Origin of the sequence: Mesorhizobium sp. WSM4904, assembly GCF_029674545.1 — a bacterium.
GTDB lineage: Bacteria > Pseudomonadota > Alphaproteobacteria > Rhizobiales > Rhizobiaceae > Mesorhizobium.
Map to the genome: position 1 here is coordinate 281545 of NZ_CP121354.1, position 114041 is coordinate 395585.

General features: G+C 64.5%; 103 protein-coding genes and 1 tRNA gene (2 of these 104 only partly in view). 42 read left to right on the forward strand and 62 right to left on the reverse strand.

The genetic code is table 11. The features are described 5' to 3' along the window. Positions 1–662: the final stretch of an ABC transporter ATP-binding protein gene (locus QAZ47_RS01310; RefSeq protein WP_278232234.1), read on the forward strand. The gene continues 1246 nt to the left of window position 1, outside the view; only the last 662 of its 1908 coding nucleotides appear in the window; its start codon lies beyond the left edge, outside the window; the stop codon is at positions 660–662. Here QAZ47_RS01310 and QAZ47_RS01315 read toward each other — a convergent pair. After that, positions 633–923, reverse strand: coding sequence for an exopolysaccharide production repressor exox (locus QAZ47_RS01315; protein ID WP_347567178.1), 291 nt, complete (start codon positions 921–923; stop codon positions 633–635). The two genes, QAZ47_RS01310 and QAZ47_RS01315, sit on opposite strands and share 30 nt — an antisense overlap. A gap of 583 nt (positions 924–1506) precedes the next feature. Here QAZ47_RS01315 and QAZ47_RS01320 point away from each other — a divergent pair. From QAZ47_RS01320 to QAZ47_RS01330, 3 genes are all read left to right on the forward strand, one after another. After that, positions 1507–2184 carry a sugar transferase gene (locus QAZ47_RS01320; protein ID WP_278075224.1) on the forward strand — a complete coding sequence of 226 codons (678 nt, stop codon included), beginning with the start codon at positions 1507–1509 and terminating at the stop codon, positions 2182–2184. A 154-nt stretch (positions 2185–2338) separates the two neighbouring features. Beyond that, positions 2339–3529: a polysaccharide biosynthesis/export family protein gene (locus QAZ47_RS01325; RefSeq protein WP_278207760.1), complete on the forward strand. Its 1191-nt coding sequence runs from the start codon at positions 2339–2341 to the stop codon at positions 3527–3529. 117 nt (positions 3530–3646) lie between these two features. Further along, positions 3647–4738 carry an acyltransferase gene (locus QAZ47_RS01330; RefSeq protein WP_278232235.1) on the forward strand — a complete coding sequence of 364 codons (1092 nt, stop codon included), beginning with the start codon at positions 3647–3649 and terminating at the stop codon, positions 4736–4738. A 239-nt stretch (positions 4739–4977) separates the two neighbouring features. Here the strand turns inward: QAZ47_RS01330 and QAZ47_RS01335 are convergent, their stop codons facing one another. From QAZ47_RS01335 to QAZ47_RS01355, 5 genes are all read right to left on the reverse strand, one after another. After that, entirely contained in the window at positions 4978–6261 is a 1284-nt protein-coding gene (locus QAZ47_RS01335; RefSeq protein WP_278232236.1) for an O-antigen ligase, read from the reverse strand. A gap of 209 nt (positions 6262–6470) precedes the next feature. Further along, positions 6471–8471, reverse strand: a complete 2001-nt coding sequence (locus QAZ47_RS01340) for an ABC transporter permease subunit (protein ID WP_278232237.1) — start codon at positions 8469–8471, stop codon at positions 6471–6473. 77 nt (positions 8472–8548) lie between these two features. Then, positions 8549–9610, reverse strand: a complete 1062-nt coding sequence (locus QAZ47_RS01345) for a betaine/proline/choline family ABC transporter ATP-binding protein (protein ID WP_278232238.1) — start codon at positions 9608–9610, stop codon at positions 8549–8551. Positions 9611–9697: 87 nt separating this feature from the next. Beyond that, entirely contained in the window at positions 9698–10639 is a 942-nt protein-coding gene (locus QAZ47_RS01350; protein ID WP_278232239.1) for an ABC transporter substrate-binding protein, read from the reverse strand. 102 nt (positions 10640–10741) lie between these two features. Beyond that, complete coding sequence (locus QAZ47_RS01355) at positions 10742–11758, reverse strand: alcohol dehydrogenase catalytic domain-containing protein (protein WP_278232240.1); 1017 nt, start codon at positions 11756–11758, stop codon at positions 10742–10744. A 132-nt stretch (positions 11759–11890) separates the two neighbouring features. Between QAZ47_RS01355 and betI the strand changes: the two genes are divergently transcribed. Further along, the gene (betI, locus tag QAZ47_RS01360; RefSeq protein WP_278205173.1) at positions 11891–12529 is read left to right on the forward strand and encodes a transcriptional regulator BetI; all 639 of its coding nucleotides are present in this window, start codon (positions 11891–11893) and stop codon (positions 12527–12529) included. A gap of 59 nt (positions 12530–12588) precedes the next feature. On the opposite strand, the gene QAZ47_RS01365 is transcribed toward betI, so the two are convergent. Genes QAZ47_RS01365 through QAZ47_RS01385 form a run of 5 tightly spaced genes read right to left on the reverse strand, consistent with a single transcriptional unit; the run spans position 12589 to position 19020 of the window. Further along, a complete protein-coding gene (locus QAZ47_RS01365; protein WP_278205174.1) occupies positions 12589–13416 on the reverse strand; it encodes an SDR family oxidoreductase in 828 nt (275 codons plus the stop codon). Positions 13417–13434: 18 nt separating this feature from the next. After that, positions 13435–14205: a glucose 1-dehydrogenase gene (locus tag QAZ47_RS01370; protein WP_278232241.1), complete on the reverse strand. Its 771-nt coding sequence runs from the start codon at positions 14203–14205 to the stop codon at positions 13435–13437. A 7-nt stretch (positions 14206–14212) separates the two neighbouring features. Beyond that, complete coding sequence (locus QAZ47_RS01375; RefSeq protein WP_278205177.1) at positions 14213–14719, reverse strand: acetone carboxylase subunit gamma; 507 nt, start codon at positions 14717–14719, stop codon at positions 14213–14215. Between the two features lie 4 nt (positions 14720–14723). Further along, a complete protein-coding gene (locus QAZ47_RS01380; RefSeq protein WP_278232242.1) occupies positions 14724–16919 on the reverse strand; it encodes a hydantoinase B/oxoprolinase family protein in 2196 nt (731 codons plus the stop codon). Positions 16920–16932: 13 nt separating this feature from the next. Then, positions 16933–19020 carry a hydantoinase/oxoprolinase family protein gene (locus tag QAZ47_RS01385; RefSeq protein ID WP_278233748.1) on the reverse strand — a complete coding sequence of 696 codons (2088 nt, stop codon included), beginning with the start codon at positions 19018–19020 and terminating at the stop codon, positions 16933–16935. 164 nt (positions 19021–19184) lie between these two features. On the opposite strand from QAZ47_RS01385, the gene QAZ47_RS01390 reads away from it, so the two are divergent. Together QAZ47_RS01390 and QAZ47_RS01395 are read left to right on the forward strand one after the other, a co-directional pair. Continuing rightward, entirely contained in the window at positions 19185–19964 is a 780-nt protein-coding gene (locus tag QAZ47_RS01390; RefSeq protein WP_278232243.1) for a helix-turn-helix transcriptional regulator, read from the forward strand. Between the two features lie 261 nt (positions 19965–20225). After that, entirely contained in the window at positions 20226–21317 is a 1092-nt protein-coding gene (locus QAZ47_RS01395; protein ID WP_278232244.1) for a glycosyltransferase, read from the forward strand. Between the two features lie 27 nt (positions 21318–21344). Here the strand turns inward: QAZ47_RS01395 and QAZ47_RS01400 are convergent, their stop codons facing one another. The 10 genes from QAZ47_RS01400 to QAZ47_RS01445 form a co-directional block, all read right to left on the reverse strand. After that, complete coding sequence (locus tag QAZ47_RS01400; RefSeq protein ID WP_278232245.1) at positions 21345–21926, reverse strand: DUF1349 domain-containing protein; 582 nt, start codon at positions 21924–21926, stop codon at positions 21345–21347. After that, entirely contained in the window at positions 21923–23362 is a 1440-nt protein-coding gene (locus QAZ47_RS01405) for an aldehyde dehydrogenase family protein (protein ID WP_278232246.1), read from the reverse strand. The genes QAZ47_RS01400 and QAZ47_RS01405 overlap by 4 nt, the downstream gene beginning before the upstream one ends. A 188-nt stretch (positions 23363–23550) precedes the next feature. Next, entirely contained in the window at positions 23551–24036 is a 486-nt protein-coding gene (locus QAZ47_RS01410) for a hypothetical protein (protein ID WP_278232247.1), read from the reverse strand. A 71-nt stretch (positions 24037–24107) separates the two neighbouring features. Further along, positions 24108–25175, reverse strand: a complete 1068-nt coding sequence (gene ugpC, locus QAZ47_RS01415) for a sn-glycerol-3-phosphate ABC transporter ATP-binding protein UgpC (RefSeq protein ID WP_278232248.1) — start codon at positions 25173–25175, stop codon at positions 24108–24110. A gap of 3 nt (positions 25176–25178) precedes the next feature. Further along, entirely contained in the window at positions 25179–26027 is an 849-nt protein-coding gene (locus tag QAZ47_RS01420; protein ID WP_278232249.1) for a carbohydrate ABC transporter permease, read from the reverse strand. Beyond that, positions 26027–26950, reverse strand: a complete 924-nt coding sequence (locus tag QAZ47_RS01425) for a sugar ABC transporter permease (protein ID WP_278232250.1) — start codon at positions 26948–26950, stop codon at positions 26027–26029. The genes QAZ47_RS01420 and QAZ47_RS01425 overlap by 1 nt, the downstream gene beginning before the upstream one ends. A 221-nt stretch (positions 26951–27171) precedes the next feature. Further along, a complete protein-coding gene (locus QAZ47_RS01430) occupies positions 27172–28449 on the reverse strand; it encodes a sugar ABC transporter substrate-binding protein (protein ID WP_278232251.1) in 1278 nt (425 codons plus the stop codon). A 25-nt stretch (positions 28450–28474) separates the two neighbouring features. Further along, positions 28475–29677, reverse strand: a complete 1203-nt coding sequence (locus QAZ47_RS01435) for a PLP-dependent transferase (protein WP_278232252.1) — start codon at positions 29675–29677, stop codon at positions 28475–28477. After that, a complete protein-coding gene (locus tag QAZ47_RS01440; protein ID WP_278232253.1) occupies positions 29674–30405 on the reverse strand; it encodes a FadR/GntR family transcriptional regulator in 732 nt (243 codons plus the stop codon). The genes QAZ47_RS01435 and QAZ47_RS01440 overlap by 4 nt, the downstream gene beginning before the upstream one ends. Before the next feature lie 246 nt (positions 30406–30651). Beyond that, on the reverse strand, positions 30652–31359 hold the full coding sequence (locus QAZ47_RS01445) for a DJ-1/PfpI family protein (RefSeq protein WP_278232254.1): 708 nt from the start codon (positions 31357–31359) through the stop codon (positions 30652–30654). 86 nt (positions 31360–31445) lie between these two features. Here QAZ47_RS01445 and QAZ47_RS01450 point away from each other — a divergent pair, with 86 nt between their 5' ends. Further along, complete coding sequence (locus QAZ47_RS01450) at positions 31446–32393, forward strand: GlxA family transcriptional regulator (RefSeq protein ID WP_278232255.1); 948 nt, start codon at positions 31446–31448, stop codon at positions 32391–32393. On the opposite strand, the gene QAZ47_RS01455 is transcribed toward QAZ47_RS01450, so the two are convergent. Continuing rightward, positions 32346–33332: an AraC family transcriptional regulator gene (locus tag QAZ47_RS01455; protein ID WP_347567179.1), complete on the reverse strand. Its 987-nt coding sequence runs from the start codon at positions 33330–33332 to the stop codon at positions 32346–32348. The two genes, QAZ47_RS01450 and QAZ47_RS01455, sit on opposite strands and share 48 nt — an antisense overlap. A gap of 199 nt (positions 33333–33531) precedes the next feature. On the opposite strand from QAZ47_RS01455, the gene QAZ47_RS01460 reads away from it, so the two are divergent. After that, the gene (locus QAZ47_RS01460; RefSeq protein ID WP_278232257.1) at positions 33532–34599 is read left to right on the forward strand and encodes an alpha/beta hydrolase; all 1068 of its coding nucleotides are present in this window, start codon (positions 33532–33534) and stop codon (positions 34597–34599) included. Here QAZ47_RS01460 and QAZ47_RS01465 read toward each other — a convergent pair. The 4 genes from QAZ47_RS01465 to QAZ47_RS01480 form a co-directional block, all read right to left on the reverse strand. Next, complete coding sequence (locus QAZ47_RS01465; protein ID WP_278232258.1) at positions 34522–35238, reverse strand: DUF2161 family putative PD-(D/E)XK-type phosphodiesterase; 717 nt, start codon at positions 35236–35238, stop codon at positions 34522–34524. The two genes, QAZ47_RS01460 and QAZ47_RS01465, sit on opposite strands and share 78 nt — an antisense overlap. Positions 35239–35518: 280 nt before the next feature. Further along, positions 35519–35854, reverse strand: coding sequence for a hypothetical protein (locus QAZ47_RS01470; protein WP_278232259.1), 336 nt, complete (start codon positions 35852–35854; stop codon positions 35519–35521). Between the two features lie 150 nt (positions 35855–36004). Then, positions 36005–36080: transfer RNA gene (locus tag QAZ47_RS01475), tRNA-Ala, on the reverse strand. A gap of 165 nt (positions 36081–36245) precedes the next feature. Continuing rightward, a complete protein-coding gene (locus QAZ47_RS01480; protein WP_278232260.1) occupies positions 36246–36641 on the reverse strand; it encodes a TIGR02300 family protein in 396 nt (131 codons plus the stop codon). A gap of 196 nt (positions 36642–36837) precedes the next feature. Between QAZ47_RS01480 and aroA the strand changes: the two genes are divergently transcribed. The 3 genes from aroA (at position 36838) to rpsA (ending at position 41014) form a co-directional block, all read left to right on the forward strand. After that, entirely contained in the window at positions 36838–38196 is a 1359-nt protein-coding gene (gene aroA, locus QAZ47_RS01485; RefSeq protein ID WP_278232261.1) for a 3-phosphoshikimate 1-carboxyvinyltransferase, read from the forward strand. Between the two features lie 265 nt (positions 38197–38461). Next, positions 38462–39112 (forward strand): (d)CMP kinase, encoded by a 651-nt coding sequence (cmk, locus tag QAZ47_RS01490; RefSeq protein WP_278232262.1) that lies wholly within the window; start codon positions 38462–38464, stop codon positions 39110–39112. Positions 39113–39316: 204 nt separating this feature from the next. Then, positions 39317–41014, forward strand: a complete 1698-nt coding sequence (gene rpsA, locus QAZ47_RS01495) for a 30S ribosomal protein S1 (RefSeq protein WP_127861798.1) — start codon at positions 39317–39319, stop codon at positions 41012–41014. A gap of 78 nt (positions 41015–41092) precedes the next feature. Here the strand turns inward: rpsA and QAZ47_RS01500 are convergent, their stop codons facing one another. The 4 genes from QAZ47_RS01500 to QAZ47_RS01515 all read right to left on the reverse strand — a co-directional run bounded on the left by QAZ47_RS01500 (position 41093) and on the right by QAZ47_RS01515 (position 45170). Next, entirely contained in the window at positions 41093–41800 is a 708-nt protein-coding gene (locus QAZ47_RS01500; protein ID WP_278205204.1) for an SDR family NAD(P)-dependent oxidoreductase, read from the reverse strand. A gap of 180 nt (positions 41801–41980) precedes the next feature. Next, on the reverse strand, positions 41981–43561 hold the full coding sequence (locus tag QAZ47_RS01505; RefSeq protein ID WP_278232263.1) for a 5-guanidino-2-oxopentanoate decarboxylase: 1581 nt from the start codon (positions 43559–43561) through the stop codon (positions 41981–41983). 95 nt (positions 43562–43656) lie between these two features. After that, on the reverse strand, positions 43657–44301 hold the full coding sequence (locus tag QAZ47_RS01510; RefSeq protein WP_278232264.1) for a TetR family transcriptional regulator C-terminal domain-containing protein: 645 nt from the start codon (positions 44299–44301) through the stop codon (positions 43657–43659). After that, positions 44298–45170 carry a dimethylarginine dimethylaminohydrolase family protein gene (locus QAZ47_RS01515; RefSeq protein ID WP_278232265.1) on the reverse strand — a complete coding sequence of 291 codons (873 nt, stop codon included), beginning with the start codon at positions 45168–45170 and terminating at the stop codon, positions 44298–44300. The genes QAZ47_RS01510 and QAZ47_RS01515 overlap by 4 nt, the downstream gene beginning before the upstream one ends. A gap of 211 nt (positions 45171–45381) precedes the next feature. Here QAZ47_RS01515 and QAZ47_RS01520 point away from each other — a divergent pair, with 211 nt between their 5' ends. The 4 genes from QAZ47_RS01520 (at position 45382) to QAZ47_RS01535 (ending at position 48722) form a co-directional block, all read left to right on the forward strand. Continuing rightward, a complete protein-coding gene (locus tag QAZ47_RS01520; protein ID WP_278232266.1) occupies positions 45382–46197 on the forward strand; it encodes an ABC transporter ATP-binding protein in 816 nt (271 codons plus the stop codon). Positions 46198–46253: 56 nt separating this feature from the next. Further along, on the forward strand, positions 46254–47048 hold the full coding sequence (locus tag QAZ47_RS01525; protein ID WP_278205210.1) for a transporter substrate-binding domain-containing protein: 795 nt from the start codon (positions 46254–46256) through the stop codon (positions 47046–47048). Between the two features lie 199 nt (positions 47049–47247). Then, a complete protein-coding gene (locus tag QAZ47_RS01530; protein ID WP_278233749.1) occupies positions 47248–47913 on the forward strand; it encodes an ABC transporter permease subunit in 666 nt (221 codons plus the stop codon). Further along, entirely contained in the window at positions 47913–48722 is an 810-nt protein-coding gene (locus tag QAZ47_RS01535; RefSeq protein ID WP_278232267.1) for an ABC transporter permease, read from the forward strand. Before QAZ47_RS01530 ends, QAZ47_RS01535 begins: the two co-directional genes overlap by 1 nt. A gap of 206 nt (positions 48723–48928) precedes the next feature. Here the strand turns inward: QAZ47_RS01535 and QAZ47_RS01540 are convergent, their stop codons facing one another. Then, the gene (locus QAZ47_RS01540; protein ID WP_278230985.1) at positions 48929–50011 is read right to left on the reverse strand and encodes a transposase; all 1083 of its coding nucleotides are present in this window, start codon (positions 50009–50011) and stop codon (positions 48929–48931) included. 177 nt (positions 50012–50188) lie between these two features. Here QAZ47_RS01540 and QAZ47_RS01545 point away from each other — a divergent pair, with 177 nt between their 5' ends. Continuing rightward, positions 50189–51193: an Ldh family oxidoreductase gene (locus QAZ47_RS01545; RefSeq protein WP_278232268.1), complete on the forward strand. Its 1005-nt coding sequence runs from the start codon at positions 50189–50191 to the stop codon at positions 51191–51193. A gap of 483 nt (positions 51194–51676) precedes the next feature. Beyond that, positions 51677–52660 (forward strand): complex I NDUFA9 subunit family protein, encoded by a 984-nt coding sequence (locus QAZ47_RS01550; RefSeq protein ID WP_278232269.1) that lies wholly within the window; start codon positions 51677–51679, stop codon positions 52658–52660. Positions 52661–52729: 69 nt separating this feature from the next. On the opposite strand, the gene QAZ47_RS01555 is transcribed toward QAZ47_RS01550, so the two are convergent. Then, positions 52730–54100, reverse strand: coding sequence for a cytochrome P450 (locus QAZ47_RS01555; RefSeq protein ID WP_278232270.1), 1371 nt, complete (start codon positions 54098–54100; stop codon positions 52730–52732). 104 nt (positions 54101–54204) lie between these two features. Next, positions 54205–54420, reverse strand: a complete 216-nt coding sequence (locus QAZ47_RS01560) for a hypothetical protein (RefSeq protein WP_278232271.1) — start codon at positions 54418–54420, stop codon at positions 54205–54207. On the opposite strand from QAZ47_RS01560, the gene gyrB reads away from it, so the two are divergent. Next, the gene (gene gyrB / locus QAZ47_RS01565) at positions 54395–56866 is read left to right on the forward strand and encodes a DNA topoisomerase (ATP-hydrolyzing) subunit B (RefSeq protein ID WP_278232272.1); all 2472 of its coding nucleotides are present in this window, start codon (positions 54395–54397) and stop codon (positions 56864–56866) included. The genes QAZ47_RS01560 and gyrB overlap by 26 nt on opposite strands. A gap of 361 nt (positions 56867–57227) precedes the next feature. On the opposite strand, the gene QAZ47_RS01570 is transcribed toward gyrB, so the two are convergent. The 12 genes from QAZ47_RS01570 to QAZ47_RS01625 all read right to left on the reverse strand — a co-directional run bounded on the left by QAZ47_RS01570 (position 57228) and on the right by QAZ47_RS01625 (position 70520). After that, on the reverse strand, positions 57228–57461 hold the full coding sequence (locus QAZ47_RS01570; protein WP_278232273.1) for a hypothetical protein: 234 nt from the start codon (positions 57459–57461) through the stop codon (positions 57228–57230). A gap of 161 nt (positions 57462–57622) precedes the next feature. Continuing rightward, entirely contained in the window at positions 57623–59020 is a 1398-nt protein-coding gene (locus QAZ47_RS01575) for an NAD(P)(+) transhydrogenase (Re/Si-specific) subunit beta (protein WP_278232274.1), read from the reverse strand. Between the two features lies 1 nt (position 59021). Then, a complete protein-coding gene (locus tag QAZ47_RS01580) occupies positions 59022–59444 on the reverse strand; it encodes a proton-translocating transhydrogenase family protein (protein WP_067003367.1) in 423 nt (140 codons plus the stop codon). Beyond that, positions 59444–60697, reverse strand: a complete 1254-nt coding sequence (locus QAZ47_RS01585; RefSeq protein WP_278232275.1) for a Re/Si-specific NAD(P)(+) transhydrogenase subunit alpha — start codon at positions 60695–60697, stop codon at positions 59444–59446. The genes QAZ47_RS01580 and QAZ47_RS01585 overlap by 1 nt, the downstream gene beginning before the upstream one ends. Positions 60698–60783: 86 nt before the next feature. After that, positions 60784–61008 (reverse strand): aa3-type cytochrome c oxidase subunit IV, encoded by a 225-nt coding sequence (locus QAZ47_RS01590; RefSeq protein ID WP_278205227.1) that lies wholly within the window; start codon positions 61006–61008, stop codon positions 60784–60786. A 155-nt stretch (positions 61009–61163) separates the two neighbouring features. Beyond that, positions 61164–61313 carry a DUF3096 domain-containing protein gene (locus QAZ47_RS01595; protein WP_082296269.1) on the reverse strand — a complete coding sequence of 50 codons (150 nt, stop codon included), beginning with the start codon at positions 61311–61313 and terminating at the stop codon, positions 61164–61166. A gap of 145 nt (positions 61314–61458) precedes the next feature. Next, on the reverse strand, positions 61459–62220 hold the full coding sequence (locus tag QAZ47_RS01600; protein WP_278232276.1) for a hypothetical protein: 762 nt from the start codon (positions 62218–62220) through the stop codon (positions 61459–61461). Positions 62221–62643: 423 nt separating this feature from the next. Beyond that, positions 62644–64959 (reverse strand): EAL domain-containing protein, encoded by a 2316-nt coding sequence (locus tag QAZ47_RS01605; protein WP_278205230.1) that lies wholly within the window; start codon positions 64957–64959, stop codon positions 62644–62646. Between the two features lie 184 nt (positions 64960–65143). Continuing rightward, the gene (locus QAZ47_RS01610; RefSeq protein WP_278232277.1) at positions 65144–68617 is read right to left on the reverse strand and encodes an indolepyruvate ferredoxin oxidoreductase family protein; all 3474 of its coding nucleotides are present in this window, start codon (positions 68615–68617) and stop codon (positions 65144–65146) included. A 172-nt stretch (positions 68618–68789) separates the two neighbouring features. Continuing rightward, on the reverse strand, positions 68790–68960 hold the full coding sequence (locus QAZ47_RS01615) for a hypothetical protein (protein WP_278232278.1): 171 nt from the start codon (positions 68958–68960) through the stop codon (positions 68790–68792). Between the two features lie 329 nt (positions 68961–69289). Further along, complete coding sequence (locus QAZ47_RS01620; RefSeq protein WP_278075162.1) at positions 69290–69823, reverse strand: hypothetical protein; 534 nt, start codon at positions 69821–69823, stop codon at positions 69290–69292. Between the two features lie 88 nt (positions 69824–69911). Beyond that, positions 69912–70520, reverse strand: a complete 609-nt coding sequence (locus tag QAZ47_RS01625) for a CGNR zinc finger domain-containing protein (protein ID WP_278075161.1) — start codon at positions 70518–70520, stop codon at positions 69912–69914. Positions 70521–70645: 125 nt separating this feature from the next. Between QAZ47_RS01625 and QAZ47_RS01630 the strand changes: the two genes are divergently transcribed. The 4 genes from QAZ47_RS01630 to QAZ47_RS01645 all read left to right on the forward strand — a co-directional run bounded on the left by QAZ47_RS01630 (position 70646) and on the right by QAZ47_RS01645 (position 75176). Further along, positions 70646–71551: a branched-chain amino acid ABC transporter permease gene (locus QAZ47_RS01630; RefSeq protein WP_278232279.1), complete on the forward strand. Its 906-nt coding sequence runs from the start codon at positions 70646–70648 to the stop codon at positions 71549–71551. Positions 71552–71736: 185 nt separating this feature from the next. Further along, positions 71737–72342 (forward strand): TRAP transporter small permease subunit, encoded by a 606-nt coding sequence (locus QAZ47_RS01635; protein ID WP_278232280.1) that lies wholly within the window; start codon positions 71737–71739, stop codon positions 72340–72342. Beyond that, complete coding sequence (locus QAZ47_RS01640; protein WP_278232281.1) at positions 72339–74135, forward strand: TRAP transporter large permease subunit; 1797 nt, start codon at positions 72339–72341, stop codon at positions 74133–74135. Before QAZ47_RS01635 ends, QAZ47_RS01640 begins: the two co-directional genes overlap by 4 nt. Before the next feature lie 12 nt (positions 74136–74147). Further along, the gene (locus QAZ47_RS01645) at positions 74148–75176 is read left to right on the forward strand and encodes a zinc-dependent alcohol dehydrogenase family protein (RefSeq protein WP_278205235.1); all 1029 of its coding nucleotides are present in this window, start codon (positions 74148–74150) and stop codon (positions 75174–75176) included. Between the two features lie 179 nt (positions 75177–75355). On the opposite strand, the gene QAZ47_RS01650 is transcribed toward QAZ47_RS01645, so the two are convergent. After that, positions 75356–76465 carry a TRAP transporter substrate-binding protein gene (locus QAZ47_RS01650; protein WP_278205237.1) on the reverse strand — a complete coding sequence of 370 codons (1110 nt, stop codon included), beginning with the start codon at positions 76463–76465 and terminating at the stop codon, positions 75356–75358. Positions 76466–76710: 245 nt separating this feature from the next. Here QAZ47_RS01650 and QAZ47_RS01655 point away from each other — a divergent pair, with 245 nt between their 5' ends. Continuing rightward, positions 76711–77484: a gamma-glutamyl-gamma-aminobutyrate hydrolase family protein gene (locus QAZ47_RS01655; protein ID WP_278205238.1), complete on the forward strand. Its 774-nt coding sequence runs from the start codon at positions 76711–76713 to the stop codon at positions 77482–77484. A 23-nt stretch (positions 77485–77507) separates the two neighbouring features. Here the strand turns inward: QAZ47_RS01655 and QAZ47_RS01660 are convergent, their stop codons facing one another. The 5 genes from QAZ47_RS01660 to QAZ47_RS01680 all read right to left on the reverse strand — a co-directional run bounded on the left by QAZ47_RS01660 (position 77508) and on the right by QAZ47_RS01680 (position 81853). Further along, positions 77508–77894 (reverse strand): hypothetical protein, encoded by a 387-nt coding sequence (locus QAZ47_RS01660; protein ID WP_278205239.1) that lies wholly within the window; start codon positions 77892–77894, stop codon positions 77508–77510. 137 nt (positions 77895–78031) lie between these two features. Next, entirely contained in the window at positions 78032–79015 is a 984-nt protein-coding gene (locus tag QAZ47_RS01665; RefSeq protein ID WP_278205241.1) for a 2-hydroxyacid dehydrogenase, read from the reverse strand. Then, positions 79012–80034: a LacI family DNA-binding transcriptional regulator gene (locus tag QAZ47_RS01670; protein WP_278075301.1), complete on the reverse strand. Its 1023-nt coding sequence runs from the start codon at positions 80032–80034 to the stop codon at positions 79012–79014. Before QAZ47_RS01670 ends, QAZ47_RS01665 begins: the two co-directional genes overlap by 4 nt. A 66-nt stretch (positions 80035–80100) precedes the next feature. Further along, the gene (locus tag QAZ47_RS01675; protein ID WP_278233750.1) at positions 80101–80985 is read right to left on the reverse strand and encodes a DMT family transporter; all 885 of its coding nucleotides are present in this window, start codon (positions 80983–80985) and stop codon (positions 80101–80103) included. Between the two features lie 460 nt (positions 80986–81445). Continuing rightward, positions 81446–81853 carry a DUF2000 family protein gene (locus QAZ47_RS01680; RefSeq protein ID WP_278232282.1) on the reverse strand — a complete coding sequence of 136 codons (408 nt, stop codon included), beginning with the start codon at positions 81851–81853 and terminating at the stop codon, positions 81446–81448. Between the two features lie 48 nt (positions 81854–81901). Between QAZ47_RS01680 and QAZ47_RS01685 the strand changes: the two genes are divergently transcribed. After that, entirely contained in the window at positions 81902–82756 is an 855-nt protein-coding gene (locus tag QAZ47_RS01685; RefSeq protein WP_278232283.1) for an AraC family transcriptional regulator, read from the forward strand. Between the two features lie 201 nt (positions 82757–82957). Here the strand turns inward: QAZ47_RS01685 and QAZ47_RS01690 are convergent, their stop codons facing one another. After that, complete coding sequence (locus tag QAZ47_RS01690; RefSeq protein WP_278205243.1) at positions 82958–83428, reverse strand: MarR family transcriptional regulator; 471 nt, start codon at positions 83426–83428, stop codon at positions 82958–82960. Positions 83429–83808: 380 nt separating this feature from the next. Between QAZ47_RS01690 and QAZ47_RS01695 the strand changes: the two genes are divergently transcribed. From QAZ47_RS01695 to QAZ47_RS01715, 5 genes are all read left to right on the forward strand, one after another. Then, complete coding sequence (locus tag QAZ47_RS01695) at positions 83809–84849, forward strand: GTP-binding protein (RefSeq protein ID WP_278205245.1); 1041 nt, start codon at positions 83809–83811, stop codon at positions 84847–84849. 168 nt (positions 84850–85017) lie between these two features. After that, positions 85018–85992 carry a WD40 repeat domain-containing protein gene (locus QAZ47_RS01700; RefSeq protein ID WP_278205246.1) on the forward strand — a complete coding sequence of 325 codons (975 nt, stop codon included), beginning with the start codon at positions 85018–85020 and terminating at the stop codon, positions 85990–85992. 80 nt (positions 85993–86072) lie between these two features. Further along, the gene (locus QAZ47_RS01705; protein ID WP_278232284.1) at positions 86073–87449 is read left to right on the forward strand and encodes an aspartate aminotransferase family protein; all 1377 of its coding nucleotides are present in this window, start codon (positions 86073–86075) and stop codon (positions 87447–87449) included. Between the two features lie 26 nt (positions 87450–87475). Then, positions 87476–88882, forward strand: coding sequence for a glutamine synthetase family protein (locus tag QAZ47_RS01710; RefSeq protein WP_278232285.1), 1407 nt, complete (start codon positions 87476–87478; stop codon positions 88880–88882). Positions 88883–88941: 59 nt separating this feature from the next. Further along, positions 88942–89631, forward strand: coding sequence for a UdgX family uracil-DNA binding protein (locus QAZ47_RS01715; RefSeq protein WP_278232286.1), 690 nt, complete (start codon positions 88942–88944; stop codon positions 89629–89631). A gap of 302 nt (positions 89632–89933) precedes the next feature. Here the strand turns inward: QAZ47_RS01715 and QAZ47_RS01720 are convergent, their stop codons facing one another. The 4 genes from QAZ47_RS01720 to QAZ47_RS01735 all read right to left on the reverse strand — a co-directional run bounded on the left by QAZ47_RS01720 (position 89934) and on the right by QAZ47_RS01735 (position 94556). Then, positions 89934–91214 carry a glycerate kinase gene (locus QAZ47_RS01720; RefSeq protein ID WP_278232287.1) on the reverse strand — a complete coding sequence of 427 codons (1281 nt, stop codon included), beginning with the start codon at positions 91212–91214 and terminating at the stop codon, positions 89934–89936. 217 nt (positions 91215–91431) lie between these two features. After that, a complete protein-coding gene (locus QAZ47_RS01725) occupies positions 91432–91938 on the reverse strand; it encodes a heme-degrading domain-containing protein (RefSeq protein ID WP_278232288.1) in 507 nt (168 codons plus the stop codon). A gap of 75 nt (positions 91939–92013) precedes the next feature. Continuing rightward, complete coding sequence (gene guaD, locus QAZ47_RS01730; RefSeq protein ID WP_278232289.1) at positions 92014–93327, reverse strand: guanine deaminase; 1314 nt, start codon at positions 93325–93327, stop codon at positions 92014–92016. 2 nt (positions 93328–93329) lie between these two features. Then, positions 93330–94556: a urate hydroxylase PuuD gene (locus QAZ47_RS01735; RefSeq protein WP_278232290.1), complete on the reverse strand. Its 1227-nt coding sequence runs from the start codon at positions 94554–94556 to the stop codon at positions 93330–93332. A gap of 152 nt (positions 94557–94708) precedes the next feature. Between QAZ47_RS01735 and QAZ47_RS01740 the strand changes: the two genes are divergently transcribed. The 3 genes from QAZ47_RS01740 to QAZ47_RS01750 all read left to right on the forward strand — a co-directional run bounded on the left by QAZ47_RS01740 (position 94709) and on the right by QAZ47_RS01750 (position 98261). Continuing rightward, positions 94709–95629, forward strand: a complete 921-nt coding sequence (locus QAZ47_RS01740; protein WP_278232291.1) for a LysR family transcriptional regulator — start codon at positions 94709–94711, stop codon at positions 95627–95629. A 431-nt stretch (positions 95630–96060) separates the two neighbouring features. Beyond that, positions 96061–97014 (forward strand): LLM class flavin-dependent oxidoreductase, encoded by a 954-nt coding sequence (locus QAZ47_RS01745; protein WP_278232292.1) that lies wholly within the window; start codon positions 96061–96063, stop codon positions 97012–97014. Then, positions 97011–98261, forward strand: coding sequence for an LLM class flavin-dependent oxidoreductase (locus tag QAZ47_RS01750; RefSeq protein WP_278232293.1), 1251 nt, complete (start codon positions 97011–97013; stop codon positions 98259–98261). Before QAZ47_RS01745 ends, QAZ47_RS01750 begins: the two co-directional genes overlap by 4 nt. A gap of 65 nt (positions 98262–98326) precedes the next feature. Here QAZ47_RS01750 and xdhC read toward each other — a convergent pair whose 3' ends face one another. The 4 genes from xdhC to uraH form a co-directional block, all read right to left on the reverse strand. Next, a complete protein-coding gene (xdhC, locus tag QAZ47_RS01755) occupies positions 98327–99355 on the reverse strand; it encodes a xanthine dehydrogenase accessory protein XdhC (protein WP_278233751.1) in 1029 nt (342 codons plus the stop codon). A 114-nt stretch (positions 99356–99469) separates the two neighbouring features. Beyond that, positions 99470–101818 (reverse strand): xanthine dehydrogenase molybdopterin binding subunit, encoded by a 2349-nt coding sequence (xdhB, locus tag QAZ47_RS01760; RefSeq protein WP_278232294.1) that lies wholly within the window; start codon positions 101816–101818, stop codon positions 99470–99472. Then, a complete protein-coding gene (xdhA, locus tag QAZ47_RS01765) occupies positions 101818–103299 on the reverse strand; it encodes a xanthine dehydrogenase small subunit (RefSeq protein ID WP_278232295.1) in 1482 nt (493 codons plus the stop codon). The genes xdhB and xdhA overlap by 1 nt, the downstream gene beginning before the upstream one ends. A 3-nt stretch (positions 103300–103302) precedes the next feature. Next, positions 103303–103677: a hydroxyisourate hydrolase gene (gene uraH, locus QAZ47_RS01770; protein WP_278232296.1), complete on the reverse strand. Its 375-nt coding sequence runs from the start codon at positions 103675–103677 to the stop codon at positions 103303–103305. Between the two features lie 194 nt (positions 103678–103871). Between uraH and puuE the strand changes: the two genes are divergently transcribed. The 4 genes from puuE to QAZ47_RS01790 are packed head-to-tail and all read left to right on the forward strand — an operon-like array spanning position 103872 to position 107269. Then, the gene (gene puuE / locus QAZ47_RS01775) at positions 103872–105296 is read left to right on the forward strand and encodes an allantoinase PuuE (protein WP_278232297.1); all 1425 of its coding nucleotides are present in this window, start codon (positions 103872–103874) and stop codon (positions 105294–105296) included. A gap of 10 nt (positions 105297–105306) precedes the next feature. Continuing rightward, positions 105307–106170: a bifunctional allantoicase/(S)-ureidoglycine aminohydrolase gene (locus QAZ47_RS01780; RefSeq protein ID WP_278205264.1), complete on the forward strand. Its 864-nt coding sequence runs from the start codon at positions 105307–105309 to the stop codon at positions 106168–106170. Beyond that, positions 106167–106658 carry an ureidoglycolate lyase gene (locus QAZ47_RS01785; protein WP_278232298.1) on the forward strand — a complete coding sequence of 164 codons (492 nt, stop codon included), beginning with the start codon at positions 106167–106169 and terminating at the stop codon, positions 106656–106658. The genes QAZ47_RS01780 and QAZ47_RS01785 overlap by 4 nt, the downstream gene beginning before the upstream one ends. A gap of 17 nt (positions 106659–106675) precedes the next feature. After that, positions 106676–107269, forward strand: coding sequence for a nucleoside deaminase (locus tag QAZ47_RS01790; protein WP_278232299.1), 594 nt, complete (start codon positions 106676–106678; stop codon positions 107267–107269). Positions 107270–107281: 12 nt separating this feature from the next. On the opposite strand, the gene QAZ47_RS01795 is transcribed toward QAZ47_RS01790, so the two are convergent. Continuing rightward, positions 107282–107593: a BrnA antitoxin family protein gene (locus tag QAZ47_RS01795; protein ID WP_278232300.1), complete on the reverse strand. Its 312-nt coding sequence runs from the start codon at positions 107591–107593 to the stop codon at positions 107282–107284. Beyond that, positions 107580–107834 carry a BrnT family toxin gene (locus tag QAZ47_RS01800; RefSeq protein WP_278233752.1) on the reverse strand — a complete coding sequence of 85 codons (255 nt, stop codon included), beginning with the start codon at positions 107832–107834 and terminating at the stop codon, positions 107580–107582. Before QAZ47_RS01800 ends, QAZ47_RS01795 begins: the two co-directional genes overlap by 14 nt. Before the next feature lie 186 nt (positions 107835–108020). On the opposite strand from QAZ47_RS01800, the gene QAZ47_RS01805 reads away from it, so the two are divergent. The 5 genes from QAZ47_RS01805 to QAZ47_RS01825 form a co-directional block, all read left to right on the forward strand. Beyond that, positions 108021–110006 (forward strand): CocE/NonD family hydrolase, encoded by a 1986-nt coding sequence (locus QAZ47_RS01805; protein ID WP_278232301.1) that lies wholly within the window; start codon positions 108021–108023, stop codon positions 110004–110006. 149 nt (positions 110007–110155) lie between these two features. After that, entirely contained in the window at positions 110156–111742 is a 1587-nt protein-coding gene (locus tag QAZ47_RS01810) for an ABC transporter substrate-binding protein (RefSeq protein ID WP_278232302.1), read from the forward strand. A 16-nt stretch (positions 111743–111758) separates the two neighbouring features. Then, a complete protein-coding gene (locus tag QAZ47_RS01815) occupies positions 111759–112718 on the forward strand; it encodes an ABC transporter permease (RefSeq protein ID WP_278075125.1) in 960 nt (319 codons plus the stop codon). A 15-nt stretch (positions 112719–112733) separates the two neighbouring features. Beyond that, a complete protein-coding gene (locus QAZ47_RS01820; RefSeq protein WP_278205271.1) occupies positions 112734–113558 on the forward strand; it encodes an ABC transporter permease in 825 nt (274 codons plus the stop codon). After that, on the forward strand, positions 113558–114041 hold the 5' portion of the coding sequence (locus tag QAZ47_RS01825) for an ABC transporter ATP-binding protein (RefSeq protein ID WP_278232303.1). It continues 1172 nt past the right edge of the window; only the first 484 of its 1656 coding nucleotides appear in the window; its start codon is at positions 113558–113560; the stop codon falls past the right edge of the window. The genes QAZ47_RS01820 and QAZ47_RS01825 overlap by 1 nt, the downstream gene beginning before the upstream one ends.

Here is a 114041-nt window from a genome sequence, read left to right on the forward strand (position 1 = left end):
CGACCGAGGGCAGTATCCTGGCCGATGGCGTCGAGATCACCGCCAAAAGCCGCAGGGCTTGGCGCGATCAGGTGGCCTATGTGCCGCAGGACGTTTTCCTGCTGCATGACACCATCGCCGCCAATCTGCGCCTGGCGGCGCCGCGGGCCGAAGACGAGGAACTCTGGGCGGCGCTGCGCAAGGCGCATGCGGCCGACTTCGTCGAGCGGCTCGACCGGCGGCTGGAAACGGTGGTGGGCGATCGCGGCGTCAGGCTCTCAGGCGGCGAACGCCAGCGCATCGCGCTGGCGCGAGCGCTGTTGCGCAAGCCTTCGCTGCTCATCCTCGACGAGGCGACGAGCGCGCTCGACTGGCAGAATCAGTCGCTGATCGCCCAGTCGATCGACGGGCTGCGCGGCCAGATGACCATCCTCACCATCGCGCACCGGCCATCGATGATCGCCTTCGCCGACTGGGTCGTAGCCATCGAGAACGGGCGTATCGTCGAGGTCGGGCAATATCAGCAGCTGAAGGCAAAGTCCGGCAGCCGGCTGGCCAGGATGCTCTCCGGCGAACGGGCCGAACGGGACGCCGAGACGTCGGCCGACAAGACATTGGCGGACAGGGCGCCGCTTCCCACGCCCGCTGAGCGGTCAGCGGAGACTGCCGCGCCTGGCGGTTAGCTTTTCGCCCTCGGCCACCTTGATGCCGCGGTCGGCCTCCCGGGCCTTTTCGGCGGACATCGGCCTGCTGCTGGCGATCATCGCATAGACCAGAAGGAAATAGCCCGCCTGAATGATGACGGCGCAAATGACGGCACGCATGATGATGGTGCCAAGCGATGCTCCGTCGAAGTAGGACCAGCCGACCACGATCGCGAGCGCGAATAACATTCCGACGATGAATTTTGGCAAAGACATGCTCGTCGGCCCGTCAACCGACACAAGCATGCAAAAGCAGTGACTTACCCACCCGCGTAACTCCCCGTTGCGCCAAAGAGCTATTTCTGGCTGCCCAATTCGGCCGGTTGCTTCCGACCTTCCTGACCCATCCAAACTATGACAGAAACAGTTTGCGACTCTATTAAGGCGAAGCCTTTGCAACAAGGCCAAATGCAGGTGATTTCCAACGGTTTCGCGGCATCGACTCCGCCATGCTGCGACGCACACTCCGGCATCGCCGCCTATTCACCACAACGAAACCCTCGATAGTAGAACCCAAAACATTAATTAGTATTTTACGCTAAGAACTTACCGGCGCGAGTGATTCTTACGCCCTGCAACCGCTGCTCGTCTGCAGCAAAGAATGCACTGCCCAAAAACAGCCCAAAAGCGGCACTACATTTCGCAAAAATTCTCTCACCTTGTCATAAACATGCCACAAAGGCCAAAATTTGGGCACGGCAGGTTTATTATTTAGTCAATTCATGACGCGAACATTTCACGCGGATGGGAAATTGTGTGTTGCGCTGCAGCATTTTTTTGGTATCGTGCCGTAAACCATCCGTTCAACGTATGGAGCTTCTGCATGAGGGACGTCGCCAAGTCGGCTAATGCGGCTTTTTCGCAGGCTGGCATTGATTTTCCACCCCCCATCGGCGGTCTGCTCAAACGCAGTTTCGATATCGTCGGTTCCCTGGCGGGCCTGGTTCTGCTCAGCCCGCTCTTCCTGATGGTCGCGCTGCTGGTCAAGCTTTCCGACGGCGGGTCGATCTTCTATGGCCACAAGCGAATCGGTCGCGGCGGAAGGATCTTCGCCTGCCTCAAATTCCGCACCATGGTGCAGGACGGCGAGCGGGTGCTGGCCGCGCACCTCGCCGCCAACCCCGACGCCGCCGCCGAATGGGCGGCGACGCGCAAGCTGAAGAACGACCCGCGCGTGACGCGTGTCGGCGCGGTGTTGCGGAAGCTCAGCCTCGACGAGCTGCCGCAAATCATCAACATCCTGCAGGGCGACATGAGCCTGGTCGGGCCACGCCCCGTCGTGCGCGACGAGCTCGAAATCTACGGCAGTGCAGCCGTCTATTATCTGAAGTCGCGTCCCGGCCTCACCGGGCTGTGGCAGGTGAGCGGGCGTAACGACGTGTCCTACGACACGCGCGTCGCCTTCGATCGCCACTATGTCGAGAACTGGTCGATGGTCGAAGACATCCGCATCATCGTGAAGACCGTGCCTGCCGTGTGGATGTCGCGCGGCAGCTATTGACCGACGGGCCTGCCCCGCCGAACTCGGGGCAGGCATCCGGCAGTGATCTCATCGGGCGGATGGGGCCAACGCGGATCGGAAACGTTCATTGAAAACATACACCTTCGGACTCCTTTCCAAGGCGCCCAGCCGGTTCGCGGCCGTGGCGCTCGTAATGTGTCTTGCGACGCCACAGACGGCGACGGCCGAGGACTATCGGCTCGGCCCGCAAGACAAGCTCAACATCCGCGTCGCCGAATGGCAGACGGTCGACGGCACGTTCCGCGACTGGTCGGCCATCAACGGCGACTATTCGGTCGGTCCCGCCGGGACGCTCTCGGTGCCTTTCGTCGGAGAGATGCAGGCCGCCGGCAAGACGACGTCGGAGATCGCGACGGCGATCGGGGTTGCGCTGCAGCGCAAGCTGGCGCTGCCCGACAAGCCAGAAGCCTCGGTCGAAATGGCGCAGTTCCGGCCATTCTACATTTCGGGCGAGGTGCAGAATCCCGGCCAGTTTCCTTTTGTGCCCGACCTTACGGTGCTGAAGGCGGTGAGCATCGCCGGCGGCATCCGTCGAAGCGCCGACTACGGCCCCCAGCTCGGCAAGGACCTCGTCACCGCCAAGGGCAGTTTCGACATCTATGACGACCAGCGGCTGCGGCTGCTTGTCAAGCGCGCCCGCATCGATGCGGACTTGGCCGGCAAGACGAGCTTCGAGGTTCCGAAGGAGGTCGAGGGCGATCCGCGCGTGCAGGCGATCGCTGCCGATGAAATGCAGATTCTCACGGCCGACCAGAAGGCGCTGAAGCTGAAGCTGGACGCGCTCGACGACCTGAAAGGGGTTCTGCAGGGCGAAATCGAATCGCTGCAGAAGAAGATCGGCAACCAGCAGCAGCAGGTGGATCTGGCGCAGCAGCAGCTCACCAGCATCGGCCCGCTGGCACAGAAAGGCCTGGTCGCCAATGCGCGGCTGCTCGATTCGAAACAGTCGGTGGCCGACCTGCAGGGCAAGATCCTCGACTATGAGACGGCCATCCTCACGGCCAAGCAGTCGATCAGCAAGGCCGAGCAGGACGCCATCGATGCCCGCAACACGCTCAACTCCAACCTGGCCGCCAGCCGGCAGCAGGCCGAAGCCGACCTGAACGAGGCGACGCTGAGGGTGGCCATGCAGAAGGGTCTGATCGCCCAGGCGTCGGACCCCGCGACGATGGCTTCCATCACCGGCAGCGAGCAACCGACCCTGCTCTACTCGCTGGTGCGCGTTGCCGACGGCAAGACCAGCGAGGTCGACGCCAAGGAAGACACGCCGGTGCTGCCGGGCGACGTGATCAAGGTCAAGCTGGCGCCGACGGCCAGTCAATAGCGTCACCGGCTCGGGCCTTTCAGCACGGCCCGAACGATGGAGGCGGGAGGAACATGTCAGGCTCGTTCGCGCCGAGGTGCGGGCGAGCGATCTGTTTGCACCGCTTGAAGGCATCGAATGCAGCCCGCCGCTCCGCGTCACGTATACCTCAACCTCGACGCCATTCGCGGCGTGGCCGCGATCAGCGTGATGCTCTATCACTTCTCGCCGTTTTTGGCCGACGGCAAGGTGCTGCCGTCGAGCTATCTCGCGGTCGACCTGTTCTTCCTGCTCAGCGGCTTCGTCATCGCCCACGCTTACGATCGCAAGATCGAGAACGGCATGGGCTTCGGCACGTTCCTGGCCATCCGCCTGATACGCCTCTATCCGCTCTATCTCGCCGGCACGCTGCTCGGCTGCTTCTATCTGCTGATCAAGAACAGGCTGATCCCAACGGAATACATACCCTTGTCCGAGATCGGCACTCAGCTCGCGACAGGCATGCTGTTCATTCCGCTGGTCGGCGAGGCCTACCATACGATCTTTCCGCTCAATCCCGCCTCATGGTCGCTGTTCTTCGAGCTGATCGTCAACATCGCCTATGCCGCCGTCTTCTTCCTGCTGTCGAGGCGCGTGCTGACGGCGCTGGTCGCTGCCAGCCTGGTGCTGCTGATCGTCGCCTCGGTGATCGCCGGCACGCTCGATTTCGGCATGACCGGCAAGACCATCATCAGCGGGCTGCCGCGCGTGTCGTTCTCCTTCTTCCTGGGCGTGCTCTTGTGCCGTTCGATGGCGCGCTACCAGGACAGCCTCGGCTTCCTGCGGCGCGGCTGGTGGGTCGAGGCCGCGATCCTGCTCACGCTGATCGTCTTCGCGATTGCACCCGCTGGCAGCGCGCGCGTCGCCTACGATCTCGCCTGCATCGCCGTCGTCTTCCCGATCATGGTGGTGACCGGCGCCGTGGCGCCGACGGCGCCGCGCCTGGCAGGCATCTACGGCTGGCTGGGGCGGATTTCCTACCCGATCTACATCATCCACACGCCGATGCTGATGATCATCGCCGGCGCCGGCAAGGCGGTATCAGTGGACCCGTTCGCGCACCATCCCTGGTTCGGCATCGCGATGATCGTCGCGGTCATCGTCATCGCGGACGTCGCCACCCGTATCTACGACGAGCCGGTGCGCCGCTTCCTGCAGCGGCAGATGCAGCGCTCGCGGGCCGTGGCCTAAGGTCTGTCGATATTCAGGTGAGGCCGGCCTGCGAACGGCGACTTCCTCCGCTTCCGGCCTTCGCCGACCGAAGGCATTCACGAATGGCGCGGCAGCTAAATTAAGGCGGCGAAGGCCGGTTCTCGGAAGCCACCTTTCTCGGCTCGGCCTGACCTGAATCTCAACAGACCTTGCAGCGGCTCAGCTCTTTCCGAACGGAAGACTGGCCCACACTTTTCGCTGGAATTTGCTGCAGCCGGTCAGACCGGAGCCGGCATGTGGCCGGCTGCCGGCTTTTCGTCATGGACCGGGATGGCGACACGCCGTCGCCGGGCGACCGGCAGCGGGTTCAGCTTGAACAGGCCGTAATAGACGATGAAGGAGGCCATGAAGTAAGGGCCGAGGATCTCGACCTCGAAGAAGGAGCGTATCAGCATCAGCCCGACAACACCGGCGAGCACCACTGAATCGGCGCTCCAGGCGCCGAACACCACCTTCGATACATGACCGTAGAAGGCGCGCAGAATGATCAGCGCCAGCATGGTGACACCGACGAAGCCGATCTCGACCAGGGTTTCGACATAGGTGTTGTGGAAGTGGAAGCCGGTGCGGGTCGTGATGTAGAATTCCGCCCACAACCGTTCCGGATCGGCGAAGCCTTGCACCCAGTAGGCCGCGTAGCCGTAGCCGAGCAGCGGATGCAGTTGCGCCGCCTCCCAACCCTGCTGCCAGAGATAGGTGCGGCCGGTCAGCGTCGAATCCTTGCCGAAGATGCCGAGCACGACGTCCAGCAGGCCGAGGTTCAGCGCGGCCACGACGCCGGCCACCAGCGCGCCGCCGCCGACCACGAACAGCACGCGGCGGTAGCGCCGCGACAGGACCCTGCTCATGGTCAGCAGGATGACGATGCCAAGCACCGCCGGCAGCGAGGCGACGGATGTCGCCGAATGGGCGATCGCCAGCATGTATGCCGACATCAGGATGATCGGCGCGGTCCAGAGGAAGCTCAGCCAGTTGCGCCGGTAGAACATCAGGAAGACGAGGGACAAAAAGATGCCGAGCGACGAGAAGAAACCGACCAGGTTCTTGGAGGTGAAAGCGCCGACGAAATTGAAAGTGCCGTCGATCGTGTCGAGTGCGTAAGCGTTGACTTTCAGCGAATAGAGCAGGACGAAGAAGATGCCGATCAACGAGCCCAGCACCAGCGTGCGGACGCTGATGGTGCGGGCCGCGATATAGGCACAGACGATGTGCGAGGAATACTGCACCGCCGCACGCGCGCTGATGCCGGCGGCCTGCGACCAGAAGACCGACAGGCACACATAGGCTGCGAAGAGTATCGGCAGCCAGGCGTAGGAGAGCTTCCAGGTGAAGCGCCTGTAGTCGACGAAGAGCAGCGGCAGCCAGACCGCGTAGTAGGCAAGGATCAGGATCTGGCCGAAATTGCTGGAATAGGCAAAGGCAAAGACGGAGACCACCACGGCAAAGGTGCCGTAGGCCTTGTTTGCCTCCGGATCGAGCAGAATGGATTTCGGTATCTTCATGCCGGATTTTTTGTCCGTTCAGCCTTAAGAGCGGTTCAGCAACTGCTAGCCGGCGCAAGCCAATGTTCAGCCCAGCCGGGTCTCATTGTGCACTGCAGCATAATCTATCGCCCTATCGCCGGGGGCTCAACCGGAAATGTTGTCACGGGCAAAAAGGGGCGGTCATCCAAGCCATGTTGCATAGCGAAAAGGCCGGAATGGGGCGGGCCTCAAGCCAGCGCCGATCGAGCGACGGCCGCCTGGATGAGCCGGTCGGCCAGGATCGCGAGAAAGGCGATAGACAGGCCGGCGATCAAACCCATGCCGGCATCGGCCTTGCCGAGCGCGACATAGACCGCCTGCCCGAGATCGCGGGTGCCGACAAGGGCGGCGATCGCCAGCATCGAGAGCGCCGCCATGATGGTCTGGTTGAGGCCGAGCATCACGACCGGCAACGCCAGCGGCAGCTTGGCCTGCAGCAGCGTCTGCATCGGCGTCGCGCCCATCTGCTCGACCGCCTCGACGACATCGGCGCGCACATGCCTCAGTCCGTGCTCGACATAGCGGATTGGCGGCACGATGGCGTAGAGCATGATGGCGATCAGCGCGGTGAACTCGCCGACCTTGAAGAACATCAGCGCCGGGATGAGGAAGACGAATTGCGGCATGGTCTGCAGCGCGTCGCAGACCGGCTTCAGGATGCGCGAGACGCGGTCGCTATGCGCCGCCCAGATCCCCAGCGCGCCGCCGACCAGCAGGCAGAGCAGCACCGCCAGCGTGCAGAGATAGAGTGACTGCACGAGTTGCGGCCATAGCCCGTTGACGAGGATCAGCGCGAAGCCGGCGAGCGCGAAAAGACCGAGCCGCAGCCCTGCGACCTGCCCGGCAAGGAGTGCTGTGGCGAGGATGAAGACCGGCCAGGGCAGACCGAGGAAACCGGTGTAGAGCATGAGGCCCGCAGCCAGCACTGCCAGTGCCGCCCGCCAGCCGAAACTGCGCATCGACAATGCGGCCAACGCCAGAGCCAGGGCGAAATAGGCGACAATCGCCGCCGGCGGCAGCGCAAAGCCCCAGATGGCCGGCGTGGCGGACCCCGAAATGCCGACCCGCATCGGCAGCAGAAGGCAATAGAGGACCGCGTTGCGCACGCCGTCGAAGAACCAGGCATAGTCGCGCACGATCCCAAGCAGCCACTGGTTGACGGCGCCCATTTCCATGCGTAGCCCAGTTTCCGGCAGAAGCGTTGCGCCCGGCGCGGCGAGATGGATGACAATCGCACCGGCAAGCGCGATCGCCAACGACAGCACCAGGCGGCGCGACGTCATCCATTGCATGGCGCGCGTCGGCCCGGCTTCGGGCTCCCTGGCGAAGCCGATGGTGAGCCGGTCGATGAGGATGGCAAGCAGCGCGATCACCAGGCCTGAAAGAATGCTCTGGCCGAACTCGGCCTTGCGCATCGAGGACAGCACCTCCCAGCCGATATCCTCGAAGCCGCCAATGATGGCGGCGACGATGACCATCGACAGCGCCGCCATCGTCGTCTGGTTGAAGCCGACGAGGAGCTGCGGCAGGGCCGTCGGCACCTCGACCTGCCAGAATTGCTGGCGGCGCGTGCAGCCGCTCATCAGCCCGGCCTCGCTGATGGCGGCCGGCACGCGGTCAAGCCCGAGCATGGTGTTGCGCACCATCGGCGGCGTCGCATAGATCGCGGAGGCGATCAGTCCGACAACCGGCCCGAAGCCGAACAGAAGCAATAGCGGGATGAGATAAGCGAAGGCCGGCACGGTCTGCATCAGGTCGAGCGCGCCGAGCAGAACCGGGCGCAGCCGCGGCCGAGCATAACCAAGGACGCCAAGCACAAAGCCGAGCACGGTCGAGATCGGCACCGCCAGCAGCACGAGCGCCAGCGTGTTCATGCTCTGCGGCCAGTAGCCGGCGAAGAGGATATAGGCGAGCGCCAGCAGGGCGAAGATGGCGAGCCGGCCGCCGCTCGACTTCATGGCAAGAGCCGCCACGCAAAGCATCACCGCCGGCCAGGGCAGCCAGGCGAGCGCCAGGCGCGCGCCGCGCATCGGCGCATCGAGGAAGGCCGACAGCGCCCGGAACGCCGGCTGGACGACGGCGACGGTCACTGCGTCGACATAGGCGGCCAGCGGCAGCGTCCATTCCTTGGGAAAATTGACCAGCCAGGGGAAGTCCGCCTTCAACAGCAGGCAAAGCGCCGTCAGCACGGCCAGAGCGCACCAGGGAAGGAGGGCCCGATCGACTGCGAACCTCGACGAGGAGCGTAATGCCGCGGCCGGCGCCGTCATGAGTGCGTGCGCCTTGCCTGTTCGCGCTCGAGCACGGCAAGCACCGCGCCAGCGTCGAGCACCGCCGGCGGGCCGTCGCCTGCGCCGGGCACAGTGAAGGCCGCCACACCGGAGGCGAGCTGCGGGATCAGCGCTTCGAGGCTGGTATCGGCGGCGATGGTCCGTTCGGGCAGCGCCGTTCCGTTGGCGGGCTTAGCGACATCGCCCGCCGTGATAACGCGCAGCAGCGGCATGTCCTCGGTGAACTGCGCGACATAGTCGTCGGCGGGATTGAGCACGATGTCGGCCGGGCGGCCGATCTGGACGATCTTGCCGGCCCGCATGATCGCCAGCCGGTCGGCAAGGCGGAAAGCCTCGGCGATGTCATGGGTGATGAAGATGATGGTCTTCTTCAGCATCTTCTGCAGGCGCAGGAACTCGTCCTGCATCTGGCGGCGGATCAGCGGGTCGAGCGCCGAGAACGGCTCGTCGAGGAACCAGAGTTCCGGCCCGACGGCGAGCGAGCGGGCGATGCCGACGCGCTGCTGCTGGCCGCCGGAAAGCTGATGCGGGAACGAGGCTTCGCGGCCTTCGAGCCCGACCAGCGCGACCATCTCGCGGGCTCGGGCTTCGCGGTCTTTTGCCGGCTTGCCCTGGATCTTCAGCGGGAAGGCGACATTGTCTAGCACGCTCAGATGCGGCAGCAGGCCGAAATTCTGGAACACCATGCCCATGGCATGACGGCGCAGCTCGATCAGTTCCTTGCCGCTGGCCTGAAGCAGGTTCTTACCGTCGAGCAGGATCTCGCCGGCGCTCGGCTCGACCAGGCGCGACAGGCAGCGGACCAGCGTCGACTTGCCGGAACCGGAGAGACCCATGATGACGAAGATCTCACCGGTCGCCACCTCGAAGCTGGCATCGACCACTGCCGGCAGATGCGCCTCCGCGCGCAGCCGCTCGGCCAGCGCATCGGGATCGATCACATAGCCGCGCGAGTCGAAATAGTAGCCCGGACGCCGGCCGTAGACCTTCCAGACGTTGCGGCAGGCAAGCTTTATCGGGCGCGCGGCGGCGTTCATCGGCAACTGCCCTCGCCTTGCCTGGTCCCGCTTATCGCGGGAGCCAGGCATTGATTGCCTTCGGCCCTTGCCAGGCACATCGGCGGATTATCCCTTGGCGGCGTCGAGCCAAGGCTTCCACACAGTCTCGTTCTTGTCGATCCATTCCTTGACGACGGCGTCGAGGTCCTTGCCCTGCTTGTCGACGGCCAGCATCATTTTCTCCTGCTCGCCGGCGTCCATCTTGAAAGCCTTGAGGAAGGCATAGGCCGCCGGCCATTTCGCACCGAAGCCTGACCAGACGATCTTGTCGACATCGGGTGGGGTGATGCAGTGCTCGTTGGTCTGCTCCTTGCAGGGCGGCATGGTGACCCAGCCGACGTCGTTTTCGGCGAGCGCATAATGCGGGCCCCAGAACATCATCACCAGCGGCTTCTTGGCGGCCTCCGCCGCCTCGAGCTCGGCCACCAGCGCGCCTTCCGAACCGGCGGGCACGGCGGTGTATTGCATGGAATTGTCGGCAATGATGGTCGCCGCGCGCGAGCCCCAGTCGGCGGGGTAGTCGAGGAAGCGCGCGTTGGGCGCGGTTTCCGGCGTCGACAGCGCCTGGATGCATTCCGGCTTGTTGAGCGCCGTCCAATCCGGCAGGCCGGGGCAGACCTTCTCCATGTATTTCGGATAGATCCAGCCTTCGCGCGTCTTCAGATCGAGCTTGCCGATATCCTCGATCTGCTTGGCGGCAAGCGTCTTGGGGTAGATGTCGCCGACATTGTTCATCCACACTTCCACAGAGGCACTGAGCGAGCCGTCGGCCAAGCCTGAGAATTGCGGGAAATTGCCGGCGGTGACGTATTCGACCTTGTAGCCGAGCTTTTGCAGAAGCTGCCCGGCGATATGCGTGGAGACATGCGCGCCCGTCCATTCAAGCATGGCGAGCTTGATCGGCTCGTCCTTGGCGCCGAGATCGGCGGTTTGGCCGGCCGTCGTTGCGGCGAGCACCAGCGCCAGGCCAATTCCGACATTTCTCAGTCTGTTCATTGTGTTCGGCATGATGGTTTCCCCTGTTCTGTTTTGGTTTGAGCTGAATTCCATCGTTGATGGCGAGGCCTCCGCAAACCTCTCTCTGCGCGCCCGGCCGCAGGACACTGTCGATCAGTCGGTGAAGCTTATGACGAACCTGCCTTTCGACTGGCCTCTTTCAAGCGCGGCGAGCGCGTCCGAGACTTCGTCCAGCCTGATGGTCTCGACTATGGTTTCGAGAGGTTGCTCCGCGTGCATGGCGACCAGCTCGCGCATCTCCTGCCTGGTGCCGACGCTGGTGCCGGTGATGACGACGCCGGTGGCCGTCAGCCATTCCTGGATCAGGGGCACCGGCTGGAAGACCATGGCGGCAGCGATGACCCTGCCGCGAGGGCGGATGCCCGCGAGCATGGCGTCCCAGGTCGCCGTGGTCGGCGCGAAGTTGATGCAGGCGTGATATTTTTCAGCCTTGGCGGCAAGGCGCGAAGAGAGGCCGGAGTCGGCGATTTCGGTTTCCGCCGCACCGTGGCGGCGGGCGATCTCCAGCTTCGCCGGATCACGATCGACCGCGAGCACCCTGACGCCGAGCCGACTGGCGATCTGCACCGCATAGAGGCCGAGGCCGCCGCAGCCGAAGATGACGGCGGTCTCGCCTGCCCTCAGCCCGGCCCGCTTCATCGCGCCGTAAGCGGTGATGCCGGCGCACATCACCGGCGCGGTGGTCACCGGGTCGACGGTCTCGGGCAACGCTACCGCGAACCTGGCGTCGCAAACGACATATTCGGCAAAGGCGCCGGGCACGTTCAGACCATGCGCCCGATGGTGCTGGCAGAAGGACTCGTACCCATCCAGGCATTCGTCGCAACGGCCGCAGGTGTCGTGGATCCAGGGGACGCCGGCACGATCGCCCAACGCCCAGCCGCTGACGCCGTCGCCGATCGCCTCGACGCGGCCGATGCCCTCGTGGCCCATGACGAAGGGGGAAGGCGCATGCGGCGGAACGCTCTCGCCTCGCCAGATGTGCACGTCGGTGTGGCAGACGCCGCAGGCCTGCAGCCGCACCAGGATCTGACCGGGGCCGGCGACGGGACGAGGCACGCTGGTAACGTCGAGCGGCTCGCCGTACCTGCCCAGGACCGCGGCCCGCATCGTTTGTTGGTGCGACGTCATCGATAGTCCGTAAGGCATCTGCTTGCCTTGGCAGCCTAGGCCTGCCAAAATTATATGACAATAGAAAAATTTGTTAGAGCGTACAAAAATTTCGTCGGATATACGAAACTCATGGCGACCAGGACAAAGAAACAAAGGACCCGCATCGAGGACATCAGGCGGGTCGAGCTGATCGAGGCGGCGCACCGGATCTTCCTGCGCGACGGCCTGAAGGGCCTGACGACCACCCGCATCTGCCACGAGGCCGGCATGTCGCAGGGCATCCTGACCTATTATTTCAAGGACAAGGACCAGGTGCTGTTCGAGATGGTGCGGTACGCCAATCGTGTCCTGATGGACGCGGTGGTGGTCAATCTGCGCCAGGCCGAGACCCGTTGGGATCGCCTGACGGCCATCGTCGACGGCAATTTTCCGGAGGAGAAGTTCGAGCGCAGCACGGCCAATGCCTGGATTTCGTTCTACGCGGAAGCGGCGCACAATCCGCGCTATGCCCGGCTGCAGGAGCTGTTCTACAAGCGGCTGCGGTCGAATATCGGCTCGGCGCTTTCGCCGCTGTGGTCGAGAGAGGAGATCGACCATTTCGTGCGCGGCTTTGCCGCGATGCTCGACGGGTTCTGGCTGCGGCGCGGTCATTCCGACGACGCCATCTCGCATCTGGAGGCGAGAGCGCTGCTCGTCGAATATTCGGAAAAGATGCTTGGCGCGGGCATGGTGTCGAAGCTGAAAAGGCTTCAGCTGCGGGCGGCCTGACGTTTTGGAATGCGTCGCCGTCTGCGACCGGTTACACGCTCTTTCTATCGGCGCGGGTTTCACCATAGGGCTCCGCCGGTGATCTGGATATTTTCCATGGTGATCCCCTTGGCGAGATCCGAGCAGAGGAAGACGGCCAGCGCCGCGATCTCGTCGGGCTGCAGCATGCGCCCCTGGGGGTTGGCCTTCCGGAACTCGTCCATCGCGTCCTCGACGCTGCGGCCCTTGCCTTCGCGCTCGACGACCTGCGCCACGTTGCGGCGCATAAGCTCGGTCTCGACCCAGGTCGGGCTGATCATCACGCAGGTGACGCCATGCGGGGCCCCTTCCAAAGCCACGCAGCGGGTCAGCCCAAGCAGGCCGGCCTTGGAGGCGCAATAGGCGGGATTATCCTTCCAGCCGACGGAAGCCGCCGTCGAGCCGATGTTGATGATCCGGCCCCAGCCGCGCTCGATCATGCCGGGCAGCACGGCTCGCGTGGTGCGGAAGGCGCCGGTGAGATTGGTGTCGACGATCTTGTCCCACAACTCGTCGGAATGGCCGCAGACCGGCTGCTCGGCCGTCGTGCCGGCGGCGTTGACGAGGATGCCGGCGGAACCGACGGCCGCCTCGGCCTCGGCAAAGAAGAGGTTGGTGAGCGCGCTGTCGCGGACGTCGAGATGCGCTGCGTGAACCTTGGTGCCGTGCGCCCCGAGTGCCGCGCGGACGCGCTCGATCTCGTCCGCGCCGGGATAATAGGCCGCGTCCGCCCTGCCTGCCTGTGGCGGCGCGACATAGGAGCCGACCGCGACATTGGCGCCTGCCTTGGCGAGCGCCGTCGCGATAGCGAAGCCCATGCCGGAAAAGCCACCGGTGACGATGGCGCTGCGGCCGGTGAGATTGGTCATCGCGGACGGTCTCCATATTCACACTGCAAGATAGCCTCCATCGACGACCATTTCGGAGCCGGTGACGAATTTGGATTCGTCGGAGGCGAGATAAAGGACCATGTAAGCGATATCGTTCGGCTCGCCGAGGAAGCCGATCGGATGGCGCGACAGCGCCTTGGCCTTCTCCTGCTCGAGCGTGCCGAGGTCGCGCAGATAGTTTTCCGTCTGCGGCGTCCAGATATAGCCGGGATGGATGGAGTTGCAGCGGATGCCGTAGCGCTGCTCGGCGCAATGCACGGCTACCGCCTTGGTCAGCGTGCGTACACCGCCCTTGGAGGCGCAATAGGCGGCAAGCTCGGCCTCGCCGATGATGCCGTCGATCGAGGAAAGGTTGATGATCGATCCGCCGCCGGATTTCTTCATCAGCCCGATACCTGCTTGGCAGCCGAGAAAGACGCCGTCGAGATTGACCGCCATGGTGCGCCGCCATTCTTCAAGCGACGTGTCCTCGACGTTTTTGGCGATGGCGATGCCGGCATTGTTGATCAGCACGTCGAGCCGTCCGAACCGCTGCTCGATCGCGGTCATGACGGCGGACCAGTCTTCCGGCTTCGACACGTCATGGCGCAGCGCCAACGCCTCGCCACCCGCCTCGACGATCTCGGCCGCCGTGTTGCCGGCGAGCCCCTCGTCGATGTCGCTGACGAGCAGCTTGGCGCCTTCCGATGCGAGAAGGAGCGACGACGCCCGCCCGAGGCCGAGCCCGGCCCCGGTGACCAAAGCGATCTTGCCCGCGACGCGGCCCATTACGGCATCAGCCTCCCTTGTCAGCTGGCTCCAGCGGCTTGCCCAGCCAGTCGCGATAAAAACCTTCGAGATCGGGTTCGAAATCATGCACGATCGGATAGCCGGGGGCGGCCGCCTCGACCTCGTGAAGCGTGCCGCATTCCGGGCAGATGAACTCGCGGATCTCCATCCATTCCGGATCCGGCAGGTCGCTGTTGGGGTAGATCTCTCGCAACGATTCCTCGCTGTCGCGCACGATGATCGCCGCCTTGAGCTTCCAGTTCTTGCGGTAGTCGCCGAAGGAATGACCGCATTCGCATTTCGTCACCCGCTCGTCGCCGCTCTGGCAGATGAAGAGGTGATCGCCGACGGGAAGCAGGATCGGGTCGCTCCAGCCGACGCGGTCCTGCAGCACCGCGACATATTTGAAGAAGCGGTCGTCGTCCTTGTAGGCGCTCATGATACGGCGCGTCTGCGGCCAGGGCAGCGTGCCGGCAACCAGATCGGCGATGACTTCCTTGCTGTATGAGGTCATGTCCTTACTCCACCCCGAAGGTCGATTTGGCGTCGACGTCCCAGAAGGCCGAAAAGTCTTTTGTGAAGCGCGGCGAAAGCTTGATTGCGCTTGCGTACATCTTCTGCACCTCGGGCGCGAAATCGGCCGCCTTCACCCGTTCGCGCTCCTTGGCGATCCATTCCGAAACCGGCCTGGCGCGCGCCAGGCGTTTTGCCCGCATCTCGGCGCGATGGCGTTTAGTGGCTTCGAGATTGGCGACCGGGAAGCCCTCTTCGTCCTCGTCGAGCACGATGCCGAAGATTCCTTCAGCCGCTTCCTTGGTGAGAAAGCCGTTCTCGACGTCCCAGGCGGTCTTTACGGGATCGCGCTCCAGCACGTCGCCGTAACCGCCGCCGCCATTGTAGGAGTGGGTGAAGACGTCGCCGGTCTTGTGCGGCGCGGTGATGTAGGGCCCTTCCAGCGTCACATGCTCGCCTTCCAGCCGGACCTCGAGTTCGGAGCGGTACGGGTTGGTGCCGGTGTGGTGCGCCAGCGGCGCGCGGTTTTCGGCAAGCTCGAAGATATTGCTGTCGCGGACAGCGCGGTGCTTCTGGCAAGTCGGCGCTGGATAGCCGCCGCACAGGCCGCCATTGTCGAAGACCCGGGAGGAATGCTCGGAGGTCACCAGCCGCAGATGGTCGGTCTTCGAGACCAGCCAGGTCGACAGGAAGGAACAGCCGCCGCGATATTTGCCGGCGCCGCCGGAATTGGGAACGATCGAGCGGCCGATATAGAGCATCGGCATATTCTGTTCCCATATCTCGATATTGCCCATGTCGGATTCCGGATTCCAGCCGACATAGGCGGTGTCGAGCCCGTCCTTGATGGCCAAGGCGCCGGAGCCGGCGGCGGCGCATTCGAAATGCGCCATGCCGAAGGGCGTGCCGTATTGGCTCTCTCCGCCCATCTCGATCATCGGGCTGTTGACCTGGCCGACAAAGGCCTCCTCGACGAAGCCGCGGGCGATGAAGGAGCGCGACAACAGCCGCTGGAAGACACCATAGGCAGGGAGCAGCAGCGCCCAGGAGGTGGCGGTCGCCACCATCTCGTTGTCCGGATTGGTCCAGGTGCCCTTGGGCAGCTTCAGCTCCGTCGCCATCCAGGCGCCGTCATTGACCAGGCCCTCGAAGTTCATGTGCTGGGTCAGCGTCACGAACATGCCGCCATCCATGCCGGCCGGCGTGCAGTTCATCGAATGGTAGCCCCAGGGCTGCGTGCCCTCGAAGTCCATGACGATCTTCCCGTCCGAGGTGATCTCCATCTCGATCGGGATGTTGTAGAGCCAGTCGGGATCGCCGAGCGGCTGGTAGCCGGGCTTGCCGGCGGTGACGTGGCCGTAGAATGTGTGGCCGCGATATATGCCCGGAACGGTGAGCTGGCGGGTGCGGGCGAGCTGGGCGCGGCGGCCCTCCTCGATGAACTCCTTCGACACCTGCATCCAGTAGTCGAGGCCGATCTCGTCGATCAGCGCCTTGACGCTTTCGCGCATGTCGATGCAGGAGGCGACCTTGGCCTTTTCGTCCAGCACCCAGTAGATCGGCATCCTGAGATTGCGCTCGCAGCGGATGACATAGTCGCGCCTGAGCTCGTCATTCTCGCCGACCTTTTCGGCGCAGACGAAGAGGCCCTCGGTGAAGCGCTCCTGCGCCAGCGCCACGTCGCCGCCCGGCGTGATGCCGCCGGCCTCCAGCTCGTGGCAGACCGCGCCCGCCCAGCCGACGAGCTTGCCCGAGTGGAAGATCGGCATCACGTCCATGACGTCCGGCACCTGCACGGTGCCGATGAAGGCGTCGTTGTTGGCGAAGATGTCGCCGTCGCGGATCTGCGGGTTCTCCTCGTAGCCGTTGCGGATCATCCATTTGATGAAGCGGCTCATCGTATGCACGTGCACCATGATGCCGTTGGAGAGCGCGATAGCGTCGCCTTCGGGCGTGTAGATGGCGACGACCATCTCGCCGACCTCACGCACGCCGGGCGAGGCGGAGATGCGGCGGGCCATCTCGCGAGCCGAGACGCAGTAGGCGCGCAGCTTGGTGTGCAGCGTCTCGAACTTCAGCGGATCCTGTTTGCGCAGCTCGAGCTCGGTGATGCCGTCATAGCAGCCGGTCTCGTCCATCAGCCGTTCGGATTCGATCAGCCGTTCGCGGATGCGGAGCGCGGAAGCGGGTTTGTCCAGCATGGCGTTCGCCCTCTCAAGCATGGGAGTAGTGGAGCAGCGTCCATTCGTCGACGAAGACGCGGTCCTGCGGATGGACGACGAGCGTCGTCGCCGAATGTTCGATGATGGCCGGGCCGATGACCTCATGGCCGGGCTGAAGCAGGTCCATCTCGTAGAGATTGGCCTTGTGCCAGCGGCCGCCGATATAGGCCTCGCGCATACCCTTGTGAGCCGACGCGGGGTCGGACTTGCCGAGCGGACGCCTGACCAGCATCGGCTTCACCTTGTCGGCGGTGGCGATCAGCCCGAGCTCGGTGATCGAGAAGCCGACCTCGCCATAGCGCGAGACGCGGTGGTTGACCTTGGCATAGACCGCCTCGAACTCGGCGACGACCTTGCGCATGTCCTCGGCCGAATTGATCGCCGACAGGGGCGCCATCACCTCGACGTCCTCGAGCTGGCCGGTGTAGCGCATCATCAGGAACGGCACGGTCTTGATCTTATCAAGCGCATGCCCGTCCGCGACCATCTCGTCGATCGCGGCCCTGGTCAGGTCGTTCCAGACGGCGGTGACCCTGGCGCCGAAGGCCTGCAGCTCATCGTCGCTTGCGCGGGCGCCGATGTCGATCTGCGTCGACACCGAATGGCGGCGCATGAAATCGGCGGTGGTACAGCCGAAGGCCGAGAAGGCGGCGGCGAACTGGAAGGTGATGATATCCTTGAAGCCGATGCCCCTGGAGCAGCCGGCGAGATGCAGCGGGCCGGAGCCGCCATAGGACAGAAGCGTGAATTCCGACGGATGGATTCCTTGCCCGGAGATGACCCGGCGCAGCGCGTTGTTGGCGTCGGCCTCCAGCATGTCGATCATGCCTTCGGCGGCTTCCTCGACGCCGACGCCGAGCACGCGGGCGCATTTCTCCTCGAAGGCTTTTCGCGCTTTCTCGACCTGCAGCACGACCTTGCCGCCAAGGAAATAGTGCGGGTTCAAACGGCCCAGGATGGCGTCGCAGTCGGCGATGGTGGGCTCGGTGCCGCCCTTGGCGAAGCAGATCGGGCCGGGATCGGAGCCGGCGCTTTCCGGCCCGAGCGAGACTTTTCTCGTCAGCGGATCGACCTTCAGGATCATGCCGGCGCCGGCGCCGATGGTGTCGAGATGCAGCGTCGGCACGTTGAGCTTGAAGCGGTCCATCAGCGGCTCGTTCTCGATCCGCGTCTGGCCGCGCGTGATCACGCCCATGTCGAAGGACGTGCCGCCCATATCCGAGCAGATCAGCGAGTCGTTGCCGATCAGCTTGCCGACATAGGCCGCGCCGAGGATGCCGCCGATCGGGCCGGAGATCATCGTCTCGTGCAGGCGCGGATGGTTGATCGATGTCAGGCCACCGAAGGAGAGCAGCGTCTGCACGCCATATTTGAAGCCGTATTTCTTCGAAACGTCCTCGATGCCCTTGAGCTGCCTGCGGCCGCGCGAGGTGGCGTAGGCCTCGATCAGTACCGAGTTCAGTCGCGACTGCTCGCGGATGACCGGACGCACCTCATGGCTGGTGTAGACCAGGATATCGGCGCCGGCGGAGGCGATCTCCTCGCGGCAGATCTCGGCGATGCGCTTCTCATGCGCCGGATTGACGTGCGAGAAGACGGTCATGATGCAGATCGCCTCGACCTTGTCGGCGATCAGCTTCTTGGCGGCGTCATGCACCTCGTGCTCGTAGAGCGGCAGGATGACGTCGCCGAACTGATCGATGCGCTCGGTGACGCCGTGGGTGCGGCGGCGCGGCACCAGCGGATCGGGATGATGGTGGGTGACCGCGTGCAGGCGGTCGGCGTAGGAATAATCCGCCCAGGCCTGCAGGCCGCGGCCCATCAGGATCATGTCCTCGAGGCCCTTGGTGGTGATCAGCCCGAGCTTGCGGCCGGTGCGCGACAAAAGCGTGTTGAGCATGCCGGTGCCGGAATAGAGCACGACATTGACGCCCGAGAACAGGTCCTGCAGCGAGATGCCCCAGGCGTCCGCCGCGTCCTCGGCCGAGGCGAGAAAACCCTCGGCCTCGTTCTTCGGCGTGGTCGCCGACTTGCCGATCTTGAAGTGGCCGTCCTGATCGACAAGGATCGTGTCGGTCATGGTGCCGCCGGCGTCGATGCCGATGACGATGGGGTTGGTGGTGATCTGGTCCACGGGTCGCCTTCCCTTGCCGAGAGTGACCACAGGCTAGATTCCCAGAGCCGGATCGCGCCATATGCCTAAAGACACAATGACCGCGCGGCTGGCTTCGCCGAGAAAAGGGCATGCGCATGGGCAATATCTGGGCGCCGCTGGCCAAGGCGATCGCCGCCACCGGCACCGACCGGCATGTCGACTGCCTGATCGACCTGATCGGCACCGACATCGCGCATGATCTGGTGACGGTGACGCGCTATTCGGCGACCAAGACGCCGGAATTCGTCAAGCACCGGCGCTTCTCCGACGAGATGGTGCGGCGCTATCTCGACAATTATTACGTCTTCGATCCCTTCTACGCCTCGTGGCGGCGCGAGCGGCGGCTCGGCATCATGCCGCTCAAGGGCCTTGCCGACGAGGAAGCCAAGCGCGGCCAGTACATAGCCGGCTTCCTGGCGCAGTCGGAGATCTGCGACGAGGTGGGCATCATGCTGGCCGATGGCGGCGACTGGTGCCTCGGCATCTTCCTCGATCGCTCGACCGTGTCGTTCAAGGACAGCGAGATCGCGCTGCTCACCGAACGGCTGCCGGTGTTCGAAGCCCTGCATGCGCTGGACATCAAGGCGCGCGGCAGCGACTTTTCCCGGACCTCGGAGCCGACCGGTCCCGGCGCATCACCGCAGCAGAAACCCAGAATACCGGAAAGCCTGTGGCCCGAGCTTTCATCGCGCGAGCGCGAGCTGGTGCAGCTCATCCTGGCCGGACACCCGACCGCCAACATCGCCGGGCGGCTCGGCATCACCGTCGGCACGGTGAAGAACCACCGTCGCCGCATCTATGAAAAGCTCGACATCACCACCGAGCGAGAGCTGTTCCTGCAATTCTTCCAGCACCGCATGGATGCCTAGACCGCGGGCGCGGAGTGGCGAGGATCGCGCAAGGCCAAGCATCGCGGGCCAAGCATCGCGGGTTGACGGAAATGTCCGGCTAAGGCAGATCGCTGAGAATTGGGCAGGGAACAAGGGCGGATGCAGGCCCGGAGTCGTTTCGACAATGCCGTCCGACGGCTGGAGCGGGGTTAGACTGGCTTGCGACGAACACTGATTGTCTGCCACGACCCGCCCTTTCCGCCAACGTCCGGCAGCGACCTCAGGAATTTCGGCAATGCCATGGCCGCTGCCGCGTTCGGCCCGGCTTGCCTGGCATCGCTCGTGCCGCGGACCAGCGAGGCACAACCTGACGGCCTGGACATCCGTCTGGTTGAGCTAGGCAACAACTCCGACAAGCGCGCGCCCTCGCTTGGCTGGCGAAGGGTCCGAGGCGAGAGCCGGATATCGCTTCCGATGCTGGCGCGCCTCAAGGCGCTCGTGCAGGACTTTCGCCCGGACACGATCGTCGTCGAAGGCGTTGCGCTGTTCAAGCTTCTAGCACCTCTGCGGCCGATGGCACGGCAACTCATCCTCGACATGCACAATGTCGAATCGGATCTCGCCGACCAGCTGCCGCGCAAGAAGAGCTGGCGGCCATTTTCCTCCGGTGTCAGGCCGCTCGAGAAAAAGGCTGCCTCCATCGTCGACCGGATCTGGGTCTGCTCGAAGCTGGACGGAGAGCGGCTGGAAGCGGTCGTCCACCCCCGAATTCCCGTTCATGTCGTGCCGAACGGCATCCCCCGCCCCGACGCGATGCCGAAGTCGCTGCCGCCACAGCCTGCCGTCTCCGGCGGCTTTCCACTCATCCTCTATGTTGGCCATCTGGGCTACGAGCCGAACATCGAGGCGGCCGAACGGTTGGCCCACGCCATCCTCCCGCGCATCCGCGAGAGGCTGCCCACGGCGAAGCTCGTTCTCGCCGGCCGTTCGCCCAAGCCGTCCGCTCGTGTCCTGGCAGGGCTGGACGGAGTCAGCCTCGTCGAGGACCCCGGCGATGTCAGACCGCTCTTGTCCGCCGCTCATCTCACCATCGTCCCGCTCGCCATGGGCGGCGGGACGCGCATCAAGATACTCGAAGCGATGGCCTGGGGGGTCCCGGTCATCGCGACGCCGCTGGCGGTGGAGGGCCTCGGCCTGATCGAGGGCGAAGAGGTGCTGTTGTCCGAGAGTGACGACGACCTTGCCCGCCTGGCGATCGAGCTCTGCCAGGACCGCGCCCGTATCGTCAGCCTGCGCGCCCGGGCCTATGACGGCGCATGGTCCCGGTTCGGGCCGGAAGCGATCCGAGATGCGGTGCGCCAAGGGCTGGGACCGGACGGCGCGGTCCGATGACGAAAGGATGGCCGACTTTCCGCCTGCTCAGTCGTGCAATTCCCTGGAAATCGGCGGGCCAGCCACAAAGTCGGAAAAGCTGGCCTCGAAGCCTTCGCGCTGCGGCGAGCAGCACATGACGCCGACATCGACGCTCTGCGAAGTCGGGAAATAGGCCAGCCGCACCGGTTTCCAATGGCCGTCCGCGACATCGCGATACTGGATGCGGATCGCCTCGGCGTGACGGGTCAGGCGGATCCGAAGGCCGTCCCGGTCCGCGGGAACGGCGACCAGCGACCAGTCGGACCTGTCATTGGTGACGACGACGGAAAAATAGGCGAGGCCATCCGTGTACTCGATGCCGGCCTTGATCCAGTGCGTTTCGCTCAGCCGCATCATCAGCCCGGCCTGGTCGTAAAGCACCTTGTAGTCGCCCTTTACGGTGACCTCGGCGCTGAAGTCGCCCGCGACCGGCCGGTAGAGGAAATGGCCGTTGTCGCGCCGGAAGCCGTAGAAGGTCTCGCGCCAGAAATCGGTCTCCTTGCCGGTGCGAACATGGAGCGTCCCGTCACTCAGCGCATGGTGCGGCGGCGGGTTGAGCCAAGTCATTCCGGCAAGATCCGACATCATCCGGCGAACGTATAGGCCGTCTTCACGGTGGTGTAGAATTCCATGGCGTAACGGCCCTGCTCGCGCGGACCGTAGCTCGAGCCCTTGCGGCCGCCGAACGGCACATGGAAGTCGACGCCCGCCGTCGGCAGGTTGACCATCACCATGCCGGCCTCGGAATTGCGCTTGAAATGCGTCGCGTGCTTCAGGCTGGTCGTGCAGATGCCGGAGGTCAAGCCGAACGGCGTGTCGTTGGCGACTGCCAGCGCCTCGTCATAGTCCTTGACGCGGATGACGTTGGCCACCGGGCCGAAAATCTCCTCGCGTGAGATGCGCATGGCGTTGGTGGAACCCAGGAACAGCGCCGGCCGCAAATAAAAGCCCGGCGTCTCGCGCTCCAGCCGTTCGCCGCCGAAGGCGAGCTCGGCGCCCTCCTGACGGCCGATGGCGATATAGTCCTCGTCCTGCTTGAGCTGAGTCTGGTCGACGACCGGCCCGATCTGCGTCTTGGCATCCAGCGCGTCGCCGATCACCAGCTTGTCCAGGCGCTCCTTCAAGGCGTCGACGAAGCGGTCATGGATGCCTTCGGTGACGATGAGGCGAGAGGACGCCGTGCAGCGCTGTCCAGTCGAGAAATAGGCGCCGTTGACCGCGCAATCGACGGCCACGGCCAGGTCCGCATCGTCGAGCACGACGAGCGGATTCTTGCCGCCCATCTCGAGCTGGAACTTGCGCATGTGCTCGACGCTTGCCGCGGCGACGCGTTTGCCCGTGCCGACCGAGCCGGTGAAGGAGATGGCGTTGACATCGGGGCTGTCGAGCATCGCCTGGCCGACCACCGAACCCTTGCCCATGACCAGGTTGAGCACGCCCTTGGGCAGGCCGGCGCGATGCAGGATGTCGACGATGGTCCAGGCGCTTTCGGGGACCAGTTCGGCCGGCTTGAAGACGATCGTGTTGCCGTAGGCGAGCGCAGGCGCGATCTTCCAGGCGGGAATGGCGATCGGGAAATTCCACGGCGTGATGATGCCGACGACGCCGACTCCCTCGCGCGTCATCTCGACGCCGACGCCGGGCCGAACACTCGGCACCATCTCGCCTGAAAGGCGCAGCGTCTCGCCGGCGAAGAAATCGAAGATCTGCGCCGCACGGATGGTTTCGCCGACGCCTTCGGCCAGGGTCTTGCCTTCCTCGCGGGCGAGAGATCGGCCGATCTCATCCTTGCGCGCCATGATCTCGTCCGAGGTCTTCTTCAGCACGGCGTGGCGGGCCAGCGGCCCGGAGCGCGACCAGGCCGGGAAGGCCGCCTGGGCGGCCGCGATGGCCTGTTTTGCTTCCTGCGGCCCGGCCGAGGCGTATTCGCCGACCACGTCGTTGGTGTTCGACGGGTTGATGTTGCGCGAGCCGGCCTCGCCCAGCCACTCGCCGTCGATCAGGTTCTTGCGGAGCACGGTCATCTTCATTTCCTTCGAGATTGGCTTCGAGATGGCTGGAGCGGCAAGGCGCCGGTCATTTGTCAGACAAATGATATACGCATTGTCCGCCGAAAGGTCTACCGGGCGCTTTCGATAAAGGTAGGCGCGCCGCGGTGGAAGTCCATCGGGCTTGTCCGCGACGACCTGTCACGACGCGGAGCCTGAGGGCATCAGACGGAAAACGACCAGAACAGGCAGGCCAGCGTCGCCGCAGCGAAGACGACGAAGAACAGGCTTCTGAGCAGGATGTTGCGGCGAAGCTCGTTCATGGTGAGATGCGCGGCGACGATCGCCACGACGAACAGGAAGCGCCAGTTGAGAAGCGCCCAGAGCACGTCATGCTGGCCGAGCGCCCAGCGGGCGAGAAGCGAGCCGACGATGGTGGCGAACAGCATGATCGTTGCCCAGAAGATCGCATCGGCGGCGTGGGTGAGCACGACGCCGGCGGCGCGGATGGGCAGGACCATCATCAGCAACGCGCTGAAGAAATAGATGGCGGCTATGGCGAGGAAGGACGCCGCATCGGCAATGCCGTCGAGGCGCTTCATGCCGAAGGCGCCATACGGATAGCCGTGTCTGGCGACCGCCAGCGAAAGCGCCATCAGCAAGGCGCTCAGAACCGTGACCAATGCGAATGTGCCGAGAGCCTTGCTCATGCCGTTCCCTGTCGATACGAATCAGCAGGAACGATTTTAGCTTACGAGGAAGCCTCGCATCGACCCGGCAGCTAGCCGATGCGGTCGCCGCTCTTCGGGTCGAACAGATGCAGCGCCGCCGGATCGGCGGCGAGCCGGATCTTGTCGCCCGGCTTCACGTCGCTGCGGCCCATGACGAAGACGCAGACCTGCTGGCTGGCCAGCCTGACATAGAACTGCGTCGACAGGCCAAGCGGCTCGACCACCTCGACCTCGGCCTTCAGCGCGCCGTCATCTACCAGCCGGATATGCTCGGGCCGCAGGCCGACGGTGAGCGCGTCGCCGTCCTTCAGCGGCAGGCCGTCCGGCAATCTGAGCTTTTGGCCGTCGGCGAGCATGGCATCGACCTTGCCGCCCTTGACGACCTTCGCCGGCAAGAAATTCATGCCCGGCGAGCCGATGAAGCCGGCGACGAAGGTGTTGGCCGGGCGATCGTAGAGCTCCAGCGGATGACCGACCTGCTGCACGCAGCCGTCATGCATGACGACGATACGGTCGGCCATGGTCATCGCCTCGACCTGGTCGTGCGTGACATAGACCGAAGTGGTCTTGAGCTGCTGGTGCAATGCCTTGATCTCGGCGCGCATATGAACGCGCAGCTTGGCGTCGAGGTTCGACAGCGGCTCGTCGAACAGGAAGACTTTCGGATCGCGCACGATGGCGCGGCCCATGGCGACGCGCTGGCGCTGGCCGCCGGAAAGCTGGCGCGGCAGGCGGCCGAGGAAGCTTTCAAGGCCGAGCCGCTTGGCGGCGGCGCCGACCCTGCCGTCGATCGTCGTCTTCTCGGCCTTCTTCAGCATCAGGCTGAAGCCCATGTTCGAGGATACGTCCATGTGCGGATAGAGCGCGTAGGACTGGAACACCATGGCGATGTCGCGGTCCTTGGGTGCGACATCGTTCACCAGACGCTCGCCGATGCGAATCTCGCCGCCTGTAACCTCCTCAAGTCCTGCGATCATGCGCAAGAGCGTGGACTTGCCGCAGCCGGACGGGCCGACCAGGACGACGAACTCGCCATCGGCGATCTCGAGATCGACGCCGTGCAGAATGCGCAGCGCGCCATAGTCCTTCTCGACATGTTGCAGCGTGACGGAAGCCATCTTTTATCCTTTGACCGCGCCGGCGGTGAGGCCGGTGACGAGATAGCGTTGCAGGAAGGCGAAGAAGACGCAGACCGGGATCAGCGCCAGGATGGACGCCGCCATCATCTGCCCCCAGTCGACCGCGAACTTGCCGATGAAGGTGAGCAGGCCGACGGCGAAGGTCTTCTGCTCGTCGCTGGAGATCAGCATCAGCGCGAACAGCAACTCGCTCCACGCGGCGGTGAAGACGAAGCCGAGCGTCGCGCCCATGCCGGGCAGAGTGAGCGGCACGATGACCCTGCGCATCGCCTGGGCCCGCGTGCAGCCATCGATCATCGCCGCCTCCTCCAGGTCCTTCGGTATGCCGTCGAAGAAGGACTGCATGAGGAAGGTGGCGAAGGCGGTGTTGAAGGCGGTGTAGATGATGATCAGGCCGGTCAGGCTGTTGGTCAGGCCGAGATCACCCATGATGCGGTAGATCGGCGGGATGACCATGACCAGCGGGAAGGTCTGGGTCAGCAGAAGCAGGATGGCTAAAGTCGCCTTGCCACGGAAGGTGAAGCGCGACATGGCGTAGCCGGCGAGCGTGGCGATGACCGTCACCAGGGCCGCCGTCGACACCGAGACGATGACGCTGTTCAGGAAATAGCGCGGGAAATCGGAGGCTTCGAGCACGGTGGCGAAGTTCTGAAAAGTCATCTCCGACGGCCAGAAGGTGATGCCTTCGGAATAGAGCAGGCGCTCGGGCGTCACCGAGATCTTCAGCGTCCAGAAGATCGGGAACAGCGCGAAGGTCACATAGGCGGCGATCGCGGCGTAGAGGCCGATGCCGCCGGCGATGCGCGAGGAGGTGGAGCGACCGGCGATCATCAGACATGCCTCACAAGCGTGCGGCGGATGGCGATCAGGCCAATGGCGTAGGCGATCAGCAGCACCAAAAGCAGCACAGCAACCGCGGACGCATAGCCCTTATCCAGCGACTTGAAGGCGCTGACATAGATGTAGACCGGCACCGTGCTGGTCGAGCCCGCCGGCCCGCCCTCGGTCATGACGAAGATCAGGTCGGCGAAGGTAGCGATCCAGATGGTGCGCAGCATGACGGTGATGACGATGGTCGGCGCCAGGAACGGCAGCGTCACCTTGGTGAAGCGCTGCCAGGGTGAGGCGCCGTCGATGGCCGCCGCCTCGTGCAGTTCGGAGGGGATCGACTTCAGCGCCGCGAGCAGCGTGATGGCGAAGAAGGGGATGCCGAACCAGATGTTGGCGACGATCGGTCCCCACATGGCGGTGGCGGGGTCGGACAACACATTGGTCGGCTCGGCCTTCAGCCCAAGCGCGAAGAGCCAGTGCGGCAGCGGCCCGATGATCGGGTTGAACAGCCAGGCCCAGGTGAGGCCCGACAGAAAGGACGGCACCGCCCAGGGCAGGAACACCACCGCCTGCACTATCCTGCGGCCATAGAAGGGCTTGTCGAGCAACAGCGCCAGGCCGAGCCCGAGGAAGAACTGGAAGAACAGGCTGGCGACCGTCCACCACAGCGTGTTGATCAGCGCCTGGCCGAGCACGGCGTCGGAGAGCATCGCCTGATACTGGCCGAGCCCGACATATTCCGATTTGAAGGCGGAGAATTTGCGGAAGGAATAGCTGATGCCGATGATCAGCGGCACCAAGAGCACCACGACCAGCAGGACGATAGCCGGCGAAAGATAGAGCCATGGCTCGATCGCCGTCTTGCTCAGCCGCTTCTTGCGCGGCCGGGCGGCAGATCGGATTTCGGACACTGCGTAGGTCATAAGTTCGGCTCTACGGGTGATGGGTGATGCGGCGTAAGCGACAGCCCCTTCTCTCCGTTCAACGGAGAGAAGATACCGGTTCACCCTACGTAGCTGCAGCGCAGCTGCTGCGTGGGAGGGCAGGCGGATGAGGGGCGCGAACTTACGAAGGTATGGCGCTGCCCCTCATCCGGCCCTATCGGGCCACCTTCTCCCCGTAAGCGGGGAGAAAGAAAGGAGTGTCACTTCTTATTTTTCGCCAGCCAGGCCTGCTGCTCCTTAGTCAGGAACGCCGCCCATTCGTCGGCCACCTGCTTGGCCGGCTTCTGGCCGAGCAGCACTTCCTGGAAATTCTTGATCGCCACCTGGTCGACGAAGTTGCCGAGGTTTTCCAGATGCGTCGGCGGCGTCACCATTTCATATTTGGAGCTGTCGCTGAGCTCGGTGAACCAGCCCTTGAACTGCTCGGTCTTGAAATGGGCGTCCTGGTCGGCGCCGTTGTGGATCGGGATGACGCCGACTTCCTTGGCCCATTCCAGATTGTCCTTGGGCGAGAGCAGCGTCGCCATCAGCTTCCAAGTTTCGTCCTTGTGCTGGGAATTGGCGAACATCGCCCAGCCGGCATAGCCCAGGGTCGGGTAGGATTTGCCGCTCGGGCCCACGGGGAGCGGCGCGACGGCGAAGTCGTCGGCGCTCATCTTGTCGGCGATGCCGAGCAGCGCGTCCGGGTCCTGGTTGAGCATGGCGCAGGTGCCGGAATAGAAGCCGGTCACCGTCTCGTTGAAGCCCCAGCTCACGGCGTCCTTCGGCGCCAGGCCGTTCTTGTACATGTCGGCCAGCATCTGCAGGCCCTTGACCGAGCCCTCGTCGTTGATGGTCGAGGTGCCGTCGTCGGTGAAGTAGCCGCCCTTGCCGTCGGCGATGTTCATGAACATGTGCATGCCGTTGAAGGCGCCGGGACCGCCGCGCAGGCAGTAGCCGTATTTGCCGGGAATGGCCGAAATCTTCTTCGAGAACTCGACGAACTCGTCGAGGGTTGCCGGCGGACGGTCGAGGCCCGCTTCCTTGAACAGCTTCTTGTTCCAGAACAGCGCGTTCACATAGTAGCCGTAAGGGATCATGAACTGGGTATTGTTGACGGTCGAGCCGAACTGCTTGGCGCGGTCGCCCAGCGTCTTGGCGTCGTCCCACTTAGCCATGTAGGGGCCAAGATCCTCGAGCTGGCCGTTATTGGCGTAAAGTCCCATCCAGCGCTCCGGCATCTCGACGACGTCGGGCGTGTCGCCGGCCTGCACCATGGTGAGGAATTTTTCGAATGCCTGGCCCCAGGGCAGCGAGACGAGCTCGACCTTGATGCCGGGATTGGCCTGCTCGAACTCGGCAATCTGCTTCTTGAGGAATTCGGTGCGCGGCGGGCTGGTGATGACCTCGACCATCTTGACGGTGGTATCGGCGAGCGCGCTGCTGGCAGAGATCGCCAGGCCGGCGACGGCGGCAAGCATGAACGTCAGTCTTTTCATGTTCGGAACTCCCATTTTGAACACCTTATTTTTTTGACTTCCCGAAGGCCTGGGCGATGTCTGCCCAGAGGTCCTCGATATTTTCCAATCCGACATTGAAGCGGATGGTTCGGGGGCTGACGCCGAAGCGCGCCATCGAATTGAGACCCGGCGTCTGCTCGAGCGAGGCCTTTGCCGGCACGACCAGGCTTTCATGGCCGCCCCAGCTGACGCCGATGCGGAAGAGCTTCAGCGCATCGACGAAAGCCGGAATGTCGACATCCTCCGTGACTTCGAAGGAGAACAGCCCGGCATAGCCGGCGAGCGTCTTCTTGCCGGGATGGTTGGAGTAGGCGGGGTGATTGACCCGCTCGACCTGGCCATGCGCCTTGAGCCGCTCGGCAAGGGTCAGACCGCTCTTCATGTGATGCGGCAGTCTCAGCGGCAGCGTGCGCAGGCCGCGCAGCAAAAGCCAGCCCTCGAAGGGCGAGAGCTTGCCGCCGAGCGAGGAGTAGGTCTGCTCGTTGATGTGCCTGATATGTGCGGCGGAGCCCGCCACGACGCCGGCGACGGTGTCGCTGTGGCCGCCGAGATATTTCGAGGCCGAATGCAGCACCAGATCGACACCGTGCGCGATCGGCTTCTGGAACACCGGCGTGGCCCAGGAATTGTCGATGGAAGTGACGATGCCCTGTTCCTTCGCCAGCCGCGCCAGATGGGCGATGTCCTGCAGCTCGAACATCATCGAGGTCGGGCTTTCGAGGTAGAGCAGCTTTGCGCCAGGCAGCGCCGCCGCGACCGCGTCCGGATCGGAGCCATCGACATAGTCGACCTTGATGTTGAGACGCGGAAACAGGCGCTCGAACAGACGGTAGGCGTCGCCATAGCAGTTGCGCACGGCAACGATGCGCTCGCCGGCGCCGACGAAGGCGAGCACGGTGGCGCTGATCGCGGCCATGCCGCTGGAGAAACCGCGCGCCGCTTCGGCGCCTTCGAGCGCGGCGACGCGCGCCTCGAACTCCATCACCGTCGGATTGTCGCCGCGCGAATAGATCGGCTGGCGGCGACGACCGGCGAAGGTATCGGCCATGTCGGCGTAATTGTCGAAGGTGAACAGCGAGGTCTGGTAGATCGGCGGCACCACCGCGCCGCCGGGGAACGGATCGTCATGCGCCAGAAGCGTCGCCGCCTCGCCGAGATAGTCGCTGGCCAGGGAAGCCGGGTCGAAGCTTGTGGGCTGCTCGTTCATTTGCGGTCCGAAAGTTTGAGGTTGGCAGCACCGCGCTTCAGGTCGTCCTCGACGGTGGCGATGAGCTTCAGCGCCTCGGCGCGGGCCCCCTCGGGGTCATGCGCGGCGATGCGGTCGAAAATGGTGCGGTGGTAGGGAAAGCTGGCGTGGCCGAAATCGCGCACGCCGAGCGGATGTTCCCAGAAGCGATGGAACAGCTCATACATGGCGGCGATGATCTGCTCGAACAGCGGATTACCGGAGGCGCGGAAGATCGCCTGGTGGAATTCCCAGTCCTCCTCCGAGGACATGCCGTCGCGGGTGCGGAAGGCCTCTTCCATGATGTCCAGCTTGCGCTCGATCTCGGCGAGCTCGGCCTTGCCGGCGCGGATGGCGCAGAGCGCGGCGGCCTCCGCCTCCAGCGCGCGGCGAATCTCCAGCGTGGACATCAGGCCGGCGAAATCGTTGCCGCGGGCAAGCGTCAGCGGCATGTGCAGCATGTCTGGCGAGACGGCGGCCTTGAGATAGGTGCCGCTGCCCTGCCGCCGCTCGACGAGACCCAGCCCTTCCCAGCGCGTCAGCGCCTCGCGCACCGTGTTGCGGCTGACCTTGAGACGCTCGGCCAGGATACGCTCGGTCGGAAGTTTTTCGCCGGGCCCCAGCGCCTCCTGCCTGACGAAGCCCGCCAACGCCTTCAGCACCGCGTCATCGCGGGCGGTCGTCTGGATGGGCGGGAGGCTGTCTGTCACGCCGGCGGGACCTAAAGTGGTTCAATGGTCCAACCAATTTCTGCACAGGCCGAATTGAGAGTCAACAACCGAAATCGGGGGCAGAACCGAACGGCGCGGAGATGCGCCATTCGGTCCGATCGGCTCAGAGCGGTTCACCGTTCACGGAAACCACTCTATCTCTTCGTTTTGACGCAGTTCCGAACGGAGGCTGCGGCGAAGTCGCCGAGCCTGAGCGTTTCATACTTTTCCTGGAATTGCTCACATCTAGCCGCGGCTGCGCGCCGGCGTGGCGGCCGTGCGGGCGCCGCGCCAGCGGGCGAACATTTCCTCGCGAGCCCGCCGCGAACCCGCGAGCCGCTCTTTTGCCTGCGCCAGGACAGCCGGCGGAGCCTCGGCAGGCGTGCCCGACCGGAAAGGAGGAGCCGGGGCATATTCGAGCGAGAGCTGCACCGTTTCGGCTTCGGCCTGGCCGAGGAGCCTCGCAACCAGCGCCAGGCCGAAATCGATCCCCGAGGTGACACCGCCGGCGGTAATCAGCCTGCCGTCCTCCACGATTCGCGCATCGACGGGCACCGCCCCGAACTCTTCAAGGAAGTCATGCGCATACCAATGTGTCGTCGCTCGCTTGCCCTTGAGCAGCCCAGCCGCGCCGAGCACCAGGGCGCCGCTGCACACCGAAGTGACATAACGCGCCTGCGCCGCGCGCTCCCGCACGAAATCGAGGACCGCCTGGTCCTCCAGCAGCGCGTTGACGCCTCCTCCGCCCGGAACGCACAGCACGTCGAGAGGCGGACAATCGTCGAAGGTCACGGTCGGGTTGAGGGCCAGTCGCGTCGACGACATTACCGGATTGCGGTCCTTCCAGATCAAATCCACCTCGGCGCCCCTTGCCGATGCCAGGACCTCGTAGGGGCCGGTGAGGTCGAGCTGCTGGACGTTGGGGAACACGAGGATGCCGAAACGAAGGGTCATGGAAATCTCCGCAGGTTGACTCCCGGCAATCTAAGGCATCATGCTTTGGCGCGATCGCCAATCATCCCTCGTTTCCGGCCAAATCAATGCACCGCATCGAAGTTCTTGCCTATCCCGACGTCCAACTCCTCGACGTCAGCGGGCCACTTCAGGTCTTCGCCAGCGCCAACGACTTCATGCTGCAGGCAGGTGAGCCCGCGGCGTACGAGGCCGTGGTCGTCGCCGCTTCACCGCGGGTGAGAACGTCGGCAGGTCTCGTGCTCGAGACCGCGGCGCTCTCGCCGCCCAATGCCGAGATCGATATGCTGATCGTGCCAGGCGGGTGGGGCGTCAACGCGGCCTGCGAGGATCCCCAGCTCGTCCAGTGGATCATCGGCCGCTCGCGCGGCGCCAGGCGAACGGCTTCCGTCTGCAGCGGCGCCATGCTGCTGGCGACGACCGGTCTCCTCGATGGCCGTCGCGCGGTCACCCATTGGGGGCGCTGCGCGGAATTCGCCCGGCGATTTCCTGCGGTCCGCCTCGAACCCGATCCGATCTTCATTCGCGACGGCAATGTCTGGACGTCCGCCGGCGTGACGGCGGGAATAGATCTGGCCCTTTCCTTCGTCGAGGCCGACCTTGGCCGGCGCATGGCGCTTGCGGTGGCGCGCGAGTTGGTCGTCTTCCTGAAACGCCCAGGCGGCCAGGCGCAGTTCAGCCAGGCACTCAAGCTGCAGGATGGCGATGGGCGCTTCGACAAGCTGCATGGCTGGATTCTGGAAAACCTGGGCAGCGACCTTTCGCTGCCGAAACTGGCCGAACGCGCCAATATGAGCCCGCGCAGCTTCTCGCGGCACTATCGGGAGGCAACCGGTCGGACACCCGCCCGCGCGGTCGAAGAGATCCGCATCGAGGCCGCACGACGGATGCTGGAACAGGGACTGGCCGTGAACCAGACGGTCCGGCGCTGCGGCTTCGGCTCGGAAGAGACGATGCGACGCGGCTTTCTACGCACCCTCGGCACCAACCCGCGTGATTACCGCGAGCGGTTCTGACCGTGCCTTCTCGCGCCAGCCGGCAGGGCTGGCCGCCGTCACACGCCGGAACTCACGGTTGAAATTCGATTTGGTCTGGAAGCCGGATTCCAACATCACCGCTGTCACTGACATATCGGTATCACGCAGTAGCCGGCAGGCTTCGGCAATGCGGAAATCATTGATGTATCGCGAAACGTTCTTGCCGGCCAGCCGGTTGACCGCGCCGGAAATCTGGCGGGCAGGCACACCGGCGCGGCGTGCCAGCCGCGACAATGTCAGGTTCTCGTCACGGGAGAGTTTCTGCTCGACCAAAAGCTTGTGGATCCGGTCGAGGACCTGGCGGTCCTGCGCCGTCGCGTATGTAGCTGCAGCCTCCACGGCGGCAACGGGCTCGGCCCGCGCGCGAGCGGCGACTATAGCCGTCAGGCCGATGAGGAGCAGGCCGAGAAAATTTGCATTGCTGACCAGGAAGGCTGCGTTCTTGCCCCTGCTCCATTCGAAATCCATGAAGACCGCGAAATCGAAGAAGGCCGACAGACAGAGCGACAAGGCGGCAATGACGAGCGCCCGATGCGCGGCGACCGCACCGTCGAAGCGCGCCTCGTCCAGCGCATCGGGGCCGGCGCGGCCAAGATCGAGCACGGCCAGTGCATAGCCGACAAAAATCACGATAAGCGCAGGATCGATCAGCCGCGGGGCCAACGGCAGCAATGCCAGAACGAGAGCAGGCGGAGCCGCATGCAGCCAGCGGAAGCCGTTTGCGTCCCCGGTGCCGCGATGAATCAGGCTGCGAAAACTTGTCAGCACCAAAGGCGGCAGGCAACTTGCCACCACAGGCAGCACATAGCGCAGCGCCGTTATGTCGTAGCCCCAGCGCAGGCCGATGAAGACCGATTGCAGGGCGCACAGGCCAACCAGGGCGAGGAATGGCCGACTTGGCCGCTCGGCGCGCAGCATACGGCCAAGCAGGATCAGCAGCAGCAGGGCAACGACGAAAGGCAGCGGAACGAAAATCACGGCAGTCTCGAGAGCAATCGACTGCCGGGATAATGGCCCAGATCGCGATCAAGAACGACCTCGATCGCGATCCAGGACGCGCAAGAAAGGCGTCATCGGCAAATCATCGCCCGGCCTTTTCGACCAAGCGAGGTTTCCCATGACGCTTTCCCGTATCCTCTCCGCCGCCGCGCTTGTGGTGGCGACCGTCGCACCGGTGCATGCCGCCGAAGTCGGTCTGCGCGAAATTTCAATCGCCGCGCCGGAACGCGGCCGCGATCTCCAGGTGTTCGTCTGGTATCCGGCCGAGGCCGGCGGCGAAGCCATCGTGCTCGGCGACAACAAGGCTTTCAAGGGCGTGCCGGCCTTCAAGAATGCGCCACCGCTCGAGGGGCGCTTTCCCTTGGTCGTGCTGTCGCACGGGTCAGGCGGGCGCGTGCAAGGCATGGCCTGGCTGGCGACGGAACTGGCCAGAGCGGGCTTCATCGTGGCCGGCCCCAATCATCCCGGCACGACCAGCGGCGACTCGACGCCGGCCGAGACGCCGAAATTGTGGGAGCGCACACAGGATCTTTCGGCCGTGATCGACGCGATGACGGCCGATCCGACATGGGGCAGCGTCGTCGACGGCGACAGGATCGGCGTGCTCGGCTTTTCGCTCGGCGGCGCCGCGGCGATGGAGATTGCCGGCGCCCGCGCCAGCCTCGACGCCTATGCCCACTATTGTGACGAATACAAGAAATGGGACTGCGCCTGGTATGCGGGCGGCATCGGCTATCGCAACGACGCGGTCGTGCATGTCGACAAGCTCGACCTGCGGACGATCGACAAGGCACGCTTCGACCAATCAAACCTTGACCCCCGTGTCAAAGCGGCCGTGCTGGTCGATCCCGGCCTTGCGCCGGCCTACGACGCCGCGAGCCTTAAGGCGATCACGATCCCGATGGATTTCATCAATCTCGGCAGTGTCGATACGATCCCCGAGGGGGTGATTGCCGACAAGCTGGCGGCGCTGACGCCGCGAGGAACTTATGCCTCCGTCAACGGCGCCATCCATTTCAGCTTCCTGCAGGAATGCAAGCCAGGCGGCGCCGAGCTGCTGAAGGACGCGGGTGAAATCGACCCTATTTGCGCCGACGGCGGCAGCCGGTCACGCGCCGAGCTTCACGCCGAGCTGATCGGCTTGATACGGAGCGACCTGCAGCGGACCCTCAAGGACCCCATGTGAGTGCACGGCGGCCTGGCCGAGCTCGGTCAGCGCGTAGATGCCGCGCTCCGCCCTGGCGAACCAGCCATAGTAATTGTGCAGCAGGATGCTGGCCGCGCGCGGCGAAAGAGCCTTGAGGTCGCGCGGCCGCTTCGGGCCGTCGGCCATGGCGGCGGCGCAGGCGATGGCCTCCTGGCGGTAGGCGGTCATGATGGGCTTTCGCCGCGTGCTGCCGCCGATGGACGGGTCGCCCTTGCGGCGGTGATGTTCCTCGACCAGGCGCGAGCGGCGCCTCGGGTCGCGCCGGGGCGGCACGGCGGCCGGGCTGAGCAGCAGCTCGACCTTGCCCTTTCCGTCGACCGCCAGCAGGCCGAAGCCAAGCCGCCGGCAGAGCGCGCGAAAACGGCGGTCGTGCTCGCGGCCCTTGCCGCGCGCCGACATCCGGGCGGCGAGCCAGACTTCGTCGCAGGCCGCCGCGCGATCGACGCCCTGCAGCACGAGTTCGAGATTGAACTGCAGCTTCAGCTCGCAGATGACGACCACGGGCGGCTCTCCCTCGCGCAGCCCGACGATGTCGCAACCGCCGACTTCGCCCTTGACGGTGAAGTCCAGGCTCTCGAGGAACCGCTTCACCGGGGCATAGAGGGATGTTTCCTGCATGGCAAAGGCATAACCGATTCGCGGCTAACCGACCCAGCACAAGCAGGTGAGATTTCCGCCGCTGTTCGGCGGATCCGCTTGCGGACCGACGGCTGACAGACCAAAGCGCGTCGCGATCTTTCAGGTTCGCTCCCTGCGCTTTAGGTTTACGCATGTCTTTGCCCCGAAACCGGTTCCCACTTTCGGGAGACATGCTTTAGCGACGACCAGCTGTTGGAAGAGACGGCATTGGATCGATCCGAGGGGAAGTTCCTGTCGATTGCCGAGCAGGCTCCGTGGATTATTGCCTGGCGAACGAGCCTGAATAGGTTTGGCCGGCAAGCGCATAGGTGGCGGCCAGCGTTCCGTCGGGCTGCATCGTAAAGGTGGCGTCCGCGCCATTCGGCAGGCGCCCAAGCTTCAATGTGTTTCCGACAATCCTGCCGGCGCCGTCGGCGACCCCCGGCTTGTAGTCGGCTACATCACCCCAGGCATAGCTGACCGTCACCTGACCGCCGAAAGAAACCGTCAGCACGGCCAGCTTGCCTTCATACATGCCATCCAGCCGTCCGGCCCATATGCCTGAAAATGCGGCATATCTGGCCGGAACGCCCTTGCCGGGAGGCGTGATCGCCACGGTTTGGTCCAAGACAGCCAAATCGGGGGACGCAGGCGCCGCGACGACAGCCGGAGCAGGTTGCGGCGGAGGAAGAGGCGTCGTCTCGGGAGCCGACTGGCAGGCGGCGAGCGCGAATGCCGAGAAGCCGAGCATGAGATAAGGACTGTTTGGTGGAGCCAATCGGAATCGAACCGACGACCTCTTGAATGCCATTCAAGCGCTCTCCCAACTGAGCTATGGCCCCACTCCCGGCAGTCAGCCGGCGCCGTTTCCGGCGAAGAGATCAGGCGCGGCTGGGAACCGCGCCGTCGTTTAGTGCTGGCGGCTTCTAGCGCCGCCTTCGGTCAAGATCAAGCCTTGAAAGGCCGCTTTTTCGTCACAGGCCAAAATGGCCGGCAAACGATCAAAATCAGACCTCGTCCTCGTCGTCGCCGACGCCGATCATGTCGGAGACGTCGTCGTCCTCTTCCTCCTCGTCGGCAAGGAAGGTGTCGTCGTCATCGTCGCCGAGATCGACATCATCCTCGTCATCGTCGAGATCGGGCAGATCGTCGCCGCCGCCCTTGGTCTCCTCGTCCGCGTCCTCCAGCGAGACGATTTCGGCGCCTTCCTCCTCCTCGGCGTCGATTTCCTTTTCGGAGACGTCCTCATCCTCCTCGATGGCGGAGATCTTGCCCTCATCGAAATAGGAGCGCGGATAGCTCTTGCCGGTATAGGGCGAGACGATCGGGTCCTTGTTCAGGTCGTAGAATTTCCGCCCCGTTTCGGGGTCGACACGCTTTGTGCCAAGTTCAGGTTTTGCCACGGCAAGCCTCGTCAAAAAAAGAATGGTCCCCTTAACCGCAGTTTTCCGTGCTGTCAAAGCCAAAAGACATGTCCCGAAAACCCGCTTTTCAAAGGCCCGCACGAGGGGATGACCATTGCCGCGCGCCGTGATACGAGACCGCCGCAAACATGACGAATTGGGCCGGCCAGCCGGCATTTTCATTTGGAAGACACGAATGTCTCACGCTGCCGCCCCGAAGCCGGCCACGGCCCGCAAATCTCCTGCCCTTGCCGGCACGGCGCGAGTGCCGGGCGACAAGTCGATCTCGCACCGCTCCTTCATGTTCGGCGGCCTCGCCTCCGGCGAGACGCGCATCACCGGCCTGCTCGAGGGCGAAGACGTGATGCGCACCGGCGCCGCCATGAAGGCGATGGGCGCGCATATAGAAAAGAAGGGCGCCGAATGGGTGATCCGCGGTACCGGCAACGGCGCGCTGCTTCAACCCGAAGGCCCGCTCGACTTCGGCAATGCCGGCACCGGCTCGCGGCTGACCATGGGCCTGGTCGGCACCTATGACATGGAGACGACCTTCATCGGCGACGCCTCGCTTTCCGGCCGGCCGATGGGCCGCGTGCTGGAGCCGCTGCGCCAGATGGGCGTCCAGGTGCTGAAGGCGGCGCCGGGCGACCGCATGCCGATCACGCTGCGCGGCCCCAAGCACGCCGCGCCCATCACCTATCGCGTGCCGATGGCCTCGGCCCAGGTGAAATCGGCGGTGCTGCTTGCCGGACTGAACACGCCGGGCATCACCACGGTGATCGAGCCGGTGATGACGCGCGACCACACCGAAAAGATGCTCAAGGGCTTCGGCGCCAATCTTACCGTCGAGACCGACGAACGCGGCGTGCGCCACATCTTCATCGAGGGTCAGGGCAAGCTCACCGGACAGACGATCGCCGTGCCCGGCGATCCGTCCTCGGCCGGCTTCCCGCTGGTGGCCGCCCTCATCGTGCCGGGTTCGGATATCGTCATCGAGAACGTGCTGATGAACCCGACCCGCACCGGCCTGCTTCTCACATTGCAGGAAATGGGCGGCCGCATCGACGTGCTCAACCCGCGCAATGCCGGCGGCGAGGACGTGGCGGATCTGCGCGTGCGGTATTCCGACTTGAAGGGTGTTGCCGTACCGCCGGAACGCGCGCCGTCGATGATCGACGAATATCCGGTGCTGGCTGTCGCCGCGAGCTTCGCGGAAGGCGAGACGCTGATGCAGGGTCTGGAGGAATTGCGCGTCAAGGAATCCGACCGGCTTTCGGCGGTTGCCAACGGGCTCAAGCTCAACGGCGTCGACTGCACAGAGGGCGAAGCTTCGCTCGCCGTGCAGGGCAAGCCAGGCGGCAAGGGGCTGGGAGGGCATCCGAACGGTCAGGACACGACCGTGAAGACGCATCTCGACCATCGCATCGCCATGAGTTTTCTGGTGATGGGGCTGGCGACGGAAAAGCCGGTGACCATCGACGACACCAACATGATCGCGACGAGCTTTCCGGAATTCATGGGATTGATGAAGGCACTGGGCGCGGAGATCGAGTGAGGGTGATGGCAATCGCAAACTTGGGAGATTGGCACCCAACATCCTTCCCGTCGTCATCCTGGGGCGGAGCAAGGAGCGAAGCGACGTGGCGCAGACCCCAGGATCCATGCCGTGACGCCAACGCGCTGCAACGGTGCAGAATTCTGGCTCGCAGCATTCTTTGGCTAATGTCACGGCATGGATCCCAGGGTCTCCGCTTCGCTCCGCCCTGGGATGACGAAAGGGTGAGGCTTTGTCGCCACGCCAACGAAGCGATGGCCCACCAATGACCCACACCTTCACCATTGCCATCGACGGCCCTGCGGGCGCTGGCAAGGGCACGCTGGCCCGCCGGCTGGCCGACCACTATCGGCTGAACCTGCTCGACACTGGCCTCACCTATCGCGCGGTGGCGCATAAGCTGCTGGAGCTCGGCCTGCCGCTCGACAATGTCTCGGCGGCGGAAACCGCGGCGCGGCAGGTCGACCTCTCGAATCTCGACCGCACGGTGCTTTCGGCGCATGCGGTGGGCGAGGCGGCCTCGAAGGTCGCGGTCATCCCCACCGTTCGGCGCATCCTGGTCGAAAAGCAGCGCGAATTCGCCAAGGCGCCGCCGGGCGCGGTGCTCGACGGTCGCGACATCGGCACCGTCGTGTGCCCGGACGCCGACATCAAGCTCTATGTGACGGCGAGCGCCGAGGTGCGGGCGCAGCGCCGGCTGGCCGAGATCGAGAGCATGGGCGGCAGCGCCGAATTCGCCACGATCCTCGCCGACATCGAGCGCCGCGACGAGCGCGACATGGGCCGCGCCGACTCGCCGCTCAAGCCCGCCGCCGACGCGCACTTGCTTGATACCAGCGAAATGGCTATAGAGGCCGCGTTTCTGGCGGCGATGGCGATCGTTGACGACGTCCTGGCCAAGAGAAACAGGGCCTGATCCGGGTCTTTCCTCGTGCTTCCGTTGCCGGAGCCGACGAAAATACCCATATCGGACACGAACCAGCCTGCCAGCATTCTTCATGCGCCGGACTTGCCGCTAAAAGCGGCCAAGGGCTTTTCAGCCCGGAACGCCGGCAGGCTCTCGCAACGCTAACCCACGGCGCCCGCTTCGCTCGTCATGCGGAGCACTCCAGGAGAAACAATGTCAGCTGCAAATCCCACTCGCGATGATTTCGCGAGCATGCTCGAAGAATCATTCACCGCCGGCCATTCCGGCGAGGGCCAGGTTGTCCGGGGCACGATCACCGCGATCGAAAAGGACATGGCCATCATCGATGTCGGCCTCAAGGTCGAAGGCCGCGTGCCGCTGAAGGAATTCGGCGCCAAGGGCAAGGACTCCTCGCTCAAGGTCGGCGACACCGTCGAAGTCTATGTCGAGCGCATCGAGAACGCGCTTGGCGAAGCCATGCTGTCGCGCGAGAAGGCTCGCCGCGAGGAGAGCTGGGTGCGCCTCGAAGAGAAGTTCACCAAGGGCGAGCGCGTCGAAGGCGTCATCTTCAACCAGGTCAAGGGCGGCTTCACCGTCGACCTCGACGGCGCCGTGGCGTTCCTGCCGCGTAGCCAGGTCGACATCCGTCCGATCCGCGACGTCTCGCCGCTGATGCACAACCCGCAGCCCTTCGAGATCCTCAAGATGGATCGCCGCCGCGGCAACATCGTGGTGTCGCGCCGCACCGTGCTCGAGGAGAGCCGCGCCGAACAGCGTTCGGAGATCGTGCAGAACCTCGAGGAAGGCCAGGTGGTCGAAGGCGTGGTCAAGAACATCACCGACTACGGCGCGTTCGTCGACCTCGGCGGCATCGACGGCCTGCTGCATGTCACGGACATGGCATGGCGCCGCGTCAATCATCCGACCGAGATCCTCAACATCGGCCAGACGGTCAAGGTGCAGATCATCCGCATCAACCAGGAAACCCACCGCATCTCGCTCGGCATGAAGCAGCTCGAGTCGGATCCGTGGTCGGATATCGGCACCAAGTTCCCGATCGGCAAGAAGATCAAGGGCACCGTCACCAACATCACCGACTACGGCGCGTTCGTCGAGCTGGAGCCGGGCATCGAGGGCCTCATCCACGTTTCGGAAATGTCGTGGACGAAGAAGAACGTGCACCCCGGCAAGATCCTGTCGACGACGCAGGAAGTCGACGTCGTGGTGCTCGAGGTCGATCCGGCCAAGCGCCGCATCTCGCTCGGTCTCAAGCAGACGCTGGAGAACCCGTGGGAAGCCTTCGCGCGCAACCATCCGGTCGGCAGCCAGGTAGAGGGCGAGGTCAAGAACAAGACCGAGTTCGGCCTGTTCATCGGCCTGGAAGGCGACGTGGACGGCATGGTGCACCTCTCCGACCTCGACTGGACCCGTCCGGGCGAGCAGGTCATCGAAGAGTACAATCGCGGCGACATGGTCAAGGCGCAGGTGCTCGACGTCGACATCGAGAAGGAGCGCATCTCGCTCGGCATCAAGCAGCTGGCCCGCGACACGGTCGGCGAGGCGGCGAGCAGCGGTGAGCTGCGCAAGAACGCCGTCGTCACCTGCGAGGTCATCGCGGTGAAGGATGGCGGTCTGGAAGTGCGGCTGGTCGACAGCGGCCTCGAGACCTTCATCAAGCGCTCCGACCTTTCGCGCGACCGCGACGAGCAGCGCCCAGAGCGCTTCACCGTCGGCCAGAAGGTCGACGCCCGCGTCATCGCCTTCGACAAGAAGACCCGCAAGCTGCAGGTCTCGATCAAGGCGCTGGAAATCGCCGAGGAGAAGGAAGCGGTCGCCCAGTACGGCTCGACCGACTCCGGCGCCTCGCTGGGCGACATCCTGGGCGCGGCGCTGAAGAAGCAGGGCAACTAAGCCGCTTCGTCGACACTGAAAACGAAACCCCGCCGGAGCGATCCGGCGGGGTTTTTCATTGCACGTTGATCCGTGAGGTCAGGCCCGGCCGTAGAGCGGCACCAGCGTGCCGCTCATCGCCTGGTTGGCGGGCGAGGCGAGATAAGCGATCGCTTCGGCGGCTGCCTCCAGGCTGACCCATTTGGTGAAATCGGCATCGGGCATGTCGGCGCGGTTGGCCGGCGTGTCGAGCGTCGAGGGCGCCACGGCGTTGACGAGGATGCCCTTGTGCTTCAGTTCCTCGGCCATGGCCTGCGTCATCGCGGCGACCGCCGCCTTGCTGGCGGCATAGGCGACCATGCCGGCTCCACGCCTGGGATCGAGCCCGGCCCGCGCGGTGACGTTGACGATGCGCCCAGCGGTGCCCGACGTCAGCATCGAGCGTACCGCGGCGCGGCCGCAAAGGAAGGCGGTGCGGGCGTTGGTGTCCATCATCTCGGCGAAAGACGCCGATTCGATCTTTTCCACCGGCGCCATGGTGAAACCGCCGGCGAGGTGGATCGAAGCCCAAAGCTCCGGAACCTGGTGGTAGAAGGCCTCGACCTTGGCGGAGTCCGAGAGATCGACATTATGCGCCAGGTGGACACTGGCATGGGCCGCGTAGGGAAAATGCGGCGGAGCCGAGGCATGGGCATTGGGCACATGGCAAATCGCTCCCTGCTCAAGCAACCTGCCGACAACCGCGCCGCCGAGCGCCCCAGTGCCGCCCGTCACCACGACATGCCTGCCGTTAAGCGTTTCCGTCATATTTCGACTGCTCCTGTCGTATTCTTATGGTTATGCCGCCCCAGCGTCGAACGTCGCGCCTTTCGCGCTGTCACTCAATTGAAATATCGACATGGCTGCGTCCCTTCTTTGCATGCGTCGGGCTGCCGCGTGTGACGTCACGCCGCTGCGTTCCGGCTGGATGGAAGGCTGCCAAGATCTTCAGTCGATGGTGATTTCGATGACGCGCGGCTTGCCCGCCGCTCGCGCGCGCTTCAGCGCCTCGGCGAGGCCGCCGACCCCGGTCAGCCGCTCGGCTTCCATGCCATAGGCCCCGGCGAGCTTGCAGAAATCCGGCGGCGCCGGCGACACGCCGACCGGCTCGACGCCGACATCGAGCATCGAGGTCTCGATCTCGCGATAACCGCGATTGTTCCAGACGACGAAGATCACGGCCGCCCCGGTATCGAGCGCCGCGCCCAGCTCCGGCAAGGTGAACTGGAAGCCGCCGTCGCCGGTGAGACACACGACCGGCGCCTCGGGCACCGCAAGGGCGGCGCCGATCGCCGCTGGGGGGCCATAGCCCAGCGCGCCAAACCCCGTCGCCGCATTGAACCAGCCGGACGGACGGTCGTGGTCGTAATAGAGGTTGGCGGCGTAGATCGGCTGCGTCGAGTCGCCGACAATGATCGCGCCGGGCAGCGCATCGCGGATCGCCTCCACCGCGTGCACCTGCGCCAGATAGTCGGGCTTCAGCTCGGCAAGCGCCGCCGCTCTCGCCGCTGCGGCGCGGGTCTCGCCGTCCTTCGCGGCCACATGGGCTGACCCAAGCTCGGTCAGCAGCGCGCCAAGCGCCTCGGCGCAATCGGCCTGGATTCCGACCGTCACCGGACGGCGGGCGATCTGGTCGGCGCCGATGTCGATGCGGATGAGGTTCGGCGGCAGCACGAAGCCGCCGTCGCCATAGCCGTCATAGTCGGTCGGGCCGAATTCGGTGCCGGCGGCAATCACCAGATCGGCGTCGGCCATCAACGCGCGCACTGCCCTCAGGCTCGGGCTTGCCGGCACGCAGAGCGGGTGGCGATGCAGCAGGCCGCGCGCATTGGCGGTCTCGATGACCGGAGCGCCCAATGCTTCGGCGAAGCGCCTTAGCGCCGCATCGGCCTTCTTGGCGCCACCCCCGGCGAGAATGAGCAGCCGGCGGGATGCCTGGATCAATTTCGCAGCCTCGACGATCGCCGCCGCTGCCGGAGCAGGCGGCGCAGCGTTGCCGAGCACCGGCGCGAGCCCCTCGGCGGCCTTCACCATGACGTCGGTCGGGATCTCGATATGGACCGGACCCGGACGCGATGAGGAGAAAACGGCGAAGGCACGCGCCAGCGCGCCGGGCAGTTCCTCGGCCTCGGTGATGCGTTGAGAGAACAGTGCCACCTTCTCCATCATGCCGCGCTGGTCGGGCAATTCGTGCAGGAAGCCCAGTCCCTTGCCGAGCGTGTCGGTGGCATTGACGCCCGAGATCACCAGCATCGGCACCGAATCGGCGCGCGCCTGGCCCATGGCGGTGATGGTGTTGGTGAGGCCAGGCCCGGTGATGACGAAGGCCACGCCCGGCCGGCCGCTGGCGCGCGCGTAGCCGTCGGCCATGAAACCGGCGCCCTGCTCGTGACGCGGCGTGACGTGGCGGATCCTCGAGCGCGCCAGGCCGCGATAGAGCTCGACGGTGTGTACGCCCGGAATGCCGAAGACGGTGTCGACACCATGCGCCTCGAGCAAGGTGATCAGCGCTTCGCCGACGGTTGTCATTGCTCTTCTCCCTTTGGGCGGATCACCGTTTAGCGGAAACGGTGATCAGCTCTATCTCTTCGTTTCTGGCGCAATTCCGGACGGAAAACCGCTTCTCACTTTTCCTGGAATTGCTCTAGCGGCGCGAGGCCGAGTTCGGCCTCGACGGCCTTGATGCCGATCGCCGCCAATTCGCCGGGCGAGAACATCTCGCCGGCCAGGCAGCCTTCGATCCAGAGCCCGTCGATGATCGCATTGATCGCGATGGCATGGCGGCGCAGCTGGCTTGCATCCGGCTTGCGCCGTTCGGCGGCGAGCACTTCGGCCACCACCGCTTCCACCTCGTTGCGAAAGCCGAGATAGCCTTCGCGGTGGGCGCGGGCGAGCGTCGGATCCGCGCCGGCACGGCCGATGAAGGTCGCCCAGAGCGAAAACACCCGCTGGTCGATGATCGGCGCGTTGAGATTGGCCGTGACGAAGGCCGCAAGACGCTGGCGCGGCGAGGCGTCTTCCATGATCAATGCCGCTTTCGCCTGCTCGGTCATGCGGCCCATCAGTGCGGCATAGGCTTCCTGCAGCAAGTCTTCCTTGCCGGGGAAATAATGGCGGATCAGCCCGGCAGTGACGCCGGCGCGCAAGGCGATGGTGCGCAAGGTGGCGCCCTGCAGGCCATATTCCGCCACGCAGTCCAGAGTCGCTTCGATCAGATCCTGCCGCCGCCGCTCCTCGCCCTCGCGACGGAACTTCCGGCGCGCATTCATTGGCGCAGGATCGGCCGCGTCAGGCATGTCGGCCCGCCCTCGCAGGCGATGCAGAGCGCATCCGCATCGAATACCTCGACCGTGCAGCCGGCGGCTTCCATCGCGGCTTTGGTCTTGGGAAAGCCTGCAACGGCAATGACCTTGCGAGGGCTGGTCGGCAGCACGTTCAAGCTGAGGCCATTGGAAGCGGCGAACTCTTCGGCGTCGCCTTCGACCAGCCGGATGCCTCGCGCCTTCAGCATCTGGTAGAACGGGGCCGGCAAAAGCGGCGGATAGACCAGCGCGAGGTCGTCGGCCAGCGGGCTGATCACCGACATCAGATGCAGGCACGCCTCTTCGCCCTGCCATAGCGGCAGATCGAAGCCGTAGACGGAAATGCCCAGCGGCGTCAGCAGGTTGGAAACCTGCTGAATGCCGTGCTGGTTGGAACGGACACCGCGGCCGATCGCCAGCGTGCGGGCATCCACCCATACACAATCACCGCCTTCGACCTGGCCAGGAGCCTCGACGCGGCCGAGGATCGGAATGCCCAATCTTCTGTAGGTTTCCTCATGCAGGGAAGGCTCCCTGGCGCGCAATGGCTTGCCCATGGACAGGATCAGCGCGCCGCGGTCGGTCATCAGCGACGGGTCGTGCGTGAATACCGAATCCGAAAGGCCGTCGGCTTCATCCTCGATCCATTCGATCTCGGCGCCGGAAGCCGCCACCAGTTCGGCAAGGACGGCGTGCTGCAATGCCGCTTTAGCCGGGTTGAACCCCGGGCCATAGTGCCATTGATCTCTGTCGGCGTCGCGCATGGCGTTGGCCGCCGACCGCATCAGCACGCGCCGCAGCGGCGCCGCCATGGACTGTGATCCGAAAGCGCCCATCGATGCCCTTTTTTGGCTGAAAAAAATCGAAAAAATTTCATGAGAGGCTATTTATACACTTGCACAACAAGGCCGCAAGTGCCGTAATGGGCGGGATTGACGGGCTCGCTCTGTCGGGTCCATGCTGAAGTCTGGAGCAGGCAGTGCAGCGTGTGTTGATTAGCCGGATGGACGTTCGACGAACTGCCTTCGACCATCTAGAGGTCGCCCGGTGAGTGCGGCGGGAGCCGCCGCGGTCCTGTCCGGCGAGGCGCAAAGCGGCGCCGCCGAAGCCATCCATGTCGAGAACCTGCACAAGAAGTTCGGCCAGCTGCATGTGCTGAAGGGCGTCTCGCTGTCGGCGCGCGACGGCGAGGTGATCGCCATCATCGGCGGCTCGGGTTCGGGCAAGTCGACGCTGCTGCGCTGCATCAACTGCCTGGAAAACCCGACCAGCGGCATCATTCGCGTCAACGGCGAGGAGATCAAGCTGAAGGCCGACAGCCACGGCCACACGGTTCCGGCCGACCGTAAGCAGATCGAGCGCATCCGCTCCCGGCTCGGCATGGTGTTCCAGAACTTCAACCTGTGGAGCCACATGACGCTGATCGAGAACGTCATCGAGGTTCCGGTGCACGTGCTCGGCATCAAGCGCGACGAGGCGATCGCCCAGGCCGAGAAGCTGCTTGCCCGCGTCGGGCTGGCGGAAAAACGCGACGTCTATCCGGCGTTCCTGTCGGGCGGCCAGCAGCAGCGCGCGGCGATAGCCCGGGCGCTGGCGATCAATCCGCGCGTCATGCTGTTCGACGAGCCGACCTCGGCGCTCGATCCGGAGCTGGTCGGCGAAGTGCTGAAGGTGATCGGCGACCTGGCGCGCGAGGGGCGCACCATGGTGCTGGTGACGCATGAAATGAAGTTTGCCCGCGAGGTCGCGACGCATGTCGTCTACCTCTACAACGGGCTGGTCGAGGAGGAAGGTCCGCCGGAACAGCTGTTCGGCGCGCCCAAATCCGAAAGGCTCAAACAATTCCTCCGCAACGTCGGCTAAGGCCGGCGTCAAGCGGAACGAAAAACCGGGAACAACAACAAACTGGGAGTACTGAAATGAAGACTGTTCTCAAGACCTTCGCAGCGGCGCTGCTCTTCGGCGTCGCCGCGATGGGCGCGGCCAAGGCCGATCAGGTCAAGATCGGCGTCGCCGCCGAGCCCTATCCGCCCTTCACCTCGCCGGACGCGACGGGCAAGTGGGTCGGCTGGGAAATCGACTTCATCGACGCCGTCTGCGCCGAGGAGAAGCTCGACTGCGTCATCACGCCCGTAGCCTGGGACGGCATCATTCCGGCGCTGACCACCAAGAAGATCGACCTCATCGTCTCCTCGATGTCGATCACCGACGAACGCAAGAAGACGATCGACTTCTCGGATAAGTATTACAACACGCCGACGGCGATCATCGGGCCGAAGGACCAGAAATTCGGCGCCACGCCGGACGACCTCAAGGGCAAGACCATCGGCGTCCAGGTGTCGACGGTGCACGCCGTCTACGCCAAGAAGCACTTCACCGGCGCGCAGGAGATCAAGGAATACCAGACGCAGGACGAGGCCAATAACGATCTGGCGGCCGGCCGTCTCGACGCGGTGCAGGCCGATTCCATCGCGCTCGGCGAATTCCTCAAGACCGATCAGGGCAAGGCCTGCTGCGACCTGAAGGGCATGGTCGCTCCGGACGACGAGGTGCTCGGACCGGGCGTCGGCGCCGGCGTGCGCAAGGAAGACACCGCGCTCAAGGAAAAGATCAACGCCGGCATCAAGGCGATCCGCGCCAACGGCAAGTATGACGAGATCTCGAAGAAATATTTCGACTTCGACATCTACGGCGGCGCCACGCAGTCGAACTAATCTCTCCGAATGAGCTCCGGGGCATGGCCAGCGCCATGCCCCTAGCCCAAACCTTGCCACGCGTGCCTGCCGCTGAACGCTGCCGTCGGCGGTTGCCACTAATTCGGGGGCGAAACTGATCGACGCCTTTCTTCCGGCCTCGGCGGCCGGCATCATCGAACTCCTGTCGCCCGTGCCGCCCGGCTGGGGCGGCACCTTGCTGGTCGGATTGCTGCATTCGATCGAGATCGCCATCGGCGCCACCTGCCTTGGCCTTTTGATCGGCACCGGCGGCGCCTGGGGCAAGCTCTATGGCGGACCGGTCACGCGCGACCTGCTCGCCGTCTACACCACGGTGGTGCGCGCCGTGCCGGAACTGGTGCTGATCCTGCTGCTCTATTATGCCGGCACAGACCTCATCAATCAGGTGCTGACGGCGATGGGCTACCAGCGCGTCGACATCAGCGGACTGGCGGCCGGCATCTTCGTGCTCGGCGTCGTCCAGGGCGCCTATTCGACGGAAGTCATCCGCGGCGCCATCCTGTCCATCCCGCAAGGCCAGATCGAAGCCGCCCGCGCCTATGGCATGCCGCCCGGCCTGATGCTGAGGCGCATAACACTGCCGGCAATGCTGCCCTTCGCCATTCCAGGCCTCGCCAATCTCTGGCTGATCGCCACCAAGGACACCGCGCTGCTTGCCGTCGTCGGCTTCTTCGAACTGACGCTCGCGACGCGGCAGGCGGCAGGTGTCACCAAGGCCTATCTGATCTTCTACCTCGCCGCCGGCGCGCTTTATCTGGCGCTGACGCTGTTCTCCAACCTGATCATCGGCCGCGTCGAGGCCTGGTCGCGGCGCGGCATGCCTTCCGTCAAGGAGGCACGCTGATGTCGACTGAGGCGACCGCGATCAACATGGCGGCGCGTGCCTCGCTCTGGCTCAAGCCGCACCGCATCGTGCTGATCCTCATCGCGCTGGCATTGGTCCTCTGCGCGGCCTTCTTCATGCGCTGGGACTGGCTGCCGCAATATTGGCAGATGGGGCTGCTCGGCATCTGGCGATCGCTGTGGATCCTCGTCGTCACCTGCGCGCTGGGCTTCCTGCTGGCGGTGCCGCTCGGCCTGGCGCAGGCCGGCGGCCCGTTCTGGTTCGCGGTACCGGCGAAGGTGTTCTGCACGATCATCCGCGGAACGCCGCTGCTCCTGCAGCTGTGGCTGCTCTATTACGGGCTCGGATCGCTGTTTCCGCAATATCCATGGATCCGCGAGTCCTGGATGTGGCCCTATCTGAGGCAAGCCTGGCCCTATGGCGTGGTGGCGCTGACCTTGTCCTTCGCCGGCTATGAGGGCGAGGTGATGCGCGGCGCCTTCGCCGGCGTTCCGAAAGGACAGTTGGAGGCGGCCCGCGCCTTCGGCATGAGCCGCTTCAAGATCTTCCGCCGCATTTGGCTGCCGCAGGCCTTCTTCCGCGCGCTGCCGACGCTGACCGGCGAAACGGTGCTGCAGCTGAAGTCGACGCCACTGGTGGCGACGATCAGCGTCATCGACATCTTCGCCGTCTCCTCCAAGGTGCGGCAGGACACCTATCTCACCTACGAACCCTTGCTGCTGCTGGCGTTGATCTACATGACGATCACCGGCATTCTCGTCCTGATCTTCAGCAGGATTGAGGCGCGGATTCCGGTCAAAATCGGGTAGTAGGGGAGTAGGGGAGTAGGGGCATATGCGCTAAGATAGCTTTGGCATGGCTTGAAATTTGCGTTTTCGCGGTGGCTCACGCCAACGATGCCGCAAGGCATGGAGATTTTGGCGCAAGCTTGCCAAGCGAGGCTGAGTAAAGATCGCTGCGATCAGCGAGGCGACGATCTGGCGGGTGGCGCGCCACAGCAGCGGGCGCCCGTCGCTCAAGGGGGAGAGACACCCAACTCCTGCGAGAGGGGTTCGGTCACAAGCGCGATGAGGAAGTGGGCAAGAATCCAAGGCTTTGCGATCCTTGGGTCTTTGGCGGGAGGCGCGCGCAGCCCGATCAGGCTCTTCAGACGCTTGAAGGCGAGCTCGATGCGCCAGCGCATGCGATAGAGCTTGAGAACCGTGCCGGCGGGAAACTCCTGCCGGTCAAGCGAGGTCACAAGGATGACGAAGCCGGCCGCAATCAGCGTCTCGGGTCGAACCTTGTTGCCCTTGGCCTTGGCTTCCTTGTTGATTTTGCGCCGCGCTTCTTGTGCCGCTGCCTCGGATTTGCGCAAGGCGATCAGGCGCATCTTCACAGGCTCGCCCTTCTTGAGGGCCAACCGGACAGGCGTTTCGAAGACTTCCTCGCGGCGGCTCTCCAGGTAGCCGATGAGATCGAACGCCTTGCCGTTGGCGTCGAGCCATCGCGCATTCTTCCACGACGCGCGCACGACAACGTCGCCGCCTTGCGCCATGACCCTTGCGATCCGCTCGGCCTGCAGATAGGCGCGGTCGCCGATGCGGATCTCGCCCGCCACCACCGGCACGCGGTCGATCAGCTCGGCCTCGCTTTGGTCGGTGATCTCGAGGAAATCGAACTGCTCGCGCTCAAGCTCGAAGGCGCAGTGCATGCGCCAAAGGCCATTGTTCTTCTTCTCATGCGCACCGGCCTTGGCAACCGCCGTCGCATCGAGGATGCGGATCAGCCGGCCCTTGGCCAAGCCTTTTTCCTCGCGCTTCAAAAGATGCCCAATCAACTGCTGCAGCCACGGCCCTGCATTGCGCAGCCGGCCGAGCAAGGCCACGTCCGAGATGTCGGCAATCCCGCTCGCCGCCGCCCAGGCCACGACGCCCCGCATGCCCACCTTGCCAAGGCAGTAAGCCAATGTCAGGCGCAACAGATCGCACGCCGACCGGATACCCCGCGGTCGCAGGAACGCCTTCGTCTCGCGCGCACTTCCTGCGATCAACTCTTCGCCGCCGAGAAGCGCAATCGTCTCGGCCCAGCCGTCATCAACAAGTGATTCGTGTGTCATCCTCAGCGTAGAATCACAACCGATTCCGCGCTGCAACACCTATCTTAGCGCCTATGGGAGTAGGGGAGTGTTCAGCCACGATCCGCATTCACATTTCCATCCCCATTCGATATTCGCTCCATAATTTCCCCCTACTCCCCTACTCCCTTATTCCCCTACTCCCTTGGGACAGCCACAATGCAACTCACTCTCGACCAGGCAAGAGGCCTATGCCGGATGGCAGCGCTCGGCGCTGGCGCCAACGAAGAGGCGGCGCAGTCGCTGACCGCTTCCATCATCGCCGCCGAAGCCGAGGGACTGTCGACGGTCGGGCTCTCGCATTTCATCGACTATCTGGAGGCGCTCGAAGCCGGCCGCATCGACGGCAACGCCGATCCGGTCATCACCAGGCCGGCGCTCGCCGTCTATCTTTCCGACGCGCGCGGCGGCCTTGCCCATACCGGCTTCGACCGCACGATCGACGATCTCGCCAAGGCAGCAAGGCTGTTCGGCGTCGCCGTCTTCTCCCAGAGGAATGCCTATACCTGCGGCGCGCTCGGCTATTTCACCGGGCGGCTCGCCCAGCTTGGCCTGGTCTCCTTCGCCGCCACCAACGGGCCGGCGGTGCTGGCCGGTTCCGGTTCGGTCAAGCCGGTCTATTGCACCAACCCGATGTCCTTCGCCGCGCCGGCCGCCGATGGGCCGCCGCTGATCATCGACCAGTCGTCGAGCGCCACCGCCTTCGTCAACATCCGCAAGGCGGCCGAGGACGGCGAGAGGATTCCGGAAGGCTGGGCGCTGGACGCCAGCGGCAATCCGACCACCGATCCAGCGGCGGCGATGAAGGGCGCGATGCTCGCCTTCGGCGGCCAGCGCGGCGCCAACATCGCGCTGATGGTCGAGGTGCTGGCGGCAGGCATTTCCGGCGCCAACTGGTCGCTCGACGCGCCATGGTTCTCCGGCGGACCGGACAGTCCCGGAACCGGACTCTTCGTTTTGGCCATCGAGCCCAAGCTGCTCGACCCGGACTTCGAGCAGCGCATGAAGGATCAGCTCGAGCGGCTGCGGCGGCGCTACGGCGTGCATATTCCCGGCCGCGCCCGCGCCGAGGCCACGGAAAAGGCGACGGCGCGCGGCTTCGACGTTCCCAAGGCGGTCGTGCAGCGCATTTCCGAATTCGCCCAGCGCTATTCGCCAGCCTGACCCAGGCATCGCCCGCAACGAGGCGCGGAATTTCCTGCGCGCCGTTGAACCTTTTCCCGCCCGGCAACGACCCATCGGCGGCACCCCACATCGCAGGCCGCAGAGGGTGGCTTGGGGCAGCGGCTTGCGGTTGGCGGCGCCGCGCCGGGCGTCCAGGGCCGGGGCGGGCGTGAGTGCTTCACGCCGCCTTGATACCGTCTCAGGTCAGGCCGCCTCGTTGGATCCTGTTTCGGCGTGGGCACTGCCCGGAAAACCCCGCTTCGGCGGGGTTTTCTGCGTTCTCTGCTCCGTGCGCCGGCCCTGCTCTTTCTCGCCTCCTTGGCGGCGGCTGTCATTCGGCCGATGCATATCGGCAAGGCGTTCCGGCAGCGCTCAAAATTGGGGGCCGGCGACACCCGGTCGCCCTTTGCCTTTGGCGCGAAACCGACTATGAACGCCTCTAGCCAAGCCCCATGTCCTCGGGAAAGCGCGCCGGAGCCAGCCATGACCGAAATCCTGCAAACCCCCAAGCTCGTCGTCGTCTTCGGCGGGTCCGGCTTTGTCGGCCGTCATGTCGTGCGGGCGCTCGCCAAGCGCGGCTACCGTATCCGTGTCGCTTGCCGGCGGCCCGATCTTGCCGGCCATGTGCAGCCGCTCGGCAATGTCGGCCAGATCCAGCCGGTGCAGGCCAATGTGCGCGTGCGCTGGTCCATCGACCGCGCCGTGCAGGGCGCCGACCATGTCGTCAACCTGGTCGCCATCCTGCATGAGACCGGCCGGCAGAAATTCGGGTCCTTGCACGAGTTCGGCGCGCGCGCCGTCGCCGAGGCCGCCCGCTCGGTCGGCGCCGGCCTCACCCATGTCTCGGCGCTCGGCGCCGATTTGCGTTCGCCGTCCGGCTATGCCCGCACCAAGGCGCTCGGCGAGAAAGCGGTGTTCGAGACGATCCCCGATGCCGTCATCTTCCGTCCATCGATCAATTTCGGGCCGGAGGACAGCTTCTTCAACCGCTTCGCCGGCATGGCGCGCTACTCCCCCGTTCTGCCGCTGATTGGCGGCGGGCAGACAAAATTCCAGCCGGTCTATGTCGGCGACGTCGCCGAGGCGATCGCGCGTTCGGTCGACGGCAACGTCAAGGGCGGCCAGATCTATGAGCTCGGCGGCCCGCAGGTGCTGACCTTCAAGCAATGCATGGAAGAGATGCTCGCCGTGATCGACCGCAGGCGGCTCCTGGTGCCGGTGCCGTGGTGGGTGGCGAACCTGCAGGCCTCGATCCTTCAGCTGCTGCCCAATCCGCTGCTGACCAAGGACCAGGTCCTGCAGCTGCGCGAGCACAACGTCGTCTCCGAAACCGCCGCCAAGGCGAACCGGACGCTCGGCGGCCTCGGCATCCAGCCGCAGGCGATCGCGACGATCCTGCCGAGCTATCTCTGGCGCTTCCGCGCGGCCGGTCAGTTCCAGCAGCGCCGGCCGATCGCCGATCGATAGCAAACGCGCTACCGTTTGTTTTGCGCAATTCCGGACGGAAAACCGCTACACACTTTTCCTGGAATTGCTCTAGCCGCGTCGGGAAACCTGCATCGGCAGCCCGCCCTGCGGCTGCGTGGTCAGCTTCTGGACCGGCCAGGGCTGGGTTTCGGCCGTCACGTCGAAGCGGAAGCGCGACAACAGGATCGCCAAAGCGATGATCGCCTCCTGCATGGCGAAGCTGGCGCCGATGCAGACGCGCGGCCCGGCGCCGAACGGCAGATATTGGAAGCGGTCGATCCTGTCGCGGTTTTCCGGATGGAAACGCTCCGGCATGAAGGCGTTCGGCCTGTCCCACAGCTTGCGGTGGCGGTGCACGACCCAAGGCATGACCAGCACGGCGGCGTATTTCGGGATATAGAGGCCGTTCCAGGTCTCCGGCTCGATCGGCTCGCGGTTGATCGAAGGCGCCGGCGGATAGAGCCTCAGCGCCTCCTCGAAGGCGGCGCGGGCGAGCGGCATGGCATCCAACCACTTTGTCGGATCTGGCTCCCTTGCCAGCACCGCGTCGATCTCCTGCTCGATCCTGTCGCGCTCCCAGGGCGCCTCTGCGAGGCAATAGATCGTCCAGCCCAGCGCCCGCGCCGTCGTCTCGTGGCCGGCGCCGATGAAGGTGATGATGTTGTCCTCGACTTCCGAGCGAGTCAGGCCCTCCGGCCCCTCGGCTCTCAACAGAAGCGTCAGGAAATCCTGCGGCACGCCGTCGGGATCGCGCTTCAGCCGCTCCTCGCGCATCCTCACCGTGCCGGCGACGATGTTGCGAAAATAGGCCATGGTCTTGCGGCCGCGAATGCGGGTGAAGCGCGGCAGCCATTCCGGCGCGCGCAGCAGGTCGAGCGGATCGACACGGCCCATGGTCTCGAACAGGCGGTCGATCTCCTTGGCGAAGCTGCCGGGCTCGCCCGCGATCTCGCCGGAAAACAGCGTCTCAGCCAGGATGTCATAGGTGAGCAGCGTCATGTCATAGGCAATGTCCGACGTGCCGCCGGCCTCGTAGCGAGTGGCGAATTCCAGCGTGCGCTTCAGCATCGGCTCGGCGAAACCGAAGATGTGGCGCGGCGTGAACACCGGCGCCATGGCCTTGCGCGAGCGCCTCCACACCTCGCCCTCGGCGGTGAGCAGCCCGTCGCGCAGGATCGGGCGCAGGATCAGCTGGCGCACCGTCGCCATCTTGTAGTTTTTGGCATTGTCGATCAGCACATGGCGGATCAGGCCTGGATCGTTGGCGATAACCAGCGGCCCACCGATGCCGGTCACCGATATCCAGGGCTCGTTGTAGGTATGCTCGCCCCAGAGCTCGAGCGGGTTGCGGTAGACGATGCGCATCATCTCCAGCGTCGAAGGCGGCTCAGTGCGCGGCTTGGGTGCGGGCGGCACGAAGGGGGCGGGGTTGGTGTCCATGGGCATGCTCCGCTGGCAGCCAAATGTAATGCGCGGCAAGGCGGGCGTCCATGTGACCGGACGGCAGCCCTTTTGCGCAGACTTTTGCCAGCATCCGCGCGTTTTTATGGCTTCTCCGTCGAACGCGCCGCAAGGCCGGCGAAAGCAATCTCGATCCTGCTTGCCGCGAAGCCGGCAAAATGCCCGTAAACCTTGGAAAAACGGCCATTTGCGCCTATATCTAGGACATCAAAACGGCGCGATTCGGGGCCATTTTCCCGCGCCGGATCAGCAGCATCAATCAAACAGGTTTTCATGAGCGACCAGACCGAAAGCGCCATTGGCGCGGAAGCCGAGTACGGCGCCGATTCCATCAAGGTTTTGAAGGGGTTGGATGCTGTCCGCAAGCGGCCGGGCATGTATATCGGCGACACCGATGACGGCTCGGGCCTGCATCACATGGTCTATGAGGTGGTGGACAACGCCATCGACGAGGCGCTGGCCGGGCACGCCGACCTCGTCTCGGTGACGCTCAACCCCGACGGCTCGGTGACGGTGATCGACAATGGCCGCGGGATTCCGACCGACATCCACCCCAGCGAGGGTGTTTCGGCGGCCGAAGTCATCATGACGCAGCTGCATGCCGGCGGCAAATTCGACCAGAACTCCTACAAGGTGTCCGGCGGCCTGCACGGCGTCGGCGTCTCGGTCGTCAATGCGCTGTCGGCATGGCTGAGGCTCAAGATCCGCCGCAATGGCGAGATCTTCGAGATGAGCTTCACGCACGGCAATGCCGACGCCCCGCTGAAGGTGACCGGCAGCTACGAGCAGGAGAAGCGACCGGGCACCTATGAGGGCCGCAGCGGCAGCGAGATCACCTTCTTCCCGTCGGCCGAGACCTTCACCATGGTCGAGTTCGACTACAACACGCTGGAGCACCGGCTGCGCGAGCTCGCCTTCCTCAATTCGGGCGTGCGCATCGTGCTGACCGACGCCCGCCACGCCGACCTCGTGCGCCATGAGCTGCACTATGACGGCGGCCTCGAGGAGTTCGTGAAATATCTCGACCGGGTCAAGAAGCCGCTGATCGAAAAGCCGATCGCGATCCGCGCCGAGCGCGACGGCATCACCGTCGAGGTGGCGATGTGGTGGAACGACAGCTACCACGAGAATGTGCTGGCCTTCACCAACAACATCCCACAGCGCGACGGCGGCACGCATCTGGCCGGCTTCCGCGCCGCGCTGACCCGGCAGATCACCGGTTATGGCGAGTCTTCCGGCCAGACCAAGAAGGAAAAGGTATCGCTCACCGGCGACGACTGCCGCGAAGGCCTGACCGCCGTTCTGTCGGTCAAGGTCCCGGACCCGAAATTCTCCTCGCAGACCAAGGACAAGCTGGTCTCATCGGAAGTCCGGCCGGTGGTGGAGAGCCTGGTCAACGAGGCGCTCGGCACCTGGCTGGAAGAGCATCCGACCGAAGGCAAGGTGGTGGTCGAGAAGGTGATCCAGGCGGCCGCCGCGCGCGAAGCCGCGCGCAAGGCGCGCGACATCACCCGCAAGAGCACGCTCGGCGTCACCTCGCTGCCGGGCAAGCTCGCCGACTGCCAGGAACGCGATCCGGCCAAGTCGGAAATCTTCATCGTCGAGGGCGACTCGGCCGGCGGCTCGGCCAAGGGCGGGCGCTCGCGCCAGAACCAGGCCATCCTGCCGCTGCGCGGCAAGATCCTGAACGTCGAGCGCGCGCGCTTCGACCGCATGCTCAGCTCCGACATGATCGGCACGCTGATCACCGCGCTCGGCACCTCGATCGGCAAGGACGAGTTCAATGCCGACAAGCTGCGCTACCACAAGATCATCCTGATGACGGACGCGGACGTCGACGGCGCCCATATCCGCACGCTGCTGCTCACCTTCTTCTTCCGGCAGATGCCGGAACTGATCGAGCGCGGCCATCTCTACATCGCCCAGCCGCCGCTCTACAAAGTGACACGGGGCAAGAGCTCGCAATACCTCAAGGACGAAGGCGCCTATGAGGAATATCTGATCGATTCCGGGCTGGAAGAGACGTCGCTGACGCTCGGCTCCGGCGAAGTGCGCACCGGGCAGGACCTGCGCAGCGCCGTCGACGACGCGCTGGCGGTGCGGCACCTGATCAACGGGCTGCACACGCGCTACAACCGCGACGTCGTCGAGCAGGCGGCGATCGCCGGCGCGCTCAACGCCGACGTGCTTGCCGATCTCGGCCGCGCTACCGCGATGGCCGAACGCGTCGCCAAGCGGCTCGACATGATCGCCGAGGAGACCGAGCGCGGCTGGACCGGGCGGCTTTCGACCTCCAATGACGGCTCGGGCGGCTATGTGTTCGAGCGCACCGTGCGCGGCGTCAAGGATGCGGTCCAGCTCGATGCCGGGCTGATCAATTCGGCCGATGCGCGCCAGCTCGACCGCTACGCGCCGCGGCTGGCGGAGGTCTATGGCGAGCAGCCGACGCTGCGCCGCAAGGACGCCGCCGAGACCATTTCAGGACCCCTGACACTGCTCAACGCTGTGTTCGCCACCGGCCGCAAGGGGCTCACCATGCAGCGCTACAAGGGCCTCGGCGAGATGAATGCCGAACAGCTCTGGGAAACCACGCTCGACCCGAATGTGCGCTCGCTGCTGCAGGTCAAGGTGGCGGACGCGACGGACGCCGACTCGCTGTTCTCGCGGCTGATGGGCGACGAGGTGGAGCCGCGGCGCGAGTTCATCCAGGACAATGCGCTGTCGGTGGCCAACCTGGATATTTGAGCCTCGTTGCTCCAAGACTCAGACGTTCGCTCGGCGTAAAGAAGTTCACGATCTGAAGGTTGCGTAACCTCCGAGCGCGCGACCTCTCCGCGGAACAACGCCAAGCGCTGGCGCTAGCGGTACCGTGCCAGGCGTAGCGGGGAAGTTATTCGACCCCGGATTTTTCGACGTCTGCATGACTTTGTGCCCGGCGCTCCTGGCGCAGCCTTTTCAACGGAGCGAGCCTTTCGCGCAGAGCTTCCATTCTCGCGACTTTCTGCCCGAAGGTAAGCCCAGCCAATTCGCGACGTCCCGCTGTCTTTCGAGCGAGGATATCGGAAATATCTGGATATGCTCTTTTGGTCTCTGCCATTACCGAGATTTACCACCACCCCCATTGTTTGCCAACTTCGATCCACTTTTCCTTGAGCCCGTGGCGGATCAGGACATCGTCCAGCGCATCGCCGTCATAGGCCTGGTTCTCGACAAAAGCAGCCATCCGCATGTGATCCTTGGGGCGTCCCAACTTCAATGCCGTCGCGATGATATGCTCGGCGCGAAGAACCCTGGTTGGTACGCCTTGCTCATCGGGTTCGGTGACAAAATCGATGTCCAACGCCTGATCAAGCGCTTCCTCGTCGAGGTCATTCGCTACCGGGATGAATTGAACAGGCCACCTGCGAGAGGCTAAATCTAGTAGCGAGCGGCGCGAGCTCCAACCGCAAAAAACCCGGCGTAAAGCCGGGCCTTGTGCGGATGTACTGGCTGGCGACCGGCTCAGTGGTCAAACGCCTTGACGATTTCCTCGGTCATCTTCTTGGCGTCGCCGAGCAGCATCATGGTGCCGTCCTTGTAGAACAGCGTGTTGTCGATGCCGGCATAGCCGGAGCCGAGCGAGCGCTTGACGAACAGGCAGGTGCGGGCCTTGTCGACGTCGAGGATCGGCATGCCGTAGATCGGCGAGGACTTGTCGTCGCGCGCGGACGGGTTGGTGACGTCGTTGGCGCCGATGACATAGGCGACGTCGGCCTGCGCGAATTCGGAGTTGATGTCCTCGAGCTCGAACACCTCGTCATAGGGCACGTTGGCTTCGGCCAAGAGCACGTTCATGTGGCCGGGCATGCGCCCGGCCACCGGGTGGATCGCGTATTTGACCTCGACGCCGTTGGCCTTGAGCTTGTCGGCCATCTCGCGCAGCGCGTGCTGCGCCTGGGCGACCGCCATGCCGTAGCCCGGCACGATGATGACCTTCTGCGCGTTCATCATCAGGTAAGCCGCGTCGTCGGCCGAGCCCTGCTTAACGGTGCGCTCGATGCCGTCGCTGGCCGCCGCGGCGGTCTCGCCGCCGAAGCCGCCGAGGATGACGGAGATGAAGGAGCGATTCATGCCCTTGCACATGATGTAGGACAGGATCGCACCGGACGAGCCGACCAGCGCGCCGGTGATGATCAGCGCCAGGTTGCCGAGGGTGAAGCCCAGCGCGGCAGCCGCCCAGCCGGAATAGGAATTCAGCATCGATACCACGACCGGCATGTCGGCGCCGCCGATCGGGATGATCAGGAGCACGCCGAGCACCAGCGAGGCGGCGACGATGAGCCAGAAGACAAGCTTGGATTCGGTGGTCACGAGCAGCACGATCAGCACCACCAGGGCAAAACCCAGCGCGATGTTGATCATGTGGCGGCCGCCGATCATGATCGGCTTGCCGGACATGCGGCCGTCGAGCTTCAGGAAGGCGATAACCGAGCCGGTGAAGGTGATGGCGCCGATGGCCACACCGAGGCTCATCTCGATGAGCGCCTGGGCGTGGATGTCGCCCGCCGTGCCGATGCCGAAGCTTTCCGGCGCGTAGATGGCGGCTGCCGCCACCATGACGGCGGCGAAGCCGACGAGCGAGTGGAAGGCGGCGACCAGCTGCGGCATCGAGGTCATGGCGATGCGCCGCGCCACATAGGCGCCGACGCCGCCACCGATGGCTAGCCCCAGCACGATCAGGCCGAAGCGGCCCGCCGAGGGCAGCGCCAGCGCCAGCGTGGTGCAAAGAGCAATGCCCATGCCGATCATGCCGTAGAGATTGCCCTGCCGGCTGGTGGTCGGGTGCGACAGGCCGCGCAGCGCCAGGATGAACAGGATGCCGGAGACCAGATAGAGGAAGGAAGCGAGATTGACGGTCACGTCACTTTTCCTTCTTCTTGTACATGGCGAGCATGCGCTGGGTTACGAGGAAGCCGCCGAAAATGTTGACCGAGACCAGGACCAGGGCGATGAAGCCGAAGCCCGCGGCAAGGCCGGAGGCCGCGATGCCGACGGCGAGCAGCGCGCCGACGACGATGACCGAGGAGATGGCGTTGGTGACGGCCATCAGCGGCGTATGCAGCGCCGGCGTCACCGACCACACGACATAATAGCCGACGAAGATCGCCAGTACGAAGATGGCGAAGCGGAAGACGAAGGGATCGATGGCGCCGCCAGAGAGCGCATGTGCGGCGTTGCCGGCAGCCTCGGCGCCGGCGGGCGCGTTGGCGAGGTCCTGCACGGCAAGGCGGACGGCGGCCGTCGCCTGATCGAGCTGGTCGAGGGCTTTCTGCAGCTGTTCCATCACGCGCTCCCCTTCGGATTGGCCGCGGCCTTCCTGTTGTTGGCTTTCCGGGGCGCCGGTTTGGTGTCGCCAGCGCCGGCAACCATGATCGTGGCCGGGATCGCAGCCGGCTCGGTGCGCGGCGCATCGGCGGCCTTGGCGAAATTGGGATGCACGACCTGGCCAGCGTCGGTCAGCATCGTCGCCTTGACCAGCTCGTCGTCGCGCTTGATGGCAAGCTGCTTCGCCGCCTTGTCGACCATCGTCTCGAGGAAGGCGTAGAGGTTCTTGGCGTAGAGCAGCGAGGCCGATGCCGCGACGCGGCCCGGGACGTTGAGATGGCCGACGATCTTGACGCCGTTGTCCGTCGTCACGACCTTGCCGGGCACCGCGCCCTCGACATTGCCGCCGCGCTCGACCGCGAGGTCGACGATCACCGAGCCCGGCTTCATCGAGGCGACCATGGCGGCCGAGACCAGCTTCGGCGCCGGACGACCGGGAATCAGCGCCGTGGTGATGACGATATCCTGCTTGGCGATGTGCTCGGCCGTGAGCGCCGCCTGCTTGGCCTGATATTCCTTCGACATTTCCTTGGCGTAGCCGCCGGCCGTCTCGGCCGCCTTGAATTCCTCGTCCTCGACGGCGAGGAATTTCGCGCCGAGCGACTGCACCTGCTCCTTCACCGCCGGACGCACGTCGGTGGCGGTGACGACGGCGCCGAGGCGGCGCGCGGTGGCGATCGCCTGCAGGCCGGCAACGCCGACGCCCATGATGAAGGCCTTGGCCGCCGGCACGGTGCCCGCCGCCGTCATCATCATCGGCAGCACGCGGTCATATTCGGCGGCCGCATCGATCACCGCCTGGTAGCCGGCGAGATTGGCCTGCGAGGAGAGCACGTCCATCACCTGCGCACGGGTGATGCGCGGCATGAACTCCATCGAGAAGGCGGTGATGCCGGCCTTGGCCATCGCAGCCACCGCCGCGTCATTGCCGTAGGGATCCATGATGGCGATGACGGCGGCGCCCGACTTGTAGCCCTTCAGCTCCGCATCGGTCGGCCGGCGCACTTTCAGCACCACATCGGCCTTCGGCGCGTCGGCAGCCTTGCCGATCGCGGCACCCGCCGTGGCAAACTCCTGATCGGTGATGCGCGAGCCGAGGCCCGCGCCCTTCTCCACGATCACCTCGAAGCCCAAGCCCACCAGCCGTTTCACCGTCTCAGGCGAGGCCGCGACACGCGGCTCGTTCGCATCAAGCTCACCCGTCTGCCCCACCGCATGATCCTTTCGGCTGGAACCTCGATGCGCAAGGCCTCGGCCGGGACCTCCAGCGAGACGTCGAACGCAATCGCTTGGAAAGACTAACGCAGAATGAAATAGCCGACGGCCATGATCAGGATGAACAGGATGGTCGCCGAGAAGAAGCCACCCGCGAAGAAGCCAAAGGCCATGGCCAGCAGCAGGGCGGCGCAGATGAGCGAACCGTATTTGGCGAGCGCGAGGAATGCCTTGTAGGTGCGATCATGCTCGGCATAGTCCATCTGCGCACCCAGTTCGACAGGACCGGTCGGCGTGTGATCAGCCATTAGGAATACCCCTTCGAAAATGCCTTCGAGGCACATAGCGAAAAGCCAGGGCAAGAGCAATGGCGCTATTGACGCACGGCCGGCGACAACAGCCTCAAATGAAAGTTGAAATTGGAACGGGGCGCTATCACCGCGACGGAGAGCGTTACCGACCTTCAGCCGGCGAGGTGCGGAAACAGCCCGAGCAAGCCGACGACGATCAGATAGAGCGCGACGATGTAGTTGAGCAGGCGCGGCATCACCAGGATCAATATGCCGGCGATCAGCGAGATCAGGGGCGTGAGCGCAAGCGAGTGGATGGTCACGATCGTACTCCTTCCCTTGAACAACCCGACATGAGCCCGGGCGAAACGCCAGTTGGGCGGGACCGCAGCGACACTCGATCGCGACGCCGCTATTGATAACGGCGAAGCGGTTGGAAAGGTCCACTGGACGTGGAAGAGCGCCCCTTCAGGCGGCGTCGCGATAGTATTTCGCCGTCGGGACGATGGACAGGGGGGTCAGCCGGTTGATGGCCGGATTGGCAAACATCAGCCGCTGTTCCACCGGCGTCGACTTGAAGAACGGGAAGCGTTCGAGCGTCTGGCGCAGATTTTCGCCGCAGGGGATTTCGAACAAGGCGATCGGCGCGAGGACACCCGGGAATACCTTGCCCTCGGTCCTCTGGATGGCATGGAAGATGCGGGCGTAGTAAGCGGAATGCTCGACCTTGACCGGCGTGAGCACTGCGGTCTGACCAAAGTAACAGGAGGCCACCATGCCGAGCCTGAGCGTCAGGAAAGGCAGGACTCCGGGCGCGGGCGCGCTGTCCGGATCGGTTGCGAAGCGGGTTCCGTCAATGAAACTCTCTCCGCGGGCAAGCCGCTCGGTCAATATCTCCGGATAGGCGTCGACCGACGGCGAATAGGGGTGTTCGCGCGAAATGTAGTGGAGCCGCAGCGTGCTGACCAAGTGGCCGTCGAAATAGACGCCGAACCGATAGGAATTCGGCAGGTTGTCCCAGCGATCCTCGAACATTCCGCTGGCGATCGGACCGCACATGCCCGAGCGCAGGTAGGATTGATAGCGAAGGCGGTAGATCGCCTCCAGATCCTCGCCCCCCGTGATGAGACGATAATCGACATGCTCCAGCAACTGCATGATCGAACGATTCAGCGCCGATCCAGCATTTGCGCCGGCGCCAACCTGCGCATCGTTTCCCGAAGCATCCATTCCCAAGTCCTCGTATCCGCCTATGAATAGGCTATTCGAGTTGAAATGAGACACAAGCCGAAAATTCGATCCTGCTGATTTACCCTTCGTTAACCTTAACAATCGCGGGGGAGCTGCCGCTGATAAAGTTCGCCGAAAAGGCGATTGGGTGCCCCCGATCTAAGCTAACCTTCGCTATGAGCGACGCTGCCAGCTCGACAGCGATAAGCACATGATCGAGTCCAACTTCTAGTTTAATAGCGAATATGCCGCAGATATACGGTTTCATTTAGTTTCTATCAGAAGAGTTTCGATCGATCTATCAAGAATTATTTCAAAATATAAAGTCAAACTTTCTTCGAGGCTCGCCCCCTCATGCAAATAGCTGCACGGTACAAGTAGCGCGCACTATCAATATCGGTCGTCGAAGATTTGCGATTACAGCTATCTGGCTGTCCGCTTGGCGGCGAGACGCAGGTCCGCGGCGAATGGCCAGGTGACGTTCGACATCGTCTCGATGCCGGAGGCGCTGAGCGCGGCGCCGAAGAGGAAACCCTGCACGAGGTCCGGTTTGACCGAACGCACCAGTATCTTCAGCTGCTCGAAGGTCTCGACCCCTTCGATGGTGACGACAAGGCCCAGTGTCCGGGTCAAGCCGACGATACCCTTCAAGAGGTCGAGCGACTGGGGGCTCTGGGTTACGTCGATTAGGAACGAACGGTCGATCTTGATCTTGTCGAGCGGCAGCTTGTGCAGATAGCTGAGGCTCGAATAGCCGGTGCCGAAGTCGTCGAGCGCGATGCGGACGCCCAGGGTCTTCAGCTCTTCGATCAATTCGCGCGTCAGCGATTTGTCGTCGAGCAAGGCGGTCTCCGTGACCTCGATTTCGAGCCGGTGCGGCGCGAGGCCCGATGCCGCCAGGGCATCGCGCACCTTCTGCACGACGTCGCGGTTACGGAAATCCTTGGCCGAGAGGTTGATCGAAACGCTGGTCTGCGCCGGCCATTTGGCGCATTCGGCGCAGGCTGCCTGCAGCACGAAGGTGCTGATGTCGGAGATGATGCCCATCTCCTCGGCCAGCGGAATGAAGATGCTCGGCGAGATCGGACCGAGATCGGGATGATCCCAGCGGCAGAGCGCCTCGCAGCTGGCGATGCGCATGGTGCTCATCGACACGATCGGCTGATAGACGACGCGCAGCTCCTTGGCCTGCACGGCACTGCGCAGATCGGCCTTCATCAGCTGGCGGTTGCGGAAGGCGGCATCCATCGATGCCTCGAACAGCCGCCAGCTGTTCTTGCCGAGTTCCTTGGCCTTGTAGAGGGCGAGGTCCGCCTTGACGATCATGGTATCGACGTCGGTGTCCTTGACGACGGACAACACCGCGCCGCCGCTGGCCTGGATGCGCAGGCCGTGTCCGGCAACGTCGACTTCGCCCTGCAAGTCGGCGAAGATCTCGTCGAGTAAGCCGCCGAGATGGCTCTCATCCTCGATGCGGTCGAAATAGATCATGAACTCGTCGCCACCGAAGCGGCTGACATTGATGCCGGGCCCGGCAACCGCCGCCAGCCGCTCGGCCACGGCATAGATCAGCCCGTCGCCGACCGGATGGCCGAGCGTGTCGTTGACGCTCTTGAAATCATCGAGATCGAGCACCGCAAGGCCGCAGAGCCGGTCACGGTCGCCGGACGCCATGGCCTCGCCGGCCAGTTCGTGGAAATAGGCACGATTCGGCAGGCCGGTGAGGTTGTCGTAGCGCGCCATGAAACGGATCTTCTCCTCCGCCTCGACGCGGGCCGTGACGTCCTCGAAGGTGACGACGCCGAGTTCCTGGCTGCCTTCGCGCGCGGAGAATTCGTAGTGCTGGCCATTGGCGAGCGAAACCAGCACCTTGCGGTCGCGGCCCTCGCGCAGGGCGCGCGTGAGCTGCGCCTCGATATAGCGGCAGTCCTTCGGCGCCAGCATGCCGCCGGCGACGCCGCGCATCAGAAGGCCGTGGATCGAGCGCCCGAGCAGCGCGTCGGCCGATTTCAGCGACATCAGATGGGCGGCCTCGGCATTGGCGACCGCGACGCGCCCGTCCGGGCCGAGCATGACGAGGCCGTGCGACATGGTGTTGAGCGCGCGGTCGAACCTGCGCGTCAGGTTTCTCGCCTGCTTGTGGCCGATAACCGCCGAGAACAGCACGTTGCGGACATGGTCGGCGCCGGTGATGGTGATGAACGTCATCGGGATGATCATCAGGCCGAGGACGACGGAAGGCGCATCCATGCGCAGCAGGAGCGCAAGCGCGGCCGGGCCGATGAAGGTCACCGAGAAAATCCGCACCATGCGCGGCGAGCCGTAGTTGCGGGCGACAACCGTGACCAGGGTCGCCAGGGTCAGCGACATCGCCGCCAGCTCGGCGAAGGGATCGGGATAAACGTAGATCGATACGAAGCACAGCGCGCCCAGGCCGAGGCCCTGCAGGCAGCCCTTGAGGATGTAGCTGCGCTCCAGCCGCTGCGCGTGCTCGACGTCGGCAATCACGCCGCCTGTCTTCAGGAAGCTGCGAATGCCGAAGTAACGGATGAGGCTGACGGAAAGCAGAGCAAAAGAAAACGCCAGGAACAAGGGATTGTGCGTGCGCAGATAAATCATGAATCCGAGGATCCAGTAGCACGCACCACCGATCAACAACATGTGCGCGTTGTCGAACAACGACCGCACAAATTGGATATAAACATCCGCGGGGATGCTTTCGGTCTTTGTTCTGCCCATAGGGTCGGCCCAACGCTAAGCCTTGTCATGACACAACCGCCTTAAGAAAGGCTTAGAACAGGGATGGCTTAAGCAGCGGCTTCGCCCCGGCCGCCAAGGCAAGAGGCCCTAAAGGCGCGTCGCGACGAAACAGATTCGGGCGACGCGCAGATCGGCGAGCCCTTCAGGCAAGCCGTCAGCACAATCACTCGGCGGCGCTGAGAACCGGCGCCGGCACGGTTTGGGTCAGCCGCGGGAGCAGTCTGGAGCGCTCCTCCGCCGCCTTTGCGGCACTGGCCTGCCGGACATGGCCATAGCCGCGGACGAGCGCCGGCACGGAGGCGAGAGCTGCGGCGGCATCTATCCTGCCCGGCGCCAGTGCCGCGGCGATCAGATCGAGATCCGCCTCGTATTGCGCAAGCAAGCCTCGCTCGGCGCGCCGTTCGGCGGTATGGCCGAACGGATCGAATGGCGTGCCGCGCAGGCCTTTCATGGCCGATAACAGGCGAAATGCCTTCATCATCCACGGGCCGAAGCTCGATTTCCTCGGCTTGCCGTCGTAGCCGCGCCGGCCGAGAATTGGCGGCGCAAGGTGGAATTCGAGCTTTTCGTAGCTCTGGAACTGCCTTGCGAGATCGGCGGCGAAGGCGCCGTCGGTGTAGAGCCGCGCCACCTCATACTCGTCCTTGATCGCCATCAGCTTGAACAGGTTTTTCGCGGCGGCCTCCGTCACAGCCGCCGAGCCGGGAACCGCCCGTGCCTCGGCGGCACGCAGCGCGGCGATCCTGTCGGCATAACGCTTGCCATAGGCGGCGTTCTGATAAGCGGTGAGGAAGGCAACGCGGCGGGCGATGATGTCGTCGAGCGTTTCGGCGGGCGCGGACGCCGGCTTGCCGGTACGGCCGACCAGGCCGCGCACGAAATCCGGCTGGTGCGCGGCGCGACGGCCCCAGCGGAAGGCAGCGATGTTCATCGCCACCGCTTCACCGTTCAATTCTATAGCCTTTTCAATAGCTTCTGCCGACAGCGGCAGCCCGCCATGCTGGAAGGCGAAGCCGAGCATGAACATGTTGGCGCCGAGCGAATTGCCGAACAGCGCGGTCGCCGTGCGGGTGGCGTCGAAGAAGTGGGCCTTGTCGTCGCCGGCGGCGGCACGGATCGCCTTCTTCAGCCGCTCGACCGGCAGCGAAAAATCGGCCGAACGCGTGAATTCGCCAGGCATGATCTCGGCGGTATTGGCCAGGAACATAGTGTGTCCCTCGCGCACCGCGGCGAGCACTTTCTTGGCGCCGGAAACGACGAGGTCGCAGCCGAGCACGAGATCGGCCTTGCCGGCCGAAACGCGGATGGCGTGGATGTCCTCGGGCGTCGCGGCAATGCGGACATGGGTGAAGACCGAGCCGCCCTTCTGGGCGAGGCCCGCCATGTCGATCATGCCGCAGCCCTTGCCCTCGATATGGGCGGCCATGCCGAGCACCGCGCCGATGGTCACGACGCCGGTGCCGCCGACGCCGTCGATGATCGCAGCCCAGCCTTGGTCGCCAAGCGGGAATTCGGCGGGCGACGGCACGCCGTCCAGCGGATCGCTCTTGCTGGCAATGCCGTCGGCCTTCCTGATCTTGCCGCCATGCACCGTCACGAAAGAGGGGCAGAAGCCGTTGAGGCAGGAAAAATCCTTGTTGCAGCTCGACTGGTCGATGCGGCGCTTGCGGCCGAATTCGGTTTCGACCGGCTGGATCGAGACGCAGTTCGACTGCACGCCGCAATCGCCGCAGCCTTCGCAGACCAGCTCGTTGATGAAGACGCGCTTGTCGGGGTCGGGGAAGGTGCCGCGCTTGCGGCGGCGGCGCTTCTCGGCGGCGCAGGTCTGGTCGTAAAGCAGAACGGAGACGCCCTTGACCCCGCGCAACTCGCGCTGGACGAGGTCGAGATCGTCGCGGTGATGGATGGTGGCGCCGGCCGGGAAATCGGCCTTGCCGGCATATTTGTCCGGCTCGTCGGTGACGACGGCGATGCGGTCGACGCCTTCGGCGCGCACCTGCCTGGCGATCATGCCGACCGTCAGGCCGCCTTCATGCGGCTGGCCGCCGGTCATGGCGACCGCGTCGTTGTAGAGGATCTTGTAGGTGATGTTGGCGCCGGAGGACAGCGCGAAGCGGATCGCCAGCGCTCCGGAATGGTTGTAGGTGCCGTCGCCGAGATTCTGGAAGATGTGGCCGCGCTTGGAGAACGGCGCCTGGCCGACCCATTGCGCGCCCTCGCCGCCCATGGCGGTGAAGCCGACGGTGTTCCTGTCCATCCATAGCGCCATGAAGTGGCAGCCGATGCCGGCTGCGGCGAGCGAGCCCTCCGGCACCTTGGTCGAGGAATTGTGCGGGCAGCCCGAACAGAAGAAGGGCGTCCGGGAGCCGATGTCGACGGTGTCGGCGAGCATCGCCTGGAACTGGCGCAGCTTCGCCACCCGGGCCGCGATCTCCTCCGAGGGGCCGACGGTGCGCAGGATCCGCTCGCCAAGCGCGATCGCGATCTCGTTGGGGTCGAGCGCGCCCTTGGCCGGAAACAACCAGTCGCCGCGCTCGTCCTTCTTGCCGACGATAGCCGGCTGGATGGCGGAGCCGTAAAGGTTCTCGCGCAGCTGCACCTCGATCAACGAGCGCTTTTCCTCGACGACGACGATGGTGTCGAGGCCACGGGCGAAGTCGGCGATATGCTGATAATCGAGCGGCCAGGGACAGCCGACCTTGAACAGGCGGATGCCGATGCGGTTGGCGGCCCGCTCATCGATGCCGATGTCCTCCAGCGCCTGACGGACGTCGAGATAGCTCTTGCCGATGGTGATGACGCCGAGCTTGGGATTGCGGCCGCCGGAATAGACGATACGGTTCAGTCCGTTGGCCTGTATGAAGGCTGAAGCCGCGGCGCGCTTGTGTTCATGCAGCCGCTCCTCCTGCCCGAGCATGTCGATCTCGTGGCGGATGTTGAGGCCGCCGGGCGGCATGTCGAAGTCGGGAATGACGATGTTCAGCCGATCGATCGAGGCGTCGACCGAGGCCGTCGATTCGATGTTGTCCTTGACGCATTTGATCGCCGCCCAGGTGCCGGCGAAGCGCGACATGGCAAAGCCGTAGAGGCCGTAGTCGATGATCTCCTGGACCCCGGCCGGGTTGAGGATCGGCACCATGGTGTCGACGAACAGGAATTCGGTGGCATGCGCGTTGGTCGAGGATTCGGCCATGTGGTCGTCGCCCATCAGGGCGAGAACCCCGCCATGCCTCGACGAACCGGCGAGGTTGGCGTGGCGGAACACGTCGCCGGAGCGGTCGACGCCCGGACCTTTTCCGTACCAGACCGCGAAGACGCCGTCATGCGTGCCCTCGCCGAGCAGCTCGGTCTGCTGCGAGCCCCAGCAAGCGGTGGCGGCCAGTTCCTCGTTGAGGCCCGGCTGGAAGACGATATCGGCTTGCGCAAGCTGCCGCTTCGCCCTCCAGAGTTGCATGTCGAGGCCGCCGAGCGGCGAGCCGCGGTAGCCGGAAACGAAGCCGGCGGTGTTGAGGCCGGCGCGGCGGTCGCGCTCGCGCTGCATAAGAAGCATGCGCACGACGGCCTGCGCCCCTGAAAGGAAAACGCGCTCCTTGCCAAGGTCGAACTTGTCGTCGAGCGCGACGTCATGCAGCGTCATCAGGCATTTCCTCTGCGGAGGCACGCCTTGGATCGGCGGCCAACGTCGGAGTGGGAGGCCGCAGTCTTTCTTCCCTTGCCGGAGAGGTCAAACAAAATCGCAGAGGCCAGAGCGGACGCAACAAATGGTCCGGGTGAAACTGCCCAGCGCATTTAAGAAGAAGCTAAAGGCCTCACAAAGCACGAAAATTTCGAGCGGCTCTCGCCTCCAGCTTGAGCACGATCATTTCCGTATCGAAGGCCGGCGAAGCAGAAATCGCTGCGCACCTTTCGAGATCATGCTTAAGCCCCTCGACACGGGGATTTTGAAAGGTTGCTGGCAGGTCAGCAGGCGAGATTTTCACCGTTCGTTTCCGTGAAATCAACGCAGGCGCTGGAGAATAGCTGAAGCCGCCCCAACCTCGTCATCCCAAGGCGAAGCAGGAGCGTAAGCTCCGTCGCGGAGACCCTGGGATCCATGCCGTTACCTAGATCGAAGGGTGCAGCGGAGCAGAATTCTGCACCGTTGCAACGCTCGTATTTCACGGAATGGATCCTCGGGTCTGCGCCGCGTCGCTACGCTCCTTGCTCCGCCCGAGGATGACGATCGCGATGGGCGTTCGGCCAATCGCAAAAGCATGCGACCTTGCCGATGGAAACATAGCCGACCGGTCAAAGATTTCGTGCCAGGGGCTCAGGCCGCCTTCGAGCAATCCGGCTTCGGCTCGTCGGGCAGCTTGCCGTCGGGATGGCCGGCGAGGTCCGGGTTGAGCTCGTATTTCGGCCCGATAACCAGCGGCCGATCCGGCAGCATCGTCTGATCCTCCGTCGAGGTCATGGTCGTCTCGAGGCTCTGCAGCAGCGTGCCGCTCGAATCCTCGATGCGGATCGAGACGGAATAGGGCTTGTCCTTGACCACGCAGGTGAGCGGCGGGCTGGTGAGCGTGATGTGGGGAAGCTTCGGCCAGATCTTCTGGTTGACGATGAGCGGATCGCCGCCGGCCGGATTCTGGAAATTCACCACGGCAACCTGTCCCTCGGCCATGGGCCGCAGCGGCCTCAGCGTGACGACATAGGTGGCGATGCCGAGCCGGTAATTGAACTCGAACAGCTTGCCGGAGATGGCGAAGAGCTGCTCCTTGCCGGTGTCGCGGCAGGCGCCGAGCGCCGTTGCGGCAATCAGGGCCGCACCGAGAGCGATCGAGCGGAATTTTCTAGAGCGTTTCACCGTTTCACGGAAACGGGGAACCGCTCTATCTCTTTGTTCTGACGCAGTTCCGAACGGAAAACCGTTACGCACTTTTCCTGGAATTGCTCTAAGCATTGGTGACCTCCCTGGCCGCCGTGCGGCGGCGATAATAGCGGTTCGCTTTCTGGCGGTTGCCGCAGACGGCCATGTCGCACCAGAGACGGCTGGCGTTGCGGCTGCGATCGACGAAGAGCCAGCTGCAGTTCGGACAGATCCTGAGCCTCGCGACGGTGTCGTCTCGCAACAGCGAAAGCGCCGAGACGGCCAAGGCCGCCTCGAAGGCGATCGGCGTCGCCGGATCGCCGAACGGCTGGCCCGGCGCGCCGATCTCGGTGGCGCTGCCGGAAAGGCCGCTGGCGCAGGCCGTCAGGAAATCCGGCAGATGGCCGGCGGCGATCGCGCCTTTCGTTATGGCATGGCGGAACAGGCGGTCAGTCGCCTCGCGGATCGACAGCACGACCGGGGCGATGTCGCCCGGTTCCGGCGCCTGCAGCCGCCGGCCGCCGAGCTCGGCGGCGCGGAAGCCGCTTGCCGCTTCGGCGAAGCGGGCGATCTCGGCGGGATCGTCGAAACGATCAAAAGTCTTTTCCGGATCGTTGCGCAGCACGACCGTGTTCGCCGTGTCGAGCGCAAGGATGCCGCCGGTAAAGCGGTGCGGGGTCCAGGATACCGTCATGGGAGAAATCTAACCGATAAAACGTATTTGACAAGTTAGATTCCTGATGCAAGGCTCGCCGCTAAATCAAAGTGCTCCAGCGTCCTTTGCGCGTCCCAAAGGACGTAGCGCCGCAGGGATGCTCGATGCTCTATTTCTACCAGCAGGTGCTCAACGGGCTGCATTCGGGCGCGCTCTATGCCTTGCTCGCCTTCGGCTATGTGTTGACCAATGGCATCCTGCATCGCACCAACCTCGCCTATGGCGCGCTGTTTGCCTTTTGCGGCCACACGATGATCCTGACCGCTGCCTTCGGCTACCAGGCGCTGTGGCTGACGCTGTTCGCCTCGGTCGCGCTCGGCATCGTTGCCGCCCTGCTCTATGCCGTGCTGATCAGCCAGGTGCTGTCGCGCAGCGTCTTCGAAAGGCTGGCCGACAGGTCGCCCAACGCCATCGTGGTGACGACGCTCGGCATCTTGCTGTTCCTGTCGGAAGCGAGCCGCATTGCCGCCGACACCCATGATCTCTGGCTGCCGCCGATGCTCGCCCAACCCGTCATCTTCGCCCAGGAGGCCGGCTTCAAGGTGACGCTCACCGTCATTCAGCTTTTGGACTGCGCGGCGGTGATAGCAGTGGTGGCGCTGGCGGCCTGGACGTTTTCGCATTCGCGCTTCGGCCGCGCCTGGCGGGCCGTGTCGGACGATCCGAAGGCGGCCGCGATGTGCGGCATCGACGTGCGCGCCGTGTTTCGCCGCGCGGTGCTCTATGGCGGCTTCTGCGCGGCTTTTGCCGGTGTTCTCGCCGGCCTCTATTACGGCAACATCAGCTTCGGCACCGGCCTCGTCTATGGCCTCAAGATCCTGTTCGTGACGGCGGTCGGCGGTTATCTGTCGCCGCTCAAGGCGGCTCTCGGCGCCGCGGCCTTCGGCATGGCCGAATCGCTGTGGGCCGGCTATTTCCCGATCGAATGGCGCGAAGGCTGGATATACCTCTTCCTCGTCGCCATGCTGGTGCTGATCGGCGCCAGCCGCGACCAGGCCAAGGTCGCCTAAAACCATCAGACTTTGGTTGCATGACGTTCCGTGAGGCGGCGGTACTCGCCGCCCGGCACGGTGCATCGGCGCACGGCCGGTGCTTTGTCATGTTGACCTGCCGGACCACGCACTGCATACCGTTGGGCCAAGCGACGCGACACCGGAGGGGAATCGGGCGCGCAGCATGATCAGGGAGGAAATGCATGGCAGGGCTGCTCGCTCTATCCAGGACGATAGACCGCATCAACGAGTTCATCGGCCGCTGGGTCTCGTGGCTGATCCTGCTTGCGATCCTGGTGAGCGCCGGCAATGCCGTCATCCGCAAGGTGTTGGACACCTCCTCCAACGCCTGGCTCGAACTGCAATGGTACCTGTTCGGCGCGGCCTTCATGCTGGCGGCCGCCTACACGCTGAAGCAGAACGACCATATCCGCATCGACATCGTCTACGGCATGTTTTCCCGCCGCGTGCAGCACTGGATCGACCTCTTCGGCCACCTTTTCTTCCTGATGCCGTTCGTGGTCCTGATGGTGATCTATTTCGTGCCTTACGTCTCGCTGTCCTTCCACAGCGGCGAGATGTCGACCAATGCCGGCGGCCTGATCGTCTGGCCGGCCAAGGCCATCCTGCTCGTCGGCTTCTTCCTGCTGGCGTTGCAGGGCGTTTCCGAGATCATCAAGAAGATCGCCATCATGCGCGGCGACATGGACGATCCCAATCCCTTCATATCGGCGCATGAGCAGGCCGAGCTCGAGGCGAAGGCGCTCGCGGAAGAAGCCAAGGCGCTGTCCGGCGAGGTGCGCTCATGATCGAGTTCATCGCGCAGAACATGGCGCCGATCATGTTTGCATCGCTGATCATCTTCCTCTTGATCGGCTACCCCGTCGCCTTCTCGCTTGCCGCGAACGGCCTGTCGTTCTTCTTCATCGGCGTGCTGCTCTCGCCATATTCCGGCGGTTCGATCAACCTCGCCTGGCCGCTGCTGCACGCGCTGCCCGACAATTTCTACGGCACCAGGGTGATGTCGAACGACACGCTGCTGGCCATTCCGTTCTTCACCTTCATGGGCATCGTGCTGGAACGATCCGGCATGGCCGAGGATCTGCTCGACACGGTCGGCCAGCTGTTCGGCCCGATCCGGGGCGGGCTTGCCTATGCGGTGATCTTCGTCGGCGCGCTGCTTGCGGCGACCACCGGCGTGGTGGCGGCTTCGGTGATCGCCATGGGACTGATCTCGCTGCCGATCATGCTGCGCTACGGCTACGACCGTCGGCTCGCCTCAGGCGTTATCGCGGCGTCCGGGACGCTTGCCCAGATCATCCCGCCCTCGCTGGTGCTGATCGTGCTGGCCGACCAGCTCGGACGCTCGGTCGGCGACATGTATGCCGGCGCGCTGATCCCCGGCCTGGTGCTGACGGGTATCTATATGGCCTACGTCCTGATCATGTCGATCATCCGGCCGAACTCGATGCCGGCCCTGCCCATCGAGGCGCGCACGCTCGGCCACGGCGTGATCTCGCTGATCGTGGCCCTGCTGGTCGCGGTCGCGATCTCCTATGCGGCCTATCGCTACCTGGTGCCCGCCCATGGCGACAATGCCGACATACTGGGCGCCACCGTCGGCGTCATCGTGATCTACGTCGTGGCGGTTGCCGACCAGCGGCTCGGAATCAACATGATGTCGAAGCTGGCGCAGCAGGTGGTGATCGTGCTGATCCCGCCGCTCGCGCTGATCTTCCTGGTGCTCGGCACCATCTTTCTCGGCATCGCGACGCCGACCGAGGGCGGCGCCATGGGCGCCGTCGGCGCGCTCATCATGGCGGGGCTGAAAGGGCGACTGACGCTCGACGTCATCAAGCAGGCGCTGGCCTCGACGACGCGGCTCTCCTCCTTCGTGCTGTTCATCCTGATCGGCGCGCGCGTCTTCTCGCTCACCTTCTACGGGGTCAACGGGCATATCTGGGTCGAGCATCTGCTGACCTCGCTGCCGGGCGGCGAGACCGGCTTCCTGATCGGCGTCAACATCCTCGTCTTCGTGCTCGCCTTCTTCCTCGATTTCTTCGAGCTCGCCTTCATCATCGTGCCCTTGCTGGCACCGGCGGCCGACAAGCTCGGCATCGACCTGATCTGGTTCGGCGTGCTGCTCGGCGTCAACATGCAAACCAGCTTCATGCATCCGCCCTTCGGCTTCGCGTTGTTCTACCTGCGCTCGGTGGCGGCGCGCGTGCCCTATCTCGACCGCATCACCGGCAAGCAGATCGCGCCGGTCACCACTGGCCAGATCTATTGGGGCGCGGTGCCCTTCGTCTGCATCCAGGTGATCATGATCGGGCTCACCATCGCCTTCCCGCAAATGGTGATGCGCTACAAGGGCGCCGCGGTCGAACCCAGCACGATAGACCTGAAGCTGCCGGAGATGCCGGGACTGGCGCCGCTCGGCACGCCGCCGGCGGACAATGGCGCGGCGCCGGCCAATGGCGGTTCGGCGCCCGCGGCGCCTGGCACGCCCGACCTGTCACAGCCGCCGAATTTCGGCGACACGGCACCCACCAAGCCGGCGGCGCCGGCGCCCGACCTTTCGAAGCCGCCGAGTTTCAATTGAGGTGACCAAGTCATGAAAGCCGTACGGCTGGAAGCAATCGGCAGCACCGCGCTTCGCGAGGTCGACAAACCCGCGCCGGGGCCGGAGGATGTTCTTGTGCGGATCGAAGCCTGCGGCGTCTGCGGCACCGACCGCCACCTTTTCCATGGCGAGTTCCCGTCAAGGCCGCCGGTGACGCTCGGCCACGAATTCTGCGGCATCGTCGAGGCTGTCGGAGACGCCGTTGCCGATATCGCCGTCGGCGACCGGGTCACCGGCGACCCCAACATTTCCTGCGGGCGCTGCAGCCATTGCCGCGCCGGCCGCGTCAATCTGTGCAGCAATCTCAGGGCCATCGGCATCCACCGCGACGGCGGCTTTGCCGACTATGTCGTGATGCCGCAGAGCCAAGCCTTCCTTCTGCCCGCCGATCTCAAGCCGACGCATGGCGCCTTCTGCGAGCCACTGGCCTGCTGCCTGCATGGCGTCGACCTCGCCGCCATCAGACCCGGTGCCTCGGTGGTGGTGCTCGGCGGCGGCGTCATCGGCCTGCTCACGGTGCAATTGGCGAAGCTAGCCGGCGCTGCGACCATCATTCTGTCGACCAGACAGGCCTCGCGCCGGGCGCTTGCCGAGGAGCTCGGCGCAACGGCAACGGTCGACCCAAGCTCGGTCGATCCCATCGAGGCCATCGCCGGGAAGACCGGCCTGGTGCCCGGCGGTGTCGACGTGGTGCTCGAATGCGCGGGCGTCCCCGATACCGTCCAGCAATCCATGCGGCTGGCCAAGGCCGGCGGCACGGTGGTGATCGTCGGCGTTATGCCGCAAGGCGAGAAGGTGGCCTTCGAGCCCTTCGACATCCTGTTCCGCGAGTTGAAGGTCCTCGGCTCCTTCATCAACCCCTTCACGCATCGGCGCGCCGCGGACCTTGTGGCGTCGGGAGCGATAGAGGTCGACAAGCTGATTTCGAGGCAAGTGTCTCTCGAGGAGGCACCGCAGGTGATCTCGAACCCCGCGGCCCCGGGTGAGGTCAAGGTGCTGGTGGTGCCAGGCCGGGGCTGAGGGGCCGGCCTTTGCGCTCAGTTCTTCCCTTCTCCCCTTGTGGGAGAAGGTGTCGCCGAAGGCGACGGATGAGGGGTGCTCCAGCTTGGCGCCGACGGCACTCCGGCCAACACCCCTCATCCGTCTCGGCGCTGCGCGCCGATCCACCTTCTCCCACAAGGGGAGAAGGAGGGCCTCGCTTACAGCTTGCCGTTGCGCTGCTGCACCATCATGAAGGTGTCGTAGTTGTATTCGGCGACCTGGGCCCAGAGATAGTGCTCCTTGCGGAAGCCCTTGATCGATTCCCAGATCTTCTTGAACGGCGCGTTGTTGGCTTCCATTTCGGCGTAGACTTCGTTGGCCTTTTCGAAGCAAGCCGCCATGATCTCCTGGCTGAAAGGCGCCAGCTTGGCGCCGCCCGCGACCAGCCGCTTCACCGCGGCCGGATTGAGGTAGTCGTATTTCTGCAGCATGTTGGCGTCGGCAGCTTGCGCGGCCGTGTGCACCAGCGACTTGTAGGCCGGCGACAATTCCTCGTATTTGGCCTTGTTGAACATCAGATGCACGGTCGGACCGCCTTCCCACCAGCCGGGATAATAGTAATAAGGCGCGACCTTGTAGAAGCCGAGCTTCTCGTCGTCATAAGGGCCGACCCATTCGGCGGCGTCGATCGTGCCCTTTTCCAGCGCCGGATAGATGTCGCCGCCGGCGATCTGCTGCGGCACGACGCCGAGCTTCTGCACCACCTTGCCGGCGAAGCCGCCGATGCGCATCTTGAGGCCGGAAAGATCGGCGACCGTGTTGATCTGCTTGCGGAACCAGCCGCCCATCTGCACGCCGGTGTTGCCGCCCGGCAGGCCGAACAACCCTTGCGTGGCCAGGAATTCGTTGAACAGGTCGATGCCGCCGCCATGATAATGCCAGGCATTCATGCCGCGCGCGTTGAGCGAGAACGGCACCGCGGCGCCCAGCGCCCAGGTCGGGTCCTTGCCCCAGTAATAATATGCCACCGTGTGGCAGGCCTCGACGGTGCCGGCCGTGGTGGCGTCGGCGGCCTGCAGGCCGGGCACCAGCTCGCCCGAGGCGAAGACCTGGACCTGGAAATTGCCGTCGGTCGCTTCCGACAGCATCTTGGAAAAGACTTCGGCGCCGCCATAGATCGTGTCGAGCGATTTCGGGAAGGACGATGCCAGCCGCCACGTCACTTTCGGATTGGATTGGGCGATCGCCGGCGCGGCAAGCGCCGCGGCCGCCGCCGCGGCGCCGACACCGGACGCACCGGCCTTGCGGATGAATGAACGACGATCCATGCAGTTTCCTCCCGTTTTGGATCAACAGACCGACATTCGGACATCGTCGCTGCCCGGGTCGGCTGCGCGAAACAATACACGGGCAAGATGTCGAGTCCAGCATCGTGGGCAACGTGCAACTATAGTCTAACGCCAAGCGCCTTGGCCCATCCGGAGAGACGAAACTTGCCATGGCAAAATGCCGTCGGATCGCCTATTTTGTAGGCAGAATAATTCGTTAGCCCTCGATGGAACCCGTATCAAAAATGCAGCAGCCGCTCGTTGCCGTCTCGACCGATGTCCGCCAGTTCGACAACTACACCTGGCATGCCGCGCCGCAGCAATATCTCGAGGCGGCGGTCACCGGCGCCGCTGTGTTCCCGGTGCTGGTGCCGTCCTTCGGCGACCGGCTCGATCTCGACGAGCTGCTGTCCTCGGTCGACGGCGTCATGGTGACGGGATCGAAGTCCAACGTGCATCCCTCGCTCTATGGCGGTGATCCCAGCGAGGCCAACGGCCCCTACGATCCGGCGCGCGACGCCACGACCCTGCCGCTGATCCGCAAGGCGATCGAGCGCGGCGTACCGCTGCTTGCCATCTGCCGCGGCATCCAGGAACTGAACGTGGCGCTGGGCGGCACTTTGGCCACGGAGATCCAGGAGCGCGAGGGATCCCTCGACCATCGCGCGCCGGTGAGCGACAATCAGGACGAGCGTTTCATCATCCACCAGAAAATCTCGATCAAGCCCGGAAGCTGCCTCGCCGGAGTGTTCGGCGCCGGCGACATCAAGGTCAATTCGCTGCATCGTCAGGCGATCGACCGGCTCGGCACCAGGCTGCAAGTCGAGGCGCTCGCTGCCGACGGCACGATCGAGGCCGTCTCGGTCAAGGATGCCCGCGCCTTCGCGGTCGGCGTTCAGTGGCACCCCGAATATTGGGTGAAGTCGGACAGCAACTCGGCGAAGATCTTCCGTGCTTTCGGCGATGCCGTGCGCCTGCATGCGGCTGCGAAAGCCGGGGCGCGCGCGGCGGCGGAGTAAGCCCGCCTCTGGAATCCTGCCCGTTATTCGTCGTTGTCCAGCGCCAGCAGCGGCGCGGCCGGCGCGTAAGATTCGTAGCCGTCGCCATCGGCGACGCTGAACGTGACGACCGGATCGATGCCGTTCTCGCTGAAGGCGACCGTGCCGTCCGCCTGCTCGCGCCAGAATTTCACCCGCTCGATGCCGGGCATCAGCGCGCGGCAGTCCGGAGCAACGCTTAGCTGGGACAGGCCGTCCGACACCTCGGCGCCGCGTTGGACGGCGCATGCCGCTTCATCGCCATTGGCCGTCAATCTGTAGGTGCTTGATGCGGCCGGCTCGATGGCCGCGCTTTGGCCATCATCACCATGCAGGAGCTGCACGCCCCCGAACAACGCAACCGACGCAACCAATCCGGCCAACAGCTTCACTCTGCCTCTCCGCACCAAAGCGCGCCGCGCTTGCCTCTGGTCGATGTATGTCGTCGCCCTCGACCTCGCGCGACATGCATAACTGAGTATGCACAATGATTCCAAAGGGTTAAGCAGGCGTTAATAAATGTGGCCGATCAGGCGCGCGGCTTGACGTTGACCGTCTCCGGCACCGGGGTCAGCGGCCGGCGCTCGCCGAACCATGAGACCAGATTGTCGACGCAGAGATCGGCCATGGCCCGGCGGGTATGGTCCGACGCTGAGCCGACATGCGGCAGAAGCGAGGCGTTTGGCGCATCGAGCAGCGCCTTCGGCACATTCGGTTCGTCGGCAAAGACATCGAGCCCGGCGGCTGCGATGGCGCCACTCTCGAGAGCGGCGGCAAGAGCCGCCTCGTCCACCGTGCTGCCGCGGCCGATATTGACGAAGACGCCGTTCGGACCCAGCGCCGACAGGATTTCGGCATTGATGGCCTTTTCCGTGGCCGCACCGCCCGGCGCCACGCAGATCAGCGTATCGACCGCCTCGGCTAGACCCTTCAGCGTCGCATGGTATTCGTAGGACAGGCCCTCGACCTTGCGTCGGTTGTGGTAGGCGATCGGCATGCCGAAGGCTTCCAGGCGATGAGCAACGGCAAGGCCGATGCGGCCCATGCCGAAGATGCCGACGCGGCGGCCGCGCAAGGTGAGCCGGCTCAAGCGATAATTGCCCTTCCTCACCCAGTCGCCGTCGCGCAGCCATTTCTCGGCGGCGTACAGTTCGCGCACGGTGTTGATCAACAGACCGACCGTGGTGTCGGCGACCTCCTCGGTCAGCACGTCCGGCGTGTTGGTGACCATGACGCCGCGCCTGGCCGCGTGATCGGCATCGACCGAATCATAGCCGACGCCGAAATTGGCGATGATTTCGAGATTTGGCAGCGCGTCGATCATAGCCGCGCTGATGCCGCCGAAGGAGGCGATGCCACGCACGGCCTCACGCATCTCGCCGGTGACGAGTGCCGGATCGGCACGCTCGATCCGCACGCGCCGAAACGCCTTGTCGATGCGGCCTATCGCATGATCGTTGAAATGGCCCGGCACCAGAATGGCGACCGGAAACTCCGCTTCCGTCTTTGTCATTGACGCTCCACCGGCTTGCCGGTGGACTGGCGCACGTGCAGCTCCGGCTTGATCAGTTCCTGGGACGGCCGAACGGCTTGCCCGTTCAGCTTGTCGAGCAGCGCGCTGGCGGCGCGGCGGCCGACCTCGCGCTGGCCATTCCAGACCGTTGTCAATGCCGGAGTTGCGATTGCCGCCTCCTCGAGATCGTCATAGCCGGTGACCGAGATGTCGACGCCCGGCACGAGCCCAGCCCGCGCAATACCGTTCATCAGTCCGATGGCAACGAGATCATTCCAGCAGCAGGCGGCGGTCGGCTTGTCTTTCAGCGCCAAAAATTGTCCTGCGGCCTCGAATCCGGCCTGCTTGGTGCGCGGCCCGGGAATGCGCCAGGACGGCCTCACCTCCAGCCCGGCCGCTTCCATGGCGTTGAGATAGCCCTGGTAGCGGTCGCGGCCGGTCGAGGTCTGGTCGGTGCCGCCGATCATGGCGATGCGCTTGTGGCCGAGCGAGATCAGGTGGTTGGTGGCGAGCGCCGTGCCATAGGCATCGTCGCCGCGGAAGACCGGCACATCGGCTCCGGCGACGGTACGCGCGATCAGCACCGCAGGCAGGCCGTTCTCCTCGGCCATGATGATGTCCTCGGCCGGCGTGCCGATGGCCGGCGACATGATGACGCCGTCGGCGCCCAACTGCAGCAGCGTGTCGATGAAGGTGCGCTGCTTTTCGAGCTGATCGTAATGGTTGGACAGGATGAAGGTCTGGCGGCTGCGGTCGAGCTCGCTCTCGATCGAGCGCAGGATCTCGGCGAAGAACGGGTTCATGATGTCATGCACGACGACGCCGACAATGCCGGAGCGCGAGGTGCGCAGAGACGCGGCGCGGCGATTGTAGATATAGCCGATGGCGCGGGCATGCTCCTTGATGCGCTCGCGCGTGGAGCCTGCGACCAGCGGGCTGTCGCGCAGCGCCAGCGATACCGTTGCCGTGGACACGCCAAGCGCATCCGCGATCGTCGAAAGCTTGATCTTCTGTGCCAGTGCCCTTCGCTCCCCAGGGTCTTTAAATTGTTTAAATTCGGCCTTATGCCATCGTTCAAGGGCAATTCAAAGTTTTTTCGCCAAGGTCTCGGCCTCGGTGTCCAGCAAGGCGGAATTGCGCAGCCGCAGCCTGTGCTCGCGGTGGATGATGTAGAGACCGCTGGCGACGATGATGGCGGCCCCGAGCAGCGTCCAGCGGTCGGGAAACTGGTGGAAGATCAGCCAGCCGGAAATGATCATCCACACCATCTGCGAATAAGGGTATGGCGCCAGTGCCGTGGTCGTCGCCAAGCGATAGGCCTGGACCAGCAGCCAATGCCCGCCGGCGCCGAAAACACCCAGCATCAGCAGAATCGCCCAGTGCCAGCCGTCCTGCGGCAGCGATAATGAGAAGGGCAGCATCGGCAGGAGCAGCACCGCCGGTGCCAGCGCCGAGAACAGGATCAGGCTTTCGGACGTCTCCGTCGACGACATGCGCCGGGTCATGATGACGTAGAAGGAGTTCGACAGCATCGAGCCGAGCGCGAAGAGATGACCGATGCCGAACACGCCGACGCCGGGCCGGGTGATGATCAAAACGCCGACGAAGCCGGTGAGGATCGCCAGCCAGCGCCGCCAGCCCGCCCATTCGCCGAGCAGCGGCCCGGCCAAAGCGGTGATCACCATCGGGCCGAAGAAATAGATCGAGGTGGTTTCGGCGAGCTGCAGGGTCCTGAGCGCCAGGATGTTGAACATGGTCGAGCCGAAAAGCAGGCATCCGCGCAGAATGTGCGCGGGCAGGTTGTTGGCGCGGAAGCGCCAGGGCTCGCGCCAGCCGCGCAAAAAGAGACCGACCAGCAGGACATGGACGGTGAAGCGGGTCCAGGCGACGATCAGCGCCGAGACGCCGGCGAGCACCAGATATTTGCTCGAGGTGTCGAGAAAGGTGAAGCAGACATAGACGCAAAGCATCAAGAGCATCGCCGCAGGCGGCGTTGCGCTGTCGTCGTTGTTTTTGGGAACGTTCAAAGTCGGGCCGGGGGAAAGTAGACGCCACCCTTTTGCGGCAATCGCCGCTGGCCAGCAAGCCAAAAGCGACTGGCCCAACAAGCGCTTTGGACAGGCCTAGGGCGCATCCCCCTTGGCGATTTGGCCTGAGAGCACCTCGCAGTCGTCATTCTATGGCGGAGCAAGGAGCGAAGCGACGCGGCGCAGACCATAGAATCCATTCCGTGACTGCGAAGCGTTGCGACGGTGTAGAATTCTGCTCCGCCGCGCCCTTCGGCGAAGGTCACGGAATGGATCCTTGGGTCTTCGCTCCGCTCCGCGGCGCTACGCCCAAGGATGACGAAGCTGGGAGGCCGCGGCTAACTCCAAGCGTTCCCAGTAGTCCTTCGGGCGAAGGAGCATGCCCAACCCCCTTTCCGGAATGTCAGCCCTGCATGCGGGCGCCCTTGGTGATCTTGTCGACCAGCTTCTTTTCGGCGCGCAGCGCGATGCCGACCATCTTGGCGTCGTCGGGCGCGAATTCGGCGAAGACGGCACGGTTGGCCACGTCATGGCCGGTCGAGAACATCTCCTCGACATAGGCAGATGTCGTCACGCCGCGCTCCAAGGCCCGGCGATGGATCGCGGCGAGCGTCGGCCCGTCCGCCGACAGCACGATGACGGGCTGGATCGAGAGCGGATTGAAGAGATTGCCGGCGCGATCGCGATAAGGCTCGCCGATGATCTCAGGGAATTGCGCGACGATGCCGCTGGTCAGGAACGCGGTCACGTTGAGCTTCTGCCAGACGGCGAGGTCTTCCTTGAGCACGATTGCAAATTTCGTGTCGAACACCAAAATGTCTCTCCGAAAGAAGACCCCTGACGGGCGTGGATGAAGGCGATGGCGCACGGTCTAGGCGGTGAGGCGCTGGAAGGTCTTGAACGTTCGTGCGCGGCGGACGACCGGATCGTTTCGGCGCCGGGCGCCGCCGGCCTCGAGCGCATCGAGGCGCGCTTTCACGGCAATGCCTTCGAACTGCACCGCCACGATACCTATGCCATCGGTGTGACGCTCGACGGCGTGCAGCGCTTCCACTATCGCGGCGCCGTGCGGCACAGCCTGCCCGGCCAGGTGATCGTGCTGCACCCCGACGAATTGCACGACGGCGGCGCGGGCACCGAGGACGGCTTGCGCTACCGGATCCTCTATCTGGAGCCGTCGCTGCTGCTCGATTGCCTGGGTGGCGCGCCGCTGCCTTTCGTACGGGATGCCGTGGTGAGCGATCCTCGGCTGCGCGGCACGCTGCTGTCGGCTCTGGCGCCGCTCACTGAGGAACTCGACGACCTGTTCGTGGCGGACTTCATCGCGCAGCTGGCGCAGCAATTGAAACGTCATGCCGGACAGCCGGCAAAACCGATGGGAAAGACGGCACGGCGCGCCGCCACGCTGGCGCGCGACTATCTCGAGGAGAACATGGAGCGACCGGTGCGCTCAGACGAGCTGGAGGCGATCACCGGCCTCGACCGCTACGCCCTGTCACGCCATTTCCGTGCGACCTACTCGACCAGCCCGCATCGTTTCCTTTTGATGCGCCGGCTGCAGCGGGCACGGCGCATGATCGAGGCGGGGGAACCACTGGCCGAAATCGCGGCCGGCGCCGGCTTCAGCGACCAGAGCCATTTCAACCGGCATTTCAAGAAGGCATTCGGGCTGACGCCCGGGCGCTGGGCGGCACTGGTAAGCGCGACGCGTTAGCGTCGTCGCTCAGGCGCGACGCGCAGCGTCGTCGCCCTTTAAGCCGCCGATGGGTGGTGCGTGGAGCGACGACGCTGCGTGTCGCGCTTACAATGCTAAGCCGGTGTGTGGAGCGATGACGCTGCGCGTCACGCCTGCCGGGCAACATTGGCGCGGTGCCTGAAGCGACGACGCTGACGCGTCGCGCCTGCGCGTCGGTCGTCAATCATCCAGTTCGGCGTCGTCGTCGATGAGGACCAGATCTTCGTTCGACAGGTTGGCCTCGATGCGGGCGAGCAACTTGAACAGCGCCTTCTGATCCTTCTTGTCGAGGCCCTTCAGCGCCTGCTTCTCGGTCTTCTTGACCGACTTCTCGATGGCGCGGATGGTCTCGCGGCCGCTATCGGTCAAAAAGATATGGGCCTGGCGGGCATCGGCGTTGGAGGCGCGCTTTTCGAGAAAACCCTGCGCCTGCAGCCGGTTGATGGTCTTGGTGATGGTCGGCGGGCGCACACCCAGCCTGCCGGCGAGATTGCCCGGGGTCTGGCCGTCCTCGCGGTCGAGCGCCAGCATGATCTGGTCCTGGCCGGCGTAGAAGCCGTGTGCCAGAAGCCGTGCCGCGAGCGCTGTTCGCGCCAGCCGCGCCGCCGAATGCAGCCGGCTCATTGTCGCTGTTTTGTCCGCCTTGGCCATGGTCATTCCCTCTTCGGCCGAACCGGTGCGGTCAGCATAAAGGCTGTCCGGCGGCCGGCAAATGACGATTTCAAGAGTCCGGCTTGCAGAACGCTTTGCCGGCAAGCATTGCGGTGCCCGCGCAGGTGATGCCAGATGTTTATTTCAGTTAGATGACAAACGACTTTCGAACCGGCGAGATTCACGGTGGAAAGCCCGCGGGGTCGAGGTGACGCCCGTGCGGCTGCCTATTTGGCCAACTTGATCGCCGCCATTCCGTCCGCGGCGCCGGCTTCGATCGGCGGATCGGCTGGCCCATTGGTTTGGCGCGTGCAAAAGCGTGGTTCACACCCTATATGAGGCCGACAAATTCTTCAGGACACAGATTTTCGAGGCGAGCCATGAGCGATGCACAGACGCAGATCCCCGTAACCGTTCTCACCGGCTATCTCGGCGCGGGCAAGACGACGCTGCTCAACCGCATCCTGTCGGAGAACCACGGCAGGCGTTACGCCGTCATCGTCAACGAGTTCGGCGAGATCGGCATCGACAACGACCTGATCGTCGAATCCGACGAGGAAATCTATGAGATGAACAATGGCTGCGTGTGCTGCACGGTGCGCGGCGACCTGATCCGCGTCGTCGAAGGCCTGATGCGCCGGCCCGGCCGCTTCGACGCCATCGTGGTCGAGACCACGGGCCTCGCCGATCCGGTGCCGGTGGCGCAGACCTTCTTCATGGATGACGACGTACGCTCCAAGACCAAGCTCGACGCGGTGGTGGCGCTGGTCGACGCCAAGCACCTGCCGCTGCGGCTGAAGGACTCCAAGGAGGCCGAGGACCAGATCGCCTTCGCAGACGTGGTGGTGCTGAACAAGACCGATCTCGTCACGCCCGAAGAGCTGGAAAAAGTCGAGGCGACGATCCGCGCCATCAATCCGGCAGCCAGGATCCATCGCACGGAGCGCGCCGGGGTGGCGCTGGGCGAAGTGCTCGATCGCGGCGCCTTCGACCTGTCCCGCGCGCTGGAGAACGATCCGCATTTCCTCGAGGCGCACGATCACGATCATGACCACGACCACCATCACCACGATCATGACGGGCACGATCATCACCATCACGACCATGCTTCGGATATCCACGACGTGACGGTCAAGTCGGTGTCGCTGCGCGGCGGCGAGATGGACCCGAAGAAGTTCTTCCCCTGGATCGAGAAGGTGACGCAGATGGAAGGGCCGAACATCCTCAGGCTAAAGGGCATCATCGCGCTCAAGGGCGACGACGACCGCTATGTGCTGCAAGGCGTGCACATGATCCTCGAAGGCGACCATCAGCGCGCCTGGAAGGACGGCGAGAAGCACGAGAGCCGGCTGGTGTTCATCGGCCGCGATCTCGACGCCGAGCGGCTCAGGAAGAGCTTTGAGGCCTGCCAGGCGGCTTGATTTCTTAACTTTGCAACGTTAGCGCTGCCCCTCATCCGCCTGCCGGCACCTTCTCCCCGTAAAGAACGGGGAGAAGGGACGCGCTGCAACGCAGGCGATCCCCTCTCCCCGTTCTTCACGGGGAGAGGGTAAGGGTGAGGGGCAGCGCCAACTTGGATAATGTCTCGCATGCCCACAGTCGCCCCGCTTGATCTCGAAAGCCATTGCGTCGCCGCCGTCTTCCTCAACGACGTGCCGCATTTCGCGCTTGCCGACGGGACGATCCACCGGTTGGACAATGGGCACAAGACGACGCAGGCCAATGACGGGCTGCTCGCAGCGTTCCACGACGCGGCCAACGACCGGCTGATCACCGGTGGCGAGGACGGCAAGGTGTTTGCCGTCAAGGCAGGCGGCGAGGCGAGCGAGCTCGCCAGCGCCGGCAAAAAGTGGATCACCAGCGTCGCCGCCGGTCCACAGGGCGCGATCGCCTTTGCCTCCGGCAAGAGCGCGTTCGCGCGCTTTGCCGACGGCAAGGTCAAGGAATTCGCCCATCCGCGCTCGGTGGAAGGCCTGGCCTTCTCGCCGAAAGGCATGCGCTTCGGCGTCGCCCGCTACAATGGCGCGACGCTGCATTTCCCGGCCGCCGAGGGCAAGCCGGTGGAGCTCGAATGGGCCGGCGCCCATACCGGCATCAGCTTTTCGCCGGACGGCGCCTTCGTCATCACCACCATGCAGGAGAACGCGCTGCATGGCTGGAAGCTTGCCGACGGCAAGCACATGCGCATGAGCGGCTATCCCGGCAAGGTGAAGAGCCTGTCCTGGAGCGTGAAGGGCAAATGGCTGGCGAGCTCGGGCGCGCCGGCGGCGATCGTGTGGCCATTCGCGAGCAAGGACGGCCCGATGGGCAAGGCGCCGCTGGAGCTCGGCACGCGCGGCAACACCATGGTGACCTGCGTTGCCTGCCATCCGAGCCAAGAGGTCACGGCCATCGGCTATGAGGACGGCATGGTGATAGCGGCGCGCTTCGCCGACGCCAAGGAGGTGCTGCTGCGCCGCCCGGGCAAAGGCGCCATCACCTCGATGATGTGGGACAAGGAGGAGCGCCGCATCGTGTTCGGAAGCGCTGCAGGCGATTGCGGCGTCATCGATATCACTGCGTAAGGGAATGGGCAGTAGAAAGAGAGCCCTACTGCCTACTGCCTACTGCCTACTGCCTACTGCCTACTGCCTAAGGGGGGCTCATGCATTCAATCGACCGGACTTCCATCGGCGGCATAGCTGTCGCCCGCATCGCCGAATTGCGCGAGGCGGAAGCGGCCGCCTTCCGCAAGGCGCGGCCGAAATCGGAAGCCAAGGTGGGCAACGGTATCGCCGGCTTCCTCGGCGGCGTGCCGATGCACTGGATGACCGATTGGCCGACGCCGTTCCCGATCCTGGTCGACGGCGCGAAAGGCGCCACGATCACCGACGTCGACGGCAACAAGCTCGACGATTTCTGCCTTGGCGACACCGGCTCGATGCTCGGGCATTCGCCGCCGGCGGTTGCCCGCGCCATCCGCCGGCAGGCCGGGCGCGGACTCACCTACATGCTGCCCAGCGAGGATGCGCTGGCCATCGGTCCGCTCCTGCAGCAGCGCTTCGGCCTGCCTTACTGGCAGATCGCGACCACCGCCACCGACGCCAACCGCTTCGCGCTGCGCGTCGCCCGCGCGGTTACGGGACGCGAAAAGATCCTGGTCTTCAACGGCTGCTATCACGGCTCGGTCGACGAGACGATGGTGCGGCTGATCGACGGCAAGCCTGTCAACCGGCCGGGGCTGGCCGGCGAATTCCGCGACCTGACCCGGGCGACAAAGATCGTCGAGTTCAACGATGTCGCGGCGCTGGAAGGGGCGCTGGCGGATCGGGACGTCGCCTGCGTGATCACCGAGCCGGTGCTGACCAATTCCTGCATGGTGCTGCCGGAGCCCGGCTTCCACGACGCGCTGCGGCGCCTCACCCGCGCCGCCGGCACGCTGCTTTTGATCGACGAGACGCACACCATTTCCACCGGCCCCGGCGGCTATACGAAGAAGCACGGGTTGGAGCCGGACCTTTTCGTGCTCGGCAAGCCGGTGGCCGGCGGCGTTCCGGCCAGCATCTGGGGCATGAGCGATGAGGTCGCCACCCGCTACGCCGCCTACAACCGGACCAAGGAGCCCGGCTATTCCGGCATGGGCACGACGCTGTCGGCCAACCCGCTGCAATTCGCGGCGATGCGGGCGACGCTGGAAGAGGTGATGACCGAGGAGGCTTGTGCCCATATGGACCGGCTGGCGCGCCGCCTCGACGCCGGGCTCACCGCCGTCATCGACCGCTATCATTTGCCGTGGCACGTCGCGCGGGTCGGTGCCCGGGTCGAGTTCATCTGCGCGCCCGGCCCGCTCAGAAATGGCAGTGCAGCGGAGAAAGCGCATGCGCCGGAGCTCGAGGCCGCCATCCATGTCGCGCTGGTCAATCGCGGCGTGCTGATCGCGCCGTTCCACAACATGATGCTGATCTCGCCGGCGACGACGTCCGCGCAGGTGAGCCGGCTGATCGCAGCCTTCGCCGCGGTTGCGGCAAGGCTCACGGCGTGAGACAAGCAGTTGGAAGATTGGCGGCCATGGACAATCCGAACACCGTTGCGACCTCGCCTTCCGGCTCGACGCCCGCCGAGGCGAAAGCCTTTCTCGATGCCCATCCCGACATCGAGGCCTTCGACATCGTGCTCACCGATGCCAACGGCATCGGCCGCGGCAAGATCGTGCGGCGGCACGAGCTGATGAGCATTTTCGAGGGCGGCCGGCACATGCCGATCTCGATACTCGGCCTCGACATCACCGGCGAGGACGTCCACGACACCGGGCTGATCTGGGACACAGGCGACGGCGACCTCAGGGCATGGCCGATCCCCGGCACGCTGGTGCCGCTCTACGGCACCAAGCCGCCACGGGGCCAGGTGCTGATGGCGATGTACCATCTCGACGGCCAGCCGATGTCCAGCGACCCGCGCCTGGTGCTGGCAAGGCAGGTGGAGATGCTGGCGGCCAGAGGCCTGCATCCGGCGGGCGCCTTCGAGCTGGAATTTTTCCTCCTCGCCAATGAGCGCGACGCCGACGGCAAGGTGCAGGCGGCGCGCGCGGTGCTCGATGGCCGCCGCTCGGCCAAGACGGAAGTCTATTCAGTCGACCATCTGCATGGCATGGAGCCGCTGTTTTCCGACATCTACGCCGCCGCCAGAGAGCAAGGCATTCCGGCCGAGACGGTGATTTCCGAATATGCGCCCGGCCAGTACGAACTGACGCTCAACTACCGCAAGGACGTTATGCGGGCGGCGGACGACCTGGTCATGCTGAAGCGGCTGGTGAGGGGGCAGGCGCGCAGGCACGGCGTCACCGCCTGTTTCATGGCGAAACCGATCGAGACTTATGCCGGCTCGGGCATGCATTTCCACGTCTCGCTGCAGGACGACGCCGGCAAAAACGTCTTCACCGAATCTGCCGGCGAGAAATGGTCGCCAAAGCTGCTCAACGCGCTTGGCGGGCTTATCCACACCATGGCGGAATCGATGCTGGTGTTTGCGCCGCATGCCAATTCGTGGCGGCGCTTCGTCTCGCAATCCTATGCGCCGGTGGCGCCGAGCTGGGGCGTCAACAACCGTTCCGTGGCGCTGCGCGTGCCGGCGGGCGACGCCAAGAACCGCCGCATCGAGCATCGTCCGTCCGGCGTCGACGCCAACCCCTATCTGGTGGCGGCGACGGTGCTGGCCGGCATCGTCAAAGGCCTCGACGAGGGCCTGGATCCCGGCCCGGAGACGACCGGCAACGGTTATGAGCAGGCAACGGATGCGTCGATCATGCCGGCGGACTGGCGCGCCGCGATCGAGGCTGCACGGGCATCCAGCTTCCTGAAATCGGCGCTCGGCCCCGACCTGCATCGGACCTTCGTGGCGATCAAGCAGGCGGAATATCTGCGCGTGGCTCGCACCGTCAGCGAGCTGGATTACCACCTCTACCTGCACGAGGTGTGAGGATCGGGAACCATCGCCAGGCTCGCCCATTTCAAGGTTGAAGCGGGCGAGACAGAACCATGGCGACAACACCGTCAACAACGGCCTTGCAGCGCGAAGCGAGGCGCACGGCCAGGCGCATCCATGCGTCCGAGGCAGAGCCGGCACTCGGGGAAGATGCCGCCTCCATCGGCGAGGCGCGCGAAGCGGCAAAAGCCTGCCGTCGCTGCCCGCTTTGGCATGACGCTACGCAGACCGTGTTCGGCGAAGGACCGGAAACCGCGGATGTGATCTTCGTCGGCGAACAGCCCGGCGATCAGGAGGATCTGGCCGGCAAGCCGTTCGTCGGCCCGGCCGGCAGAATATTCGACAGCATCCTGGACGATGCCGAAGTCGACCGCCGCAAGGTCTATGTGACCAACGCCGTGAAACACTTCAAGTTCGAGCCGCGCGGCAAGCGGCGCATCCATTCGAAACCCAATGCCGGCGAGATCCAGGCCTGCCGCTGGTGGCTGGACAAGGAGCTCGATTTCATCAAGCCGAACCTTGCGGTGGCGCTTGGCGCGACAGCGGCGCAGTCGCTGCTCGGCAAGGCGGTGCCGGTCTTGAAGAGCCGCGGCGACGTGATCGAGCGCAGTGACGGGCTGCGCGTCTTCATCACCATCCACCCTTCGCTTATCCTGCGCATTCGCGAACCGGAGGACAAGGCTGCCGAGCGCGAGCGGTTTTTGAAGGATATGCGGAAGGTGAAGCAGCTGATGGCGGCTTGAGGTTCTACGCGCCCTAACGGGACCCCCAAGCAGACATACCATGAATGCTGTTGCACAGGGTTAGCGCGGCCTTGGAGATTGGCCGAAACGCCCGTCGCTTCGTCATCCACGGGCGGAGCAAGGAGCGAAGCGACGCGCGCAGACCCGAGGATCCATTCCGTGACTTCGACGCCGCCGCAACGGTGCAGAATTCTGCGCCGTTTGCATCCTTCGGCCAGGGTAACGGAATGGATTCTAGGGTCTGCGCGCGTCGCTTCGCTCCTTGCTCCGCCCTAGAATGACGACCTCTGTGGGGCTCCGCGCTACCTAACCAGTATCGCCCTTAGATCATTCACATTCGTGCCCGTCGGACCCGGCACAAACAAATCCTCGACAGCATTGAATGCCGTCCAGGCATTATTGCCGGCAAGCATCGCCTTGGCGTCGACGCCCGCGGCGCGCATGCGCGCAACCGTCGAGCCGTCGGCGAAGGCGCCGGCATTGTTCTCCGACCCGTCGATGCCGTCCGTGTCGGCGGCCAAAGCATGGATGCCGTCCACGCCATCGATGCCGATGGCGAAGGCGAGCAGGAATTCGGAATTGCGGCCGCCCTTGCCCTTTATGCCGTCAATGGGGGCCCGCAAAGTGACCGTGGTCTCGCCGCCGGAGAGGATCAGCACCGGCTTGGCGAAAGGCCGGTTGCGGGTCGCCACCTCGCGCGCAATCGCGGCATGGACACCGCCGACCTCGCGCGCCTCGCCCTCGATCGAATCCGAAAGGATGACGGCCTCGATGCCTTGACGCCTCGCTTCGGCGGCCGCCGCTTCCAGCGAGACTCCTGCCGAGGCGATCAGATGCACTTCATTGCCGGCAAAGCGCGGATCGTTTGGACGAGGCGCGTCGGCGGCAGGCGACTGGATGTGCGCCATCACCGAAGCCGGCAGCTTCATGCTGTAGGCCGCAATCGACGCCAGTGCATCCTCGCGGCTGCCGGTATCGGGAACGGTCGGCCCCGAGGCAACCAGCGCCGGATTGTCGCCGGGGATGTCGGAGACGACCAGCGACACCACCCTGGCCGGATGAGCGGCGGCGGCCAAGCGGCCGCCCTTGATGGTCGAAACGTGCTTGCGGATGGTGTTCATCGCCGCGATCGGCGCGCCGGAGGCGAGCAGCGCCTCGTTGACGGCGATCTCGTCGGCCAAGGTCAGGCCAGGGGCGGGCGACGGCAGCAGCGCCGAGCCGCCGCCCGAAATCAGCGCCACGACCAGATCGTCGGGCGTCAGGCCGCGCACCTTCTCCAGCAGCCGGCGCGAAGCCTCAAGGCCGGCAGCGTCCGGCACCGGGTGCGCCGCCTCGATGATCTCGATGCGCTCGCATTTGGCGCCATAGCCGTAGCGGGTGACGACCAGCCCGTCGATCGGACCATCCCAGACCTTCTCGAAGGCCGCCGCCATCTGCGCGGAGCCTTTGCCGGCGCCGATGACGATCGTGCGGCCCTTCGGCTTTGCCGGCAAATGGTTGCGGATCGTCCTTTCCGGGTCGGCGGCAGCGACGGCCGCGTTGAAGATCGACGTGAGGAAGGTTTTTGGGTGGAGCACTGTCATCCTTGGCTGCCATCGGCATTGCGCAGATTTTTCCGACGCCGGCGCCGCCCCTCACCCTTACCCTCTCCCCGTGAAGAACGGGGAGAGGGGGTCGCCAGCGTTGCGGCAATCTCCCTTCTCCCCGTCACTATACAGGGAGAAGGTGCCGGCCCACCTTCCGCAGCTGCAGCGCAGTTGCTGCGGAGGATGGGCAGGCGGATGAGGGGCGGCGCCGGCGTCACGATTTCTCTTCCGGCGGCAGCGCCAGTTGCTTCCGATCGACGCCAAGATGCGCGCAGAGCGCATCGACCACGACGCCATGGTCCTCGCGCTCCGGCAGACCGGAGACGGCAATGACGCCGATGACGCCGGCGCCCTTGACCGTGACGGGAAAGCCGCCGCCGGCGAGCACATAGTCGGCAATGTCCAGCGCCTCGCCAACCTTGAAGGTGCGGTCCGGCCGCTGCTGCTCCAGCACCATGCGGTAGGTGCTTCTGAGATAGCGCTTCACGACATTGATCTTGCGCCGCGCCCAGTCGGGATTGGAGGCGTTGGAGCCCGGCATCGCGGCATAGAACAGCGGCCGGTCGAAGGTCCTGATGTCGACGATGATCGGCAGGTTTTCCTTGAGCGCCCGGGCCCTGATCGCCGAGCCGATCTCGAAGGCCACGGCCTCGTCGAAGGCCGGAAAGACCAGCGTGGCTTCCTGTTTCTTGATCAGAGCGATGTCGGCGGCGGCAGCCATGGCGTTTCCCCTGTCAATGTCGACGCACGCTTTGGCCGATGGCTGACGTGGGGTCAAGCGACGAGCGCATTTAATCTATGCGACAATCGCGCTCTTCGCCGGCCGGCCCGCCACATAGACCTCACGCACGGCGCGGTCGTCGCCCAGCGTCTGCAAAAGGAAGAGCTCCTCAGCCAGCGTCTCCACCGTCTCCATTCTCAGCCGCATCGCCGGCGTGGCGTGGGCGTCGAGCACGACGATGTCGGCGTCCGTGCCTTCTTCCAGCGTGCCGATCTTGTCGGCGACAGACAGCGCCTCGGCATTGCCGCGCGTCAATTGCCAGTAAGACTGGAACGGGTTCAGCTTCTCGCCGTTCAGCGCAATGACCTTGTAGCCCTCGTCCATGGTGCGCAGCATGGAATAGTTGGTGCCGCCGCCGACATCGGTGGCTGCCGCGATCCTGAGCGGCTTCTCGCGCCGGCGATAGCGCTGGTAGTCGAACAGGCCGGAGCCGAGGAATAGGTTGGAGGTCGGGCAGAACACCGCCACCGAGCCCGACTGCGACATCGCATCCGCCTCGCGTTCCGACAGGTGGATGCAGTGACCGAACAGACTCTTTTTCCCCAGCAGGCCGTAGTGCTCATAGATATCGGTGTAATCACGCGACCGGGGATAAAGCTCCTGGGTGAAGGCGATCTCGGCGTGGTTCTCCGACAGATGCGTCTGCATGTGGAGATCGGGATGTTCGCGGCAGAGCACGCCGGCCATCTCCATCTGCTCCGGCGACGAGGTGATGGCGAAGCGCGGCGTGATCGCATAGAGCTGGCGACCCTTGCCGTGCCATTCGGCAATCAGCGCCTTGGTGTCGTCGTAGCCGGTCCGTGGGGTATCGAGCACGCCGTCCGGCGCATTGCGGTCCATCATCACCTTGCCGGCAATGTTGAGCATATTGCGGTCATGCGACTCCGCGAAGAAGGCTTCGGCGGAAGATTTGTGCACCGAGCAATAAGCAGCAACCGTCGTCGTGCCATGGCGCAGCATCTCGTCAAGGAACAGCCGAGCGATGCGGCGGCCGTGCTGCGCGTTGCGGAACTTCGTCTCCTCCGGAAAAGTGTATTTGTTCAGCCAGTCGAGCAGCTCGGCGCCGTAGGACGCGATGACCTGCATCTGCGGAAAATGCACATGGGCGTCGATGAAGCCCGGCAGGACGAGATGCGGACGATGATCGATCGTGTCAACGCCGGCTCCCGCACGCTTCGCGACCTCGGCATAGGGACCGGCGGCAACGATCCTGCCGCTGTCGATCAGCAGCCCGCCATCCTCCTCGTAGCGCCAGGCGGAATGGTCGTCGATCGCTTCGGGCCAGCGCAGGAAAGAGAGCGTGCGGCCGCGCAGGAGTTTCGATGTCATGCTTACTTTCCGGCGCCTTCGAACCAGGCCACCAAAAGGGCACGTTCCTGGTCGGTTATCTGGGTGACGTTGGCGGGCGGCATGGCATGCGCCCGGCCGGCCTGCAGATAGATCTCACGGGCATGCTCGGCAATGCGCGCGTCGGTGTCGAGCATCACGCCCTTGGGCGCGTGGTAGATGCCTTCATAGACAGGCTCCTCTGCATGGCACATCGAGCAGCGGCCGAGCACGGTGTCGCGCACGGCAGGGAAGTGCGCCGAGGCCATATAGATCTGCGCCGCAGAGGATGCAGCGGATGTCTTCGGCTCGCCGGTGAGCACCTTCGGCACGGTCGACAGCCAGATGATGATCATGAACAGGACGGCGGCGCCGAGCCAGGTCCAGGTCGGGTTGCCCTTCCGCGCATGCACGGTGTTGAAATAATGCCGGATCAGCACGCCGATGATGAAGACCAGCGAGGCGATGACCCAGTTGAACTCAGTGCCGAAGGCCAGCGGATAGTGGTTCGACAGCATCAGGAACAGGACCGGCAAGGTCAGGTAGTTGTTGTGCAGCGAGCGCTGCTTGGCGATCTTGCCGTATTTCGGGTCGGGCTTGCGGCCGGCGATCAGGTCGGCGACGACGATCTTCTGGTTGGGGATGATGACCATGAAGACGTTGGCCGACATGATCGTGGCGGTGATGGCGCCGAGATGCAGGAAGGCTGCGCGGCCGGTGAAGAGGTGCGTCAGCCCCCAGGCGATGAATACCAGCACGCCGTAGAGCACCAGCATCAGGCCGGTATCGCTTCTGCCGAGCGGCGAGCGGCACAGAAGATCGTAGACGATCCAGCCGACGCCGATGGTGGCGAGCGACAGCAGGATGCCGACCGGCACCGAGACGTCGAGCACATTGGGGTCGATCAGGAAGAGATCGGCGCCGGCGTAATAGACCACGCAGAGCATGGCGAAGCCCGACAGCCAGGTGGCGTAGGATTCCCATTTGAACCAGGTCAGGTGCTCCGGCATCTCGGCCGGCGCCACAAGATATTTCTGAATGTGGTAGAAGCCGCCGCCGTGCACCTGCCACTCCTCGCCGAAGGCGCCGGCGGGCAGGCCGGGACGCTGGCGCAACCCGAGATCGAGCGCGACGAAATAGAAGGACGAACCGATCCAGGCGATGCCGGTGATGACATGCAGCCAGCGGACCGCAAAACTCAGCCAGTCCCAGAAAATCGCAAAATCCGTCATCCGTGTCGCCCCTGGGAAATCGTCCCTGCCGATCAGGTGACTTTACGGTCTGGGGCGCAAACGAAAAGAGGCGAGGCCCGCGATGACTTTCAAAAAAAAATGGAAAATACTAGTTTCACTACACATAGACGTTTGAGAGCCACGAAAGCCGCATGGCCTATCTCGACAACATCGCCGTCTTCGTCCGTGTCGTCGAGCTCGGCAATCTGTCGGCGGCCGGGCGCGACATGCGCATCTCGCCGGCAGTGGCCTCCAACCGCATCAAGGAGCTGGAGAAGCATCTGGGTGTGCGGCTGTTCAACCGCACGACGAGGCAGTTGATGCCGACCGAACATGGCACGGTGTTCTACACCGGCGCCAAGCAGGTGCTGGACGCCATCACCGAGGCGGAAGCGGCGGTTGCAGCGCTTTCCGGCCAGCCGCGCGGCACGATCAAGGTGACGGCGCCGCTCGGCCTCGGCCGGCGGCTGATCGCCTCCGGCATTCCGGACTTTCACGACAAATACCCCGATATCGAGGTGCGGCTCAGGCTCTCCGACCACAATGTCGACATCATGAAGGAAGGCATCGACGTCGCCTTCCGTCTCGGCATCATCGAGGATTCGAGTCTCAGGATGCGCGGCATCATGGACTGCGAGCGCGTGCTGGTCGCGGCGCCTAAATATCTCGAGGCGCGCGGCGAGCCGGTCGAGCCGCAGGAATTGATCGGCAAGAAGCACGACTGCCTGATGCTGCGCTATGCCGGCACGCGCGAATATGTCTGGACGCTGCAGACGCCGAACGGCGTGCAGAAATTCGAGGTGCATGGACCTTACGACACCGACGACGGCGACGTTTTGACCGGCTGGGCGCTGTCGGGGCGCGGCATCATCAACAAGCCGCGTTTCGAGGTCGAGCCGTTCATCCGCGACCGGCGGCTGAAGGTGATCCTGGCCAAGACCCCGCCGACACCGGTGCAGCTTGCCGCCGTCTATCCGCACAAGAAGCTGCAGGACCCGAAGGTGCGGCTGCTGCTCGACTTCATGGCCGACCGCTGCCAGCGGCTGATCAAGGACATTTTGGCTGGGAAGTAGGTATCAGTAGCGTTCCACAGCTTCGGGATTGGCCGAAGCCTCCCCGACGTCGTCATCCACGGGCGGAGCGACGCGAAGCGGAGCGCAGACCCGAGGATCCATTCCGCGACCTTCGCCGAAGAGCGCAGCGGAGCAGAATTCTGAACCGTCGCAACGCTTTGACGTCACGGAATGGATCCTATGGTCTGCGCTGCGTCGTTTTGCTCCTTGCTCCGCCATAGGATGACGACGGGATAGGCGCCTCAGCCAACCACCGAGGTATGCGCCACGCAACATTGGTTCGGCAGGACTTCTACCTCGCCGCTAATACGGTGACTGGTCGGCAAGTGACAGCTCGGTGGCCCACTCGCTCCCGTTGCCTTGCACAAAGGCGAGCCTAGGTTGGTAGCCGAATGGCTGCACGACGCCGGTCGCAGCCGAATGGGCACACAATGCATCTCGCCGTCTCGCTCAACATTGCTTCCGCTACCGGGCAGGCCGGCCTGACATTTGCAGAGATCGCCGGCTTCGCGCGGAAGGCGGAGGCGGCCGGGATCGATATGGTCGTCATCTCCGATACGACGGAGGAGCGATCGAGCAGCCCTTTCGAGGCGACCACGCTTCTGGCGGCACTCGCCACCGTGACCGAAAGGATCGGGCTGGTCGCCAGTGCCTCGACGCTCGCGCACCAGCCTTACAATCTGGCGCGCCGGTTCGCGTCGCTCGACATCATCAGCCAGGGCCGCATCGGCTGGAACGCAACGTTGAGACAGAATTCGCGCGAGGCGGCGAATTTCAGCCGGCCGGAAAGCATTACCGACGAGGATTTCCGTCGCCGCGCGCAAGAGTTCATCGGCATCGTGCAAGGTCTGTGGCGGGGCTGGGATGCGGACGCTTTACTGTTCGACAAAGCCGGCGGCCGGTTCCACGATCCCGTCAAGATGCATTTCCTCGACCACAAGGGCGTGTTCTTCTCCGTGCGGGGGCCGCTCAACGTCGCCCGCTCGCCGCAGGACACGCCGGTGCTGGTCATGTCGGGCCTGGGGGAGTCCGATCTCGATTTCGGCGCCAAAGTCGCCGATGTCGTGCTGTTCGAGGCGGAGGGCGCCAAGGCAGCCTATGACGATCTCAAGCGCCGCGCGGTTGCCGCCGGACGCGAGCCGGAAACCATGAAGGTGCTGATGACGGTTGGCGTGGACGAGCTTGCGGCTGGCGGGATGGAGGCTTGGCTCGACGGCAAAAGCTGCGATGGTTTCAATTTCGCTTTGCCGGCCGATCTTTCGGCGCTCGATGACTTCACCGGCCGCATCCTGCCGGAGCTTCGCCGTCGCAGCCTGGCCCGCTCGGTCTATGCTGGGGCAAAACTGCGCGACCGTCTCGAGCTTGGCGCGGGAGGCGCAAAATGAGCGCGCGTCAGATGAAGCTCGGCTTGTTCCTTTGGGCGACAGGCCACCATATCGCCGCCTGGCGCCATCCGGATTCGCATGTGACGGCCGGCATCGACATCGATCATTATATCGAGCTGGCGCGGACTGCGGAAGCGGCGAAATTCGACATGGTCTTCTGCGAGGACGCCGCCGGCCTGCGCGAAGCCGATATCAACATCGCCAGCCAGACCTCGCGCTCGATCGGCTTCGAGCCGATCAGCCTGCTTTCAGCCCTTGCCGTGCAGACCGAGCGCATCGGCCTCGTGTCGACGGCCTCGACCAGCTACAACGAGCCTTACGGGCTGGCGAGGGCCTTCGCCTCGCTCGACAATCTGAGCGGCGGCCGCGCGGGCTGGAACCTCGTCACCTCCGCCAACCCCAGCGAGGCGGCGAATTTCGGCGCGACAGGTCTCAGGCCGCATGCCGACCGCTACGAACGCGCCCGTGAATTCGCCACTGTCGTCACCGGCCTGTGGCGCCGCAGCGGCGCCGGCCATGACGGCCAGAGCTTTTCGGTGCGCGACCCGCTCGACATCCCGCCCTCGCCGCAGGCCGCGCCGGTGATGGTGCAGGCCGGCGCTTCCGACGACGGCAAGGATCTTGCCGCGCGGACCGCCGATGTCGTGTTCAGCGCGGCGCAGACCCTGGAAGAGGCCAAGGCCTTTTACGACGACCTCAAGGGACGGCTGGCCGCCTATGGCCGCCAGCCGGACGACGTGAAGATCATGCCCGGCGTGGCGCCGATCGTCGCGGCAACGAAAGCCGGGGCTCAGGCCAAATACGATGCTCTGCAGGAACTGATCCCCGACGATGTCGGCGTCGCGCTGCTTTCCAGCTATCTCAGCATCTCCGACCTCTGGCGCTATCCGATCGACGGGCCGTTGCCGGAACTGCCCGAGAGCCAAGGCATGAAAAGCCGGCAGGCGCTGGTCATCGAGCAGGCACGGCGCGACGGTCTGTCGATCCGTGAGCTTGCGCGCTATTTCGCCGGCGCGCGCGGGCATTGGCGCGTCGTCGGCACGGCGGCGCAGATCGCCGATGCGCTGCAAGAGCGGTTCGAAGGCGGAGCGGCCGACGGCTTCAACGTCATGCCGTCCTGGTTTCCGGGCGAATTGGACGCCTTCGCGACAATGGTCGTGCCGGAGCTGCAGCGGCGTGGCCTGTTCCGCAAGGACTATGAGGGCCGCACGCTGCGTGAGCAGCTCGGCCTCAAGCGGCCGATGTGAGGCGATTAGTCCATCTGGCGAGCCGTCCAGTCATCGCCATGGGGCGCGGCTGGCCAAGGACCACCTCAACCGGCCATCGCCTTTTCGGGCGCGGCCGATGCCTCGGCGGAGTGCGACGCCAGCGCTGTCATGATCTCGGCCGCGGCGAGCGCGGCGATCACCGGCGGGCGCTTGTCTTTCACGGCATTGCCGCCGATCGGCGAAATGAGGCGGTCGAACTCTGCCTCACTGCCCTCGGCCGACTTCAGGAACCAGTTCTTGAAGGTCGCCTTCTTGGTCTTCGAGCCGATCATGCCGACATAGGCGGTGTCGTCGCGCTTCAGTGCCTCGGCGACAATCAGGAAATCGAGCGCATGGTCGTGTGTGAGTATGGCGAAGGCCGATCCCGCCGGCGCCTCGCGCACGATGCTTTCGGGCATCGGCGTCAGCCGCGTCTCGACCGTTTCGGGCATGCCCTCCAGCGCATCCGCCCGCGTCTCGACGACGACGGCATGGACGGGCAGGAGCGCGAGCGACGCGGCCAGCGCCTGGCCGACATGGCCGCCGCCGAACACATAGACATGCGGCAGACGCGCCTCCTCGGCCTCGGCCTTGCTGATGAGCTGTTGTTCGAGCGCTGCATCGATTGGCCGGATCAGCACCTCGACCCGCCCGCCGCAGCATTGGCCGATCTCAGGACCTAACGGCACATCGAGTGTGGCGACAACTTTGTCAGCGTCGCGCTGCCCCTCACCCTTACCCTCTCCCCGTAAGAACGGGGAGAGGGAGTCGCCGGCGTTGCGACTAGCCCCCTTCTCCCCGTCACTATACGGGGAGAAGGTGCCGGCAGGCGGATGAGGGGCTGCGCTGACGTCTGCAATTTCCAGGGAACTGCACTTTGATGAGGCAGGTCGACACAACATCTGCCGCGCCTTGTCGATCGCCATGAACTCGAGCTGGCCGCCGCCGATGGTGCCGAAAATCGCCGACGCCGAGACGAGCATGAAGGCACCGGCCTCGCGCGGCGTCGAGCCTTTCGTCGTCGCGACCTCGACCAGCGCGACCCGGCCGGGTTGGCGGAGAAAGTCCTTCAGGCTTTGCACCTTCGCGTTCATCGTCTGCATTTTCGCGTGCTTGGCGCATGATCCTTTCCGAATTCGATGCCGATTTCGGGGTCATGCGCCAGGAAATATAGCGTTTTGTGCCCCGAATTGCACGTTTTGGCCCGTTCAGGCCGGCTTTGCTGCTTCCCGCTTCAGCCTTTCGATGGCCATCAGCACCCGTTCCGGCGTTGCCGGGGCGTCGAGGCGCGGACAGATTTTGTGGTCCGCGACACTCGCCACGGCATCGGAAAGCGCATGCAGCACCGACATGCCGAGCGGGAACGGCGGCTCTCCGACCGCCTTGGAGCGATGCACGGTAGGCTCGTTCGCCTCGGACCAGTCGGCGAGCGTCACGTTGAAGATCTTCGGCCGGTCGGAGGCGAGCGGAATCTTGTAGGTCGACGGCGCATGCGTGCGCAGTCGGCCCTTGTCGTCCCACCAGAGTTCCTCCGTGGTGAGCCAGCCCATGCCTTGGATGAAGCCGCCCTCGATCTGGCCGAGATCGATGGCGCGGTTCAGCGAGCGGCCAGTCTCGTGCACTATGTCGGTGCGCTCGACCACATATTCGCCGGTCAGCATGTCGACCGACACCTCGGAGCAGGAGGCGCCATAGGCGAAGTAGTAGAAGGGTCGGCCCTCGCCTTTGTCGCGATTCCAGTGGATCTTCGGCGTCTTGTAGAAGCCCGCCGCCGAAAGCTGGATACGGGCGATGTAGGCCTGCTTGACGAGGTCGGCGAAGGGTATCTCCTGATTTCCGATGCGCACCCGGTTGGGCAGGAATAGCACCTGGTCGCGCGGCACCTGGTATTTCTCGCAAGCGAAATTGATCAGCCGGTCCTTGATCTGGCGGGCGCCGTTCTGCGCCGCCATGCCGTTGAGGTCGGACCCGGACGATGCCGCGGTCGCCGAGGTGTTCGGCACCTTGCCGGTCGTGGTGGCGGTGATCTTCACCTGGTCGAGATCGATCTGGAACTCCTCGGCCACCACTTGCGCCACCTTGAGGTAGAGGCCCTGCCCCATCTCGGTGCCGCCATGGTTCAGATGCACCGAGCCGTCGGTATAGACATGCACCAGCGCGCCAGCCTGGTTGTAATGGGTGGCGGTGAACGAGATGCCGAACTTGACCGGCGTCAGCGCCAGGCCGCGCTTGACGAAGCGGCTGTTGTTGTTGAAGGCGCTGATCTCGCGCCGGCGCCGCTCATAATTCGAGCTCGCCTCCAACTCGGCGACGATGCGTTGGATGATGTTGTCCTCGACCGTCTGGTGGTAGGGCGTGATGTTCCTGTCGGACGTGCCGTAGAAATTCTTCCTGCGGATCTCGAGCGGATCCTTGCCGACGGCGAATGCGACCTCGTCGATGACGCGCTCGGCGCCGACCATGCCTTGCGGTCCGCCGAAACCGCGGAAGGCGGTGTTCGACACGGTGTTGGTGTAGAACGGCGCCGACTGCGCGTGCACGGTCGGCCAGAAATAGGTGTTGTCGCAATGGAACAGCGCGCGATCGGTGACCGGACCGGAGAGGTCCGAGGAAAAGCCGCAGCGCGCCGCGAACAAGAAGTCGACGCCGAGGATATTGCCGTCGTCGTCAAACCCGACCTCGTAGTCGATGAGGAAGTCGTGGCGCTTGCCGGTGGCGGTCATGTCGTCGTCCCGGTCGGGCCGAATCTTGACGGCGCGGTGGTGCCGCTTGGCGGCAATCGCCGCGAGCGCGGCGAACTGGTTGCCCTGCGTTTCCTTGCCGCCGAAGCCGCCGCCCATGCGGCGGATTTCCACCGTGACGGAATGGCTGGGCACGCCGAGCGCATGGCTCACCATATGTTGGACTTCGCTCGGATGCTGGGTCGAGGAATAGATGGCGACATCCTCGTCCTCGCCGGGAATGGCCATGGCAATATGGCCTTCCAGGTAAAAATGCTCCTGGCCGCCGACCCGCATCTTTCCCTTGAGCCTGCGGGGTGCCGCCTTGATCGCCGCCGCCGCATCGCCGCGCCTTAGCGTCAGCGGCGGGGTGACGAGCTTATCCTTCCTCGGGTCGAGTTCGCCGATGTCGGTGACGAAAGGCAGTTGCTCGTGTTCGACCTTGGCCAGCCTGGTGGCGCGCCGCGCCTCCTCGCGCGTCCCGGCGATGACGCAGAAGATCGGCTGCCCATAGAACTCAACCTTGCCGTCCGCCAGCACCGGCTCGTCGTGTCGGCCGGTCGGCGAAATGTCGTTCTCGCCGGGAATATCCTTTGCCGTCAGCACGTCCACGACGCCCGGCGCAGCGCGCACCGCCGACAGGTCCATCTTGGTGATGGTGGCATGCGTTGCCGTGGACAGGCCGAGGCAGCCATGCAGCGTGCCCGCCGGTTCCGGCATGTCGTCGATATAGACCGCCGTGCCGCTGACATGCTTGTGCGCGGAATCGTGGCGCTGGTCGCTGGCAACGCCGCCCTTGATCTTCTGTGCCTTGAGGTTGGGGACGTGCTTGGTCATCAGGCGGCCTCGTACCGTGAGACCTGGAACGGCGCCCTGGTTCCGGTGGTCTCGACAAAGAAGCGCAGGAGAAGGTTCTTCGCCGCCAGCGCCCGATATTCGGCGGTCGCGCGCATGTCGGTCAGCGGCGTGAAGTCGCCGGCGTATTCGGCCATCGCAGCCTCCACCGTCGCCTCGTTCCAGGCTTTTCCGATCAACGCCTTTTCGACCGCAGCCGCGCGCTTCGGCGTCGGCGCCATGCCGCCATAGGCGATGCGGATATCCGCCACCGTGCCGTCCCTGGCGAGCGTCAGATAGAAAGCGCCGAGCGTCGCGGTGATGTCCTCGTCGCGGCGCTTGGTGACCTTGTAGACGGCAAATCTCGTTCCCTTTGCCGGCACGGGCACATGCACGGCCTCGACGAATTCACCGGGCTGGCGGTCCTGCTTGCCATAGGCGACGAAGAAGGTTTCGAGCGGGATCGTGCGGCGTGCTCCACCCTTGCGCAGCGTCAGTTGCGCGCCTAGCGCGATCAGCGGCGGTGGCGTGTCGCCGATCGGCGAGCCATTGGCGATGTTGCCGCCGACGGTGCCCATGTTGCGCACCTGCTCGCCGCCGATGCGATCGACCAGCGGCCCCAATGCCGGGATGCGCTTCGACAGCGTCTCGAAGGCCTCGGTGTAGGTCACGCCGGCGCCGATGGTGACGATCCCATCGGCCTCCGAGATCGTGCGCAGGCCGTCGAGACCGCCGATGAAGATCGCCGGCGAGATGTCGCGCATATGCTTGGTGACCCACAGACCGACATCGGTCGAGCCGGCAACGATGGTGGCGCCCGGCTCCTTCTCGAGCACGGCGGCGAAATCGTCGACGTTGGCCGGCACGATCAGACGCTGCTTACCTGAACCGACCTCGACCCTGGCGCCGTCGCGCAGCGCTTCCAGCCGCGCGGCAATATCCTCGCGCTCCAGCGCCAGCGGGTCCTTCGCCGCCTTGCCGTAGCTCGATATGGCGCGAGCGGCGCGCATGATCGCCTCGTAGCCGGTGCAGCGGCAGAGATTGCCCTGCAGCGCCTTTTCGATCGCCGCGTCGGAGGGGTTGGGCGTCTTCATCCACAGCGCATAGAGCGACATGATGAAACCCGGCGTGCAGAAGCCGCATTGCGAGCCGTGGAAGTCGACCATCGCCTGCTGAACCGGATGCAGCTTCTCGCCGTCGCCGCGCAGATGCTCGATGCTGACGACATGAGTGCCGTCGAGCGATCCCATGAAGCGGATGCAGGCATTGACGCTTTCATAGACGAGACCTTCGGCGGAAAGCTTGCCGACCAGCACCGTGCAGGCGCCGCAGTCGCCCTCGGCGCAGCCTTCCTTGGTGCCGCGCAGCGACCGGTTGAGCCGCAGCCAGTCGAGCAGCGTCATGTCGGGCGCGATGTCGGCGAGCGCGACGTCGGCACCGTTGAGGATGAAGCGTATCTCGTTGCGGGTCTTGATCTCTGCCATGGCTCAACTCCCGCGATAGGTCGAGTAGCCGTAAGGCGAAATCAAGAGGGGGACATGATAATGCCGCTCCTCCGCCATGCCGAAGCGGATCGGCACGATGTCGAGGAAAGCGGGCTCTGGCAGGCTGATGTCCTGCCTACGCAAATAGTCGCCGGCGGCGAAGACCAGCTCATATTCGCCGGTGCGGAAATCGGCGCCGGCAAGCAGCGGCGCATCGCAGCGGCCGTCAGCGTTGGTGGTGACGGTCTTCAGATGCGTGCGGCCCTGCCGCTCGATGCGGAAAAGCTCGATCGAGAGGCCCTTTGCCGGCCTGCCGGTCGCGGTGTCGAGCACGTGGGTCGTCAGACGCCCGCCATCGGCTTTCGACGTTTCTGCCACTGGCCGCCTCCCATTTCCAGTACGACCGATTGGCCGGTACAGTCGAACGTTTCAGGTCAATTGTGCGCCAATTAAAGGCGATGCATAAGTCCCGGTCGAGCGGAGTGCGGCAAAAAGCACTTTCAAAAATTTTCGGGGGAATGCTGAAGTACTCCTTTCGATATCTTCATCTCAACCATCGGGCAGGAGCGACCATGCGTTACGAACGGGACATGCGCGGTTACGGGGCCAATCCACCGGACCCGAAATGGCCCGGCGGCGCCTATGTCGCGGTGCAGTTCGTCGTCAACTACGAGGAAGGCGGCGAGAATTGCGTGCTGCACGGCGACAAGGCGTCCGAGGCGTTCCTGTCCGAGATCGTCGGCGCCGCTCCCTGGGTCGGCCAGCGCCACTGGAACATGGAATCGATCTACGAATACGGGGCCAGGGCCGGCTTCTGGCGGCTCCACCGGCTGTTCACCGAAGCCGAGGTGCCGGTGACCTGCTACGGCGTCGCCACCGCGCTCGCCCGCTCGCCCGACCAGGTCGTGGCGATGCAGCAGGCGGGCTGGGAGATTGCCTCGCATGGGCTGAAGTGGATCGACTATCGCGACCACAGCGCGGAGGACGAGCGGCGCGACCTCGAAGAGACGATCAGGCTGCATTACGAAGTGACCGGCGCGCGGCCGACCGGCTGGTACACCGGCCGCACCTCGGTCAACACCGTGCGGCTCGTCGCCGAGGAAGGCGGCTTCGACTATGTCTCCGACACCTATGACGACGAACTGCCTTACTGGTTCGACCGCGGCGGGCTGGAGAAGCCACAGCTCGTCATCCCCTACACGCTCGACGCCAATGACATGCGTTTCGCGACGCCTCAAGGGTTCAACTCGGGCGATCAGTTCTTCGCCTATCTGAAGGACAGCTTCGACACGCTCTATGCCGAGGGCAAGGCGGGGCGGCCGCGCATGATAAATATCGGCCTGCATTGCCGGCTGGTCGGCCGTCCGGGCCGCGTGGCGGCGCTGAAGCGCTTCGTCGACTATGTGAAGTCGCACGACAAGGTGTGGCTGACACGGCGCATCGATATCGCAAAACACTGGCGCGAGATGCATCCCTACCAGGCGCCGGCTTTGCGCCCATCGCGGATGGAGTTCGAGGAATTCGTCTACGCCTTCGGCGGCGTCTTCGAGCATTCGCCCTGGATAGCCGAGCGCGCCTACGAGCTGGAGCTTGGACCCGCGCATGACAGCGCCGGCGGCCTGCACAACGCGCTCTGCCGCGTCTTCCGCGCGGCGACCGAGGCCGAACGGCTCTCCGTGCTCAACGCCCACCCCGACCTCGCCGGCAAGCTGGCGGCGGCCAGGCGGCTGACCCCGGAATCGGCCAAGGAACAGGCCTCCGCCGGGCTCGACGCGCTGACCGACAAGGAGCGCGAGCTGTTCTCGAAGCTCAACGCCGCCTACGTCACCACCTTCGGCTTCCCCTTCATCATCGCGGTCAAGGGCAAGACCAAGGACGAGATCCTGGCGGAGTTCGAGGCGCGCATCGGCAACGGCCGCAGCAATGAGTTCGATACCGCCTGCAAACAAGTCGAGCGCATCGCCCTGCTTCGGCTGAAAGACATGCTCCCGTTATAGGCTTCAAGACATGGATATGATGAAAATGGCCGAGCGAACCTATTACGCGCCGCAAGGCGGCCATCCCGGCCAGCACGAGCTGCTGACCGGCCGCGCGGTCTTCACCGAGGCCTATGCGGTCATTCCCAAGGGTGTGATGCAGGACATCGTCACCAGCCCGCTGCCGTTCTGGGACAAGACGAGGGCATGGATCATCGCAAGGCCGCTCTCGGGCTTCGCCGAGACGTTTTCGCAATACATCGTCGAGGTCCTGCCCGGCGGCGGCAGCGATCGGCCGGAGCTCGACGCCGAGGCCGAGGGCGTGCTGTTCGTGGTGGAGGGCGAGCTCACCGTCTCGCTTGCCGGCAAGAAGAATGTGCTTGCCCCCGGCGGTTTCGCCTTCCTGCCGCCGGCGAGCGCCTGGACGGTGCGCAACGAGAGCGGCGATGCCGTCCGCTTCCACTGGATCCGCAAGGCCTATGAGGCGGTCGACGGCCTCGACGCGCCGGAAGCCTTCTTCACCAACGAGCAGCAGATCGAGCCGAGCCCGATGCCCGGCACCGAGGGACGCTGGGCGACGACGCGCTTCGTCGATCCGGCCGACATGCGCCACGACATGCATGTCACCATCGTCACGCTCAAACCCGGCGCGGTCATCCCCTTTGCCGAGACGCATGTCATGGAGCACGGGCTCTACGTGCTCGAAGGCAAGGCCGTCTACCGCCTCAATCAGGACTGGGTCGAGGTCGAGGCCGGCGACTTCATGTGGCTGCGCGCCTTCTGCCCGCAGGCCTGTTATGCCGGTGGCCCGGGCAACTTCCGCTACCTGCTCTACAAGGACGTCAACCGGCATGCCAAGCTCGGCGGCGCTGGTATCGGGGGTCGTGCGCGGTGACCCGCATCGTCGCCCAGAAGCTAACCCGCGATAACTTCGCTCCGTTCGGCGATGTCATCGACATGAGCGGCGACAACCGCTACCCGATCAATGGCGGCAAGGCGATGCGCTACCACGACCTCGCCACGGCGGAAGCCGCCGGGCCGAATGCGCGCGTGCTGATCTCGATGGTGCGCGGCACGCCCTACGAGATGCCGTTGAAGCTGACCATGGTCGAGCGCCATCCGCTCGGCAGCCAGGCTTTCATCCCGCTGTCGCCGCGCCCGTTCCTGGTGGTCGTCTGCCATGACACCAAGGACGGCCCCGGCGAGCCGCATGCCTTCATCACCGCGCCTGGGCAGGGCATCAACTATCGCCGCAACCTCTGGCACGGCGTGCTGACGCCGATCGGCGAGGAACAGGATTTCCTGATCGTCGACCGCGGCGGCGACGGCTCCAACCTCGAAGAGTGCCATTTCTCGCACCCTTACGAGATTCATCTTCCCTGAACGGCTGAATTCCTTCCATGACCGACATCTCGCTGATCGACCGTCTGCTCGACGTGATCGAGCAAGGCATCGTGCCGAAGACCGCCGAGGGCGTTGCCCACGGCAACAAGCTGTTCGGCGCCGCGATCCTGAGGAAGGACGACCGCACGCTGGTTCTCGCCGAGACCAACAACGAGATGGAAAATCCGCTCTGGCATGGCGAGGTGCACTGCCTGAAGCGCTTCTACGAGATGCCCAAGGCCGAGCGTGTCGACACCAAGGACGCGCTGTTCCTGGCCACTCACGAGCCATGCTCGCTCTGCCTGTCGGCGATCACCTGGACCGGCTTCGACAATTTCTACTACCTCTTCAGCCATGAGGACTCGCGCGACAGCTTCGCCATCCCGCATGACCTCAAGATCCTGAAGGAGGTCTTCACCCTCGATCCCGGCGGCTATAACGCCGAGAACGCCTATTGGAAGAGCTTTTCCATCCGAAAGCTGGTGCGCGCCTTGCCCGAAGCCGAGCGCAAGCGGCTGGAGGCAAGAATCGGCAGGATTTCGGCGCGCTACGATGAGCTGTCCAACGCTTACCAGGCCAGCAAGGCTGAGAATGACATTCCGCTGAACTGACGCGGCTTTTGCCTAGCCTACCTTCGCCTTCTTCAGAACCTCATTTATCCTGGCCTGCCAGCCCTTGCCCGTCGCCTTGAACTTGCTGATGACATCCTGATCAAGGCGGATGGACACGATCTGCTTGGGTTTCTCCGCGGCTGGCCGGCCACGAGCGCGCCTTATGCTCTCGAAAAGCTCCGGAAGCGCTTTCGCGAAAGGCGCGGCTTGCGCCAGTTGTTCATCGGTTGCCTCCGCATCGTCAGGGTCAGCAGCAATCTGTTTTTGAATTTCCGCCTCGTCCTCGTCGGTAAGCGGTCGAATGCGTCGTTTATGGGTGCTCATACGCTGACCTTTCCTTTCGGCTGGCACGACGCATCGAGATTACCGAAATCGCTTCGGAACCAAGCGGCTTGAAGATAACGGCGAGAATGGTCTGCCTGAACTCGCCAATCGCCATTAACCGGCCAGCCTTGGCTGGTAGAACGATTGAAGTCGCAAAAAAATCGAGATCGAGATCGGCGAAGTCTAGACCCCGGTTTTCGAGGTTCGTCACACGCTTCGGCTCATCCCAAACGATTTTCAGGCGAGATCATCCAGTGCGTCTGCGTCGGGCCAAAGTGAATAAACGTAATACATAAATTAGTGCAGCAGCGCAAGTTCAGAGTTAAATGATCGGGGCCGGTCTCAGCATCGTGACAGGTCGCATATTTCGCTGCGCCAGTCGCGAATAGCGTTGAAAGTCGTCGCCAGGCAAGGCGTTATGCGGCCCATGAAAACCGTCACCGATTTCCCCCGCAAGGTCGTCGAATTTCCCGATATGGGTATCGTCATGCCGGACGGCTGCCGGCTGTCGGCGCGCATCTGGATGCCTGAGGATGCGGCCGACAATCCCGTGCCGGCGATCCTCGAGCACCTGCCCTACCGCAAGCGCGACGGAACCATCTTCCGCGATGAGCTGACGCATCCCTATTTCGCCGGCCATGGCTACGCCTCGATCCGCGTCGACATGCGCGGCAACGGCGATTCCGAAGGGCTGATGGACGACGAATATTCCGAGCAGGAATTGCAGGACGCCTGCGACGTCATCGCCTGGGCGGCCGCGCAGCCGTGGTGCAACGGCAATGTCGGCATGATGGGCATCTCCTGGGGCGGCTTCAACTGCCTGCAGGTGGCGGCCAAACAGCCGCCGGCGCTGAAGGCGGTGATCAGCCTGTGCTCGACCGTCGACCGCTATGCCGACGACATCCACTACAAGGGTGGCTGCCTGCTGCTCGAAAATTTCGGCTGGGCCTCGACGATGCTCTCCTACTCGTCGCGGCCGCCGGATCCGGAAATCGCCGGCGGCAACCGCTGGCGCGACCTTTGGCTCAGCCGGCTGGAGAACCAGCCCTTCCTTCTGCCGCTCTGGCTCAGCCACCAGCATCGCGACGGCTACTGGAAACGCGGCTCGATCTGCGAGGATTTTTCCGCCGTTCATGTGGCCGTGCTGTCGATCGGCGGCTGGCATGACGGGTACCGCAACACGATCTCCAACCTCGTCACCAACATCCGGTCGCCGGTCAAAGGCATCGTCGGTCCCTGGATCCACAAATACCCGCATTACGCGGGACCCAATCCTGCCATCGGCTTCCTGCAGGAGGCATTGCGCTGGTGGGATCGCTGGCTGAAGGGTGCGGCGACCGGCGTCGAGGCGGACCCGGACTACCGCGCCTATGTGATGGACAGCGTGCGGCCGGCCCGCTGGCACCCGGAGCGGCCGGGCCGCTGGATTGCGGAACAGGAATGGCCGTCGTCCAACATCAAGGTGCAGGCGATCGGGCTCATTGCCGACGGCGCCAAGCCGGCAATCGTCGCCACGCCGCAAAACTGCGGACTGGCCGGCGGCGAGTATTTTCCCTTCACCTTCGGTCCCGAGCTGCCGGGCGACCAGCGCCCCGACGACGCGCTTTCGGTGTGTTTCGACCAGCCGGAACTCGCCGAGGCGATCGACATCGTCGGCGCGCCGGAGCTTGACATCAGGGTTGCCGCGGACCGCCGTCAGGCCAACATCGCGGTGCGGCTCTGCGACGTGCATCCCGACGGCGCCTCGGAACTGATTTCCTATGGCGTGCTCAATCTCACCCATCGCAACTCGCATGAATTCCCGGAAGCGCTGGTGCCGGGCGAGGCGGTCTCGGCGCGCGTCGTGCTCGACCAGTGCGCCTACCGGGTGCCGGCGGGCCACAAACTGCGCATTGCCGTCTCAAATGCCTACTGGCCGATGATCTGGCCGTCGCCTGAGCCGGTGAGGCTCGAATTGGCGGCGGCAACGCTCAAGCTGCCGTTGCGCCCGCTGGCGAAAGGCGACGAGGTTTCCTTCGCCGAACCGGAAGGCGCGACACCCTGGGCGACCGAGACGATCAGGCCCGCCAATTCGGAACGGCACATCGACCGCAACGAGAAGACCGGGGTCGTCACGCTTTCCATAACCGACGATTTCGGCGAGGTGCGCGACCTTGCGCATGGGCTCGTCCATGGCAGCATCGTCCGGGAGATTTGGGCGATCCATCCCGACGATCCGGAATCCGCCACCGGCAGCACGCACTGGACGCAGACCTTCTCGCGAAATGAGTGGTCGGTGCGCACCGAAACTTTTGCCGACATGCGCTGCGACGCGCAAAACTTCGTTCTCAGCGCCAGGATCGAGGCCTATGAGGGCAACAAACTGGTGTTCGAGCGCGATTTCGAGCAGGCGATTCCACGCGCCCTCGTCTGACCGCTGACAAGATTGGGCCAATTGCGACGCGCCATTTACGCCACGGCATGTCGCATTCGGTCTTGCCTGCTGCTTTCCGTTGCGGTCATTATCTCCTCCAACAAGTAGAAACGACCATAAGGTCGGACCATCAGAGTGAGGAACCCATAATGACAAACGAACTCGACTATCTCAGCCGTCGCGTCGCCGCCGGCAAGCTCAGCCGTCGCGACTTCCTTGGCCGTGCCGCCGCGCTCGGCGTCGCGGCACCCTTCGCCAATTCGCTGCTTTCGAGCGCGGCCCGCGCCGCCGGCCCGGTCAAGGGCGGCACGCTGAAGGCCGGCCTGGTCGGCGGTGAATCCACCAACAGCCTCGATCCGGCGCTGATGATGACGCAGGTGCCCTTCGCCTTCGGCAAGTGCTGGGGCGAAATGATCGTCGAGCTTTCCCCCGACGGCAAGCTCGAGAACCGCATCGCCGAGGAGATCGGCTCTTCGGACGACGCCAAAGTCTGGACGCTGAAGATCCGCGACGGCGTCGAATTCCACAACGGCAAGACCGTGACTGCCGAGGACGTCGCCGCGACGCTCGAACGTCATTCGGACGAGAAGTCTAAGTCCGGCGCGCTGGGCTACATGAAAGGCATCGAGACCATCAAGGCCAGCGGCAAGGAAGTGGTGCTGACGCTCAAGGAGCCGAATGCCGACCTTCCGTATCTGCTCAGCGACTATCACCTGATCGTCCAGCCGAATGGCGGCAAGGACAAGCCCGATGCCGGCATCGGCGCCGGTCCCTACAAGGTCAAGGTCAACGAGCCCGGCGTGCGCCATGTCGGCGAGCGGTTCGCCAATTACTGGCAGGGCGACAAGATGGGCCATGCCGACCAGGTCGAAGTCGTCGTCATCAACGACGCGACGGCGCGCACGGCGGCCTTGCAGGGCGGCCAGGTCAACATGATCAACCGCGTCGAGCCGAAGATCGTCGACCTGATCAAGCGCGTGCCGGGCGTCACCATCCGCAACCACTCCGGTCCCGGCCACTACGTGTTCATCATGCACTGCAACACGGCGCCGTTCGACAACAACGACCTCAGGATGGCGCTGAAACTGGCGATCGACCGCGAGGAGATGCTGAACAAGGTGCTGCGCGGCTACGGCTCGCTCGGCAACGACTTCCCGATCAATGCATCCTATCCGCTGTTCACCGAGATCGAGCAGCGCAAATACGATCCGGACAAGGCCAAGTTCCACTACAAGAAGTCGGGCCATGACGGCTCCATCCTGCTCCGGACCTCGGACGTGGCATTCCCGGGCGCCGTCGACGCGGCACAGCTTTACCAGCAGAGCGCGGCCAAGGCCGGCATCAAGCTCGAGATCAAGCGCGAGCCGGGCGACGGCTACTGGAACGAGGTCTGGAACAAGCAGCCCTTCTGCGCCTCCTATTGGGGCGGCCGCTCGACCCAGGACCAGATGTACTCGACAGCCTACCTGTCGTCGGCCGACTGGAACGACACGCGTTTCAAGCGTCCGGACTTCGACAAGATGGTGCTTGCGGCGCGCGCAGAGCTCGATGAGGCCAAGCGCAAGCAGATGTACCACGACATGGCCGTCATGGTGCGCGACGAGGGCGGCCTGATCCTGCCGATGTTCAATCAGTTCATCGACGCCACGGGGCCGAAAGTCGCGGGCTGGGTGGAGGATCCGCATCAGGAGCTTTGCAACGGCTACGCTTTGGCGAAGTGCTGGCTCGAAGCCTGAGCACGGCCTTGCGGAGATGTCCTCACCCATCGTGAAACTGGTGGCCCAGCGCATTGCGCTGGGCATCCTCCTTCTGCTGGCCGTTTCGGTCCTGATCTTCGCCGGTACGCAGATCCTGCCCGGCGATGTCGCGCAAGCCATTCTCGGACAATCGGCGACGCCGGAGTCGCTGGCCAACCTGCGCGAGCAGCTCGGGCTCAACCAGCCCGCCTATATCCGCTACTTCCACTGGCTGGGCGGGGTGCTCACCGGCGACCTCGGCACGGCCATGTCGAGCGGGCAGGACATCGCGACATCGATCAAGGAACGGCTGTGGAACACGCTTTTCCTGGCCTTCTGGGCGGCGATCGTCGCCATTCCGCTGGCGATCACGCTGGGCCTTATCGCGGTTCGCTATCGCAATGGCTGGGTCGACAAGCTGATCTCAGGCGTGGCGCTCGCCTCGACTTCCTTCCCGGAGTTCTTCATCGGCTATCTGCTGGTCTTCTATTTCGCAGTCCAGCACCAGTGGTTCCCCGCGATCTCCACCGTCTACGACGGAATGTCTCTCGGCGAACGCCTGCAGGCGATCGCGCTGCCGGCGGCGGCTCTGACGCTTGTGGTGCTCGCCCACATGATGCGCATGACGCGCGCGGCGATCCTCAACGTCATGCAGTCGGCCTATGTCGAGACGGCGGAGCTCAAGGGGCTCTCGGCCTTCGCGGTCATCCGCAAGCACGCGTTCCCGAATGCGATCGCGCCGATCATCAACGTCGTGATGCTGAACCTCGCCTATCTGGTGGTCGGCGTCGTCGTGGTCGAGGTGATTTTCGTATATCCGGGCATGGGCCAGTATCTCGTCGACCACGTCACCAAACGCGACGTTCCCGTCGTGCAGGCGGTCGGCCTGATCTTCGCGGCCGTCTATATCAGCCTCAACATCATCGCGGACATCGCGGCGATCGTCGCCAATCCGCGGCTCAGGCATCCGAAGTAAAGGGAGGCGGCGGATATGCTCGACATCAGACGCATTCCCCTGCCTTCGCTGATCGGCCTGGTGCTGACGGCGCTGTTCGTGCTGGCGGCAATCTTCGCGCCGCTGATCGCGCCGCACGGCAACGGCGAGATCGTCGGCGATGTCTGGGAGACGATGTCGTCGGCGCATTGGCTGGGCACCGACAATCTCGGCCGCGATCTCTTGTCCCGCATGATCTATGGCGCACGCATCACGCTGTTCATCGCGGTGCTGGCGACGGCGCTCTCCTTTTCGCTCGGCGCCATCCTCGGCTTTTCGGCGGCGGTGTTCGGCGGCTGGTACGACACGGTCCTGTCGCGTCTCGTCGACCTCTTGATGTCGATCCCGACCCTGATCATGGGCCTCGTCGTGCTGTCGGTGCTGCCGTCCAACCTGGTGACGCTGATCCTGGTCATGGGCATCCTCGACTCGACCCGCGTCTATCGCCTGTCGCGCGCGGTGGCGGTCGACATCAACGTCATGGACTATGTCGAAGCCGCCAAGCTGCGCGGCGAAGGCAGCGGCTGGATCATCTTCCGCGAGATCCTGCCCAATGCGCTATCGCCGCTGGTCTCGGAACTCGGCCTGCGCTTCATCTATGCCGTGCTTTTCCTGTCGACGCTCTCCTTCCTCGGCCTCGGCGTGCAGCCGCCGGACGCCGACTGGGGCGGCATGGTGAAGGAAAACAAAGACGGCATCGTTTTCGGCATTCCGGCGGCGCTCATCCCGGCGGCAGCGATCGCGGCGCTGGCGATCTCCGTCAACCTCGTCGCCGACTGGGTGCTCAACCGCACGACCAGCCTGAAGGGAGGGCGCGGGTAATGGCTGACAGCAAAGCGAATTCCGGCCGGCTCCTCGACATCCGCAATCTGCGCATCGAGGCGACCGTCTATCCGCCCGGCGAGGCGCCGAAGACGATCACCCTGGTCCACGACGTCTCGCTGACGCTGGAGAAGGGCAAGGTGCTCGGCCTGATCGGCGAGTCCGGCGCCGGCAAGTCGACCATCGGCCTGTCGTCGATGGGCTACGGCCGTGGCGGCGTACGCATCACCGGCGGCGAGGTCATCCTCAACGGCCGCGATATCCTGAAGGGCGGCAAGGACGGCTTGCGCAAGCTTCGCGGCCGCGAAGTGTGCTATGTCGCGCAGTCGGCGGCGGCGGCCTTCAATCCGGCCCACCGGCTGATGGATCAGGTGGTGGAGGCCGCGCTCCTGCACGGCACGGCGACCCGGGCGGAAGCCGAGAAACGCGCCGTCGCGCTGTTCAAGAAGCTCAGCCTGCCCAACCCCGAAACCATTGGCGAGC

What these genes read in the sequence shown, in the direction of transcription:
- QAZ47_RS01320 (WP_278075224.1), top strand. Translation starts at nt 1,507, where the DNA reads ATGAGGGACGTCGCCAAGTCGGCTAATGCGGCTTTTTCGCAGGCTGGC.
- QAZ47_RS01325 (WP_278207760.1), top strand. Translation starts at nt 2,339, where the DNA reads ATGTGTCTTGCGACGCCACAGACGGCGACGGCCGAGGACTATCGGCTC.
- QAZ47_RS01330 (WP_278232235.1), top strand. Translation starts at nt 3,647, where the DNA reads ATGCAGCCCGCCGCTCCGCGTCACGTATACCTCAACCTCGACGCCATT.
- QAZ47_RS01335 (WP_278232236.1), bottom strand. Translation starts at nt 6,261, where the DNA reads ATGAAGATACCGAAATCCATTCTGCTCGATCCGGAGGCAAACAAGGCC.
- QAZ47_RS01345 (WP_278232238.1), bottom strand. Translation starts at nt 9,610, where the DNA reads ATGAACGCCGCCGCGCGCCCGATAAAGCTTGCCTGCCGCAACGTCTGG.
- QAZ47_RS01350 (WP_278232239.1), bottom strand. Translation starts at nt 10,639, where the DNA reads ATGCCGAACACAATGAACAGACTGAGAAATGTCGGAATTGGCCTGGCG.
- QAZ47_RS01355 (WP_278232240.1), bottom strand. Translation starts at nt 11,758, where the DNA reads ATGCGGGCCGCGGTCCTGGGCAGGTACGGCGAGCCGCTCGACGTTACC.
- betI (WP_278205173.1), top strand. Translation starts at nt 11,891, where the DNA reads ATGGCGACCAGGACAAAGAAACAAAGGACCCGCATCGAGGACATCAGG.
- QAZ47_RS01365 (WP_278205174.1), bottom strand. Translation starts at nt 13,416, where the DNA reads ATGACCAATCTCACCGGCCGCAGCGCCATCGTCACCGGTGGCTTTTCC.
- QAZ47_RS01370 (WP_278232241.1), bottom strand. Translation starts at nt 14,205, where the DNA reads ATGGGCCGCGTCGCGGGCAAGATCGCTTTGGTCACCGGGGCCGGGCTC.
- QAZ47_RS01375 (WP_278205177.1), bottom strand. Translation starts at nt 14,719, where the DNA reads ATGACCTCATACAGCAAGGAAGTCATCGCCGATCTGGTTGCCGGCACG.
- QAZ47_RS01380 (WP_278232242.1), bottom strand. Translation starts at nt 16,919, where the DNA reads ATGCTGGACAAACCCGCTTCCGCGCTCCGCATCCGCGAACGGCTGATC.
- QAZ47_RS01385 (WP_278233748.1), bottom strand. Translation starts at nt 19,020, where the DNA reads ATGACCGACACGATCCTTGTCGATCAGGACGGCCACTTCAAGATCGGC.
- QAZ47_RS01390 (WP_278232243.1), top strand. Translation starts at nt 19,185, where the DNA reads ATGCGCATGGGCAATATCTGGGCGCCGCTGGCCAAGGCGATCGCCGCC.
- QAZ47_RS01395 (WP_278232244.1), top strand. Translation starts at nt 20,226, where the DNA reads ATGGCCGCTGCCGCGTTCGGCCCGGCTTGCCTGGCATCGCTCGTGCCG.
- QAZ47_RS01400 (WP_278232245.1), bottom strand. Translation starts at nt 21,926, where the DNA reads ATGATGTCGGATCTTGCCGGAATGACTTGGCTCAACCCGCCGCCGCAC.
- QAZ47_RS01405 (WP_278232246.1), bottom strand. Translation starts at nt 23,362, where the DNA reads ATGACCGTGCTCCGCAAGAACCTGATCGACGGCGAGTGGCTGGGCGAG.
- QAZ47_RS01410 (WP_278232247.1), bottom strand. Translation starts at nt 24,036, where the DNA reads ATGAGCAAGGCTCTCGGCACATTCGCATTGGTCACGGTTCTGAGCGCC.
- ugpC (WP_278232248.1), bottom strand. Translation starts at nt 25,175, where the DNA reads ATGGCTTCCGTCACGCTGCAACATGTCGAGAAGGACTATGGCGCGCTG.
- QAZ47_RS01420 (WP_278232249.1), bottom strand. Translation starts at nt 26,027, where the DNA reads ATGATCGCCGGTCGCTCCACCTCCTCGCGCATCGCCGGCGGCATCGGC.
- QAZ47_RS01425 (WP_278232250.1), bottom strand. Translation starts at nt 26,950, where the DNA reads ATGACCTACGCAGTGTCCGAAATCCGATCTGCCGCCCGGCCGCGCAAG.
- QAZ47_RS01430 (WP_278232251.1), bottom strand. Translation starts at nt 28,449, where the DNA reads ATGAAAAGACTGACGTTCATGCTTGCCGCCGTCGCCGGCCTGGCGATC.
- QAZ47_RS01435 (WP_278232252.1), bottom strand. Translation starts at nt 29,677, where the DNA reads ATGAACGAGCAGCCCACAAGCTTCGACCCGGCTTCCCTGGCCAGCGAC.
- QAZ47_RS01445 (WP_278232254.1), bottom strand. Translation starts at nt 31,359, where the DNA reads ATGACCCTTCGTTTCGGCATCCTCGTGTTCCCCAACGTCCAGCAGCTC.
- QAZ47_RS01450 (WP_278232255.1), top strand. Translation starts at nt 31,446, where the DNA reads ATGCACCGCATCGAAGTTCTTGCCTATCCCGACGTCCAACTCCTCGAC.
- QAZ47_RS01455 (WP_347567179.1), bottom strand. Translation starts at nt 33,332, where the DNA reads ATGCTGCGCGCCGAGCGGCCAAGTCGGCCATTCCTCGCCCTGGTTGGC.
- QAZ47_RS01460 (WP_278232257.1), top strand. Translation starts at nt 33,532, where the DNA reads ATGACGCTTTCCCGTATCCTCTCCGCCGCCGCGCTTGTGGTGGCGACC.
- QAZ47_RS01465 (WP_278232258.1), bottom strand. Translation starts at nt 35,238, where the DNA reads ATGCAGGAAACATCCCTCTATGCCCCGGTGAAGCGGTTCCTCGAGAGC.
- aroA (WP_278232261.1), top strand. Translation starts at nt 36,838, where the DNA reads ATGTCTCACGCTGCCGCCCCGAAGCCGGCCACGGCCCGCAAATCTCCT.
- cmk (WP_278232262.1), top strand. Translation starts at nt 38,462, where the DNA reads ATGACCCACACCTTCACCATTGCCATCGACGGCCCTGCGGGCGCTGGC.
- rpsA (WP_127861798.1), top strand. Translation starts at nt 39,317, where the DNA reads ATGTCAGCTGCAAATCCCACTCGCGATGATTTCGCGAGCATGCTCGAA.
- QAZ47_RS01500 (WP_278205204.1), bottom strand. Translation starts at nt 41,800, where the DNA reads ATGACGGAAACGCTTAACGGCAGGCATGTCGTGGTGACGGGCGGCACT.
- QAZ47_RS01505 (WP_278232263.1), bottom strand. Translation starts at nt 43,561, where the DNA reads ATGACAACCGTCGGCGAAGCGCTGATCACCTTGCTCGAGGCGCATGGT.
- QAZ47_RS01510 (WP_278232264.1), bottom strand. Translation starts at nt 44,301, where the DNA reads ATGAATGCGCGCCGGAAGTTCCGTCGCGAGGGCGAGGAGCGGCGGCGG.
- QAZ47_RS01515 (WP_278232265.1), bottom strand. Translation starts at nt 45,170, where the DNA reads ATGGGCGCTTTCGGATCACAGTCCATGGCGGCGCCGCTGCGGCGCGTG.
- QAZ47_RS01525 (WP_278205210.1), top strand. Translation starts at nt 46,254, where the DNA reads ATGAAGACTGTTCTCAAGACCTTCGCAGCGGCGCTGCTCTTCGGCGTC.
- QAZ47_RS01535 (WP_278232267.1), top strand. Translation starts at nt 47,913, where the DNA reads ATGTCGACTGAGGCGACCGCGATCAACATGGCGGCGCGTGCCTCGCTC.
- QAZ47_RS01540 (WP_278230985.1), bottom strand. Translation starts at nt 50,011, where the DNA reads ATGACACACGAATCACTTGTTGATGACGGCTGGGCCGAGACGATTGCG.
- QAZ47_RS01545 (WP_278232268.1), top strand. Translation starts at nt 50,189, where the DNA reads ATGCAACTCACTCTCGACCAGGCAAGAGGCCTATGCCGGATGGCAGCG.
- QAZ47_RS01550 (WP_278232269.1), top strand. Translation starts at nt 51,677, where the DNA reads ATGACCGAAATCCTGCAAACCCCCAAGCTCGTCGTCGTCTTCGGCGGG.
- QAZ47_RS01555 (WP_278232270.1), bottom strand. Translation starts at nt 54,100, where the DNA reads ATGGACACCAACCCCGCCCCCTTCGTGCCGCCCGCACCCAAGCCGCGC.
- gyrB (WP_278232272.1), top strand. Translation starts at nt 54,395, where the DNA reads ATGAGCGACCAGACCGAAAGCGCCATTGGCGCGGAAGCCGAGTACGGC.
- QAZ47_RS01560 (WP_278232271.1), bottom strand. Translation starts at nt 54,420, where the DNA reads ATGGCGCTTTCGGTCTGGTCGCTCATGAAAACCTGTTTGATTGATGCT.
- QAZ47_RS01580 (WP_067003367.1), bottom strand. Translation starts at nt 59,444, where the DNA reads ATGGAACAGCTGCAGAAAGCCCTCGACCAGCTCGATCAGGCGACGGCC.
- QAZ47_RS01590 (WP_278205227.1), bottom strand. Translation starts at nt 61,008, where the DNA reads ATGGCTGATCACACGCCGACCGGTCCTGTCGAACTGGGTGCGCAGATG.
- QAZ47_RS01600 (WP_278232276.1), bottom strand. Translation starts at nt 62,220, where the DNA reads ATGGATGCTTCGGGAAACGATGCGCAGGTTGGCGCCGGCGCAAATGCT.
- QAZ47_RS01605 (WP_278205230.1), bottom strand. Translation starts at nt 64,959, where the DNA reads ATGGGCAGAACAAAGACCGAAAGCATCCCCGCGGATGTTTATATCCAA.
- QAZ47_RS01610 (WP_278232277.1), bottom strand. Translation starts at nt 68,617, where the DNA reads ATGACGCTGCATGACGTCGCGCTCGACGACAAGTTCGACCTTGGCAAG.
- QAZ47_RS01625 (WP_278075161.1), bottom strand. Translation starts at nt 70,520, where the DNA reads ATGACGGTATCCTGGACCCCGCACCGCTTTACCGGCGGCATCCTTGCG.
- QAZ47_RS01630 (WP_278232279.1), top strand. Translation starts at nt 70,646, where the DNA reads ATGCTCTATTTCTACCAGCAGGTGCTCAACGGGCTGCATTCGGGCGCG.
- QAZ47_RS01635 (WP_278232280.1), top strand. Translation starts at nt 71,737, where the DNA reads ATGGCAGGGCTGCTCGCTCTATCCAGGACGATAGACCGCATCAACGAG.
- QAZ47_RS01640 (WP_278232281.1), top strand. Translation starts at nt 72,339, where the DNA reads ATGATCGAGTTCATCGCGCAGAACATGGCGCCGATCATGTTTGCATCG.
- QAZ47_RS01645 (WP_278205235.1), top strand. Translation starts at nt 74,148, where the DNA reads ATGAAAGCCGTACGGCTGGAAGCAATCGGCAGCACCGCGCTTCGCGAG.
- QAZ47_RS01650 (WP_278205237.1), bottom strand. Translation starts at nt 76,465, where the DNA reads ATGGATCGTCGTTCATTCATCCGCAAGGCCGGTGCGTCCGGTGTCGGC.
- QAZ47_RS01655 (WP_278205238.1), top strand. Translation starts at nt 76,711, where the DNA reads ATGCAGCAGCCGCTCGTTGCCGTCTCGACCGATGTCCGCCAGTTCGAC.
- QAZ47_RS01665 (WP_278205241.1), bottom strand. Translation starts at nt 79,015, where the DNA reads ATGACAAAGACGGAAGCGGAGTTTCCGGTCGCCATTCTGGTGCCGGGC.
- QAZ47_RS01675 (WP_278233750.1), bottom strand. Translation starts at nt 80,985, where the DNA reads ATGCTTTGCGTCTATGTCTGCTTCACCTTTCTCGACACCTCGAGCAAA.
- QAZ47_RS01685 (WP_278232283.1), top strand. Translation starts at nt 81,902, where the DNA reads ATGGCGCACGGTCTAGGCGGTGAGGCGCTGGAAGGTCTTGAACGTTCG.
- QAZ47_RS01690 (WP_278205243.1), bottom strand. Translation starts at nt 83,428, where the DNA reads ATGGCCAAGGCGGACAAAACAGCGACAATGAGCCGGCTGCATTCGGCG.
- QAZ47_RS01695 (WP_278205245.1), top strand. Translation starts at nt 83,809, where the DNA reads ATGAGCGATGCACAGACGCAGATCCCCGTAACCGTTCTCACCGGCTAT.
- QAZ47_RS01700 (WP_278205246.1), top strand. Translation starts at nt 85,018, where the DNA reads ATGCCCACAGTCGCCCCGCTTGATCTCGAAAGCCATTGCGTCGCCGCC.
- QAZ47_RS01705 (WP_278232284.1), top strand. Translation starts at nt 86,073, where the DNA reads ATGCATTCAATCGACCGGACTTCCATCGGCGGCATAGCTGTCGCCCGC.
- QAZ47_RS01710 (WP_278232285.1), top strand. Translation starts at nt 87,476, where the DNA reads ATGGACAATCCGAACACCGTTGCGACCTCGCCTTCCGGCTCGACGCCC.
- QAZ47_RS01715 (WP_278232286.1), top strand. Translation starts at nt 88,942, where the DNA reads ATGGCGACAACACCGTCAACAACGGCCTTGCAGCGCGAAGCGAGGCGC.
- QAZ47_RS01720 (WP_278232287.1), bottom strand. Translation starts at nt 91,214, where the DNA reads ATGACAGTGCTCCACCCAAAAACCTTCCTCACGTCGATCTTCAACGCG.
- QAZ47_RS01725 (WP_278232288.1), bottom strand. Translation starts at nt 91,938, where the DNA reads ATGGCTGCCGCCGCCGACATCGCTCTGATCAAGAAACAGGAAGCCACG.
- guaD (WP_278232289.1), bottom strand. Translation starts at nt 93,327, where the DNA reads ATGACATCGAAACTCCTGCGCGGCCGCACGCTCTCTTTCCTGCGCTGG.
- QAZ47_RS01735 (WP_278232290.1), bottom strand. Translation starts at nt 94,556, where the DNA reads ATGACGGATTTTGCGATTTTCTGGGACTGGCTGAGTTTTGCGGTCCGC.
- QAZ47_RS01740 (WP_278232291.1), top strand. Translation starts at nt 94,709, where the DNA reads ATGGCCTATCTCGACAACATCGCCGTCTTCGTCCGTGTCGTCGAGCTC.
- QAZ47_RS01745 (WP_278232292.1), top strand. Translation starts at nt 96,061, where the DNA reads ATGCATCTCGCCGTCTCGCTCAACATTGCTTCCGCTACCGGGCAGGCC.
- QAZ47_RS01750 (WP_278232293.1), top strand. Translation starts at nt 97,011, where the DNA reads ATGAGCGCGCGTCAGATGAAGCTCGGCTTGTTCCTTTGGGCGACAGGC.
- xdhC (WP_278233751.1), bottom strand. Translation starts at nt 99,355, where the DNA reads ATGAACGCGAAGGTGCAAAGCCTGAAGGACTTTCTCCGCCAACCCGGC.
- xdhB (WP_278232294.1), bottom strand. Translation starts at nt 101,818, where the DNA reads ATGACCAAGCACGTCCCCAACCTCAAGGCACAGAAGATCAAGGGCGGC.
- xdhA (WP_278232295.1), bottom strand. Translation starts at nt 103,299, where the DNA reads ATGGCAGAGATCAAGACCCGCAACGAGATACGCTTCATCCTCAACGGT.
- puuE (WP_278232297.1), top strand. Translation starts at nt 103,872, where the DNA reads ATGCGTTACGAACGGGACATGCGCGGTTACGGGGCCAATCCACCGGAC.
- QAZ47_RS01780 (WP_278205264.1), top strand. Translation starts at nt 105,307, where the DNA reads ATGGATATGATGAAAATGGCCGAGCGAACCTATTACGCGCCGCAAGGC.
- QAZ47_RS01790 (WP_278232299.1), top strand. Translation starts at nt 106,676, where the DNA reads ATGACCGACATCTCGCTGATCGACCGTCTGCTCGACGTGATCGAGCAA.
- QAZ47_RS01795 (WP_278232300.1), bottom strand. Translation starts at nt 107,593, where the DNA reads ATGAGCACCCATAAACGACGCATTCGACCGCTTACCGACGAGGACGAG.
- QAZ47_RS01805 (WP_278232301.1), top strand. Translation starts at nt 108,021, where the DNA reads ATGAAAACCGTCACCGATTTCCCCCGCAAGGTCGTCGAATTTCCCGAT.
- QAZ47_RS01810 (WP_278232302.1), top strand. Translation starts at nt 110,156, where the DNA reads ATGACAAACGAACTCGACTATCTCAGCCGTCGCGTCGCCGCCGGCAAG.
- QAZ47_RS01815 (WP_278075125.1), top strand. Translation starts at nt 111,759, where the DNA reads ATGTCCTCACCCATCGTGAAACTGGTGGCCCAGCGCATTGCGCTGGGC.
- QAZ47_RS01820 (WP_278205271.1), top strand. Translation starts at nt 112,734, where the DNA reads ATGCTCGACATCAGACGCATTCCCCTGCCTTCGCTGATCGGCCTGGTG.